112 protein-coding genes and 2 tRNA genes (2 of these 114 running past the window's edge) are annotated in these 110,095 nt (G+C 69.2%); 65 read left to right on the top strand and 49 right to left on the bottom strand.

The window, feature by feature from the left end; translation table 11 throughout:
* The 9 genes from ffh to rpmE form a co-directional block, all read left to right on the top strand.
* Positions 1-858, top strand: the 3' portion of a protein-coding gene (gene ffh, locus DFP88_RS10075; RefSeq protein ID WP_110814363.1) for a signal recognition particle protein. Its footprint begins 648 nt before the window's first position; 858 of the gene's 1,506 nt are visible here — the last part of the coding sequence; its start codon lies beyond the left edge, outside the window; its stop codon occupies positions 856-858.
* Positions 855-1,373 carry a GNAT family N-acetyltransferase gene (locus tag DFP88_RS10070; protein WP_110814362.1) on the top strand — a complete coding sequence of 173 codons (519 nt, stop codon included), beginning with the start codon at positions 855-857 and terminating at the stop codon, positions 1,371-1,373. Before ffh ends, DFP88_RS10070 begins: the two co-directional genes overlap by 4 nt.
* Positions 1,370-1,684 carry a chorismate mutase gene (locus tag DFP88_RS10065; protein WP_110814361.1) on the top strand — a complete coding sequence of 105 codons (315 nt, stop codon included), beginning with the start codon at positions 1,370-1,372 and terminating at the stop codon, positions 1,682-1,684. Before DFP88_RS10070 ends, DFP88_RS10065 begins: the two co-directional genes overlap by 4 nt.
* Positions 1,685-1,723: 39 nt before the next feature.
* Positions 1,724-2,101 (top strand): 30S ribosomal protein S16, encoded by a 378-nt coding sequence (gene rpsP / locus DFP88_RS10060; RefSeq protein ID WP_110814360.1) that lies wholly within the window; start codon positions 1,724-1,726, stop codon positions 2,099-2,101.
* Between the two features lie 64 nt (positions 2,102-2,165).
* Positions 2,166-2,684: a ribosome maturation factor RimM gene (rimM, locus tag DFP88_RS10055; RefSeq protein WP_425450829.1), complete on the top strand. Its 519-nt coding sequence runs from the start codon at positions 2,166-2,168 to the stop codon at positions 2,682-2,684.
* A 135-nt stretch (positions 2,685-2,819) separates the two neighbouring features.
* The gene (locus tag DFP88_RS10050) at positions 2,820-2,984 is read left to right on the top strand and encodes a DUF1328 family protein (RefSeq protein ID WP_110814359.1); all 165 of its coding nucleotides are present in this window, start codon (positions 2,820-2,822) and stop codon (positions 2,982-2,984) included.
* 42 nt (positions 2,985-3,026) lie between these two features.
* Entirely contained in the window at positions 3,027-3,863 is an 837-nt protein-coding gene (gene trmD / locus DFP88_RS10045; RefSeq protein ID WP_110814358.1) for a tRNA (guanosine(37)-N1)-methyltransferase TrmD, read from the top strand.
* 54 nt (positions 3,864-3,917) lie between these two features.
* On the top strand, positions 3,918-4,310 hold the full coding sequence (gene rplS, locus DFP88_RS10040; protein ID WP_110814357.1) for a 50S ribosomal protein L19: 393 nt from the start codon (positions 3,918-3,920) through the stop codon (positions 4,308-4,310).
* A gap of 11 nt (positions 4,311-4,321) precedes the next feature.
* Entirely contained in the window at positions 4,322-4,543 is a 222-nt protein-coding gene (gene rpmE, locus DFP88_RS10035; RefSeq protein WP_110814356.1) for a 50S ribosomal protein L31, read from the top strand.
* A gap of 160 nt (positions 4,544-4,703) precedes the next feature.
* Here rpmE and DFP88_RS10030 read toward each other — a convergent pair whose 3' ends face one another.
* A complete protein-coding gene (locus tag DFP88_RS10030; protein WP_110814355.1) occupies positions 4,704-6,026 on the bottom strand; it encodes a DEAD/DEAH box helicase in 1,323 nt (440 codons plus the stop codon).
* A 361-nt stretch (positions 6,027-6,387) separates the two neighbouring features.
* Between DFP88_RS10030 and DFP88_RS10025 the strand changes: the two genes are divergently transcribed.
* Positions 6,388-7,197, top strand: a complete 810-nt coding sequence (locus DFP88_RS10025; RefSeq protein WP_110814354.1) for a division plane positioning ATPase MipZ — start codon at positions 6,388-6,390, stop codon at positions 7,195-7,197.
* Positions 7,198-7,203: 6 nt separating this feature from the next.
* Here DFP88_RS10025 and DFP88_RS10020 read toward each other — a convergent pair whose 3' ends face one another.
* On the bottom strand, positions 7,204-8,052 hold the full coding sequence (locus DFP88_RS10020; RefSeq protein WP_110814353.1) for an SDR family oxidoreductase: 849 nt from the start codon (positions 8,050-8,052) through the stop codon (positions 7,204-7,206).
* Positions 8,053-8,159: 107 nt separating this feature from the next.
* Positions 8,160-8,501: a response regulator gene (locus DFP88_RS10015; RefSeq protein ID WP_110814785.1), complete on the bottom strand. Its 342-nt coding sequence runs from the start codon at positions 8,499-8,501 to the stop codon at positions 8,160-8,162.
* Positions 8,502-8,687: 186 nt separating this feature from the next.
* On the opposite strand from DFP88_RS10015, the gene DFP88_RS10010 reads away from it, so the two are divergent.
* The gene (locus tag DFP88_RS10010) at positions 8,688-9,992 is read left to right on the top strand and encodes a dihydrolipoyl dehydrogenase family protein (protein ID WP_181418615.1); all 1,305 of its coding nucleotides are present in this window, start codon (positions 8,688-8,690) and stop codon (positions 9,990-9,992) included.
* Here the strand turns inward: DFP88_RS10010 and DFP88_RS10005 are convergent.
* The 5 genes from DFP88_RS10005 to treZ all read right to left on the bottom strand — a co-directional run bounded on the left by DFP88_RS10005 (position 9,989) and on the right by treZ (position 17,694).
* Complete coding sequence (locus DFP88_RS10005; RefSeq protein ID WP_110814351.1) at positions 9,989-10,819, bottom strand: alpha/beta hydrolase fold domain-containing protein; 831 nt, start codon at positions 10,817-10,819, stop codon at positions 9,989-9,991. The two genes, DFP88_RS10010 and DFP88_RS10005, sit on opposite strands and share 4 nt — an antisense overlap.
* Positions 10,816-11,217, bottom strand: a complete 402-nt coding sequence (locus DFP88_RS10000) for a DUF2177 family protein (protein WP_110814350.1) — start codon at positions 11,215-11,217, stop codon at positions 10,816-10,818. Before DFP88_RS10000 ends, DFP88_RS10005 begins: the two co-directional genes overlap by 4 nt.
* A 52-nt stretch (positions 11,218-11,269) precedes the next feature.
* A complete protein-coding gene (glgX, locus tag DFP88_RS09995; protein ID WP_110814349.1) occupies positions 11,270-13,501 on the bottom strand; it encodes a glycogen debranching protein GlgX in 2,232 nt (743 codons plus the stop codon).
* Positions 13,502-13,633: 132 nt separating this feature from the next.
* Positions 13,634-15,940 (bottom strand): malto-oligosyltrehalose synthase, encoded by a 2,307-nt coding sequence (treY, locus tag DFP88_RS09990; protein ID WP_110814348.1) that lies wholly within the window; start codon positions 15,938-15,940, stop codon positions 13,634-13,636.
* Positions 15,940-17,694, bottom strand: coding sequence for a malto-oligosyltrehalose trehalohydrolase (gene treZ / locus DFP88_RS09985; protein WP_110814347.1), 1,755 nt, complete (start codon positions 17,692-17,694; stop codon positions 15,940-15,942). The genes treY and treZ overlap by 1 nt, the downstream gene beginning before the upstream one ends.
* Positions 17,695-17,866: 172 nt before the next feature.
* Between treZ and DFP88_RS09980 the strand changes: the two genes are divergently transcribed.
* A complete protein-coding gene (locus DFP88_RS09980; RefSeq protein WP_110814346.1) occupies positions 17,867-18,661 on the top strand; it encodes an SDR family NAD(P)-dependent oxidoreductase in 795 nt (264 codons plus the stop codon).
* Positions 18,662-18,783: 122 nt separating this feature from the next.
* Here the strand turns inward: DFP88_RS09980 and DFP88_RS09975 are convergent, their stop codons facing one another.
* The 6 genes from DFP88_RS09975 to DFP88_RS09950 all read right to left on the bottom strand — a co-directional run bounded on the left by DFP88_RS09975 (position 18,784) and on the right by DFP88_RS09950 (position 24,494).
* Positions 18,784-20,838 (bottom strand): catalase, encoded by a 2,055-nt coding sequence (locus DFP88_RS09975; RefSeq protein WP_110814345.1) that lies wholly within the window; start codon positions 20,836-20,838, stop codon positions 18,784-18,786.
* A gap of 115 nt (positions 20,839-20,953) precedes the next feature.
* Positions 20,954-21,775 carry an aldo/keto reductase gene (locus tag DFP88_RS09970; RefSeq protein ID WP_110814344.1) on the bottom strand — a complete coding sequence of 274 codons (822 nt, stop codon included), beginning with the start codon at positions 21,773-21,775 and terminating at the stop codon, positions 20,954-20,956.
* Between the two features lie 65 nt (positions 21,776-21,840).
* Positions 21,841-21,990 carry a hypothetical protein gene (locus tag DFP88_RS17045; RefSeq protein WP_181418614.1) on the bottom strand — a complete coding sequence of 50 codons (150 nt, stop codon included), beginning with the start codon at positions 21,988-21,990 and terminating at the stop codon, positions 21,841-21,843.
* Positions 21,980-22,198, bottom strand: coding sequence for a hypothetical protein (locus tag DFP88_RS09960; RefSeq protein ID WP_110814342.1), 219 nt, complete (start codon positions 22,196-22,198; stop codon positions 21,980-21,982). Before DFP88_RS09960 ends, DFP88_RS17045 begins: the two co-directional genes overlap by 11 nt.
* Positions 22,195-22,974 carry a glycoside hydrolase family 108 protein gene (locus DFP88_RS09955; protein WP_220032317.1) on the bottom strand — a complete coding sequence of 260 codons (780 nt, stop codon included), beginning with the start codon at positions 22,972-22,974 and terminating at the stop codon, positions 22,195-22,197. The genes DFP88_RS09960 and DFP88_RS09955 overlap by 4 nt, the downstream gene beginning before the upstream one ends.
* Before the next feature lie 797 nt (positions 22,975-23,771).
* The gene (locus DFP88_RS09950) at positions 23,772-24,494 is read right to left on the bottom strand and encodes an SDR family NAD(P)-dependent oxidoreductase (protein ID WP_110814340.1); all 723 of its coding nucleotides are present in this window, start codon (positions 24,492-24,494) and stop codon (positions 23,772-23,774) included.
* A 134-nt stretch (positions 24,495-24,628) separates the two neighbouring features.
* Between DFP88_RS09950 and DFP88_RS09945 the strand changes: the two genes are divergently transcribed.
* The gene (locus tag DFP88_RS09945; protein WP_220032316.1) at positions 24,629-25,189 is read left to right on the top strand and encodes a TetR/AcrR family transcriptional regulator; all 561 of its coding nucleotides are present in this window, start codon (positions 24,629-24,631) and stop codon (positions 25,187-25,189) included.
* A 135-nt stretch (positions 25,190-25,324) separates the two neighbouring features.
* Here DFP88_RS09945 and DFP88_RS09940 read toward each other — a convergent pair.
* The 4 genes from DFP88_RS09940 to DFP88_RS09925 form a co-directional block, all read right to left on the bottom strand.
* Positions 25,325-25,401 (bottom strand) — tRNA-Arg (locus DFP88_RS09940).
* Positions 25,402-25,498: 97 nt separating this feature from the next.
* Positions 25,499-26,920: a sensor histidine kinase gene (locus DFP88_RS09935; protein ID WP_110814338.1), complete on the bottom strand. Its 1,422-nt coding sequence runs from the start codon at positions 26,918-26,920 to the stop codon at positions 25,499-25,501.
* Between the two features lie 29 nt (positions 26,921-26,949).
* On the bottom strand, positions 26,950-28,365 hold the full coding sequence (locus DFP88_RS09930; RefSeq protein WP_110814337.1) for a dihydrolipoyl dehydrogenase family protein: 1,416 nt from the start codon (positions 28,363-28,365) through the stop codon (positions 26,950-26,952).
* Positions 28,365-29,090, bottom strand: coding sequence for a TVP38/TMEM64 family protein (locus tag DFP88_RS09925; protein WP_110814336.1), 726 nt, complete (start codon positions 29,088-29,090; stop codon positions 28,365-28,367). The genes DFP88_RS09930 and DFP88_RS09925 overlap by 1 nt, the downstream gene beginning before the upstream one ends.
* A 209-nt stretch (positions 29,091-29,299) precedes the next feature.
* On the opposite strand from DFP88_RS09925, the gene rpmH reads away from it, so the two are divergent.
* Genes rpmH through yidD form a run of 3 tightly spaced genes read left to right on the top strand, consistent with a single transcriptional unit; the run spans position 29,300 to position 30,074 of the window.
* A complete protein-coding gene (gene rpmH / locus DFP88_RS09920; RefSeq protein ID WP_013385276.1) occupies positions 29,300-29,434 on the top strand; it encodes a 50S ribosomal protein L34 in 135 nt (44 codons plus the stop codon).
* A gap of 8 nt (positions 29,435-29,442) precedes the next feature.
* A complete protein-coding gene (rnpA, locus tag DFP88_RS09915) occupies positions 29,443-29,856 on the top strand; it encodes a ribonuclease P protein component (protein ID WP_425450828.1) in 414 nt (137 codons plus the stop codon).
* Positions 29,853-30,074, top strand: coding sequence for a membrane protein insertion efficiency factor YidD (yidD, locus tag DFP88_RS09910; protein WP_110814334.1), 222 nt, complete (start codon positions 29,853-29,855; stop codon positions 30,072-30,074). Before rnpA ends, yidD begins: the two co-directional genes overlap by 4 nt.
* Before the next feature lie 12 nt (positions 30,075-30,086).
* Here the strand turns inward: yidD and DFP88_RS09905 are convergent, their stop codons facing one another.
* Positions 30,087-30,593 (bottom strand): superoxide dismutase family protein, encoded by a 507-nt coding sequence (locus tag DFP88_RS09905; protein WP_110814333.1) that lies wholly within the window; start codon positions 30,591-30,593, stop codon positions 30,087-30,089.
* Positions 30,594-30,733: 140 nt separating this feature from the next.
* On the opposite strand from DFP88_RS09905, the gene ttcA reads away from it, so the two are divergent.
* From ttcA to DFP88_RS09870, 7 genes are all read left to right on the top strand, one after another.
* Positions 30,734-31,603 carry a tRNA 2-thiocytidine(32) synthetase TtcA gene (ttcA, locus tag DFP88_RS09900; protein ID WP_110814332.1) on the top strand — a complete coding sequence of 290 codons (870 nt, stop codon included), beginning with the start codon at positions 30,734-30,736 and terminating at the stop codon, positions 31,601-31,603.
* A gap of 80 nt (positions 31,604-31,683) precedes the next feature.
* On the top strand, positions 31,684-33,249 hold the full coding sequence (locus tag DFP88_RS09895) for a putative bifunctional diguanylate cyclase/phosphodiesterase (RefSeq protein WP_110814331.1): 1,566 nt from the start codon (positions 31,684-31,686) through the stop codon (positions 33,247-33,249).
* Positions 33,250-33,532: 283 nt separating this feature from the next.
* Positions 33,533-35,338 (top strand): membrane protein insertase YidC, encoded by a 1,806-nt coding sequence (yidC, locus tag DFP88_RS09890; RefSeq protein WP_110814330.1) that lies wholly within the window; start codon positions 33,533-33,535, stop codon positions 35,336-35,338.
* A 94-nt stretch (positions 35,339-35,432) separates the two neighbouring features.
* The gene (yihA, locus tag DFP88_RS09885; protein WP_110814329.1) at positions 35,433-36,086 is read left to right on the top strand and encodes a ribosome biogenesis GTP-binding protein YihA/YsxC; all 654 of its coding nucleotides are present in this window, start codon (positions 35,433-35,435) and stop codon (positions 36,084-36,086) included.
* Positions 36,087-36,107: 21 nt separating this feature from the next.
* On the top strand, positions 36,108-36,986 hold the full coding sequence (argB, locus tag DFP88_RS09880) for an acetylglutamate kinase (RefSeq protein ID WP_110814328.1): 879 nt from the start codon (positions 36,108-36,110) through the stop codon (positions 36,984-36,986).
* Positions 36,986-37,477, top strand: a complete 492-nt coding sequence (locus DFP88_RS09875; RefSeq protein ID WP_110814327.1) for a SixA phosphatase family protein — start codon at positions 36,986-36,988, stop codon at positions 37,475-37,477. Before argB ends, DFP88_RS09875 begins: the two co-directional genes overlap by 1 nt.
* Before the next feature lie 150 nt (positions 37,478-37,627).
* The gene (locus tag DFP88_RS09870) at positions 37,628-39,124 is read left to right on the top strand and encodes an MORN repeat-containing protein (RefSeq protein WP_110814783.1); all 1,497 of its coding nucleotides are present in this window, start codon (positions 37,628-37,630) and stop codon (positions 39,122-39,124) included.
* A gap of 9 nt (positions 39,125-39,133) precedes the next feature.
* Here the strand turns inward: DFP88_RS09870 and DFP88_RS09865 are convergent, their stop codons facing one another.
* The 4 genes from DFP88_RS09865 to DFP88_RS09850 form a co-directional block, all read right to left on the bottom strand.
* Complete coding sequence (locus DFP88_RS09865; RefSeq protein ID WP_110814326.1) at positions 39,134-40,666, bottom strand: cryptochrome/photolyase family protein; 1,533 nt, start codon at positions 40,664-40,666, stop codon at positions 39,134-39,136.
* Positions 40,660-41,319 (bottom strand): SDR family NAD(P)-dependent oxidoreductase, encoded by a 660-nt coding sequence (locus tag DFP88_RS09860; RefSeq protein WP_110814325.1) that lies wholly within the window; start codon positions 41,317-41,319, stop codon positions 40,660-40,662. The genes DFP88_RS09865 and DFP88_RS09860 overlap by 7 nt, the downstream gene beginning before the upstream one ends.
* Positions 41,316-42,026: an SDR family oxidoreductase gene (locus DFP88_RS09855; RefSeq protein ID WP_220032315.1), complete on the bottom strand. Its 711-nt coding sequence runs from the start codon at positions 42,024-42,026 to the stop codon at positions 41,316-41,318. Before DFP88_RS09855 ends, DFP88_RS09860 begins: the two co-directional genes overlap by 4 nt.
* 61 nt (positions 42,027-42,087) lie before the next feature.
* Complete coding sequence (locus tag DFP88_RS09850) at positions 42,088-44,937, bottom strand: bifunctional diguanylate cyclase/phosphodiesterase (RefSeq protein WP_110814324.1); 2,850 nt, start codon at positions 44,935-44,937, stop codon at positions 42,088-42,090.
* Positions 44,938-45,348: 411 nt separating this feature from the next.
* Between DFP88_RS09850 and DFP88_RS09845 the strand changes: the two genes are divergently transcribed.
* Complete coding sequence (locus DFP88_RS09845) at positions 45,349-46,962, top strand: 2-isopropylmalate synthase (protein WP_110814323.1); 1,614 nt, start codon at positions 45,349-45,351, stop codon at positions 46,960-46,962.
* A 58-nt stretch (positions 46,963-47,020) separates the two neighbouring features.
* On the opposite strand, the gene DFP88_RS17460 is transcribed toward DFP88_RS09845, so the two are convergent.
* Both DFP88_RS17460 and DFP88_RS09835 read right to left on the bottom strand, forming a co-directional pair.
* A complete protein-coding gene (locus DFP88_RS17460) occupies positions 47,021-48,505 on the bottom strand; it encodes a family 16 glycosylhydrolase (protein WP_110814322.1) in 1,485 nt (494 codons plus the stop codon).
* Positions 48,506-48,641: 136 nt separating this feature from the next.
* Positions 48,642-49,679: an NADP-dependent oxidoreductase gene (locus DFP88_RS09835; RefSeq protein WP_110814321.1), complete on the bottom strand. Its 1,038-nt coding sequence runs from the start codon at positions 49,677-49,679 to the stop codon at positions 48,642-48,644.
* A gap of 249 nt (positions 49,680-49,928) precedes the next feature.
* Here DFP88_RS09835 and DFP88_RS09830 point away from each other — a divergent pair, with 249 nt between their 5' ends.
* Genes DFP88_RS09830 through DFP88_RS09805 form a run of 6 tightly spaced genes read left to right on the top strand, consistent with a single transcriptional unit; the run spans position 49,929 to position 56,514 of the window.
* Positions 49,929-50,966 carry a rod shape-determining protein gene (locus DFP88_RS09830; RefSeq protein ID WP_110814320.1) on the top strand — a complete coding sequence of 346 codons (1,038 nt, stop codon included), beginning with the start codon at positions 49,929-49,931 and terminating at the stop codon, positions 50,964-50,966.
* A gap of 24 nt (positions 50,967-50,990) precedes the next feature.
* A complete protein-coding gene (gene mreC, locus DFP88_RS09825) occupies positions 50,991-51,941 on the top strand; it encodes a rod shape-determining protein MreC (RefSeq protein ID WP_110814319.1) in 951 nt (316 codons plus the stop codon).
* Positions 51,934-52,467 carry a rod shape-determining protein MreD gene (locus DFP88_RS09820; protein WP_110814318.1) on the top strand — a complete coding sequence of 178 codons (534 nt, stop codon included), beginning with the start codon at positions 51,934-51,936 and terminating at the stop codon, positions 52,465-52,467. Before mreC ends, DFP88_RS09820 begins: the two co-directional genes overlap by 8 nt.
* Complete coding sequence (gene mrdA / locus DFP88_RS09815) at positions 52,464-54,419, top strand: penicillin-binding protein 2 (protein ID WP_110814317.1); 1,956 nt, start codon at positions 52,464-52,466, stop codon at positions 54,417-54,419. The genes DFP88_RS09820 and mrdA overlap by 4 nt, the downstream gene beginning before the upstream one ends.
* Before the next feature lie 6 nt (positions 54,420-54,425).
* Positions 54,426-55,571 carry a rod shape-determining protein RodA gene (gene rodA / locus DFP88_RS09810; protein WP_110814316.1) on the top strand — a complete coding sequence of 382 codons (1,146 nt, stop codon included), beginning with the start codon at positions 54,426-54,428 and terminating at the stop codon, positions 55,569-55,571.
* Position 55,572: 1 nt separating this feature from the next.
* Complete coding sequence (locus DFP88_RS09805) at positions 55,573-56,514, top strand: 2-hydroxyacid dehydrogenase (RefSeq protein ID WP_110814315.1); 942 nt, start codon at positions 55,573-55,575, stop codon at positions 56,512-56,514.
* Positions 56,515-56,671: 157 nt separating this feature from the next.
* Here the strand turns inward: DFP88_RS09805 and DFP88_RS09800 are convergent, their stop codons facing one another.
* Positions 56,672-57,448: an SseB family protein gene (locus DFP88_RS09800; RefSeq protein WP_110814314.1), complete on the bottom strand. Its 777-nt coding sequence runs from the start codon at positions 57,446-57,448 to the stop codon at positions 56,672-56,674.
* Positions 57,438-58,052, bottom strand: coding sequence for a uracil-DNA glycosylase family protein (locus DFP88_RS09795; protein WP_245904768.1), 615 nt, complete (start codon positions 58,050-58,052; stop codon positions 57,438-57,440). Before DFP88_RS09795 ends, DFP88_RS09800 begins: the two co-directional genes overlap by 11 nt.
* A gap of 87 nt (positions 58,053-58,139) precedes the next feature.
* On the opposite strand from DFP88_RS09795, the gene DFP88_RS09790 reads away from it, so the two are divergent.
* The 4 genes from DFP88_RS09790 to DFP88_RS09775 all read left to right on the top strand — a co-directional run bounded on the left by DFP88_RS09790 (position 58,140) and on the right by DFP88_RS09775 (position 61,980).
* On the top strand, positions 58,140-59,423 hold the full coding sequence (locus tag DFP88_RS09790; protein WP_110814313.1) for a Na+/H+ antiporter NhaA: 1,284 nt from the start codon (positions 58,140-58,142) through the stop codon (positions 59,421-59,423).
* Positions 59,424-59,549: 126 nt separating this feature from the next.
* Positions 59,550-60,203, top strand: a complete 654-nt coding sequence (locus DFP88_RS09785; protein ID WP_110814312.1) for an ABC transporter ATP-binding protein — start codon at positions 59,550-59,552, stop codon at positions 60,201-60,203.
* Between the two features lie 4 nt (positions 60,204-60,207).
* Positions 60,208-61,824, top strand: a complete 1,617-nt coding sequence (locus DFP88_RS09780) for a KpsE/RkpR family capsule polysaccharide export protein (protein ID WP_245904767.1) — start codon at positions 60,208-60,210, stop codon at positions 61,822-61,824.
* Between the two features lie 81 nt (positions 61,825-61,905).
* A tRNA-Gln gene (locus DFP88_RS09775) sits at positions 61,906-61,980 on the top strand.
* Positions 61,981-61,997: 17 nt separating this feature from the next.
* Here the strand turns inward: DFP88_RS09775 and DFP88_RS09770 are convergent.
* Positions 61,998-62,345, bottom strand: coding sequence for an ArsR/SmtB family transcription factor (locus tag DFP88_RS09770; RefSeq protein ID WP_181418613.1), 348 nt, complete (start codon positions 62,343-62,345; stop codon positions 61,998-62,000).
* Between the two features lie 31 nt (positions 62,346-62,376).
* On the opposite strand from DFP88_RS09770, the gene DFP88_RS09765 reads away from it, so the two are divergent.
* The 4 genes from DFP88_RS09765 to DFP88_RS09750 are packed head-to-tail and all read left to right on the top strand — an operon-like array spanning position 62,377 to position 64,644.
* On the top strand, positions 62,377-62,889 hold the full coding sequence (locus DFP88_RS09765; RefSeq protein WP_281268193.1) for a YeeE/YedE family protein: 513 nt from the start codon (positions 62,377-62,379) through the stop codon (positions 62,887-62,889).
* Positions 62,889-63,329 carry a DUF6691 family protein gene (locus tag DFP88_RS09760; RefSeq protein WP_110814309.1) on the top strand — a complete coding sequence of 147 codons (441 nt, stop codon included), beginning with the start codon at positions 62,889-62,891 and terminating at the stop codon, positions 63,327-63,329. Before DFP88_RS09765 ends, DFP88_RS09760 begins: the two co-directional genes overlap by 1 nt.
* The gene (locus tag DFP88_RS09755; RefSeq protein ID WP_110814308.1) at positions 63,326-64,243 is read left to right on the top strand and encodes an MBL fold metallo-hydrolase; all 918 of its coding nucleotides are present in this window, start codon (positions 63,326-63,328) and stop codon (positions 64,241-64,243) included. The genes DFP88_RS09760 and DFP88_RS09755 overlap by 4 nt, the downstream gene beginning before the upstream one ends.
* 11 nt (positions 64,244-64,254) lie before the next feature.
* Positions 64,255-64,644: a rhodanese-like domain-containing protein gene (locus tag DFP88_RS09750; protein WP_245904766.1), complete on the top strand. Its 390-nt coding sequence runs from the start codon at positions 64,255-64,257 to the stop codon at positions 64,642-64,644.
* On the opposite strand, the gene DFP88_RS09745 is transcribed toward DFP88_RS09750, so the two are convergent.
* The 4 genes from DFP88_RS09745 to hemN form a co-directional block, all read right to left on the bottom strand.
* Entirely contained in the window at positions 64,641-65,417 is a 777-nt protein-coding gene (locus DFP88_RS09745) for an ABC transporter ATP-binding protein (RefSeq protein WP_110814307.1), read from the bottom strand. The two genes, DFP88_RS09750 and DFP88_RS09745, sit on opposite strands and share 4 nt — an antisense overlap.
* Entirely contained in the window at positions 65,414-66,451 is a 1,038-nt protein-coding gene (locus DFP88_RS09740; protein WP_110814306.1) for a FecCD family ABC transporter permease, read from the bottom strand. The genes DFP88_RS09745 and DFP88_RS09740 overlap by 4 nt, the downstream gene beginning before the upstream one ends.
* Positions 66,451-67,464, bottom strand: coding sequence for an ABC transporter substrate-binding protein (locus DFP88_RS09735; protein WP_110814305.1), 1,014 nt, complete (start codon positions 67,462-67,464; stop codon positions 66,451-66,453). Before DFP88_RS09735 ends, DFP88_RS09740 begins: the two co-directional genes overlap by 1 nt.
* A 97-nt stretch (positions 67,465-67,561) precedes the next feature.
* Entirely contained in the window at positions 67,562-68,902 is a 1,341-nt protein-coding gene (gene hemN / locus DFP88_RS09730; RefSeq protein ID WP_181418612.1) for an oxygen-independent coproporphyrinogen III oxidase, read from the bottom strand.
* A gap of 70 nt (positions 68,903-68,972) precedes the next feature.
* Between hemN and fnrL the strand changes: the two genes are divergently transcribed.
* The 5 genes from fnrL (at position 68,973) to nrdF (ending at position 73,994) form a co-directional block, all read left to right on the top strand.
* A complete protein-coding gene (gene fnrL, locus DFP88_RS09725; protein ID WP_110814303.1) occupies positions 68,973-69,713 on the top strand; it encodes a transcriptional regulator FnrL in 741 nt (246 codons plus the stop codon).
* A gap of 420 nt (positions 69,714-70,133) precedes the next feature.
* Positions 70,134-70,355 carry a glutaredoxin-like protein NrdH gene (gene nrdH / locus DFP88_RS09720; protein WP_110814302.1) on the top strand — a complete coding sequence of 74 codons (222 nt, stop codon included), beginning with the start codon at positions 70,134-70,136 and terminating at the stop codon, positions 70,353-70,355.
* A gap of 4 nt (positions 70,356-70,359) precedes the next feature.
* Entirely contained in the window at positions 70,360-70,770 is a 411-nt protein-coding gene (gene nrdI / locus DFP88_RS09715) for a class Ib ribonucleoside-diphosphate reductase assembly flavoprotein NrdI (RefSeq protein WP_110814301.1), read from the top strand.
* Complete coding sequence (nrdE, locus tag DFP88_RS09710) at positions 70,767-72,902, top strand: class 1b ribonucleoside-diphosphate reductase subunit alpha (RefSeq protein ID WP_110814300.1); 2,136 nt, start codon at positions 70,767-70,769, stop codon at positions 72,900-72,902. The genes nrdI and nrdE overlap by 4 nt, the downstream gene beginning before the upstream one ends.
* A 114-nt stretch (positions 72,903-73,016) precedes the next feature.
* Complete coding sequence (gene nrdF, locus DFP88_RS09705) at positions 73,017-73,994, top strand: class 1b ribonucleoside-diphosphate reductase subunit beta (RefSeq protein WP_110814299.1); 978 nt, start codon at positions 73,017-73,019, stop codon at positions 73,992-73,994.
* Positions 73,995-74,087: 93 nt separating this feature from the next.
* On the opposite strand, the gene uvrC is transcribed toward nrdF, so the two are convergent.
* From uvrC to DFP88_RS09675, 6 genes are all read right to left on the bottom strand, one after another.
* The gene (gene uvrC, locus DFP88_RS09700) at positions 74,088-75,956 is read right to left on the bottom strand and encodes an excinuclease ABC subunit UvrC (protein WP_110814774.1); all 1,869 of its coding nucleotides are present in this window, start codon (positions 75,954-75,956) and stop codon (positions 74,088-74,090) included.
* 406 nt (positions 75,957-76,362) lie between these two features.
* Positions 76,363-77,310: a calcium/sodium antiporter gene (locus tag DFP88_RS09695; protein ID WP_110814298.1), complete on the bottom strand. Its 948-nt coding sequence runs from the start codon at positions 77,308-77,310 to the stop codon at positions 76,363-76,365.
* On the bottom strand, positions 77,311-77,496 hold the full coding sequence (locus tag DFP88_RS09690) for a hypothetical protein (protein WP_110814297.1): 186 nt from the start codon (positions 77,494-77,496) through the stop codon (positions 77,311-77,313).
* A gap of 3 nt (positions 77,497-77,499) precedes the next feature.
* Positions 77,500-78,297 (bottom strand): S49 family peptidase, encoded by a 798-nt coding sequence (locus DFP88_RS09685; protein ID WP_110814296.1) that lies wholly within the window; start codon positions 78,295-78,297, stop codon positions 77,500-77,502.
* A gap of 55 nt (positions 78,298-78,352) precedes the next feature.
* A complete protein-coding gene (locus DFP88_RS09680) occupies positions 78,353-79,114 on the bottom strand; it encodes an ABC transporter permease (protein WP_110814295.1) in 762 nt (253 codons plus the stop codon).
* The gene (locus DFP88_RS09675) at positions 79,111-80,076 is read right to left on the bottom strand and encodes an ABC transporter ATP-binding protein (RefSeq protein ID WP_110814294.1); all 966 of its coding nucleotides are present in this window, start codon (positions 80,074-80,076) and stop codon (positions 79,111-79,113) included. The genes DFP88_RS09680 and DFP88_RS09675 overlap by 4 nt, the downstream gene beginning before the upstream one ends.
* A 190-nt stretch (positions 80,077-80,266) precedes the next feature.
* Between DFP88_RS09675 and DFP88_RS09670 the strand changes: the two genes are divergently transcribed.
* Positions 80,267-81,190 carry an NAD-dependent epimerase/dehydratase family protein gene (locus DFP88_RS09670; RefSeq protein WP_110814293.1) on the top strand — a complete coding sequence of 308 codons (924 nt, stop codon included), beginning with the start codon at positions 80,267-80,269 and terminating at the stop codon, positions 81,188-81,190.
* Positions 81,191-81,262: 72 nt separating this feature from the next.
* On the opposite strand, the gene DFP88_RS09665 is transcribed toward DFP88_RS09670, so the two are convergent.
* Positions 81,263-81,976, bottom strand: a complete 714-nt coding sequence (locus DFP88_RS09665; RefSeq protein ID WP_110814292.1) for a sugar transferase — start codon at positions 81,974-81,976, stop codon at positions 81,263-81,265.
* A 640-nt stretch (positions 81,977-82,616) separates the two neighbouring features.
* Here DFP88_RS09665 and smpB point away from each other — a divergent pair.
* The 6 genes from smpB to DFP88_RS09635 all read left to right on the top strand — a co-directional run bounded on the left by smpB (position 82,617) and on the right by DFP88_RS09635 (position 87,657).
* A complete protein-coding gene (gene smpB / locus DFP88_RS09660) occupies positions 82,617-83,093 on the top strand; it encodes an SsrA-binding protein SmpB (protein WP_110814291.1) in 477 nt (158 codons plus the stop codon).
* Between the two features lie 74 nt (positions 83,094-83,167).
* A complete protein-coding gene (gene sseA / locus DFP88_RS09655; RefSeq protein WP_110814290.1) occupies positions 83,168-84,061 on the top strand; it encodes a 3-mercaptopyruvate sulfurtransferase in 894 nt (297 codons plus the stop codon).
* Entirely contained in the window at positions 84,062-85,246 is a 1,185-nt protein-coding gene (locus tag DFP88_RS09650; protein ID WP_110814289.1) for an amino acid aminotransferase, read from the top strand. It begins immediately after the preceding gene.
* 192 nt (positions 85,247-85,438) lie between these two features.
* Entirely contained in the window at positions 85,439-86,092 is a 654-nt protein-coding gene (locus DFP88_RS17035) for a hypothetical protein (RefSeq protein ID WP_181418611.1), read from the top strand.
* Positions 86,093-86,095: 3 nt separating this feature from the next.
* Positions 86,096-86,500: a phage holin family protein gene (locus DFP88_RS09640; RefSeq protein WP_110814288.1), complete on the top strand. Its 405-nt coding sequence runs from the start codon at positions 86,096-86,098 to the stop codon at positions 86,498-86,500.
* Complete coding sequence (locus DFP88_RS09635; protein WP_110814287.1) at positions 86,497-87,657, top strand: DUF3618 domain-containing protein; 1,161 nt, start codon at positions 86,497-86,499, stop codon at positions 87,655-87,657. Before DFP88_RS09640 ends, DFP88_RS09635 begins: the two co-directional genes overlap by 4 nt.
* Before the next feature lie 169 nt (positions 87,658-87,826).
* Here DFP88_RS09635 and amt read toward each other — a convergent pair whose 3' ends face one another.
* The gene (gene amt, locus DFP88_RS09630; protein WP_245904765.1) at positions 87,827-89,311 is read right to left on the bottom strand and encodes an ammonium transporter; all 1,485 of its coding nucleotides are present in this window, start codon (positions 89,309-89,311) and stop codon (positions 87,827-87,829) included.
* Positions 89,312-89,347: 36 nt separating this feature from the next.
* Positions 89,348-89,686 (bottom strand): P-II family nitrogen regulator, encoded by a 339-nt coding sequence (locus DFP88_RS09625; RefSeq protein WP_110814286.1) that lies wholly within the window; start codon positions 89,684-89,686, stop codon positions 89,348-89,350.
* Between the two features lie 290 nt (positions 89,687-89,976).
* Between DFP88_RS09625 and DFP88_RS09620 the strand changes: the two genes are divergently transcribed.
* The 7 genes from DFP88_RS09620 (at position 89,977) to DFP88_RS09590 (ending at position 99,040) form a co-directional block, all read left to right on the top strand.
* Positions 89,977-92,166 (top strand): transglycosylase domain-containing protein, encoded by a 2,190-nt coding sequence (locus tag DFP88_RS09620; RefSeq protein ID WP_110814285.1) that lies wholly within the window; start codon positions 89,977-89,979, stop codon positions 92,164-92,166.
* 111 nt (positions 92,167-92,277) lie between these two features.
* On the top strand, positions 92,278-94,008 hold the full coding sequence (locus DFP88_RS09615) for a type I secretion system permease/ATPase (RefSeq protein WP_110814284.1): 1,731 nt from the start codon (positions 92,278-92,280) through the stop codon (positions 94,006-94,008).
* A complete protein-coding gene (locus DFP88_RS09610; protein ID WP_110814283.1) occupies positions 94,005-95,444 on the top strand; it encodes an HlyD family type I secretion periplasmic adaptor subunit in 1,440 nt (479 codons plus the stop codon). Before DFP88_RS09615 ends, DFP88_RS09610 begins: the two co-directional genes overlap by 4 nt.
* Positions 95,445-95,521: 77 nt before the next feature.
* On the top strand, positions 95,522-95,986 hold the full coding sequence (locus DFP88_RS09605) for a RidA family protein (protein WP_110814282.1): 465 nt from the start codon (positions 95,522-95,524) through the stop codon (positions 95,984-95,986).
* Positions 95,986-96,741, top strand: a complete 756-nt coding sequence (locus DFP88_RS09600; RefSeq protein WP_110814281.1) for a glycerophosphodiester phosphodiesterase family protein — start codon at positions 95,986-95,988, stop codon at positions 96,739-96,741. The genes DFP88_RS09605 and DFP88_RS09600 overlap by 1 nt, the downstream gene beginning before the upstream one ends.
* 41 nt (positions 96,742-96,782) lie before the next feature.
* Positions 96,783-97,970, top strand: a complete 1,188-nt coding sequence (locus tag DFP88_RS09595) for a GNAT family N-acetyltransferase (protein WP_110814280.1) — start codon at positions 96,783-96,785, stop codon at positions 97,968-97,970.
* Positions 97,971-98,122: 152 nt separating this feature from the next.
* Positions 98,123-99,040: a mechanosensitive ion channel family protein gene (locus DFP88_RS09590; protein ID WP_110814279.1), complete on the top strand. Its 918-nt coding sequence runs from the start codon at positions 98,123-98,125 to the stop codon at positions 99,038-99,040.
* 80 nt (positions 99,041-99,120) lie between these two features.
* Here the strand turns inward: DFP88_RS09590 and DFP88_RS09585 are convergent, their stop codons facing one another.
* Positions 99,121-99,621 (bottom strand): peroxiredoxin, encoded by a 501-nt coding sequence (locus DFP88_RS09585; protein WP_110814770.1) that lies wholly within the window; start codon positions 99,619-99,621, stop codon positions 99,121-99,123.
* A gap of 69 nt (positions 99,622-99,690) precedes the next feature.
* Here DFP88_RS09585 and DFP88_RS09580 point away from each other — a divergent pair, with 69 nt between their 5' ends.
* Genes DFP88_RS09580 through DFP88_RS09570 form a run of 3 tightly spaced genes read left to right on the top strand, consistent with a single transcriptional unit; the run spans position 99,691 to position 102,011 of the window.
* The gene (locus DFP88_RS09580; RefSeq protein WP_110814278.1) at positions 99,691-100,905 is read left to right on the top strand and encodes an NAD(P)/FAD-dependent oxidoreductase; all 1,215 of its coding nucleotides are present in this window, start codon (positions 99,691-99,693) and stop codon (positions 100,903-100,905) included.
* The gene (gene rsmD / locus DFP88_RS09575; RefSeq protein WP_110814277.1) at positions 100,902-101,462 is read left to right on the top strand and encodes a 16S rRNA (guanine(966)-N(2))-methyltransferase RsmD; all 561 of its coding nucleotides are present in this window, start codon (positions 100,902-100,904) and stop codon (positions 101,460-101,462) included. Before DFP88_RS09580 ends, rsmD begins: the two co-directional genes overlap by 4 nt.
* Positions 101,463-101,465: 3 nt before the next feature.
* Positions 101,466-102,011 (top strand): hypothetical protein, encoded by a 546-nt coding sequence (locus DFP88_RS09570; protein WP_110814276.1) that lies wholly within the window; start codon positions 101,466-101,468, stop codon positions 102,009-102,011.
* 58 nt (positions 102,012-102,069) lie between these two features.
* Here DFP88_RS09570 and map read toward each other — a convergent pair whose 3' ends face one another.
* Positions 102,070-102,891: a type I methionyl aminopeptidase gene (gene map, locus DFP88_RS09565; RefSeq protein WP_425450827.1), complete on the bottom strand. Its 822-nt coding sequence runs from the start codon at positions 102,889-102,891 to the stop codon at positions 102,070-102,072.
* A gap of 130 nt (positions 102,892-103,021) precedes the next feature.
* Here map and DFP88_RS09560 point away from each other — a divergent pair, with 130 nt between their 5' ends.
* The 3 genes from DFP88_RS09560 to DFP88_RS09550 are packed head-to-tail and all read left to right on the top strand — an operon-like array spanning position 103,022 to position 105,368.
* Positions 103,022-103,744 carry a competence/damage-inducible protein A gene (locus DFP88_RS09560; RefSeq protein ID WP_110814275.1) on the top strand — a complete coding sequence of 241 codons (723 nt, stop codon included), beginning with the start codon at positions 103,022-103,024 and terminating at the stop codon, positions 103,742-103,744.
* Between the two features lie 11 nt (positions 103,745-103,755).
* Positions 103,756-104,475 carry a GNAT family N-acetyltransferase gene (locus tag DFP88_RS09555; protein ID WP_245904764.1) on the top strand — a complete coding sequence of 240 codons (720 nt, stop codon included), beginning with the start codon at positions 103,756-103,758 and terminating at the stop codon, positions 104,473-104,475.
* Positions 104,472-105,368 (top strand): OmpA family protein, encoded by an 897-nt coding sequence (locus DFP88_RS09550; protein WP_110814274.1) that lies wholly within the window; start codon positions 104,472-104,474, stop codon positions 105,366-105,368. Before DFP88_RS09555 ends, DFP88_RS09550 begins: the two co-directional genes overlap by 4 nt.
* On the opposite strand, the gene DFP88_RS09545 is transcribed toward DFP88_RS09550, so the two are convergent.
* Complete coding sequence (locus tag DFP88_RS09545) at positions 105,365-105,778, bottom strand: MerR family transcriptional regulator (RefSeq protein WP_110814273.1); 414 nt, start codon at positions 105,776-105,778, stop codon at positions 105,365-105,367. The genes DFP88_RS09550 and DFP88_RS09545 overlap by 4 nt on opposite strands.
* Before the next feature lie 72 nt (positions 105,779-105,850).
* Here DFP88_RS09545 and DFP88_RS09540 point away from each other — a divergent pair, with 72 nt between their 5' ends.
* Complete coding sequence (locus DFP88_RS09540; protein ID WP_110814272.1) at positions 105,851-106,816, top strand: cation diffusion facilitator family transporter; 966 nt, start codon at positions 105,851-105,853, stop codon at positions 106,814-106,816.
* A gap of 3 nt (positions 106,817-106,819) precedes the next feature.
* On the opposite strand, the gene DFP88_RS09535 is transcribed toward DFP88_RS09540, so the two are convergent.
* From DFP88_RS09535 to DFP88_RS09520, 4 genes are all read right to left on the bottom strand, one after another.
* Positions 106,820-107,206, bottom strand: coding sequence for a hypothetical protein (locus DFP88_RS09535; protein WP_110814271.1), 387 nt, complete (start codon positions 107,204-107,206; stop codon positions 106,820-106,822).
* A gap of 81 nt (positions 107,207-107,287) precedes the next feature.
* A complete protein-coding gene (locus DFP88_RS09530; RefSeq protein ID WP_110814270.1) occupies positions 107,288-108,193 on the bottom strand; it encodes a LysR family transcriptional regulator in 906 nt (301 codons plus the stop codon).
* 122 nt (positions 108,194-108,315) lie between these two features.
* Positions 108,316-108,702: a hypothetical protein gene (locus tag DFP88_RS09525; protein WP_110814269.1), complete on the bottom strand. Its 387-nt coding sequence runs from the start codon at positions 108,700-108,702 to the stop codon at positions 108,316-108,318.
* Positions 108,699-109,451, bottom strand: a complete 753-nt coding sequence (locus DFP88_RS09520) for a DUF6478 family protein (RefSeq protein WP_110814268.1) — start codon at positions 109,449-109,451, stop codon at positions 108,699-108,701. The genes DFP88_RS09525 and DFP88_RS09520 overlap by 4 nt, the downstream gene beginning before the upstream one ends.
* 128 nt (positions 109,452-109,579) lie before the next feature.
* Between DFP88_RS09520 and DFP88_RS09515 the strand changes: the two genes are divergently transcribed.
* Complete coding sequence (locus tag DFP88_RS09515; protein WP_110814267.1) at positions 109,580-109,852, top strand: hypothetical protein; 273 nt, start codon at positions 109,580-109,582, stop codon at positions 109,850-109,852.
* Between the two features lie 6 nt (positions 109,853-109,858).
* Here the strand turns inward: DFP88_RS09515 and DFP88_RS09510 are convergent, their stop codons facing one another.
* A protein-coding gene (locus DFP88_RS09510) for a family 16 glycosylhydrolase (RefSeq protein WP_110814266.1) crosses the window boundary here: on the bottom strand, positions 109,859-110,095 show its 3' end. Its footprint extends 552 nt past the window's final position; only the last 237 of its 789 coding nucleotides appear in the window; the start codon falls outside the window, past its right edge — the gene reads right to left on this strand; its stop codon occupies positions 109,859-109,861.

Here is a 110,095-nt window from a genome sequence, read left to right as displayed (position 1 = left end):
GAGACGCTGCTGGTGGTCGACGGCCTGACCGGCCAGGACGCGGTCAACGTCGCGACAGAGTTCGACGACAAGATCGGCGTCACGGGCGTGGTGCTCACGCGGATGGACGGCGACGGGCGCGGCGGTGCCGCCCTGTCGATGCGCAAGGTCACCGGCAAGCCGATCCGCTTCGTCGGCCTCGGCGAGAAGATGGACGCCATCGAGACCTTCGAGGCCGAGCGCATCGCGGGCCGCATCCTCGGGATGGGCGATATCGTCAGCCTCGTCGAGAAGGCGCAGCAGACGATCGAGGCCGAGCAGGCCGAGCGCATGATGAAGCGGTTCCAGAAGGGCCGCTTCAACATGAACGACCTGAAGATGCAGCTCGAGCAGATGCTCAAGATGGGCGGCATGGAAAGCCTGATGGGCATGATGCCCGGCATGGGCAAGATGTCCAAGCAGGCCAGCGCCGCCGGCATCGACGACACCATGGTCAAGCGGCAGATCGCGCTGATCCAGTCGATGACCAAGAAGGAGCGCGCCAATCCCGAGCTTCTGCAGGCCAGCCGCAAGAAGCGCATCGCCGCCGGCGCCGGCCTCGAGGTGCAGGAGCTGAACAAGCTTCTCAAGCAGCAGAAGCAGATGGCCGACGTGATGAAGAAGCTCGGCAAGGGCGGGATGCTCAAGCAGGCCATGAAGGGCATGTTCGGCAAGAACGCCCCCGGCATGGGCGATGTGCCCGACGTGAACGATCCCGCGGCGATGCAGCAGGCGGCCAAGATGATGGGCCAGCAGATGCCCCGCGGCATGGGCGGGATGCCCGGCATGGGCGGCGGCGGGTTGCCGCGCGGCCTCTCCGGCTTTGGGAAAAAGAAATGATCCTGCCCGACCCGATCGAGACGGAGCGTCTGATCCTGCGCCTGCCGCGCGAGGGTGATTTTGACGCCACCGCCGCCTTCATGGCGAGTGAGCGGGCGCAGTTCGTCAGCAACTCTCCCGAGCGGGGCGAGGCCTGGAAATACCTTCTGGCCCAGGCCGGGCACTGGGTGATCAAGGGCTACGGCAACTGGACCGTCGAAGAGCGGTCGACCGGCGCCACCATCGGACGGGTCGGCGTGCTGAACAACTTCGACTGGCCCGAGCCCGAGCTGGGCTGGAGCCTGTTCGAGGGCGCCGAAGGCAAGGGCTATGCCTACGAGGCCGCGATTGCCGCGCGCCGCGATGCCGCGACGCGCCTCGGCCTTGGGCCGCTGATGAGCATGATCGACCCGGCCAACGCCCGCTCCCTGACGCTCGCCCGCCGCCTTGGCGCCAGCTACGAGCGCGATCATACGCTGTTTGGCAAGACGGTGCAGATCTGGCGCCATCCCGCACTCGAGGAGACCGCGGCATGAGCGGGCCGGGCAACAGCACCGACGCCGCCGAGCGCGCGGCTGCACTCCTCAAGGAGCACCGCGAGAGCATCGACCGGCTCGACGCGATCCTCGTCTACACGCTGGGCGAGCGGTTCAAGCATACGCAGGCCGTGGGCCGGCTCAAGGCAGAGCACGACCTGCCGCCCGCCGACCCGGCACGCGAGGCCGCGCAGATCGCGCGGCTGACGGAATTGGCGGAGGCGGCCGACCTCGACCCCGAATTCGCCAAGAAATTCCTGGGCTTCATCATCCGGGAAGTCATCAAGCATCACGAGATGCACAAATCCTGAGGGACCTCCCCTCACCGCCATCAGACAGGAGATACAGTCATGGCCATGAAAATCCGGCTCGCCCGCGGCGGCTCCAAGAAGCGCCCGCACTACTCGATCGTCGCCACCGACAGCCGCATGCCGCGCGACGGCCGCTTCCTCGAGAAGCTGGGCACCTACAACCCGCTGCTCCCGAAGGACAGCGAGGACCGCGTGAAGATGGACGTCGAGAAGGTCCAGGAATGGATCGCCAAGGGCGCCCAGCCGACCGATCGCGTGGCCCGCATGCTCGAGGCCGCCGGCGTCCGCGAGAAGACCGAGCGCAACAACCCGAACAAGGCGAAGCCCGGCAAGGCCGCGCAGGAGCGTGCCGAGAAGAAGGCCGCGCGCGCCGCTGCCCCGGCCGAGGAAGCCGCGGCCGAAGCCGCCGCCGAGTAATCGCACTGGCGCCGGCGGCGCGGGGCACCCTGCCCCCGCCGCCGGCGCCGCCACGGACAAGCCGATGGGACGGGACATGGACGACAGCCATATCGCGGTGGGATCGCTCTCGGGCGCCTACGGGGTGCAGGGCGAAGTGCGTCTCAAGTCCTTCTGCGCCGAGCCTGAGGCCATCGCCGACTACCTCCCGCTGACGACCGAGGGCGGGCGCCTTTTCGAGCAGATCGTGATCACCGGGCGCACCGCCAATGCGCTGACCGCGCGCGTCTCGGGCATCACCACCAAGGAAGAGGCCGATGCCCTGCGCGGCACCCTGCTGCTGGCCGAGCGCAGCCGCCTTCCCGCCCTTCCGGACGACGAATACTACCACAGCGATCTCATCGGCCTGTCGGTCTTCGACACCGGCGGCACGGCCCTGGGCCGGGTGACGGCGGTGCACGACCACGGCGCCGGCGACCTGCTGGAAATCCGCCCCGAGGGGGCAAGCGCGACGGTCCTGCTGCCCTTCACCCGCGAAGCGGTGCCGACTGTCGATCTGGGCACGGGCCGCATCGTCGCCGATCCGCCCGAGGGGCTGTTCTAGCCTGCCGCTCGCACGCGTGACCTTTGCGCCACGGCCGCGGCGGCAGCAGCAGCGCCGCGGAACCGCGCCCGCACGACAGGGTTTGCCTTTCCAAGACCCGGGCCACCACGGCCAAGGAAAACGAAAGGTCCGATCATGATCGAATGGATTCTCATCCTTCTCGCCATTGCCGCCGTTGCCGGCCTGCTTGGCATGAACAGCGTCTCGGGCATCGCCCTGACCGGCGCGAAATGGCTGGCGATCATCGTCGTCATCCTCTTCCTGCTCGTGCTCTTCGGGGTCATCGGCCTCGCGTCCTGACGCCGCTTGCCGCTGACCCGTCGCCCGCGCTAGAGCGGCGCGATGAGCCAAGATGACAGCACCGACACACCCCGATCGGCCGGACGCCTGCGCGCCCGGCCGATTGCACGTCCGAAGGAGCTGATGACCGACAGCCCCGACCTGGCCCGCGCCTGGTCGGCGAGTGTCGTGACCCTCCTTCCCGAGGCCTTTCCGGGCGTTCTGGGCGAAAGCCTGACGGGACGCGCGCTGAAGGACGGCCTCTGGCAGCTTCACCTGCATGACCTGCGGCCCTTCGGCGAGGGGCGGCACAGGAATGTCGACGACACGCCCGCGGGCGGCGGCGCCGGCATGGTGCTGCGGCCCGACGTGCTGTCGCGCGCCCTCGACGCCGCGCTCGAAACGGCGCCGCAAGGAGCGGCGCGGCTGATGCTCTCGCCGCGCGGGCGGCCCTTTACGCAAGCCATGGCGCGGCAGCTTGCCGCCGGGCCCGGCGCGGTCCTCGTCTGCGGGCGGTTCGAGGGCGTGGACCAGCGCGTGATCGACGGCTACGGCCTGACCGAGGTCAGCCTTGGCGACTTTGTCTTGACAGGAGGCGAGATTGCGGCGCAGGCCTTGATCGACGCCTGTGTGCGCCTTATACCGCGCGTGCTGGGGAATCACGAATCCGTCGAAGAGGAATCCTTTTCGCACGGACTTCTTGAGCATCCGCAATATACCAAGCCCGCCGTCTGGAACGGTCTCGCAATCCCCGACATTCTTCTGTCGGGCCACCACGCGAAGATCACGGAATGGCGCCGGGACATGGCCGAAAGGCTGACAAAGGAACGCAGGCCTGATCTCTGGCGGGCTTATCGCGCAACGCGCGGTGGGGACCCGGACGAAGACCGAGAGCTCTGAGGCGGCACCACATCTTCGCGGGCCAACCGCGGGCACAAGTTAGGAGTGACAGGCATGGACCTGATCGCACAGATCGAGGCGGAGCAAATCGCCTCGCTGGGGAAAGAGATCCCCGACTTCAAGCCGGGCGACACCGTCCGCGTCGGCTACAAGGTGACGGAAGGCACGCGCACCCGCGTGCAGAACTACGAAGGCGTCTGCATCAGCCGCAAGAACGGCCACGGCATCGCCGGCAGCTTCACCGTCCGCAAGATTTCCTTCGGCGAGGGCGTCGAGCGCGTCTTCCCGCTGTTCTCGACCAACATCGAGGCGATCACCGTGGTCCGCCGCGGCAAGGTCCGTCGCGCCAAGCTGTACTTCCTGCGCTCGCGTCGCGGCAAATCCGCCCGTATCGTCGAAGACACCAACTACAAGCCCAAGGCCGACAAGGCCGGGGCCCAGGCCTGAGGATCAGTGCGATGAAAGCGGAAATCCATCCCGACTACCACGTCGTCGACGTCAAGCTGACCGATGGCTCCACCGTCCAGATGAAGTCGACCTGGGGCAAGGAGGGCGACACGCTGACGCTCGACATCGATCCCAGCTCGCACCCGGCCTGGACCGGCGGCTCCTCGCGCCTGATGGACACCGGCGGCCGCGTGTCGAAGTTCAAGAACAAGTACGCCGGCCTCAGCTTCTAAGCTGCGCCCCGCGCCAGACGATCATCGACGAAACGCCGCCCCTCGGGGCGGCGTTTCGCGTTTCAGGATATGCGCCGCAGTCGGCAGGCGCGGAAACGAAAAAACGGCGGCCCCGCCAAGGGCCGCCGTTCTGCTGTTCAGTCTCTGACGCTGCAGGCGATCAGGAGGCGGCGCCGCCGCCCCCGCTGCGCCGCCGGCGATTACCGCCGCCACCGCCAGGCTTTCCGGCACGGGCGCCCTGCCCCGCCGGACGACCCTGACCGCCCGCGCGCTGGCCGCCACCACCGGGGCCGCCGCGGCCCTTGCCGCCGCGACCGCGACCGCCGCCGCCGTTCGGCTTGCTCTCGCCGCCGCCTTCCCAGCGGGCGCCGGAGGCCACGGGGATCGGCCCCTTCAGCAGCTTCTCGATATCCTTGAGCTCGCCCATCTCGTCGGGGGCGCAAAGCGCGACGGCTTTGCCGCTGGCGCCGGCACGGGCGGTCCGGCCGATGCGGTGCACATAGGCATCCGCGACGTTCGGAAGCTCGTAGTTGTAGACGTGGCGCACGGCGGGAATGTCGAGGCCGCGGGCCGCGACATCCGTGGCGACCAGCACCCGCACGTCACCCGACTTGAAGGCGTCGAGGGCGCGGGTCCGCTGGCCCTGGCTCTTGTTGCCGTGGATCGAGGCCACCGAGAAGCCCATCTTGTCGAGGGTACGCGACAGCTTCTCCATCCCGTGCTTGGTGCGGCCGAAGACCACCGCCAGCTCGTCGCGGTGCTGCCCGAGCAGTTCCGCCAGCAGGTCGGTCTTGGCCGTCTTGGCGACGAAGTGGACCGACTGGTCGATCTTCTCGGCGGCCTGCCCCGGAGGGTTCACCTGCACCTTGGCCGGGCTGTTGAGGTAGGTGCCGGCCAGCTCTTCCATCTGCTTGGGCATCGTGGCCGAGAACAGCATCGTCTGCCGCTCGGCCGGGAGCAGGGCCGCGATCTTGCGCAGCGCGTGGATGAAGCCGAGGTCGAGCATCTGGTCGGCCTCGTCCAGCACGAGGAATTCGGTCGAGGAGAGGTCCACCGTGCCGCGGTCGAGGTGGTCGATCAGCCGGCCCGGCGTCGCCACGAGGACGTGCACGCCCTTCTCGATCCGGCGGACCTGCCCGGTCATGCCGGCACCGCCGACGATCAGCATCGTCTTGATATGGGTGCCGCGCGTATAGGCCTTGAGGTTGTCCTCGATCTGGGCGGCCAGCTCGCGCGTCGGCGCGAGGACGAGGGCCGAGGCCCCCTTGGGTGCGGGCTTCTCGCCCGACTTCATCAGCGCGTCGATCATCGGCAGGCCGAAGGCGGCGGTCTTGCCGCTGCCGGTCTGCGCGAGGCCCATGACGTCGCGCCCGTTCATCGCGTGCGGGATCGCCTGCGCCTGGATCGGGGTCGGATCGGTGATGCCCTGATCCTTGAGCGCAGCGATGAGGCGGGGCGAGAGCCCCAGCATGTCGAAATCCATGAATATCCTTCTGCGGCGCCACGAGGGGCAGCCGCCTGCGGGGAAACGACCGACACTGACGGCGAGGCCCCCATGGCCCCGGCACCGACCGGTCGTGGCCTCCCCCGCGTGAATTGGGAAGCATCGGAGGGGCGGCGCGATCGCTGTCAGCGGATCCTGTCTGCGCCCGGCGGCCCACGCGTGGCCGATCCCGTCCTGCCCCCCAGATGGCGGTGACGGGGCCCCGCGTCAAGCGGTTCTGCTGCAACAGCCGCGCACCGATGCCGATGACGGGGCCGTGATCGGCGGTGCACCGCTTTCCCTGCCGCAGGCCCCCGCCTATGGTGCCGCGACTTGGACACAGCGGAACGGCCGGAAGATTATGGCGCATATCATCGTCGTGGGTAACGAGAAGGGCGGCGCGGGGAAATCCACCGTTTCGATGCATCTCGCGACGGCGCTTGCGCGCATGGGGCACAAGATCGGCACGCTGGACCTCGACCTGCGGCAGAAAAGCCTCGGGCGCTACATCGACAACCGGCGCCGCTTTCTCGAGGCGGAGGGGCTGTCGCTGGCGACACCAGCCCATGTCGATCTGCCCGAGATCGACGCCACCGCGCTCGAGCCCGGGGAGAACCCCTCGGACCACCGCCTCTCGGCGGCCGTCGCCGCGCTGGAGCCGGACAGCGATTTCATCCTGATCGATTGCCCCGGCAGCCACACGCGCCTGAGCCAGGTCGCCCATTCGCTGGCCGATACGCTGGTCACGCCGCTGAACGACAGCTTCGTCGACTTCGACCTGCTGGCGCGGATAGACACCGACGGCGAGGCGATCCTCGGCCCCTCGGTCTATTCCGAGATGGTCTGGAACGCGCGGCAGCTGCGGTCGCAGGCGGGTCTGCCGCCGATCGACTGGATCGTGGTGCGCAACCGCCTTGGCGCGCAGGCCATGGTCAACAAGCAGAAGATGGAAAGCGCGCTGGACCGGCTGTCGCGGCGCATCGGCTTTCGCACCGCGCCCGGCTTCAACGAGCGGGTCATTTTCCGCGAGCTTTTCCCGCGCGGCCTGACCCTACTGGACCTGCGCGACGTCGGGGTCGAGCGGCTGAACATCTCGAACGTCGCCGCCCGGCAGGAGCTGCGCGATCTGGTGCGCGCGCTGGACCTGCCGGGGGTCGAGGTCAGCTTCTAGGCCAGATCAGGCCCCGACGATGCTGCCGCCGTTCGGGTGCAGCGTCTGGCCGGTGAAGTAGCTGCCGTCCGAGGAGGCGAGGAAGAGGTAGGCAGTCGCCACCTCCCAGGGCTGTCCCGGACGGCCCAGCTTGGTCTTCTTGCCGAAGTCGGCCACCTGCTCTTCTGACATCGAGCCGGGGATGAAGGGCGTCCAGATCGGTCCCGGCGCGACCGCGTTCACCCGCACGCCCTTGTCCGCCAGCGCGCTGGCCATCGACCGCGACAGCGCGAGCGTGGCGCCGCGCGTCGTCGAATAGGTCACGAGGGAATCGTTGCCTTTGAAGGCATTGACCGAGGTCGTGTATACGACCGAGGCGCCCTCTTTCAGGTGCGGCAGCGCGGCCTGCGTGGTGAAGAGCGGATGCATGACGTTGCTGTCGACCATGCGGCGCAGGCGCTCTTCGCTGACATCCGTCAGCCCCTCGTCCACCCATTGCTGCGCGGCGTTGATCACCAGCACGTCGAGGCTGCCGAAGCGGTCGACGGTCTGCGCGATGGCATCCTCGGCATTGGACTTCACACCGAGATCGCCGGGGATCAGCAGCGCCTCGGAGCCCTCCTTCTCGACCATCTCCTTCGTCGCCTCGGCATCGCGATGCTCGTCGTAGTAGGCGATGGCGATCTTCGCCCCTTCGCGCGCGAAAAGGACGGAGACGGCGCGACCGATGCCGCTGTCGCCGCCGGTGATCAGCGCGACCTTGCCCTTCAGCTTGCCGACGCCAGGATGGCGCGGCAGGTAGTCGGGCTGCGGATCCATCTTCCATTCGTCCGCGGGCATCTTGTCCTGATGCTGCGGCTTGATCTCGTCACTCATGGCGTCCTCGTGGTGCTGCCCTGCCGGCCTAGCGGCTTCGGCAGTCAACAGCGCGCCGCGCGGGCAGTTCCGCGGCGGTACGGCGCCGCACATCCCGGGCCGCGCCGTCAGGCGCTGAGCGCCTCGCGCAGGTCCGCCTCGACGAGGGGTTTCTCGACGTAGCCGGCGCCCGAGAGGCCTTGCGACAGGCTCGGCGGGCCGTAGCCGGTCGCGAAGACGACGCGCACACCCATGCGCGACAGCTCCTCCGCCAGATCGAAGGTGCGGTCGCCGTTGCCGAGGTTCACGTCGAGCAGCGCATGGCTGAAGCGCTTCTGCCGCACCATGGCGCGCGCCTGCTCCAGGTCATGGGCGGTCACGACTTCGGAAAAGCCGAACTCTTCGAGAAGCTGGCTTGTCTCCAACGAGTCGATGACCTCGTCCTCGACGTAAAGAATGCTGCCGGCCATGGGATCCGTGTCGCCTGTTCAAGGGTCATGGGTGCGGGGCGCCGGGCGCCGCCTCGCCGCTGTATCTTAGGGTATAAGTGGAATTTTGGAACACAACTTAAAGGACAGGTTGGAAAACTGGCCGGAACCCGCGCATCCCGCGGGGTCTTCTTCCAAGGTGCAGCGGTTGCGCAGGGAGATGCGAGTATGAAATCGAGTTACGATATCGTCGTCATCGGCGCCGGCTCGGCCGGCGTGGCCCTGTCCCGCACCGCGGCCGCGCGCGGGCTGAGCGTCCTGACGGTCGAGCGGGCCCAGGTCGGCGGCACCTGCGTCAACCGCGGCTGCGTCCCGAAGAAGCTGATGTGGACCGTGGCCGATGCGGTCAGCGCCGCGCGCGGCCTTGCCGGCACCGGGGTGCTGACGCAGCCGCCGCAGGTCGAGATGGCCCGCCTCTGCGCGCTGCGCGCCGAGAAGATCGAAAGCCTGCGCGACATCTACGAGCGGCGGCTGGACGGGTGCGGCGCCGAGCTTCGGCGCGGCGAGGCCCGGGTGATCGAGCCCGGCGTCGTCGAGGTCGAGGGGCAGCGCGTGGAGGCGGCGCATATCGTGCTGGCTACCGGCGGCCATCCCGTCCTCCCGGATATCCCCGGCGCCGAGCTGGCGGATGTCAGCCACGACGTCCTGCAATGGACCGCCCTGCCCGCCTCGATCCTCGTGGTGGGCGGCGGATACATCGGCTGCGAGCTTGCAGCGATTCATGCCGCACTTGGCGCGCAGGTGACCGTCGTCACCGATACCGACCGGGTGCTGACCGAGTTCTCCGCCCCCGCGGCCAAGACCGGGCAGACCAACATGGAAGCGCAGGGCATCGACGTCCGCACCGGCCTCAAGCCCGTCCGCATCGAGGCGGCGACGGGCGGCTACCGCGTGACCCTGACGGATGGCGCCGTTCTGACGGTCGAGAAGGTGGTGATGGCGGTGGGGCGCAAGCCCACGCTCGACTTGCTGGGCGAGATGAAGGAGGGCGCCACCCTGGGCAAGAACGACGCGCTCGCCGTCAACGACCGGTTCGAGACCTCGATCCCCGGCCTCTATGCCATCGGCGATTGCGCCGACCGCCTGCCGCTGACGCCTGTCGCCGTCTCCGACGGGGAATGTATGGGCAAGCAGCTGGCGGGCGAGGATGCGCAGCCCATCGATCTGGCGCATGTCGCGACCTCTGCCTTCGTCATCCCGCCGGTGGCCGAAGTCGGCTTCCCGCCGAAGCGCGAGACGATAGCCGAAGACTCGGTCTCGCCGCTGAGCGCCGCGGTGCGCGATCCGGCGCCGCAGGATTACTGGGCCGTCGCGGGCGCGGAGGGGCGGGTCGAGGCCGTCTCGCTGGTGGGCGACGGCGCGCATGAGGCGATCGGCTGGGCCGCGCAATGCGTGCTCTCCCGTCCGCCCCGCGACGGGATGTCCCGCGCCCTCGCCGTGCATCCCAGCATGTCCGAAGAGCCGATGGGCTAGCCCCGCAGGCCCGCGGCGAAACCGGCGATATCGGCCATCGTTTCTCGTGCCTCGGGCATCGCCTCGGGCCAGAGCGTCCACATGTGCATCAGGCCCCGGCGCAGGCGCAGCTGCACGGGCACGCCGGCGAGGCCGAGCGCCCGCGCTAGCAGGAGCGTGTCGTCCAGCAGCACCTCCTCGGTGGAGGCGGTCAGCCAAACGGGCGGCAGGCCCGTGAGATCCGCAAGTAGCGGCGAGACCTGCGGATCGGCGGGATCGCGGCCCGCGAAGGCCATCTGCCCGAGACTCGCGTCGTCCTCGTCGCTGTTCATCGCATCATGCGGCGTGTTGCGGGCGCGCGTGACGCTTTGCCCCGTGCGGTCGGTATTGGAAGAGACTAGCGCCAGGCCAAGCACGCGCCCCCCGCGCGCCAGAGCGGCGTTCAGCGCCAGATGCCCGCCCGCGCTGTCGCCGCACAGCAGCACCGGCCCCTCCAGCGCGTCGAGGACCGAGAGCGCATCCTCCAGCATCGCCGGCCAGGGATTCTCGGGCGCGAGGCGGTAGTCGGGCACGAAGACCGCCGCGCCCAGCGCCTGCGCGAGGGCATCGGCCGTGGCGGCATGGGTGCGCGCACTGCCGAAGACGTAGCCGCCGCCGTGCAGCCAGACCGCCGCGACAGGGCCCGCGCCGTAGACACGCCCGTCGATGCCGATCCGCCGCGCCTCGCCCTCCGGCCCCGGCCCGGCGAGGCGGGCGAAGGTGCTGCGCATCGCCTCGGGGCTGCCGCTGACGGGATTGTCCTCGATCCGCTGCAGAACCTCGTCGGGGGTGCGGGGCGGCAGGCTCATCCCGCGATCCAGCGCGCCACGAGGACGCCGACGAGGGCCGAGACGCCTGTCAGCGCGATGCCCCAGGACAGATCGACCGCCACCTGTTGCAGCGACCAGCGCGTCAGCGTCGCGTAATTGGTGAATTCGTAGGTGCCATAGGCGGCGGCGCCGAGAATCGCGCCGTTCAGCAACGCCCGGCCCGGCGCGTCGGCCTGCAGCGCCGGCCAAGAGACCAGCCAGCAGATCGCCGCGACATAGGCGAGGTAGAAGCCCACCGCCGGGCCCATCCGGATCGGCTCGGCCAGCCAATCGCCGATATGCCTTTGGAACAGCGGCTGCATCACCTGCCGCAGCATCAGCGCATCGGCGGCAAGGAAAACCGCCGCGGTGACGACGTAGAGAATGGCAGCTTGCATCGGGGTCTCCTGTCCGGCCTGCCTGAGACTACGGGCAGGCCGGAGGCGCGGATCACTTCTCGTCCGGCTCGGCTGCCTCATCCTCGGCCGTGGCGGTATAGACGGCACCGCCGCCGTCGCCGCTCGAGGTGAAGCTGGCCTTCGCCGCCGGCTCCTGCTCGCCAGTCTCGGCCTCATCGGCCTCGTCCTCGGGGTCCGCGGTCAGGCCCTCTTCGGGAACGAAGCAGGTGACGCTCTGCCAGCCGATCTGCGTGCTCTCCTGCTCCAGATCGTGGCAGGTGACGGGGCTGCGCGTGGTGTCGATGCGGCGGCGCCAGTTGCCCTTGGGCAGGCCGAATTCCAGATCGTCCCCGGCATTGAGGATGATCAGGATCTCGCGCACGGTCTCGTCCGGCACGACGCGCAGGCCAAGGCACGACAAATCGCCGTTCTGCCAGTCCTCGGGCGTCATCTCGCGCCCCTCGGGGTGCAGCCAGACGACAGAGGGCGCGCCATCGACGGCGGCGCTGTCGGGCGCCTCGGCGAAGCGAAGCTGCGGCAGGCCGCCGCGCGCCCGGCGGAAGGCCATGAGGTCGGCGACGGCCTGCGTCAGCTCGTCGTCGGCATTGGCCCAGTCCAGCCAGGTGATCTCGTTGTCCTGGCAATAAGCGTTGTTGTTGCCGTCCTGCGTCTGGCCCAGCTCGTCACCGGCGAGGATCATCGGCACGCCCTGGCTGGTCAGCAGCGTGGCGAGCATCGCCTTGACCCGGCGCATCCGCGCCTCGCGGATGCGGGTGTCGTCGCTCGGCCCCTCGGCGCCCATGTTGTCGCTGAGGTTGTTGGAATGGCCGTCGCGCCCGTCCTCGCCATTCGCGTCGTTATGCTTGTCGTTGTAAGAGACGGTGTCCCACAGCGTGAAGCCGTCATGCGCGGCGATGAAGTTGACGCTGCTGGTCGCCGGGCGGTGCGAGTGGTTGAACTGGATCGGGCTGCCCACCAGCCGCTGCGAGATCCGCGGCACGAGGCCCTGATCACGCCGCCAAAAGCCGCGCACGTCGTCGCGGAACTTGTCGTTCCACTCGCGGAAGGGCCAGGGAAAGCCGCCGACCTGGTAGCCGCCCTCGCCCACATCCCAGGGCTCTGCGATCAGCTTGATCTTCGAGAGCACGGGATCCTGACGGATCGCGGCGAAGAAACTGCCCTGCCGCTCGAAACCCATGGCCTCGCGCCCGAGGGTGGAGGCGAGATCGAAGCGGAAGCCGTCGACGTGCATGACCTGCACCCAGTGGCGCAGGCTGTCGAGGACCATGCGCAGCACCATCGGATGCTCGACGTTCAGCGTGTTGCCGGTGCCGGTGGTGTCGAAGCTGTGGCGCCGGTTCTCGGGGCTGAGCAGGTAGTAGTTCGCGTTGTCGATACCGCGGAAGGACAGCGTCGGGCCGTTCTCGTTGCCCTCGCAGGTGTGGTTGTAGACCACGTCGAGGATCACCTCGATCCCGGCGGCGTGGAAGCGTTTCACCGCCTGCTTCACTTCCCGGTAGGTGCCGGTGCGCAGGTAGGGCCTGTGCGGGGCGAAGAACGAGAGGGTGTTGTAGCCCCAGTAGTTCGACAGCCCCTTGTCCGCGAGATGCCCGTCGTTCGCGAAGGCATGAACCGGCAGAAGCTCGATCGTAGAGACGCCGATCCGCGTCAGGTGGTCGATCACCGCGTCGGAGCCGAGGCCCTGAAAGGTGCCGCGCTCGTCCTCGGGCACGTCGGGGTGCTGCATCGTCAGGCCCTTGACGTGGGCCTCGTAGATCAGCGTGTCCATCCAGCGATGGCGCAGCACGTCGTCCGCCTCCCAGTCGAAGTCGGAATCGACGACGACGCCCTTCGGCACGAAGGGGGCGCTGTCACGGGTGTCGTAGCTCAGGTCGCCGTCGCCCAGCGTGTAGCCGAAGATCTCGGGGCCCCACTTCAGGTCGCCGCGCAATTCGCGGGCATAGGGGTCCAGCAGCAGCTTGTTGGGATTGAAGCGGTGACCTTCCTCGGGCTTGTAGGGGCCGTGCACCCGGTAGCCGTAAACCTGCCCCGGCGCGACGTCCGGCAGGTATCCGTGCCAGACGCCGCCTTCCATCAGCGGCAGCTCGAGGCGGTGCAGCTCCTTGCGACCGGTATCGTCGAAGAGGCACAGCTCCACCTTCTCGGCGTTCTCGGAGAACAGCGCGAAATTGGTGCCGTAGCCGTCGTATTCGGCGCCCATGGAATCGGATCGCGCGGCGCTGTTGTCGAAGGCGGGCGCGGCAGAGGGTGCTTCGTTCTTCATGCGAGTATGTCGATCTCCGTTGCGCAGCGGGGTGGTCCCTGCGCGGACAGTGGAAGGGACGGCCGCGCGCCACAGGGGGCCGCCGGTCGCTTCAGCAGGCGAACCCGCCGCAAGGCGGCGGGTTCCAAGGCGTTACAGCACGGCCTGATCACTCACGGCCGGGGCCCAGCGGATCGCGACGGGCGCATCGGCATCGCGGTCGGCGGTAGGCCAATGCAGTGCGGCGCCGCGCGGCGCCGCACCGCCGCCGAGGGCAATGTCGACCGTCAGGACGCCCTCGCGCCCCTCGCGGATCAGCCGCAGGCCATCGGCGCTCGGCGCTTCGACCCGCACGCCGGCAGTCTCGAACATCCCGGCAAAGCGCCGCCGCAGGTCAAGCAGCGCCATGGTCAGGCGGCACTTGCGCCCGGCGAAATCGTCGCGCTCGGCCAAGTGCTGCATCTGCTCCCAATCCACGGCGAGGCGGTTGTCGGGATCGGTCAGGTGGTAGGCGCCGCCCTCGCAGCCCTGGTAGATGTCGGGAATGCCCGGCATCGCGCATTTCAGCGCCACCTGGGCGAGGCTGAGGATCTGCCCCCGCGCGATCAGCTCGCGCGCCGCCTGCGGCAGGGCGCGGTGCCAATCCTCGACCAGCGTGGCGGTCAGCGCTTGGGCCGCGGCCTCGGCCTCCTCGTCCGGATGGGTCCAGGTGGTGACCTCCTTTGCCTCGCGCATCGCCTTCTCGACGTGCTGCGCCAGGCGCGGGCCGATATCCTCGCGCGGTTCCCAGATCGCGAGCAGGACCTGCAGGATGTACCAGCGCAGGTTGGGATCGACCTCTTCGCTGGGCGCGACCTCGAGGCTGCGATCCCAGAGGTCGAGAAAGGCCTCGGGCAAGTGGCTGATCGCCACGAGGCGCATGCGCGCATCCTCGGCCCGCTTGGTGTCGTGGGTCGAGGTCAGCGTCAGCCCGGCATTGCCGCGCGTCTCGAGCCAGGAGCCGAACTCCTCGACCGTCAGGTAGGCCTCGTCCGGTTCTGCCCCGACCTCGTTGGCGGCGAGGTAGCGGTTCCAGCGGAAGCCGGCGGTATCCTCCTGCGCCTTGGCGATCAGCGCGCCGGTGACCTGCTGGAAGCGGGTCTGCAAGCGGCGCGCGGCGTCGTTCTCGGGGGTCACGATCAACCCGGTCAGCCGCTGCACGACATCGTCGCTGCGCAGGTCCTGCGCCGCCTCCTCGGCGACGTGCTTCATCAGGTCGGTATCGGGCTGATTGGGCGTGCCGGCATCGAAATAGGTGCGGTAGCGCGGGAACTGCACGAGAAGGCCGATGATCGCCTCGCGCAGGGCCTCGTCGCCGACCTCCTGGTCGCCCTCGGGCGTCTGCGTTGCCTCGCGGGCGAGGTCGATCAGCTGGTGCAATTCCGCCGCCAGCTCCTGCCGCAGCACTTCGCCCTTGGCCTGGGAAAGCGCCTCCTCGAACCGCCCTTCTCGGCCCGTCTCGCGCCGCCAGGCGCCGTCGAGCCGGCCCAGCCCGGCGGCATCCGTCAGGATGCGGGCGATGGCGCGCGCGGCCTCGTAGCCTGTCGTCCCTTCGACCGGCCAGTCGGGCAGCGCCTCGTCACCGACGACGATCTTCTCGATCCAGAGGGGGATGTCGCCGATCTTGGCGCGCAGCTGATTGAGGTAGGCGGTGGGATCGGCGAGGCCGTCGATGTGGTCGACCCGCACGCCCTGAACCAGCCCCTCGTCGATCAGATCGAAGAGCAGCCGGTGCATGTCCTCGAAGACCGCCGGATCCTCGACCCGCATGCCGATCAGGCTGGTGACGTTGAAGAAGCGGCGGTGGGTGACGCCGTCGCGCTCGTATTCCCAGCGGGTCAGGCGCCAGGCCTGCGCGGCATGCACCTCGCGCAGCGTCTCGGCGTCCTGCCAGCGATCCTCGGACGGCAGGCCCTCGGGCGCCAGCGGCACCTTGAGCGCGCCGTCAATCGACAGGACAGGGCCATCCGCCTCCTCTTCGATCCGCACGCGCCCCTCTTCGAGGACGGTATCGAATTCCGCCGTCAGCATCGGCAGCACCAGCCGGCCCTTGCCCCAGTCGATGTCGAAATGCCGGGCATAGCGGCTGGCCTCGCCATGGCGCAGCACGTCGCGCAGCCAGGGGTTTTCCAGCACGAAGGCGGTGTGGTTGGGCACGATATCGAGGATTACGCCGATCCCCATGCCCTCGGCCGCGCGCGACAGGCTTGCGAAGCCGGCGCGCCCGCCGATGGTAGGGTCGATCTCAGCCGGGTCGGTCACGTCGTAGCCATGGGTCGAGCCGCTCGTCGCGGTGAAGACCGGCGAGAGGTAGAGGTGGCTGATGCCGAGGTCGCGCAGATGCGGCAGGAGCCCCTCCGCACGCTTGAAGTCCATGCCTTCGCGCAGTTGCAGGCGGTAGGTCGAGGTGGGGAGGGTCATCAGGAATACTTCACGGCAAAAGCAAAGGGGTCGCTGGCGATGTCATGCACCACGTGATCGGCGCCCGATACATCGGGAGCCTGATCGGGCGTGGTGCCGATGTTCAGCCAGCATTCGATCTGTCCGGCCTCGAAGGGCCAGATCGCATGGACGGACCTGTCGGAGGTGCGCGTCACCTGCGCCGCGCCCGCGCGGCCCGAGGCGATCAGCGGCACGACCTTCTCGCGGCGCAGGGCCAGAAGCTGCCGCGTCATCGCGCGCCAGCGGTCCTGCCGCGCGGGATCGCCCTTGAAGGGGCGGCAGGCCTCCATCGTCTCGGCGGCATTGGGATCGGGCATCTTGTCCTCGGAGCCCGGGGGGAAGCCGAATTCCTTCATCCGCCCCTCGCGCGTCATCCGCGCCAGCTCTCCGTCGTGGTCGCAGAAGAACATGAAGGGCGCCTCTTCGCCGACCTCTTCGCCCATGAAGAGCATGGGGATGAAGGGCAGGCAGAGCAGCAGCGCATGCACGGTCTTGGCCCGATCCTCCCCGGCGAGGGTGATCAGACGCTCGCCCATGAGGCGATTGCCGACCTGGTCGTGGTTCTGGTTGGCGTTGACAAAGCAGGTCCAGGGCAGATGGCCCGAGGGCTCGCCCCGCAGGTGGTCGGTGCCGGGCCGCGGCTTGCCCTGCCAGACCTGCCCTTCGGCCATGCAGGTGACCAGATCGCCCACCGGGTCGTGGGCGTAGTCGCTGTAATAGTCGTTGCTCTCGCCGGTCAGCGAGACGTGGACCGAATGGTGCCAGTCGTCGTTCCAGGTGCCGTCGATCACGCCGTTCTCGAAGTAGCCGACGATGTTGCGCTCGTCCTCGGTGATCAGGTGGATCGGGCGCGGCAGGCCGGCCTCGCGCACGCGCTGCGCCAGCTCGACGATGAAGGTGGGCTGCACTGTGTCCTGGATCTGGTGGATGGCGTCGAAGCGCAGCCCGTCGATGTTGAACTCGACCAGCCAGTAGAGCGCGCTGTCCATGAAGAAGTCGCGCACCGCCGGCTTGTCGAAGGCGATGGCGGCGCCCCAGGGGGTCATCCGGCCTTCGTCGAAGAACTCCGGCGCGATGGCGTGGATATAGGCGCCGTCTGGGCCGAAGTGGTTGTAGACGACGTCGAGAAAGACGCTGATCCCGGCGGCATGGGCGGCCTCGACAAGGTCGTGCAGCTCGTCCGGGGTGCCATAGGCGGGGTGCGGCGCGTAGTTCAGCACGCCGTCGTAGCCCCAGCCGCGGTTCCCCCGCCACTGGGCGATCGGCATGATCTCGACCGCGGTGATCCCGGTCTCGGCCAGATCCGCCATGCGCGCGGCGGCGGCCTTGAAGGTGCCCTCGGGCGTGAAGGTGCCCAGGTGCAGCTCGTAGACCACCGTTTCGGCCCAAGGCCGGCCGGCCCAGCTGTCGCGGCCCGCGCGCGGCGCGGCATCGACGAGGACCGAGGGCGCATGCACGTCGCCATCCTGCCGGCGCGAGGCCGGGTCGGGATAGCTTTGCCCGCCGATGGCGAATTTGTAGCTTTGGCCGGCTTTCGCGGTGACCGACGCGCGCCAGAAGCCGTCGTCGCCCTTGGTCATCTCGTGCCGGGCACCATCCAGATCGAGGGCGACGCTATCTTGCCCCGGTGCCCAGAGGCCGAAATCCCATGCGCCGTCGTCGCCCGGATGCGCACCCCAGCGACTGCCGATGCGCCGCGCGGCGGGAGACCCGCCAGTCGTCTCGTTAACCATGAATGACCCTTTGCCCCATAATGCCAAAACCACAGGCCGGGCCGGGTGGTTCCAGCGCGCAATCGCACCAATGCAATTTCCGGGCGATGCCGCGGGGAACGGCGGCGGAGGCTGGGGGTTCGTCCCGCGAGACGGGCAAGGAGCCCGACGATTTCCTCGAAGGAGAGAACGCATGGATCTGGGCATCAAGGGCAAGCGCGCGCTGATCACCGGCGGCACCGGCGGCATGGGCCTCGAGACGGCCAAGCTGCTCAAGGCGGAAGGCGCGACGATCGTGCTGAGCGACATGGATCAGGAGGCGCTGGACAAGGCCGCCGAGGAGCTGGGCGGGGTCGAGGCGCTGATCGCCGCCGACCTGACCAAGCCGGCGGAGTTCGACCGGCTGGCGGAGCGGATGAAGGCCCTCGGGGGCACCGATATCCTCGTGCACACCACCGGCATCACCGGCGCCAAGGGCGACCCGCTGGAGATGAAGGACGAGGACTGGGAAGAGGCCTGGACCATCGACTTCATGTCCGCCGTGCGCCTGAGCCGCGTTCTGGTGCCGCAGATGGTCGACAAGGGCTGGGGACGCTGCGTCTTCGTCACCTCGGAGAACGCGGTGCAGCCCTACCCCGACGAGATGGTCTACAACGTCGCCAAGGCGGCGCTGCTGAACTTCGTCAAGGGCGTCTCGATGCCCTATTCGGCCAAGGGCGTGCTGATCAACGCCGTCTCCCCGGCCTTCATCGAGAGCCCGATGACCGACGGCATGATGGAGAAGCGCGCCGAGAAGAGCGGCGAGTCCAAGGAGGAGACGATCCAGAGTTTCCTCAAGGAAGAGCGTCCCTTCATGAAGCAGGGCCGCCGCGGCAAGGTCGAGGAGGTCGCGCCGGTGATCGCGCTGCTCTGCTCGGATCTCGCCAGCTTTACCGTGGGCTCGGCCTACCGGGTGGACGGCGGCTCCGTCGGGGCGATGAACATCTAGGGCCGCGCGGGCGGCAGGCGAGGCGGGGGGCCAGCCCCCCGCACCCCCCGGAGTATTTGCAGAAACATGAAGGGGCGCGGCCGGATGGGCGCGCCCCTTGTTTTGGTGGTGGACCTGTCCGGTCAGGCGGCGCGGTCCCAGGCGCGCAGCTTGGCGCAGCCGTCGAGGTAGGTCTCGACGCTGGCGGCATCGGTGAGCGGCGTCACGCCGCTGCCCGAGGTCTCCATGCCGCCGGCCTGCGCCAGAGGCGCGGCGCCGCCGCTGAGAGCGGTCAGCTTCATGTAAGCCCAGGCGTCCGCCATGAAGGTTTTCGCGGCATGCATCTTGGCAAGCTGTGCGGCCCCTTCGTCCGAGGCGATCACGGCGATGAAGTCGTAGAGCACGGCGGGCGCGCCATCGATCTTCTGGTTCGCCGGGATCTGCTTGCCGCCGGCGGTGGTCACGCCGCCGACCTTGGGGGCGATAATCTCGACCATGGCGCCGCGCGCCTTGGCGCCGGCTTGCAGCGCCTCGATCAGCGCGTCCTCCGCGCCGTCGGTCAGAAGCAGGCCGATCTTGCGGCCCTTGATGCAATCGGGGCCGTTCTTGAGGATCGAGAGCTTGTCCGAAGGCTTCACCGCGAAGGGTTCGCGCGCCATCTCATGCGCGGCGGGAAGCGCCATGCCGAGGCCATCTGCGACGGTCTGCGCCAGATCCGCATCGACGTTGACGAGATGGGCCAGCATCCGCTCACGGATCACCGGCGTCTCGACCTTCGACAGCTCGAAGGTGAAGGCATCGGCGATATGGCCCTGCTCGATCTCGGTCTGGGAGATGTAGAACTGCCGAGCCTGGCTGTAGTGATCGGCGAAGAGCTCGGCCCGGACGCGCCGCTTCTCGCCCGACATCGCCTCGGGGTAGCTGGTGAAGCCCTTCGCGCTTTCACGCGGGCCGCCCTGCGCGCCGCCCCAGCCGTTCGGCTCGTAGTTGGCCCGGCCCTTGGGATTATGCATCGCCATGTGGCCGTCTTGCTGGAAGTGGTGGAAGGGGCAGCGCGGCGCGTTCACCGGAATATGGGTGAAGTTGGTCGATCCCAGCCGCTTGAGCTGCGTGTCGAGGTAGCTGAAGTTCCGGCCCTGCAGCAGCGGGTCGTTGGTGAAGTCGATGCCGGGCACGATGTTGCCGGTCTGGAAGGCGACCTGCTCCGTCTCGGCGAAGAAGTTGTCGACGTTGCGGTTGAGGGTCATCGTGCCGACGATGCGGACGGGCACGTCCTCTTCCGGGATCAGCTTGGTCGCGTCGAGCACGTCGTAGGGCTGGGCATCGGCGAAGGCGTCGTCGAAGACCTGCACGCCCAGATCCCACTGCGGGTAGTCGCCCGCCTCGATCGCCGCCCACATGTCGCGGCGGTGGAAGTCGGGATCGGCGCCGTTTGTCTTGACCGCCTCGTCCCAGAGCACCGATTGCAGGCCCTGCTTCGGCTTCCAGTGGAACTTGACGTAGGAAGATTTGCCCTCGGCGTTCACCAGCCGGAAGGTATGGACGCCGAAGCCTTCCATGAAGCGGAAGCTGCGCGGGATCGTCCGGTCGGACATGATCCAAAGCGCCATGTGCATCGCCTCGGGCATCAGCGACATGAAGTCCCAGAAATTGTCATGCGCCGTCTGCGCCTGAGGGAACCCGCGATCCGGCTCTGCCTTGGCGGCATGGATCAGGTCGGGGAACTTGATCGCGTCCTGGATGAAGAAGACCGGGATGTTGTTGCCGACGAGGTCCCAGTTGCCCTGCTTGGTGTAGAACTTGACGGCGAAGCCGCGCACGTCGCGCGCAAGATCGGCCGAGCCCTTGTTGCCCGCCACGGTCGAGAAGCGGACGAAGACGTCGGTCTTCTCGCCCACCTCGGTCAGGATCTGCGCCGCGGTGATGTCGGACAGATCGTCGGTCAGCTCGAAGGTGCCATGGGCGCCGAAGCCGCGGGCATGGACCACGCGCTCGGGGATACGCTCGTGGTCGAAGTGGAAGATCTTCTCGCGCAGGGCGAAGTCTTCCATCAGCACAGGGCCGCGCGGCCCGGCCTTGAGGGAATTCTGGTCGTCCGAGACGGGGATGCCGTTGGCCGTGGTCATCACGGGGGTGTCGCCGCCTGCGGTCTGGTGGATCTCGCCGCCCTTGGGGGTGCCGGAATCTTTGGGGGCCATGTCGCTACCTGCCTGTAAGGAAAAGGGGGGCTGGGCCCTTCCTGCGTGAAGAACCCGCCCCCCCGTTTCCCTGTTCCCCTGCCGGGCCGGGGAACGCGGCGTTGGTACGCTAGCGTCAGTTCATCTCGCTGGGATGGGCGCCTTGCCGCGCATCGGCGTCGAGGCCGGCCAGCGCCTCCATGTCCTCTTCCGGCAGGGTGAAGGCCAGAACCTCGCGCGCCTGCTCCAGCCGCTCGGGCTTGGTCGAGCGGGTGATGACGCCGTTGCCCAGCTGCATGTTCCAGCGCAGCAGCACCTGCGCCGGCGTCTTGCCATGCTTTTCGGCGATCTGCATGACAGTGGGCGCGTCGAAGAGCGTGCCGCCGCCGAGCGGAGAGTAGCTTTGCGTGACGATCTCGCGGCCCTCGTGTGCCCGGCGCATCTCGGCCTGCTGCAGCTGCGGATGCAGCTCGATCTGGTTCAGCACCGGCACCTCGCCGGTCTCGGAGACCACGCGGTCGATATGGTCGGCGGTGAAGTTCGACACGCCGATGGAGCGGACGCGTCCGGATTTCTTCAGCTCGATCATCGCCTTCCAGGTATCGACATAGGCGTCGCGGTCCGGGCAGGGCCAGTGGATCAGGTAAAGATCCAGCACGTCGAGGCCCAGCCGCTCCATCGTGCCGTCGAAGGCCTTGAGCGTGCTGTCGTAGCCCTGGTCGTCGTTCCAGAGCTTCGAGGTGACGAAAAGCTCGTCGCGGGCGACGCCGCCGCGGCGGATGCCCTCGCCCATTTCGGTCTCGTTGCCGTAGATCTTGGCCCCGTCGATCAGGCGGGTGCCCTGCTTGATGGCGGCTTCGACGATGCCAGCAGTCTCATCGCCGGGCACCTGCCAGACGCCGATGCCGAAGTGCGGGATGGCATGGCCGTCATGGAATTTCAGGGTCGGTTCGGTCATTGGCTCGTGTCCTCTTGCTTTTCGTTGGGCAGGAAGCCTAGGCCGATGCCGCCGCCCGGAAAGCCCTAGCCGTCGCAGCCGGCCTCCAGCGCCTCGAGCAGGCGCAGCCCGCTGCGCTGGCTGGAAGGCCCGCCATCGTGCAAGAGCGCAGCGGCATGATCACGCCGCGCGCCCTCGGTCCCGGCGCAGAGCGCAGGCCCGCTGTCAGCGGGCAAGCGCGCGCAGCCGGCGGCGCAGATCGTCATCGTCAGCAGGAGCCATGTCCAGCGCATCGTCGATCCTTTCGCGGGTGTCGCGGTAGCCCTGCGCGGCGCGCGCCTCGGCCCTTGCGGCGGCGTCGCTGCGGCCCTTGTGGTAGGCGCCGCCGAGGCTGGCGGCCCAGAGGGCCGCGAGGACGGCGGCGGCAAGCAGCGTCCCCCTCATGGCCGGGTGCGGCGCAGCAGCAGGACGAAGGCGCCCAGCGCGGCCAGCACCAGCACCGCCGCCAGCGCGTATTGCATCGGCCCGTCGCCCTGCGCCATCGCCGCCACGCCGCCAAGGACGCCGCCCGCGCCGGTCAGAACCGTCGGATCGCGGGCCGCATCGCGCAGCGTGGCGTCCAGCCTTTCCTTCCCGCCGCCGTGCCGGCCGGCGGGCGCAATCTCGGAGGCAGGGGGCGAGGCCGGCGCCGCCTCGTCCTGCGCCCAGATCAGCGCCTGGGCCCGCACCTCGGCGACGCGGCGCGACCAGCCCCGGCCGAAGCGCGGCCAGTGCCGCAGCCGGCGCAGGAAGGCGAGGCGGCGGTCGCAGAGAGCCTCGACCAGACGCGCCGGAGGATGCGTGGCCACGGCGGCGAGGGTCCGCGCGCCGACGACGCCATCGACCTCCTGCGCGGGCATGCCTGCGGCCTGCTGCAGCCAGCGCGCGGCCCGCGCCGGCCCGCTGTTCACTGCCGCGTCGAAGAGGGCATAGCCCAGCCCCGGCGGCAGCACATCCGCCTGCACCGCGTCCCAGTACTGCCGGCGATAGATGGCGCGCAGCTCTGCCCCCGTCAGGGCGCGCACGTCGCGCGGTGCCTGCCCCTGAAGCCGCCGCCAGGCGTCGTAGGTGGCCTGCGTCACGCCGCGCATCGTCGCGCCGCCGGGATCGGCGGGGTCATTGGCATAGCCGCCCTCATGCGCGAGGACGAGCGGCAGCGCACGGTCGAAACGGGTGGTCATCAAGGCCTCCTTCGCCGAAATCGGGCCGGCGGATGATGCCAGTGGGCCGTGGCGAAGGCGTAAGAGCGCCGTGCGCGGCAAGCCTTTGGCGCGCAACGCGTTGCGCGGGGCGACGGGCTTCTTCGGCTATCGGGAGGCTAGCGGCTCTGCCTCAGCGACGGCAGAGTGGCGAACGCCGAGCGAAAGAAACTTGAAGCTACAGTTTTACGGGTTGTGAGGGGTTGCCGCGGCACGCGATCCCGACCCAACTGCCGAGCAGTTCGACACCGAACGGAGCTTGCGCGCAGATCAGGCGAAGGTCCACCACGAGTGACGAAGCGGTCGTTCAGTGGGTAATCAGGAATGCGATAAGAAGGAACCCTGCCGACACCGCGAGGCTTATCAGCCAGGTCCTCACATCCCCGAGTTTTCCGTAAGATTCCCTATGGCACCGCAGGATGAACTTCCAGGCATGGATGGCCCGCTCGACGAACCCTCTCAGCCATGCGTTATTCCCAGTGCGATCGATCATGAGGGAAAGATATCTCGGCTAGGAAGGTTCGCAATGGGTTCGCTTCCGACCTTCGCCGCAAGGCGCACGAACGACGGGTTTCTTCGGCTATCGGGAGGTTATAGGCTCTGCCTTAGCGGCGGCAGAGTGGCGAACGCCGAGCGAAAGCGACTCGATGCTACGGTTTTCTGGGTTGTGACAGTGTGCTGTGGCGAGCAATCCCGACCCAGCCGCCGAGCATTTCCGACCTAGACCGGACCTTGGACGCAGGACATGGGAAGGTCTCCCATGCGGACTTTGCGGCCATTTACCAAGGCGTTTGGCCACCCGGCTCCAAGAAGCGGCCACTGACCTCAGCTTCCAGGGCGTATTTGGCCGGCAACCTTGCGCCTTCTTCCGGTGTCATCTCGCCGTAGCCCCCCGTAAGATCGGTCTTGACGAAGCCCGGGCTGACCGAGTTCACCTTGATACCTTCGGCCTGCAGCTCCTCATGCAGCTGGATCGTCAGCATATTCAACGCTGCCTTCGACGCGTTGTAGCCGATGAAGCGCTGAGAGTAGTAGGGCGCCTCGGGGTCCGCGTTTTCCGCAAGTGAGCCCATCGAGCTCGAGAGGTTTACGATTGTCGCCCCGGGCGCGGCACGCAGCAGAGGCAGCATGGCCTGCGTCACTGCGAGCGTCCCGATGAAGTTGACCTCCATGACCCGGCGCACGGCCTCCACCGAGGCCTTGCCGGGCGCCGCGTCGCCGAAATCGAAGATGCCGGCGTTGTTGACGAGGATGTCCAGGCGGCCGAAGCGGGACTCTATCGTGGCCGCCGCGGCTGCGATGGCCTCGGCGGAGTCGAGATCGAGATGAAGGCTTTCGGCGGCAACCCCTTCATTGGTCAGCAGGGCTGCGGCGGCGTCGCCCCGCGCTCTGTCGCGGCTGCCGATCAGGACGTGAACGCCGGCCCCGGCGAGCTTGCGGGCAATTTCGAAACCGATCCCCTTGTTGGCGCCGGTCACGAGGGCAATGCGTGTCGGTGTCATAAGTCTTTCCTTCTTTTACGGTTATCCAGATTATATGAAGGATCATTCAGATATTGGATTCGCATATGCCGCCGCAGCCGCCTAAGGCCCTGAAGCCCCGGAAAACACCGTCTCAGTCGCGATCCCGCGTCACCGTGGATGCGATCTTCGAGGCGACGATTCAGGTTTTGCTGTCACAGGGGATGGCCGGATTGACGACCACAGGCGTGGCCGAACGGGCCGGTGTTTCGGTCGGCACGATGTACCAGTACTTCCCCAACAAGCAGGCGCTCGTCTACGCGCTGAACGAACGCTTCCTGACGACGCTGGCCGAGCAGGTGGAGGCCACCTGCGCCCGCATGCAGGGGCGTCCGTTTGAAGAGGCGGCCGAGGCGCTGATCGACACCTACTGGGCCGCCAAGACTGAGCGTCCCGAGTTGACGCGAGCGCTCTATCGCTCGGTTGCGGAATTGGAGACTGACGCGCTCCTCCATGCTTTCGCCGCGCGCGTAGACAAGGCGACCACGGAAATTTTCTGTCAGACCTCTGACTTTCGGTCGCCGGATGCAGGTGAGGTGAACCTGCTTCTGACCACCGTCATCTACGGCTCCGTCCGCAATGCTTTCGAACGCGGGCTTGGACAGGAAGAGATCTCGGGTCTGAAGTCCGGGCTCAAAGCTATGTGCCGCGCCTATCTGGTAGCCGTTGGAAAATGAACGGCCGCCAGCTTTGGGCTCGCTCCCGACCTTCGCTGCAATGCGCACGAGCGGCAGCTTTTCTTTGGCATAAGCGATTTGGGTCAGCGACCTGACAGGAAGGTCAGTTTTGCCTGACACCCCACACAGGGAAAATGGCGGACTGGGGAGGATTCGAACCCCCGACCCCTTGATTCGTAGTCAAGTACTCTATCCAACTGAGCTACCAGTCCGCGCTAGAGTGGGGCGGATTTAGCCGGGGGTGCGATCGGGCGCAAGGGGAAATCCCGGCGCCGTCGCGGAAGTTTCGCCCCGCCCTGCCGGCAGGGCCTATTGCGCCTCGATCATCGCGCCCTGCGGAGCCGCGGCGACCGTGGCATCCCCGCGCGGCAGCCAGATGACGAAACAGGTTCCCTCCGGCCCGCTGCCGGCAAGGTCGAGACGCCCGCCATGCCCGCGCACCAATTCGGCCGCGATGGCGAGGCCGAGGCCCGAGCCGCCCTTGGCCACCCCGCCCGAGAAGGCCTGGAACAGGTTCTCGCGCGCCCGCGGCGGCATGCCGGGGCCTGTATCCGTGACGGCAATGCGCCAGTGATCCTCGCATTCGGTGCCGGAGACGGAGACCTCGCCCTCCTCGCCGGTCGCCGAGAGCGCCTGGCGCGCGTTGCGCACGAGGTTGGAGAGCACGCGGTACAGCTGCTCCTGATCGGCACGGATCACCAGCCCGCTGGGGACATCCTCCGAGAAGGAGATCGCCTCCTCGCCGGCGGCCAGACGCTCTGCGTCGAGCACGTCCGAGACCAGCCGGGCCAGCGCGAAGCGCGTCAGGTTGGGCGGCGGCTCCTCGGCGCGGCCAAAGGCCAGCACCGATTCGCACAGCGAGACGGCGCGGGTGATGCTGCCCACCAGCTTTGGCGCGAGGCGGGCGACGGTGGGATCGTCGACCCCCTCGATCCGGTCCGCGAAAAGCTGGGCCGAGGTCAGGATGTTGCGCAAATCGTGGCTGACCTTGGCGACCGCCCCGCCCAGCTGCGCCAGCCGCCCCTTCTGCTTGAGCGCATTGGTCAGCTGGGTTTCCAGAAGCTGCAGCGTGGTCTCCGCCTCGTGCAGCTCGCGCAGGGTGGCGCGGGGTTCGATGATGCGGCGAGTATCCTCCGGCTCAACGGTATAGTGCCGCATCTGCCCGACCAGCCGTCGGATCGGGCGCACCATGAAGCGTTGGACCGCGAGGAAGAGCAGCGTCGCCGTGATGCCCGAGATCGCCGCCGAGACGGCGAGGATGCGCAGCCCGTACTCGATCATCTCGCGGCGCAGCGGCCCGGTCTCCATCGTCACCTCGATCAGCAACCCGCCCTGCCGGACCGGATCGCCGATCACCCGGATCACCCGGTTCTCCGGATCGGCCAGCAGTTCGATTGCCTCGCGGATCAGCGACAGGCCGGTCTCCTCGCGCAGGTCGTAGGTGGCGAAGAGCGGCTCGGGAATCGGAGAGGAGAGCGCAAGCTGGCGCACCTCGTCGCGGCGCAGCACCACGTTGAAGACGCCGGCGTTTTCCAGAAGCTCCTGCTCGAGCCCGGGGTCGAGCGCATCCGAAGCCTCGACCGCGAGCGAGGCAATCTGCGCCCGCTCAAGACGGGACAGCAGGTAATTCTCGCGGTAGCGCGCAAGAGAGGGCGCGAGGATGAATACCTCTGCCAGCACCACCAAGATGGTGGTGAGGATCAGGAATCGTCCCGACAGGGTGTTCAGCATCGATCAAGCCTAACGTCTGGCGCCGCGGGTTACGATCGCCTGCGCTGGACCGTCCGCACCGCCGCCTTCACCCATCTGTTACCGAACAGTTTCGGAGAGAAATAGTTGCCAGCGGCCTTCTTTCCGATCTCGCCCAGCGTCGGATAGGGCAGCACCGTGCCGCTGATCTTGGTCAGCTTCGTGCCGGCCGAGACGGCAAGGGACCACATCCCGATCAGCTCGCCCGCATGCGGGCCGACGATGCCGGCGCCGACGCAGCGCCCGCGCACCACCATCAGCTTCATCATGCCCTCGGTCCGCCCCTCGGCGCGGGCGCGGTCGTTCTGCTCCATCGGGACGCGGATCACCGTCAGCTTGTCGCCGTGACGCTTCCGGGCCTCCTCTTCCGTCAGGCCGACCTGCGCCAGCTCGGGGTCGGTGTAGGTCACATGCGGGATATGCCCGTCCTTGACCTTCGAGGGCAACCCCAGCGCGAGGGCGCGCGTCACGGCGCCGCCGTGATAGCCGGCGACATGGGTGAACATCAGCCCGCCCGCCGCATCGCCGATGGCATAGACGCGGGGGTTGGAGGTGCTGCGCAGGCTGTCGTCCACGTCGATGCCCCGCCCCTCCGCCGCGACCTTGCCGGCCTCGAGGTCCAGCCCCTCCTTCACCACCTCGCGCCCCACGGCGACCAGCAGGTGAGAGCCCTCGAAGGCGCCGAGGCTGGTCTGCACAGTGATCGCGCCCTGCGTCCCCTCGACCCGCGTGACCTTGGCATCCTCGACGATCCGCACGCCCTCGTCCCGCAGGGCCTGCAGCACGACGGCGGCAAGCTTCGGGTCGTCCTTGGCCATGGCCTTTGCGCCGTCGATCACCGTCACCTCGCAGCCGAGGCGGCGGTGCGCCTGCGCCATTTCGATCCCGATCGGCCCGCCGCCGACGATCAGCAGGTGGTGCGGCGCCTCGCGCAGGTCCCAGAGCGTCTCGTTGGTCAGGTAGGGCACCGCCTCCAGCCCCTCGATCGGCGGCACGAGGGGGCGGGAGCCTGTCGCCAGCACGATGCGCTTGGCCTTGATGCGGTAGGGACCGGCCTCGACCTCGTCCTCGCCGGTGAAGCGCGCAGCCTCGCGGATGACCCGCACGCCAAGCCCCTCGAACCGCTCCTGCGAATCGTCCGGCGCGATGCGGGTGATGACGGATTGCACGTGCTCCATCGCGGCGGCGTAATCGACCTGCGGCGCGCTGCCCGCGATGCCCGGGGCGCCGGAGCGAATCGTCTGGGCCTGGCTGGCCAGGGCGATCAGCGCCTTGGACGGCACGCAGCCGCGGTTGAGGCAGTCGCCGCCCATCTCGCCCTTCTCGATCAGCACCACGCGGGCACCCATCTGCGCGCAGCCCGAGGCGACGGTCAGCCCGCCCGATCCGGCGCCAATCACGCAGATATCCGTCTCGATCCGTTCCATCACGGCTCCTTTCGTCCTCGTGCCAGGCGCAGGGCCAGGGGCAGCGCGGCCAGCACTGCCACCCCGAGAAGCGGCAAGAGGATCCGCGGCTCGAACAGCAGGCCAAGGTCCGGGCGGCCTCCGGCGGCGAAGACGGCGCCGAGCCCCGCCCCGACCGAGGTATAGACCAGCGCCCCCGGCGCGATGCCGACCAGCGTGGTGACGACGTAGGCCGCCAGTGGCGCCCCGACCAGAGCGGGCAGCAGGTTGGCGACGAAGAAGGGCACTGCCGGCAGCAGCCGCATCAGCAGCAGGGTCGACCACATTGTCTCGTCGATCCCGCGCTTGAGGCGGCGGATCCAGCCCTCGCTCTCGTCGATGCGCTGCGCGAGGTGCCGTCCGAGCCCGGCCCGCACTGCAAGGAACAGCAGCGTAGCGCCCAGCGTCGCGCCGCCGATGTTGTAAAGCACGCCCGGAAAGGTGCCGAAGAGGAACCCGCCGGTCAGCGTCATCACCGTGCCGCCCGGCAGCGACAGCGCCACGACAAGGACATAGGCCAGCACGAAAAGCGCGGCGGTCGCGGCATAATGCGCATCGCGAAAGGCCAGCAGCGCCTCGCGATTCTCTGCAAGCGTGTCGAAGCTGAGGCGGTCGCCGAACAGCACGAAACCGGCAGTCGCCGCAGCCAGAATCGCCACGAGGGGCGCGTAGCGCAGCAGGCGCCGGGGGGAACTGTCATCTGGCATGGTCAGGCTCCTTTGCCGCCGCGGTCCCCGCATGACAGGGCGAAGGCGCAGCATGGCCCCTGCGCGCCGCCCTGTCGCGCCCAATCCGGCCGTCTTCGGGCAGGCTTCCGCGTTGACAGGCGGGCACGAGGCCACTAAGGCACGGGCTTCGAACATTCCCCGGGCCCGTTCTGCGGCCCGATGACCGACCGACGACGGAGAAAAGCGCGATGAAACGCACGTTCCAGCCCTCTAACCGTGTCCGCAAGGCGCGCCACGGTTTCCGCGCGCGCATGGCCACCAAGGCCGGCCGGAAGATCCTGAACGCGCGCCGCGCCCGCGGCCGCAAGGTTCTCAGCGCCTGATCCCAGCCGTGCGGGCACCGGACCCTTCGGTGCGCCCCCTCGGCGAGGCCAAGGCCGCCCCTGCGGCCCCGGCGCCCGAGGTTCTGTGCCAGCGCTCCGATTTCCTGCGCGCCTCGCGCGGGAAGCGAGCCGGCACCCACGGTTTTCACCTGCAGGCCCGCGAACGCGGGCCGGACGAGCCGGCCGGAGCAATCCGCGTCGGCTTTACCTGTTCCAAGAAGGTCGGGAATGCGGTGGCCCGTAACCGGGCCAAGCGGCGCCTGCGCGAGATCGCGCGCCTCACCCTGCCCGCGCATGGAACGCCGGGCTGGGACTACGTCCTTGTCGGGCGTCCCGAGGTGACGGGGTCAATGGATTTCGCGCAGATGCAGCAGGATCTCGTGGCGGCCCTGCGGCGCGTGCACCGGGCCGAGGCCCCGTGACGCCGCTCGCCTGGGTCTTTTCCCTGCCGGTCAGGGCTTACCGCGTGACAGCCTCCCCGTGGATGGGCCATGCCTGCCGCTATACACCCACCTGTTCGGCCTATGCGCTCGAGGCGCTGGAGCGGCATGGCGGCATCAGGGGCGGCTGGCTGACCCTGCGCCGCCTCTTCCGCTGCCACCCCCTCGGCGGCAGCGGGATCGACAACGTCCCGGACTGACCGGGCTCGCCGTCACTCCGCGGCTTCGATGACGCCGCAGGCCAGACGGTCGCCCGACCCGGCCTCTTCCATGTAGCTGTCGCCCTCTGCGTGGAACATCACGGCGCTGCCGTCCTCGTCCATCATGTCAGCCTCGCCGCCGTCGCCGAGGCTCAGCTGCGGCACGAAGAAATCCGCCGTGGCGGTGCCATCGGCGGCGGCATGCAGGATCGGCAGGTCGCCGGCGTGATAGCCGCCATCCGACAGGAAGCCATGGCCATTGCCGCCGGGCGCGAAGTGATCGCCGGCGGAGGTGAAGTCTCCCTCGCAGGCGCCGGTTTCGTGGATATGGAAGCCATGCGGCCCCTCGGGCAGGCCCGTGGCACGCGCCTCAACCAGAACGCCGTTCGGCCCTTGGGTAAAGTTGACGGTCCCGTGTTCGGTCCCGTCCTGCGCCATCAGGGTCGCGGTGGCATCCTGCGCGGTGGCGGCGACGGGCAGCAGAAGCGCCGCCGTGGCGGCCAGTGCAAAGCGTGTCATGTCTCGTCCTCCTCGGGCTTCGGCCGGTGCATAGGCGCACCGACCTGGCTTGATGGCGAAACACCTCCCGCGTGGCCCTGTTCCCTCTGGCCCGCCTGCATGCGATAGGGAATCGGGTCCGCAGGAAGGGGTTCCAGGCCATGCTCGACGATGCAGAAGACGACATCCATCCGCTGTTCAACGGCGCCCCCAAGACGACGGAGTTCCGCAAGCTGCGCAAGCGCATCATCGCGGGCGTGCGCGAGGCGGTGGAGCATTACGCCATGGTCCGCCCCGGCGACCGCTGGCTGGTCTGCCTCTCGGGCGGCAAGGACAGCTACACCCTCCTCGCCGCACTGACCGAGCTGCAGTGGCGCGGCCTGCTGCCGATCGAGGTGCTGGCCTGCAACCTCGATCAGGGGCAGCCCGGCTTCCCTGCCACCGTCCTGCCGGAGTTCCTCGCCCAGCGCGGCGTGCCGCACCGGATCGAGTACCAGGACACCTATTCCATCGTCATGGACAAGGTGCCCGAAGGGCGGACGATGTGCGCGCTCTGCTCGCGCCTGCGCCGGGGCAATCTCTACCGCGTCGCCCGTGAAGAGGGGTGCAGCGCCGTGGTGCTGGGCCATCACCGCGACGACATCCTAGAGACCTTCTTCATGAACCTGTTCCACGGCGGCAAGCTGGCAACGATGCCGCCGAAGCTGGTCAACGACGAGGGCGACCTCTTCGTGCTGCGCCCCCTCGCCCATGTCTCCGAGGCCGACTGCGACCGCTTCGCCCGGGCCATGGGCTACCCGATCATCCCCTGCGATCTCTGCGGCAGCCAGGACGGGCTGCAGCGCCAGCAGGTCAAGCAATTGCTCGACCAGTGGGAGGCCAATCACCCGGGCCGCCGGCAAAAGATGTTCCGCGCCCTGATGAACGCCCGGCCCAGCCATCTCCTTGATCCGGCTTTGTTCTCCTTCCGCGACCTCGCCATTCGAAGCGAAGATACCGAAAATCCATCGGAAAATTCGCCGCTCGGTTAACACTAGCGGCGAGCGACTGGCTTAGACCGCCATGCGGAAGGGGCGCCATCCGGCGTCCCCGCAAGGTGCTCGTGACCGGTATGCAGAAGATATCGCCAGCTCGTGCGATCCCCCGGCTCGTCCGCCTCGTCCGGCATCCGGCGGGGCAGCAGCTGGTCCTGCCCCTCGCCCTGCTTGCCGCGGCCGTGCTGACGATGGTCGTCTCGGGGCTGCCGGACCTGCAGCCGGTGCGCCTTGCGCTCTTCGGGCTGGCGCTGTGCCTCGCGCTCTGCGCCGGCCTCGCCCTGCTGCGCCCCCAGCCCGCACGCGACGCCACCACCGGCCTGCACCTGCGCCAGGACATCGTGCGCGCGCTCGAGCGGAACCTGGCCCGGGGACGACGACCCTCCTGCGGCGGCGCCCTCGTCGTCGAGATCGACCGCTTTCGCGCGCTGGAGGAGATCCACGACCACGAGGTCCAGCAGGCCCTGCTGCGCATCATCGCGCGCCGCCTGTCGCAGGAGATGCGGATCGGCGATGCCGTCGGGCGCCTTGACGGCGCCTGCTTCGCGGTCGCGCTCTCCCCCGGCTCCCGCCTCACGCTCGAGACGGCGGCCCAGCTTTGCGGCCGACTGCAGCGCAGCCTGAGCGAGCCGGTCTCGATCGGTACGCTGCGCCTGCATCCGACCGTCTCCATCGGCTTCGCCCTGGCCGAGCGCATCACGATCCTCGGCGGGGAAAGCCTGCTGCAGGCCGCGATCCTGGCGCAGATCGAAGCCTCGCGGCACGGCCCCGGCGCGGTGCGCAGCTTCTCCGAGACGATGCGGCGCCGGATCCGGGCGCGCGGCACCCTGGCCGAGGATATTCCCGCGGCGATGGGGCGGGGCGAGATCATGCCCTTCTTCCAGCCGCAGATCGAGGTCGGCAGCGGCCGGATCAGCGGCTTCGAGGCGCTGGCCCGCTGGGATCACCCACAGCGCGGCCTGATCCCGCCCGCCGAATTCCTGCCGGCCGTGCAGCAGGCCGGCCAGATCCACCGCCTGGGCGAGCTCATGGTGCAGGAGTCGCTCAACACCCTGCGGATATGGGACAACAGCGGCTACGCGGTGCCCCATGTCAGCGTGAACTTCTCGCACGAAGAGTTGAGCGACCCGGCCCTCGTCGAGCGTATCGCGCTCGAGCTGAACCGCTTCGACATGACGCCGCAGCGGCTGGTGGTGGAGGTGCTGGAGACCGTCATCGCCAACCGGGAGGAGGACGTCGTTGTTCGCAATCTCGCCGGCCTGGCGCGGCTGGGCTGCTGCCTCGACCTCGACGATTTCGGCACCGGCCATGCCGCCATCACCTCGATCCGCCGCCTCTCGATCCAGCGGATAAAGATCGACCGCAGCTTCGTCAGCGGCATCGCCACGGATCCCGAACAGCGCAAGCTTGTCTCCGCCATCCTGCTCATGGCGAAGCAACTCGACCTCGACACCCTGGCCGAGGGCGTGGAGACCGCCGAGCAGCAGCGCATCCTCGAGGATCTCGGCTGCGGCCACCTGCAGGGCTTCGGCATCGCGCGCCCGATGCCGCGAGAGGCCGCGGCGCGCTGGCTCGAGGCGGCCGGCGTGCCACGGCCAGGGCCACAGGACGCGCCGGCGGCAGGGCGGCGCAGCACGGGCTGAAGCCCGCCGAGGCGGTGCAGGCGGCACCGGCCGCACCCTGACGCGCAGCCTCGCCGTGCCCCGCTGCGCCCCGATCGGGAAGGGGCCGCTCGGTGGCCCGCCCGCGCCTTCGGGGAGGCAAGGCGCGGCGCCTGAAAGGACCCGCAGCACCGCAAGAGGCCCCCGCAGAGTCTGCGGTGCCCGGGCTGCGCGGCGGCGGGCGCTCCGGGATTTTGCTTGACCTTCCCTGCCTGCGGCTATTGAAGGCGGGCTGACCTTTTGCAGCCGGCGGGAGTGCACGCGCATGGAAGACCAGACGCGGAACATCATCTCGGCGACATTGCTGAGCCTCGTGGTAATCGTCGGGTGGTTCCTGCTGTTCCCGCCCGAGGCGCAGGCGCCGCAACCCGATACCGACGAGGTCGCGACCGAAGGCACGACGACCGGCTCCGAGACCGGGCTTGCCGGCACCGCCGAGATCGCCGAGGTCACGGGCGCCGAAGAGCAGGTCGCCATCGACGCGCCGCGGATCGAGATCGAGACGCCCAGCCTGAACGGCAGCCTCTCGCTGCGTGGCGGCCGGATCGACGACCTGTCGCTGACGCGCTACCACGAAACGCTCGACCCCACCTCTCCGCTGGTGCGCCTGCTCTCGCCGATCGGCAGCGATGCGCCCTATTACGCGCTCTGGGGCTGGACCGCCCCGGCCGGGGACGAGGCCCCCTCCCTTCCGGGGCCCGACACGCTGTGGCAGGCCGAGACCGAGGGCAGCCTGACCCCCGAGACGCCCGTCACGCTGGTCTGGGACAACGGCGAGGGGCTGATCTTCCGCCGCACCATCAGCGTCGACGAGAACTACATGTTCGACGTCGCCCAGTCGGTCGAGAACACCACCGACACCCCCGTGACCCTGGCCCCCTACGGCTTCGTCGCGCGGCACGGCCAGCCCGACACGCAGAACTTCTTCATCCTGCACGAGGGCGTGGTCCGGATGACGGACGGCACCCTCGAAGAGATCAAGTACAAGAACATGGACGACCTCGACCCGGATCCCTCCGGGCGTGGCCGCGCCGAGGCGCTGCAGGTCGCCGAGAACGGCTGGACCGGCTTCACCGACAAGTACTGGATGACCACGCTGATCCCGACGCAGGGCGCACCCTTCCGCTCGGTCGTGCGCTTCAACGAGGGCACGCAGGTCTACCAGACGGACACCGTGCTGCCCGCGCAGGAGATCGCGCCGGGCGCCAGCCTTGCCACCGACACCCGTCTCTTCGCTGGCGCCAAGGAATGGGAAGCGATCCGAGACTACCAGAACGAGGGCGGCATTCCCGGCTTCGTCGACTCCATCGACTGGGGCTGGTTCTTCTTCCTGACCAAGCCGATCTTCTGGCTGCTGCATTTCCTGCATGGCTTCATCGGCAACATGGGCTGGTCGATCCTCGTCCTGACGCTGATCCTCAAGGCCCTCGTCTTCCCGCTGTCCTACAAGTCCTACGTCTCCATGGCGCGGATGAAGGAACTTCAGCCCGAGATGGAGAAGCTCAAGGAGCGCGCGGGCGACGACAAGCAGGCCCTGCAGCAGGGCATGATGAAGCTCTACCGCGACAACAAGGTGAACCCGGCTTCGGGTTGCCTGCCGATGCTGCTGCAGATCCCGATCTTCTTCTCGCTCTACAAGGTGATCTTCGTCACGCTCGAGCTGCGCCATGCGCCCTGGATCGGCTGGATTCACGACCTCTCGGCCCCCGATCCGACCTCGATCCTGAACCTCTTCGGCCTGCTGCCCTATGCCGCCCCCGGCCCGGACAGCATCCTCGCCATCATCAGCCTCGGCGTGCTGCCGATCCTGCTGGGCGCGTCGATGTGGCTGCAGCAAAAGCTGAACCCGGCCCCGACCGATCCGACGCAGCGCATGGTCTTCGCCTGGATGCCGCTGATCTTCATGTTCATGCTGGGCCACTTCGCCAGCGGGCTGGTGCTGTACTGGATCGCCAACAACACGATCACCTTCGTGCAGCAGTACCTGATCATGCGCAGCCACGGCGCCAAGCCGGACGTCTTCGGCAACATCCGCTCGACCTTCCGCCGCAAGCAGGCGACCGAGAAGTGACCGCGCGGCTGGCCCGGATCGTGCGCCAACCGGTCAAGGCCCTCGGCACCGCGGGGCTGAAGGCGGCGCCGGGCGGCGACGCCATGGTGGCGGCATGAGCACCCTGCCCTTCCCCGTCGCCGAAGAGCCGGATCACGCCAGCCTCGAGGCCGGGCGCAAGCTCTTCGCCGGGCCGATGGATTTCGTGAAGGGCGTCGTCGCGATGGACGGCCTGCCGCCCGCCGACCGGCTGGAGGTCTGCTTTGCCGGCCGCTCGAACGTCGGGAAATCCTCGCTCATCAATGCGCTGACCGGGCGCAAGGCGCTGGCCCGCGCGTCGAACACGCCGGGCCGGACGCAGGAGATCAACTACTTCGACGCCGGCGGCAGGCTCTACCTCGTGGACCTGCCCGGCTACGGCTTCGCCAATGCGCCGGTGAAGGTCGTGGAGAAATGGCAGCGGCTGCTGAAATCCTACCTTGCCGGGCGGCAGACCCTGCGCCGCGCTTTCGTCCTGATCGACGCGCGGCACGGCCCCAAGGCGGTGGATGCCGAGATTCTGGGCCTGCTCGACAAGTCGGCGGTTCCGTTCCAGGCTGTGCTGACGAAGACGGACAAGGTGAAGGCCTCGGACCTCGAGGCGGTGCTGACACGCACGCGCGAGGCGCTGTCGAAGCATCCGGCGGCCTACCCCGAGCTTGTCCTGACCAGCAGTGAAACGGGCGCCGGCCTGCCGGTGCTGCGCGCGATCGTGGCGCAGATGGAGTGACCGGAGGTGAAGACCCAGCTTATGGAACGTGACTGGCTGACCACCGCGCGAACCCTCTCCGAGGCGCTGCCCTACATGCAGCGCTACTCGGGCGCGATCATCGTCGTCAAATTCGGCGGCAACGCCATGGGCGACGTGCAGGACATGGCCGAATTTGCCCGCGACATCGTGTTGATGCGGCAGGTGGGCATGAACCCGGTCGTGGTCCATGGCGGCGGGCCGATGATCAACCAGATGCTGGGCACGCTGGGCATCGAAAGCCGCTTCGTCCGCGGCAAGCGCGTCACCGACAAGGCCACGGTCGAGGTCGTGGAGATGGTGCTGACCGGCCTTGTCAACAAGCGCATCGTGCAGGCGATCATGGACGAGGGCGGGCGCGCCGTCGGCCTGTCGGGCAAGGACGATGACCTGATGGTCGCCGAGGCCGACGATCCGGAGCTGGGCTTCGTCGGGCGGCCGATCGAGATGAACGTGCAGGTGCTGCGCGATCTCTTCAGCGCCGGCATCATCCCGGTGATCGCCCCCGTCGCCACCGGCATGGACCCGAACGAGACCTTCAACGTCAACGGCGACACCGCCGCAGGGGCCATCGCCGCCGCGCTGCAGGCCGACCGGCTGCTGCTGCTGACCGATGTCTCGGGCGTGAAGAACGCGGATGGCGAGGTCGTGACCCAGATGACGCCCGAGCAGGTGCGCGCGATGATCGACGACGGCACGATCTCGGGCGGGATGATCCCCAAGGTCGAGACCGCCCTGCAGGCCGTGGAAAAGGGCGTGCGCGCCGCTGTCATCCTCGACGGGCGGCTGCCCAGCGCCACCCTGCTGGAGCTTTTCACCGAACATGGCGCGGGCTCGATCATCCGCGCGACGGAGCCGCGGGTAAAGCCGCGCGAGGACTGATGCCGCGCCTGATCCTGATGCGTCACGCCAAGGCCGCCTGGCCCGAGGACTGCCAGGATCATGACCGCCCGCTGGCGGAGCGGGGGCGCGAGGACGCGCCGCGCCTCGGCGCATGGCTTTCCGCGCAGGACCTGGTGCCGGACGAGGTCCTGTGCTCGGATGCCCTTCGCACGCGCGAGACGGCGCAGGGCGCGCTGTCGCAGTGTCCCGGCGCCGCGGCGCCGAAGCTGATGCCGCAGCTTTACGACGCGCCCGCCGGCACCCTTCTGGCTGCATTGCAGCAGGCCGAGGGCGACTGCACCCTCCTCTGCGCGCATAACCCCGGCACAGGGCAGTTGGCGCGCCTGCTGGCGCAGGTGCCGCCGGATCATCCGCGGTTCCTCGACTACCCCACGGCCGCGACGACGGTCCTCGAGTTTGCCGGCGCATGGCGCGATCTGGCGCCGGGCCGCGCGCGGGTCCTGGCCTTTGCCGTTCCGGCCGACCTCTGAGACGCCCCAGCCGCGCAAGCGTGATTCAACCGGCCCCGCGCGCAGTTGCGGGTCCTGCGCCCCTTGTCTAGTTTGAACCGGCACGAGGGCATGCATAATCAGAAGAGGGCTTTGCCAATGGCGCCGACGACCCGCCGCATCGGACTGCGCATGGCCGCGCTGGCCGGGTTTGCCGCGCTGACCGCCCCGGCGCTGGTCCTGCCGGCCGCGGCGCAGATCACCACGACCAAGCAGTACGAGGACGGCGGCGTCTACGAGGGGCAGTTCCTGAACGGCCGCCAGCACGGCACCGGCACCTATACCCTGCCCAACGGCTACCGCTACGAGGGCGAGTGGTTCGAGGGCGAGATCCGCGGCACCGGCACCGCGACCTTCCCCAACGGCTCGGTCTACGAGGGGGAATTCGCCCGCGGCAAGCCCGAGGGCATCGGCACCATCACCTTCGCCGACGGCGGCACCTACGAGGGCGAGTGGGAGGACGGCACGATCACCGGCCGCGGCACCGCCACCTATGCCAACGGCACTCGCTACGAGGGCGAATTCCGCAACGCCATGCATCACGGCACCGGCCGGATGGAGGGGCCCGACGGCTACGTCTACGACGGCGATTGGGTCAATGGCGTCAAGGAAGGCAAGGGCCGCATCACCTATGCCGACGGCTCCACCTACGAGGGGACGCTTTCGGGCGGAGAGCGCGAGGGCACCGGCACGCTGACCATGGCCGATGGTCTGACCTACGAGGGCGACTGGACCGAGGGCCGGATCGAGGGCGAAGGCAGGCTGACCCAGGCCAACGGCGATGTCTACGAGGGCGCGCTGGTCGATGGCCGCCGCGAGGGCCAGGGCCGCGTGACCTATGCCAATGGCGATCTCTACGAGGGCGGCTTCGCGGATGACCTGCGCGAGGGCACCGGCACCTTCACCGGCACCGACGGCTACGTCTACACCGGCGACTGGACCGAGGGCCGGATCGAGGGCGAAGGCGAGGTGACCTATCCCGACGGCTCCGTCTACGTCGGCCAGTTCGAGGACGGGCTGGCCAATGGCACCGGCACGATCACCTATTCCGATGGCTCGACCTACGAGGGCGAGTGGTCCGACGGCGTGATCGAGGGCGAGGGCACCGCGACCTATGCCAACGGGCTGACCTATGTCGGAGAGTTCCGCAACGCGCAGAACGACGGCTTTGGCCGGATGACCTACTCGGACGGCTACGTCTACGAGGGCGAGTGGTCCGAGGGCCAGCGCGAGGGGCAAGGCACCGCCACCTATGCCGACGGCACGACCTACGAGGGCGGCTTCTCCGAGGGGCAGCGCGACGGCACCGGCACCATCACCATGCCCGACGGGTTCACCTATACCGGCGAATGGTCGGACGGAGAGATCGAGGGCGCGGGCGTTGCGACCTATGCCAACGGCGATGTCTACGAGGGCAACTTCTCGGGTGGCCGGCGCGAGGGTCAGGGCACGATGCGCTACGCCACCGGCGAGGTGGAGACCGGCGACTGGCGCGACGGCGCCTTCGTCACCAGCGACGACACGCTCGGGTCCGGACAACTCGTCGACGAAGACGAGGGCGCGGACGAGGGCGCCCCGGCCGAAGCCGTCAGCGATGCCGTCGACACGCCGGAGACGCCGGGCGGCTGACCTGCGCCGTCAGACCCCCTCCCCCGCGTCGAGGCGGGCGAGAACATCCGCCGCCTCCCCCAGAATCTGGCGCCGCGTGTCCTCGTCCCGCTTGTCCCAGCCGCGGTAGATCATGCCCATGCGCGGGTTCTTCTCGAACCGCTCGCGATGCCGGTCGAGGAAGTGCCAGTAAAGCAGGTTGAAGGGGCAGGCCTTCGGCCCGGTCTTCACCTTCGGGGAATAGGCGCAGCCGGCGCAGTAATCGCTCATCCGGTCGATATAGGCGCCGGCGCTGACATAAGGCTTAGAGGCGACGATGCCGCCGTCGGCCCATTGGCTCATGCCGATGACATTGGCGCTCATCACCCATTCATAGGCATCGGCGAAGGCGCCCATGAACCAGTCCTGCACCTGCGCGGGCTGCACCCCGGCCAGCAGGGCGAAATTACCCAGCACCATCAGCCGCTGGATGTGGTGGGCATAGGCGCCCTCCTCCACCTCCTGCACGACGGTCTTCAGGCAGGCCATCTGCGTGGCGCCGCCCCAGTACAGCTGCGGCAGGTCGCGCTCGTGCCGCAGGATGTTGCGCTGCGCGTAGTCCGGCCCCTGCAGGAAATAGATGCCGCGGATATATTCGCGCCAGCCGATGATCTGGCGAATGAACCCCTCGACCGCGTTCAGCGGCGCCCGGCCCACGCGCCACTCGGCCTCGGCCGCGCGACAGACCGTCAGCGGGTCCAGAAGGCCCGCGTTAAGGTAGAGGCCGATCAGCGCGTGGTAGAGGTGCGGCTGCCCCGCGACCATGGCATCCTGGTAGTCCCCGAACAGCGGCAACCCCTCGCGCAGCCAGCGATTCAGATGCGCCTGCGCGCCGGCTGCCGTCACGGCGAAGCCGAAGGGCCGGGCAGAGCCGAAGTGATCGGCGAAGCGCGCCTCGACCAGCGTCAGGACCTCTTCCGTCACCGCGTCCGGCGCCGGATCGTCCCGCCCCGGCACCAGCAACGCGCCGGGCGGCGGCTTGCGGTTCTCCTTGTCGTAGTTCCACTGCCCGCCGGCGGGCTGGTCGCCCTCCATCAGCAGGCCGGTGCGGCGCCGCATCTCGCGGTAGAACCACTCCATCCGCAATTCCTTGCGGCCCTCGGCCCAGGCTTCGAACACGCCGCCAGGGCACAGGAACCGGTCGTCGGGCAGCTGCTGGACCGGGATCGGCAAGGCGCCCAGCGCCTCGATCAGGCGCCATTCGCCGGGCTGGGTGGCAATCACCTCCTGCGCGCCATGCGCCTCGGCGCGGCGCAGAAGCTCTGTGCCGATGGCATGGCTGTTCTCGGGATCGTCCAGCGCGGTATAGGCGACGGTCCAGCCCTGCGCCCGCAGCTCTTCGGCGAAATGGCGCATGGCCGCGAAGAGGAAGGCGATCTTCTTGGGGTGGTGGCGCACGTAGGTCGCCTCGGCCTGCACCTCGGCCATGACGACGACGTCCCGCGCCCGGTCCGCCGCGCGCAGGGCCGAGAGGCCGGGGCTGAGCTGGTCGCCCAGCACGAGGATCAGCCGCGGCGCTACCACGGGATCGCCGCCCCGTGCCGATCGAAAAACCCGCCGCTTTGCTCGGGGGTCAGCCTGTCGATCAGCGCCAGAAGGTCGCGCGCCGCCTCCTCTGCCGGGATCATCGGGTGGCGACCGGCATAGGCGCGGGTGAAGGGCGTCTCGACGGTGCCCGGATGCAGCGCCACGCAGATCGCCTGCGGGTGGCTGCGCGCCAGTTCGACCGAGGCGCCGCGCAGCACCATGTTCGCGGCGGCCTTCGAGGCGCGGTAGCCGTGCCAGCCGCCCAGCCCGTTGTCGGTGATGGAGCCGACGCGCGCCGTCAGCACCGCCACGACGGAGCGGGCGCCCTTCGGCAAGAGCGGCGCGATCCGCGCGAGGGCCAGCGCCGGGCCGATGGCGTTGACCGCGAAGAGGCGGGCCATGGACTCGGCCTCGACCTGCGCCAGCGCCTTTTCCGGCGCGGCACCCTCGGGGGCGAGGATGCCGGTGGCGACGATGGCGAGATCGACCTCGCCGACCCCGGAGAGCAGGGCGTCGAGGCTGCCAGCCTCCTCGATCCGCAGGCCGTCGTCCTGCCGCGACAGGGCGGTCACGCTGTCCCCCCTCGCCCGCAGCGCCGTGGTCAGCGCGGCACCGATGCCGCCCGATGCGCCGAGGACCAGCGCCCTCATTCCGCGTAGATCATCTTTCGCGTCATGCCGCCGTCCACCGTCACCACCTGCCCGGTGACGAAGCCGTCCGGCTGCGCGAGATAGCGCACCGCCTCGAGCACGTCCTCGGGTCGTCCGGCGCGGCCCACGGGATGCTGGGCGTGATCCTCATGGCTCAACTCCTCGGCGCCGGAGGTGACGATCCAGCCGGGGGCGATGGTGTTGACGCGAATCTCGGGGCCCAGGCTGATCGCCAGCGCATGGCCCATCGCCACGAGCCCGCCCTTCGCGGCGGCATAGGCCTCGCTGTCGGGCTCCGACATCATGGCGCGGGTCGAGGCCATGTTGACGATGGCCCCCTCGCGCGGGCGCAGCAGCGGCACGCAGGCGCGCGTCATCAGGAAGGCGCCGGTCAGGTGCGAATCGAGCATCGCGCGCCACGCCTCCAGCGACAGATCCTCGACCGGCCCGAGGTGCGGCCCGGCCAGCCCGGCGTTGTTCACCAGCAGATCGAGGCCGTCCCAGCCCAGCGCGGCCATACCAGCCTTGACCGATGCCTCGTCGCCGACGTCGCAGGCCACGCGCTGCACCGGTTCTGGCAGCGCTGCCAGCGCCGCCTCGTCCCTGTCGAAGGCGGCGACCTGCCAGCCATCCGCCAAAAGCCCGGTGCAAAGCACCTGGCCGATACCGCCGGCGCCGCCGGTCACGATTGCCGTCTTCTTCATCATGACCGGCAATCTAGTGCGTCCGGCGCAGCGTCCAGTGGCGTGCTCCGCCCCACGCGCGGCCTCATCGGCGGGCCGCGCGCAGGTCCTGCCCGGCCTGAAGCCGGGCGATGCAGCGCGGCACATCCGAGGGCGGCATCGGACGGGCGATCAGGTAGCCCTGGGCCGCCGTGCAGCCCGACTGGCGCAGCGCCTCGAGCTGCCGGGCAGTCTCGACCCCCTCGGCGACCACCGCCTTGCCCAGCTTGCGCCCCAGCCCGACGATCGCTTCGACCAGCACGCGGCCATCGGGGCGGTCCATGGTGGCGATGAAGCTGCGATCGATCTTCAGCTTCCCGCAGGGCAAATCCTTGAGGTAGCTGAGGGCGCTGTATCCGGTGCCGAAATCGTCGATGGCCAGCGTGATTCCCCGGTCCCGCAGCCCCTCCAGCAGGCTGCGGGTGGCGTCGTGACGATGGTCGATCAGCAGGCTCTCGGTGATCTCGAGCTCGACCATCTCGCCGGTGATCCCGTCGGCGGCGAAGGCACGGTCGAGCGTCTGCAGGATGCCGTCGCGCCGGGCCTCGATGGTCGAGATGTTCAGCCCGACGCGCAGCGGCAGCCCCGCGTCCCGCCACCGGGCAAGCTGGCGGCAGGCCTGCGTCATCACCCAGGCGCCAAGATCGTGGATCAGGCCCGTCGCCTCGGCCATGGGCACGAAGGCGCCGGGCAGCAGGACGCCGCGCTCGGGGTGGCGCCAGCGCACCAGCGCCTCGACCGTGGTCACGCCGCCCCCGCCGAGGTCGAGCTGCGGCTGGTAGACCAGCTCCAGCTCTCCGCGCTGCAGGGCAAGGCGCAGCTCCTCCTCGCTGCGGCGCAGGGCCTGCGCCTCGGCCTCCATCTCGGGCTCGAAGAAGGCGAAGCTGCCGCGTTCGGCGCGCTTGGCACGGTACAGCGCGATGTCGGCCCGGTTCAGCAGCTCGTTGAAGGCGCGCCCGTCGGCGGGGTAGACGGCGACCCCCATGCTCATCGAGGGCCTGATCTCGGTTCCGTCCAGCACGAAGGGCTGCTGCACCGCCCGCTTCAGCCGCCGCGTCACCGCCTTGAGGCGCGCGACATCGCCCGCATGCGGCAGGATGGCGACGAATTCGTCGCCACTGAGCCGGGCGAAGGTATCGTCGCGCCGCAGGACCCCCTGCACCCGGCGCGCCAGCTCCTGCAGCAGGGCATCGCCGGCCGGATGACCCAGCGCGTCGTTGATCTGCTTGAAGCGGTCCACATCGGCGAGGATCACCCCCATGCGATCCCCGCTGCGATCGGTCTGCGCCGCGGCAGAGGCAAAGCGGTCGCGCACCAGCGTCCGGTTCGGCAGGCCGGTCAGCGGATCGAAGAGGGCAAGCGTGCGATACCGCTCCTCGCTGCGGCGCAGGGCCGTCTCGGCCTGTGCCCGTGCGAATTCCACGAGCGCCACGCGCAGCACCTCGGCGGCGCGCAGATCCTCGGGCGTCCAGGTATGGCTGCGGCCGCGCACGGTATGCCGCCAGGTCGCGAAGCTCTTGCGGGGGCTGATGCGCCCCTCCGCCTCGGCCTTTTCCTCCGGGGCGCCGGCCCAGAGCTCCGTCACGCTCACCTCCGAGCGGAAGAGCATGTTGTAGCCCGGCGGGTCGCCCCGCATGGCCAGCGCCAGGACGCCGCCGACGGCCCGGCCCGGATCGACCAGCCCCGGGAAATCCTTCGCGAGGGCTGCGGATTGCGCGATCAGCGGCTCGCCCCGCGCCTTCAGCTCGAGCGCGAGGGTGGTGCATTCCCCCGCCGTCGGGGTGACGCCGAACAGCTGGTAGGTGGTGCCGTCGAAAAGCGCGACACCGTCGATCTTGATGACCGAATCGATTGCCCCCGCCAGCGGCTCCAGCGCGGTCTGGTAATCGTGGGCCTCCTCGATCAGCGCGACGAGACGCTCGTACTGCTCCTGCGCCCGGCTCAACTGTTCACGGTTCTGCCGCTCCTTGTGGAGGCTGATCGCCGCGCCGACGTATTGCGCGAAGAGTTCGGCCGCCGAGCGGCGGCGGAAATCGACGTGGTGGGGCGTCCGGTGGTGACAGGCGATCAACCCCCAGAGCTTGTCGCCATCGAGGATCGAGATCGACATGCTCGCCTTGACCTGCATGTTGCTCAGGTACTCCAGATGGACGGGCGAGACCGCGCGCGAGACGGCGGCAGAGAGGTCGATCGGCGGCGCCCCCTCGGGCCGCAGCGGCGCGATCCTCGCATCCACGTCGGGGATGATTCGCAGCAGGTTCCGCGCATAGAGGGCGCGGGCCTGCGCTGGGATGTCCTGCGCCGGAAACCGGTGCCCCAGAAAGCTCGGCAGCGCGCCGTCCCGCGACTCGGCGATGACCTCTCCGCTGGCATCCTCGGCGAAGCGGTAGACCAGCACCCGGTCGAAGCCCGTCATCTTGCGGACGGCGTCCGCGGCCGCTTCAGCGATTTCGGTCAGGGTCCGGTCGCCGCGGACCTGTTCCACATGCGGCTGGATCAGGTCCGCCATGGATTTGTTGGGCGCCTCGAGCGCAGGCTCGATCTCGATCAGGATGCGGTCGGTCTGGCGATGCAGCGCCATGTCGAAGGCGCGCCCGCCGCCGAAGGGGTGCAGGCCGAACAACCGCGCGATCTGGATCGAGGGATCCAGCCCCTCGATGCTCTCGCGCAGGAGCTGCATCGTCGCGCCATCGACATGCTGGTCCAGCGGCCGGTCCAGAAGCTGTTCGGGCGGCACCCCGATGATGTCCCGCGTGTTGGACGAGACCTGCCTGACCTTCCACCCCGCATCGAGCGCGATCAGGCAGGCGAAATGCTGGACCGCGCCGATCCACTCCAATGCCTCGGTATCGCAGCAGGAGAGGTCGCCCTTCTGCTGGATATTGTCCTTTGCCATACCGCTTTCTCGCCTCTTCGAAGGTCATGACAGGCCGCCCATCGCGCCTCCGGAGAAAGGGTTCGCCGACCGCGCCTGCCCCGACGCTGGCCCCGTCGCGGCTGACCGAAGGCTGATGGCGCGGGGTTAAGACAAGATTAATCCGCGGGGGCGCCGTAGGCGCGGCGGCAGCGCGACCGCCTCGGGCACTTTGCCGTATTTCACCGGCGCCTCGGGCAAATCGCCCCTTTTCATCGTGCAGGCGGAGGCTATAGTCCGGCCTCATGACGCGCATGCCGATCATATCCCAGGCCACCCCGGCCCTGCCGCTGCGCCTTCTCGGTCTTCTCCTTACCCGCCTCTGAGCGTGCCTGTCGGCGCGACCGCTCAGAGGGGGACAGCGCGCCACATCGCACATCAAGGAAAGACCACATGACCGATATCCCGACAGCCGAGGCGCGCCCTGCCGCCGACCCCGAGACCGCCGCCAAGGGCGACCGCGTCCTGATCTTCGACACCACCCTGCGCGACGGCGAACAATCACCCGGCGCCACCATGAGCCATGCTGAAAAGCTCGAGATCGCCGAGATGCTGGACGACATGGGCGTCGACATCATCGAGGCCGGGTTTCCCATCGCCTCCGAGGGTGACTTCAACGCCGTTTCCGAGATCGCGCGCCGCAGCCGCAGCGCGACGATCTGCGGGCTGGCGCGCGCGAACCTCAAGGACATCGACCGCTGCTGGGAGGCGGTGAAGCACGCCCGCTCCCCGCGCATCCACACCTTCATCGGCACCTCGCCGCTGCACCGGGCGATCCCGAACCTCGACCAGGACCAGATGGCCGAGCGTATCCACGAGACGGTGACGCACGCGCGCAACCTCTGCGACAACGTGCAGTGGTCGCCGATGGATGCGACCCGGACGGAATGGGACTACCTCTGCCGCGTGGTCGAGATCGCGATCAAGGCCGGCGCCACGACGATCAACGTGCCCGACACCGTGGGCTACACCGCCCCGGTCGAAAGCGCCGAGCTGATCCGCCGCCTGATCGAGGTCGTGCCCGGCGCCGAGGACGTGGTCTTCGCCACCCACTGCCACAACGATTTGGGCCTGGCGACTGCCAACAGCCTGGCCGCCGTTGCGGGCGGCGCGCGGCAGGTCGAATGCACGATCAACGGGCTGGGCGAACGCGCGGGCAATACCGCGCTGGAAGAGATCGTCATGGCGCTCAAGGTGCGCTCGGACATCATGCCCTGGACCACCGGCGTCGACAGCCGCAAGATCATGGGAATCTCGCGCCGCGTGGCGACCGTCTCGGGCTTTCCGGTGCAGTTCAACAAGGCGATCGTCGGCAAGAACGCCTTCGCGCATGAAAGCGGCATCCACCAGGACGGCATGCTGAAGAACGCCGAGACCTTCGAGATCATGCGCCCCGAGGATGTCGGCCTGACCGCGACCTCGCTGGTCATGGGCAAACATTCGGGCCGCGCCGCCCTGCGCGCCAAGCTCAAGGAGCTGGGGTTCGAACTGGCCGACAACCAGCTGGCCGATCTCTTCGTGCGGTTCAAGGCGCTCGCCGACCGCAAGAAGGAGGTCTACGACGAGGATCTGCTGGCGCTGGTGCAGCAGGGCGAGGATGTCGAGGACCGGCTGCGGCTGACCGATCTGCGCGTGACCTGCGGCACCGGCGGCCCGGCCGAGGCCTCGGCGAAGCTGGTTTTCGACGGCACCGAGCACGATGTGACCACCACCGGCGACGGGCCGGTCGATGCCGCCTTCAACGCGGTGAAGCAGGCGATGCCGCATGGTGCGCGGCTGGCCCTCTACCAGGTCAGCGCGATCACCGAGGGCACCGACGCGCAGGCCACGGTGACCGTGCGGCTGGAAGAGGACGGGCGCATCGCCACCGGCCAGGCCGCCGATACCGACACCGTTCTGGCCAGCACCCGCGCCTATGTGAACGCGCTCAACCGGCTGCTGATGCGGCGCGAGAAGACCAAGCCGGGCGAGGATACCAAAGGCGTCAGCTACAAGGACGCCGGCTGATCGCCCAACCCGTCCCGCCGTGAGAGAAGGGGCCGCGCCTGTCGCGGCCCCTTCTGCGTCAGACGAAGAGTCCCGCGCCGAAATCCGCAGCCGTCAGATCCTCGAGTGCGACGTCCTTGAGGTAGATGACATCGCCCGCCTCGCCCCCGGCGGCGGCGAGGTCGATCTTCACCGCCCAGCCCTGGTCGCTGCTATTTGCCATGATGAGGTCGACCTGGCCGGAGAGGTTGCCGAAGTCGAGCCGGTCCAGACCGGCCTCGTAGTCGTGGACGTAGTCCTTGCCCGAGCCTGCGCCGAAGACGAAGACATCCGCCGCGCCATCCGCGCCATAGGACCCGCCCCAGAGGTGGTCGGTGCCCGCCCCGCCCGCCAGCCGATCCGCGCCGGCGCCGCCGACCAGATGATCGGTGCCCGCACCGCCCGAAAGGCTGTCGGACCCAGTCTGGCCGAACAGCTTGTCGGCCCCGGCGCCGCCCGAGATCACGTCGTCGCCGTCCTTGCCGTAGACGGTATCGTCGCCGGCCTGTGCGTCGATGATGTCGCCCCAGCGCGAGCCGTAGGTCACCTCTGCCTCGTCGGAGCCGCCCTTTTCCTTCGTCGACTTGAACTGCCCGCCCTCGATGGCCTCGTTCCGCGAGGTCGAGGACTCCAGTTCGTAGACGCGGACGTAATCGATGCTCAGCCCGTCGGTCAGGTCGGTGGTCGCATCCGGGTCTGCGGCCCAGCCGCCGACGGCGAGATTGCAGACGAGGTACATCGCCTCGTCCACGGTATTCTCGCTCTCGCGGATCAACGCGCCGTCGTAGTACCAGCGGATCACCGTCTCGTCCCAATACAGCCCGTAGGTGTGGAACCCCTCCCCGGCGCCGGTTTGGGTGACGTATTGCGCATCCGGGCTGCCCTCGGCCCAGAGGTTGGTGTGCAGGGTATCGGCGCTTTCGCCCAGCACCTCGAAGACGTCGATCTCGGCGGACCAGTCGCCGTCCTCCGGCAGCAGCCAGAAGGCGCTCCACAGGCCGGTCTGCGCCGGTACGTCTGCCCCCATCTCGAAATAGCCCGAGGTTGTGGCAAAGCTCATCTCGGTCGCGATCATGCCCGAGCTGTAGGGCTGGCCTTCCGCCAGCTGCTGCTGCTCGGCGTCCAGCGCGCTCGCCGTCAGGGTCAGGCTGCCGCCGCCGAGCGAGAAGGCATCGGGAAAGGCATCCATGTCGGGGTCGACATAATACTGAAGCTCTCCGTTCGCCTCGATATAGCGCAGGTCGTCGAGGTGCGGAGAGAAGGAGGTCGACCAGATCCCGCCCCGCCCGTGCCCAGCCCAGAAGGATACGGTGCTGCCGTTGAACTCGTCGTTGAAAGTCAGGACGTAGTCCTGCCCCTCAATCGTTAGGCGGTTGATAGAGCCGCCCGTTTCCGCTGTCTCGAGCGACACCTGCGCCTCATCCGGCTCCGCCGTCGCGGCTGCATCGGTCTTGGTCTTCTTGTCGGCCCCCTTGCCGCCGCGACCCTCTTTCGTCGAGTCTATGTCCTTCAGGGGTTTGGGCATCGTGCCATCCTCTATCCGCGCCTCACATGGCGGCGGGTATAGAGGTTGGCTGCGTCAGCCCGCAGAGGATTGGACCGGGGTCCTTAACAGGGTCTTGACGGGGCGGGGCGCCGGACGCCCCGCCCCCGGACATCGATTACTCCTCGGGGCCGACCTGGATCACGCGCTTACCAAAGGCTTCACCCTTCAGCAGGCCGACGAAGGCTTCGGGCGCCTGCTCGAGCCCCTCGATCACCTCCTCGCGGTAGGCGATGCGGCCCTCTTCGACCCAGCCCGTCATCTCGCGCGCGAAATCGCCGTAGAGGTGGCCGAAGTCGTCGAAGACGATGAAACCGCGCATGGTCAGGCGCTGGCGCAGGATCAGCCCCATCAGCCAACCCATGCGGTCCGGCCCATCGGGCAGCGCGGTCGCGTTGTACTGCGAGATCAGCCCGCAGACCGGCACCCGCGCGGCGGTGTTCAGCCGCGGCGCCACGGCGTCGAGGACCTTGCCGCCGACATTCTCGAAGTAGACGTCGATGCCATCCGGCGTCGCCTTCTCGAGCTGCGCCTCGAAGTCGCCCGCCTTGTAATCCACGCAGGCGTCGAAGCCGAGCACCTCGACCGCGTGGCGGCACTTCTCCGGCCCGCCGGCGATGCCGACGGCGCGGGCGCCGCGAATCTTCGCGATCTGGCCGACGGTGCCGCCCACGGGGCCGGTCGCGCCGGCCACCACGACCGTCTCGCCCGGCTGCGGGTTGCCGATCTCGCCCAGCCCCGACCAGGCGGTGAAGCCGGGCATGCCCAGCACGCCCAGCGCCCAGCTGGGCTTGGTCGGCGCGGCGCCGAGGTTGCGCATCATGGTCCCGTCGGAGACCGCGTAATCCTGCCAACCGGTAAAGCCGAGCACCCAGTCGCCGGGGGCGAAGCCCTCGACGTCCGAGGTGACGACGCGGCTGACGGTGCCGCCGACCATGACCTGCCCGATCTCGACAGGGGCGGCATAGGATTTCGCATCGCTCATCCGCCCCCGCATGTAGGGATCGAGCGAGAGGTAGACGGTGCGCAGCAGCATCTCGCCCTTGCCTGTTTCGGGCGCCTTTTCGGTCTCGAGGCGCAGGGTGTTCTCGTCGGGCTCGCCCTTCGGACGCTGGTTGAGGACGAAGCGGCGGTTTGTCTCTGGGGATTGCGGCATCGGATGATCCTTCGCTCTGGCACGGGCGGTGCCCGCTGGATGCCCCGATCTGGGCAGCCGGGGCCTGCCCTGCCAGTCCCGTGAAACGGTGACGCGGCGGCGCGGGCTTCGTCCCTCTGGCGAGAACATGCCGACAGGGTCCCGCTTTCGCCCTTTCGCGCAGGTGGTGCGCTGCCTATAACGCGCGATGTCGCGCCCCCATAGAGGGGGAGACGCGGCCAATAGCACTTGGATGAACGGGACTAGTAGATGTTCGGACTTGGCAGCCTGTTTTCGTCGGACATGGCGATCGACCTCGGCACCGCGAACACCCTGGTCTACGTCAAGGGACGCGGCATCGTCCTGAGCGAGCCCTCGGTCGTGGCCTACCACGTCAAGGACGGCCAGAAGAAGGTGCTCGCCGTGGGCGAGGATGCCAAGCTGATGCTGGGCCGCACCCCCGGCAGCATCGAGGCGATCCGCCCGATGCGCGAAGGCGTGATCGCCGATTTCGACGTCGCCGAAGAGATGATCAAGTACTTCATCCGCAAGGTTCACAAGCGGACGACCTTCTCCAAGCCGAAGATCATCGTCTGCGTCCCGCATGGCGCGACCCCGGTGGAGAAGCGCGCGATCCGGCAGTCGGTCCTGTCTGCCGGCGCCCGCCGCGCCGGGCTGATCGCCGAACCCATCGCCGCCGCCATCGGGGCCGGCATGCCGATCACCGATCCCACCGGCTCCATGGTGGTGGACATCGGCGGCGGCACGACCGAGGTCGCGGTGCTGAGCCTCGGGGATATCGTCTACGCCCGCTCCGTCCGCGTCGGCGGCGACCGCATGGACGAGGCGATCGTCAGCTACCTGCGGCGCCAGCACAACCTGCTGGTCGGCGAGGCCACGGCCGAGCGGATCAAGACGACCATCGGCACCGCCCGCATGCCCGACGACGGGCGCGGCATGTCGATCAACATCCGCGGCCGCGACCTTCTGAACGGCGTGCCGAAGGAAACCGAGATCAGCCAGGCCCAGGTCGCCGAGGCGCTGGCAGAGCCGGTGCAGGCGATCTGCGAGGCGGTGATGACCGCGCTCGAGGCGACGCCGCCGGATCTCGCCGCCGACATCGTCGACCGCGGCGTGATGCTGACGGGCGGCGGCGCGCTTCTGGGCCAGCTCGATCTGGCGCTGCGCGAGCAGACCGGCCTCGCCGTCTCGGTGGCGGACGAATCGCTCAGCTGCGTCGCGCTCGGCACCGGCAAGGCGCTCGAATACGAAAAGCAGCTGCAGCACGTCATCGACTACGAAAGCTGATCTTTCATCAGAGGGACCCGGCCCCTGGCACGAAGCGGCAGCAGCAGCGAAGACTATGTCCGCCCGGTCCGGAGGCTTCTGGTCGGGGTGCTCCTGATCGTGCTCTTCGGCCTGTTCCTGCTGTGGCGGATCGATTCGCCGCGGGTGGAGCGGCTGCGCGCCAGCGTCGTCGATCAGGTGGTGCCACGGCTGGAGTTCCTCTCGGCGCCGGTCACCGGCGCGGCGAACATGATCGCCGATTTTCAAAGCTACAGCGCCCTGCACGAGCAGAACCAGCAGCTGCGCCGCGAGCTGCAGCAGATGCGCGCCTGGCGCGAGGCGGCGCTGCAGCTTGAGCAGGAGAACGCCAAGCTGCTGGATCTGAACAACGTCCGCCTCGATCCGCAGCTGACCTATGTCACCGGCGTGGTCATGGCCGATAGCGGATCGCCCTTCCGGCAGTCGGTGCTGCTGAACGTGGGCCGGCGCGACGGCATCGTCAACGGCTGGGCGGCGATGGACGGCATCGGCCTCGTGGGGCGGATCTCGGGCGTCGGGCGGACGACTGCGCGGGTGCTGATGCTCACCGACAGCTCCAGCCGGGTGCCGGTGACGATCCAGCCCTCGGGGCAGCGGGCGATCCTGGCGGGCGATAACACGATCTACCCGCTCATCGACTTTCTCGAGAACCCCGACGAGGTGCGGCCCGGCGACCGCGTCGTCACCTCGGGCGACGGGGCGCTGTTCCCGCCAGACCTTCTGGTCGGGCAGGTCACGCTCGGCTCGGACCGGCGGATGCGGCTGCGCCTCGCCGCCGATTACGAGCGGCTAGAGTTCCTGCGCGTGCTGCGCAGCCACGAGACCGAGGGCATCGCCGATCCCGGCGACCTTGTGGTCCCGCCGGAGCCGGAGCCCGAGCTCTTCGGGCCCTTCCTGCCGGCGGCGCCGCCCTCCCGCCCCGAGGGATCGGCCCAGGCAGGGGCCGAGGGTGGCTGAGGTGCCCGCCCCCCGCCTCTGGCTGGGCCGGGCGATCTGGCTGGCACTTGCCCTGACACTGGTCTTCCTGCGCCTGCTGCCGCTGGAGACCGTGCCGCGGGCCTGGACCGGCCCCGACCTGCTGCTGGCCGTCACGCTGGCCTGGACCGTCCGCCAGCCGCGGCTGGTGCCGGTCCTGATGATCGCCGGGGTCTTCCTGCTGTGCGACCTGCTCTTCGACCGGCCGCCGGGTCTCGAGGCGGGCCTCGTCGTCATGGCGACCGAGGTGCTGCGCCGCCGCAGCGCCGTGCTGCGCAACGCGCCGCTGCTGGCGGAATGGGCCGCCGTCTCGGCCTGCGTGCTGGCGGTGACACTGGCTGCGCGGGTAATCGCCGGACTGGCCGTTCTTCCGGTAGCGCCCCTCGGGCTGGACCTGATACAAGCGGCAGCGACCATCCTCGCCTATCCGCTGGTCGCCGGCATCGCCCACCTCGTCTTCGGCATCACCCGGCGCCCCTGGGGCGAAGCGGCAGGAGTGCGCACATGAAGCGTCCCATCAAGGACCAACCGCAGGTCAGCTCCCGCATCTCGCGGCGGGCGCTGATCATGGGTGCGGCGCAGTTCGGGATGGTCGGCGTGCTGGGCTGGCGCATGCGGTCGATGCAGGTCGAACATGCCGACCTCTACCGCAACCTCGCCGAGGAGAACCGCGTCAACCTGCGGCTGATCGCCCCCTCGCGCGGGCTGATCTACGACCGCGCGGGCGTGCCGCTGGCGGTGAACGAGCAGGTCTACCGCATCAACATCGTCCCCGAGGAAGCCGGCGACATCGACGACACGCTGCGCCGCCTGACCGATCTGGTGGAGATCCCCGAAGAGGATATCGCCCGCACCCGCGAGGAATGCGAGCGGCAGAAGATGCGCGGCGCCGCCTTCGTGCCCGTCACCATCGTCGAGCGCGTGGCCTGGGACGACGTCGCCCGCGTCACCGTCAACGCCCCTGCCCTGCCCGGAATCTCGGCCGAGGTCGGGCTGTCGCGGCTTTACCCGCAGGGCGCCGATTCGGCGCATGTCGTCGGCTACGTCGGCCCGGTCAGCGACTACGACCTGCGCAACATCCCCGATCCCGACCCGCTGCTCGAAATCCCGCGCTTCCAGATCGGCAAGACCGGCGTCGAGGCCAAGTTCGAGGAGATGCTGCGCGGCGAGGCCGGGACCAAGCAGCTCGAGGTCAATGCCGCGGGCCGCGTCATGCGCGAGCTGGGCCGCGAAGAGGGCGTGCCCGGCGCCGACCTGCAGCTGACCATCGACACGCGCCTGCAGCGCTACACCGAGGCCCGCCTCGAAGGGGAAAGCGCCGCGGTGGTCGTCATCGACCTCGAAAGCGGCGATCTGCGCGCCGTCGCCAGCGCGCCGACCTTCGATCCCAACCTCTTCGTGCGTGGCATCTCCGTCGCCGACTGGACCGGGCTGAACGAGAATATCTACCGCCCGCTTTCGGCCAAGACGGTGCAGGGCGCCTATCCGCCTGGCTCGACCTTCAAGATGGTGGTGGCGCTGGCCGCGCTCGAGGCCGGCGTCGTCTCGCCCGACGAGACGGTCTATTGCCCCGGCTACACCGAGGTCGGCGGCACCCGCTTCCACTGCTGGAAAAGCTGGGGCCACGGCAACGTCGACATGCACCGCAGCCTGCAGGAAAGCTGCGACTGCTACTATTACGAGATCGGCCAGCGCGTCGGCATCGACCGGATCGCCGCGATGGCGCGCAAGCTGGGCGTCGGCATCCGCCACGATGTCCCGATGTCCGCCGAAAGCGTCGGCATCGCCCCCGACCGCGCCTGGAAGCGCGAGCGCTACGACGAGGACTGGCGCATCGGCGATACCGTCAACGCCAGCATCGGCCAGGGCTACGTTCTGGCCACGCCGCTGCAGCTGGCCGTGATGTGCGCCCGCGTCGCCACCGGGCGCGACATCCGGCCGCGTCTGGTGCAATCCGTGAACGGCATCCCCGAGCCCTCGGGCGCCGGCGAGAGCCTCGGCCTGAACGAGAACTTCCTGCGCCGCGTCCGCGCCGGCATGCACGACGTCAGCAACAACCCGCATGGCACCGGCTACGGCAGCCGCACGCTGCTGGACGAGGCGATCCTCGCGGGCAAGTCCGGAACCAGCCAGGTCCGCCGCATCACCCCCGAGGAGCGCGCCCGCGGCGTCACCTCGAACGAGGACCTGCCCTGGGAGCGGCGCGATCACGCGCTCTGGGTGAACTTCGCGCCCTACGACAAGCCGCGCTTCGCCGTGGCCTGCGTGGTCGAGCATGGCGGCGGCGGCAGCTCCGTCGCCGCGCCGATCGCCCGCGACGTGACGCTGCAGGCGCTCTACGACGGGCCGCCCCCGCTCGAGGCCTATCCCTCGAACCAGCGCGGCCGCATTGCCGAGCTGCAGAGCCGCATCGCCGGGCAGACCGCCCGCGCCGCCGCGCAGCGCAGCGACAGGGCCTGAGGCGCCATGGCCGTCAGCTATCTCGAGCAGAACGTCCGGCGGGTGCCGCAGGGCCTGAAGAAGATCCTCTACCTGAACTGGGCGGTGATCCTGCTGCTGACGGCGATCGCCTGCTTCGGCTTCCTGATGCTCTATTCCGTCGCCGGCGGCTCGGCCGAGCCCTGGATGGACGCGCAGATCGAACGCTTCGCCGTCGGCATGGTGGCGATGGTGGTGATCGCGATGGTGCCGATCTGGTTCTGGCGCAACATGGCGGCGCTCGGCTACATCGTCTCGCTTCTGCTGCTCGTCGCGGTAGAGCTTTTCGGCTCCGTCGGGATGGGGGCCCAGCGCTGGATCGACCTGGGGTTCATGCGGCTGCAACCCTCCGAGCTGATGAAGATCGGCCTCGTGATGTTTCTGGCCGCCTATTACGACTGGCTGCCGCTGCGCCGCGTCTCGCATCCGGTCTGGGTGGCGCTGCCGCTGGCCTTCATCGCCGCGCCGACGCTTCTGACGCTGGCCCAGCCCGACCTCGGCACCGCGCTGCTGCTGGTGATCGGCGGCACCGCGATCATGTTCTTCGCCGGGGTCCACTGGGCCTACTTCGCCACTGCCATCGCGGCGGGCGTCGGAACGGTCTATGCCGTCTTCGCCAGCCGCGGCACGCCCTGGCAGCTGCTGAAGGACTACCAGTACCGCCGGATCGACACCTTCCTCGACCCGGCCAGCGATCCGATGAACACCGGCTACCACATCACACAGGCCAAGATCGCCCTCGGCTCCGGCGGGCTGACCGGGCGCGGCTTCATGCAGGGCACGCAGAGCCGGCTGAACTTCCTCCCCGAGAAGCACACCGACTTCATCTTCACGACCCTGGCCGAGGAGTTCGGCTTCGTCGGCGCGATCACCCTGCTGACGCTCTACGCGCTAGTGATCTTCTTCTGCGTCGCCTCAGCGCTGCAGAACCGCGACCGCTTCGCCTCGCTCGTCACGCTGGGGATCGCCACGACCTTCTTCCTGTTCTTCGCGGTGAACATGTCGATGGTCATGGGGCTGGCGCCGGTCGTCGGCGTGCCGCTGCCGCTGGTCAGCTACGGCGGCTCGGCCATGGTGGTGCTGCTGCTCGCCTTCGGGGTGATGCAGAGCGCGCATGTGCATAGGCCCAGGTGATATGGCCCAGGTAACGCGGCCCCGCATCCTTCTGGCGGCTGGTCCCGATGATCGCGCCACCTACGCAGAGGCCCTGCCCCCCGCGCTGGCCGAGGCCGGGGTCGAGGCCGATCTTCTGCCCGAGGCCGCGCCCGGGACGGTCGATTACATCGTCCTCGCCGATGCCGGCACGATCACCGACTTCACCCCCTATACCCGCGCCCGCGCCGTCCTCAGCCTCTGGGCGGGGGTCGAGAAGATCGCTCCGAACCCGACGTTGACCCAGCCCCTGACCCGCATGGTCGATCCGGGGCTTGAGCGCGGCATGGTCGAATACGTCGCAGGCCACGTGCTGCGCCACCACCTCGGGATGGATGCGCATATCACGAACGCCGCGCGGCGCTGGGATCCGGCGCCGCCGAAGCTGGCCTCCGACCGGAAAGTGACCGTGCTCGGCCTCGGCGCGCTGGGCGGCGCCTGCGCCGCGGCTCTGGCCGCGCTCGGCTTCGAGGTCACGGGGTGGAGCGCGCGGCCCAAGGCGCTGAAGGGCATCCGCTGCCTGTCAGGCCCGGACGCGCTGGAACAGGCGCTGGATGGCGCAGAGATCGCTGTCCTGCTGCTGCCGCTGACGCCGCAGACCGAGGGGCTGATCGACGCCGGCCGCCTCGCCCGCCTCGCTCCCGGCGCGGCGCTGATCAACCCCGGCCGTGGCGCGCTGATCGACGATGCCGCGCTGCTCGGCGCGCTCGACGGGGCCCTGGGCCACGCCACGCTCGACGTCTTCCGGCAGGAGCCGCTGCCGCCGGACCATTCCTTCTGGGCGCATCCCAAGGTCACGGTGACGCCGCATATCGCCTCGGCCACGCGGCCCGGCACCGCCGCCCGCGTCATCGCCGAGAACATCCGCCGCGCCGAGGCCGGAGAGCCACTGCTGCACCTCGTGGACCGCGCCCGCGGTTACTGACGCCGCAGCCGGCACCCTGCCGGGCCCCTGTTCAGCGGTCTCCGCCGTCCCGCGCCGCGCGCGCCTTCGCGTGCGCGGCGCCCGGCCCGACGGGAGGAGGGGCCGCGATGCGGCCCTGACGACGGGAGGGGGCGCCCCCCAGCCAGGTCGGGCGCGGTCAGATCAGGCGCGGCGGCTTGCGCTCTGCCGGTGCCTCGGGGGCCGGGCCGTCGGCCTTGCGGGCGCGGGAGAAGCGCAGGCCGACCCGCATGAACCGCTGCGCCAGATCGCTGCGCGAGGCGAGGAAGGTCACGTCGAGCACGCCCTCGGGCAGGCCGGTGAAGGCCATGGCCTCGCCCACGGCCGCCGCCAGCGGCTGCTCCGCCCCCGGCGCGGGATCGAGGATCGCCAGCAGGAGCCCCTCGCCGCCGTCCTCGTAGACCGCGCGGGCCAGCACCGCGCCCTGCGCCAGCGCGCCGGTGGTGCCCAGCGCCTGCTCGAGCGCGATCTGCAGCACCTCGGGGATCTCGCCGGGGCCGCGCAGCTCGGTCGGGCGCGCCTCGGCGCGCTCGGGCGCCTGCGCCAGCGTGGTCACCAGCCATTCCAGCGTCTCGGGCGCGATCAGCGCCTCGGGCTCGGCCCGCCCGTTCAGCGCGAGGCCGATCCCCGCCTCGGCCAGCATCGTCGCCAGCGTCCGCCCCGGCATGGCGGCATGGTCCGCGCCCGCCCCGACATGGGTCGAGAGCGCCTCTTCGGTATCGAAGGCCAGCGCATAGGCCTGGCCATCGGCCTCGCCCAGCACCGGCTCTATGCTCTCGCCGCCGGCCTCCGCTTCCAGCAGCAGGAACAGGTCGGCATCGGCCAGACGGCCAAGGAAGGCCAGCCGCGCGGCCTCGTCTCCCTGGTCGGCGGCAGCGGCGGCATGCAGCCGCGACAGCTCGGTCTCAATCGTCATCCATCACCTCGCGCACGCGCCGCCGCAGCTCGGGCAGCACCTCTTCTTCGAACCAGGGGTTCCGTTTCAGCCAGCCGGTGTTGCGCCAGGACGGGTGCGGCAGCGCGAAGACGCCGGGCGGGTTGTCGCGCCAGTTCCGCACCCGCTGCGTCACCGGCGCCTTGCCGCCCAGGTGCCAGGCCTGCGCCGCGCCGCCGATCAGCAGCGTCAGCCGAACCTCGGTCAGCTCCTCCATGATCGCGTCCCGCCATGTGCGGGCGCAGACGGGCGGCGGCGGCAGGTCGCTGCCCGCCGCGTCGTAGCCCGGAAAGCAGAAGGCCATCGGCACGATGGCCACCCGGCTGCGATCGTAGAAGGTCGCCTCGTCCATGCCCAGCCAATCCCGCAGCCGCGTGCCGGAGCGATCCCAGAAGGGCGTCCCGGCCTCGTGCACCCGCAGCCCCGGCGCTTGGCTGGCGATCAGCAGCCGCGCGCCGGGCCGGAACCAGATCACCGGGCGCGGGCTGTGCCGCGTCGCCGTGGCGGCGAAGCGGTCGGCGCAGATGCGGCAGGCGGCGAGGTCTTGCAGGAGGGCGTCCATCGAGGCAGGCAGGTAGGCCCGCATCGCCCCGGCGGCAAGCCCGGCGGAGCGGTTGCGAGGCGGCGGCCTATCGCTTATCCGGTGCTGACCATCAGCAGGAGCAGCCGGCCCATGTATCGCGTCTGGAACTTCATCACCACCTACTCGCTGCTGCTGATCGCCGGCACGCTGATCGCCCTGCTCTGGGCGAATATCGACGCCACCAGCTATCACCACTTCGTCGACTTCCCGCTGATCGATCACTTCCCGATCGGCCATGCGCATTACGACGAGAGCGGCGCCGTGACCTACCGGACGCTGACGGTGCACTACCTGATCAACGACGGGCTGATGGCCTTCTTCTTCGCCATCGCCGCGAAGGAGGTCTGGGAGGCCATCATCCTCAAGGACGGCAGCCTGCGCGGCAAGAAGGCGGCGACGCCGCTGGTCGGCACGCTGGGCGGCATGATCGGCCCGATCGCCGTCTATCTGGGTGTCGCGGCGATCTTCGGCTCCACCACCTTCGATGCCGTCAGCCGCGGCTGGGCGATCCCGACCGCCACCGACATCGCCTTCTCCTACCTCGTCGGCCGCATGGTCTTCGGCGTCGGGCACCCGGCGATCCGCTTCCTGCTGCTGCTCGCCATCGCCGACGATGCCGCGGGGCTGATCATCCTCGCCGTCTTCTACCCCTCGGGCGATCTGCAGCCGCTCTGGCTGCTGCTGTCCTTCGGCGCGGCACTGGGCGTCTTCGCGCTGTTCAACGCGCTGCCCCGCCGCCTGGACCGCCACAAGCCCGAGCGCCCGAATTCCACCTGGGTGCGCGAAAAGCTGTCCTTCTGGCCCTACCTGCTGGCGGGCTGCGCCTCCTGGTACGGGTTCCAGCAGGCGGGCATCCACCCGGCGCTGGGCCTGCTGCCCATCGTGCCGACGGTCCCCCATGCGGACCGCGCCTTCGGTATCTTCAGCCATGCCGAGAGCATGCTGACCGACCTGCTGAACGACATCGAGCACAAGCTGAGCCACCCGGTCGAGGTCATCCTGTTCTTCTTCGGCCTCGTGAACGCTGGGGTGGAGTTCAACTCCATCGGCTCGCCGACCTGGCTGGTCGTGGGCGCCCTGCTGGTGGGCAAGCCGGTCGGCATCCTGTTCTTCGGCTGGCTCGCCGCCGGGCCGATGAAGCTGGGCCTGCCGGAGGGCATGCGCACCGTCGATCTCCTCGTGATCGGCTGCGTTGCCTCCATCGGCTTTACCGTGTCGCTGTTCATTGCCTCGGTCGCCTTCGACAGCAGCGCGATGCTGGGCGATATCCCGGTGCAGGACGCGGCGAAGATGGGTGCGCTCTTCAGCTTCGCCGGCGCCATCCTCGCCTTCATCGCGGGCAAGCTCGCGCGGGTCGAGAAGCAGCACGGCTGACGCTCCGGATGGCCCCCGGCGCGATCCGCCCGGGGCCGTTCACCCAAGGTTCACCAACTTTGGTCTAAGGTCGCCCCCTCAGGCGGGGCGGACTGGTCGCCCCTCGGGGCGGCCGGCGGGGCACCGATGCTGGAATTCAGCAATGTCAGCAAATCGTTCTGGACCGGAACGCAGCGCAAGATCATCCTCGACCGGGCCTCCTTCCGGGTCGATCTCGGCCGCTCGCTCGGGATCCTCGCGCCCAACGGCACCGGCAAGACGACGCTGATCAACCTGATGGCGGGCCTCGAGAAGCCGGACGAGGGGCGGATCGACCGCCGGGCCCGCGTCTCCTTCCCGCTCGGCTTCATGGGCGGCCTCGTGCCGCGCCATACCGCGCGCGAGAACTGCCGCTACATCGCCCGCCTCTACAGCATGGATCCCGACTACGTCGAAGCCTTCTGCCGCTGGATCTGCGGCATTGCGGAGTATTTCGACAGGCCGGTCGGCGTCTACAGCCAGGGCATGCGGGCGCGCTTCAGCTTCGCGCTGATGCTGGCGCTGGATTTCGACATCTACCTCATCGACGAAGGGATGCCGCAGACCACCGACGCCGGCTTCAACCGCCGCGCGTCGCAGATCCTGCGCGAGCGGCTGGAGAGCACGACCGTGGTGATCGTCTCGCACCAAGCGAAGGTGCTGGAACGCTATGCCCGCAGCGCTGCCGTCCTGCGCTTCGGACGGCTGCACCTCTTCGACAGCCTGGCAGAGGACAAGGCGCTTTATGACTACGATGCCTAGCCTGATGCGATACCGACTGCAGCGGGGGGGCCCCCTGCACCGCGCCGCCGCGGGCGCGGCCATCCGCGTGGAGGCGCCGCCCGAGCCGGATTCCGGGTCCGCGCCGCCGCCCGCCCTACCGGAGCCCGCGCCGCCCACCCCGCCGCAGGAGATCGAGCCCCCCGCGCGCGAGGGGTTGTCGGGCCGCCAGCTGCGCGGCGCGCGGCGCGAGGCGCAGCGGCGGGGCCTTGCCGTGACCTCGGACCTCGACGCGGTGCGGCAGCTGCGCGCCCAGGGGGTCGAGATCGGGGCGCGGCGCGGGCAGACGCAGCCCGCGACCCAGCCCGCCGCTCCAGCCGGTGCGCCCCCCCTGCCCGAAGGGCCGCCGGACCCGGTGCCGGTCGACGGGCCGCCGCCCGGCCCCGGCGCGCCCCCCGAGGCGCCTCGGGCAGCGCCTGCAGGCGTGCTTCCGGGGGCCGCGCCGAACCCGGTGACAGCGGCCGATGTCTCGACCATCCAGCAGGAGCTCGCACAGCGTCGCCGGCGGCGCAGCCTGATGCTGGCCGCGCGGCTGGCGGTCATGGTGCTGCTGCCCACCATGGTGACCGGCTGGTACTTCTTCGCCGTGGCGACGCCGATGTATGCCACGACCTCGGAATTCGTGATCCAGAAGGCCGAGGCCTCGAATGCCGCCGCCGGACTGGGCGGGCTGTTCCAGGGCACCTCCATGGCCACCCAGCAGGACAGCATCACGGTGCAGTCCTACCTCTCCTCGCGCGCCGCGATGCTGCGGCTGGACCGCGAGGAAGGGTTCCGCGCCCATTTCGCCCAGCCCTTCATCGACCCGCTGAAGCGCCTGCCGCCGCAGGCCAGCGACGAAGAGACCTTCGCGCGCTACCGCAGCTCCGTGCGGCTGTCCTACGATCCCACCGAGGGCATCGTCAGGATGGAGGTCATCGCCGCCGAACCCGAGGTTTCGGCCCGCTTCTCGGGCGCGCTGATCGGCTATGCCGAGGAGCAGGTCGACCAGCTGACCCAGCGCCTGCGCGCCGACCAGATGGACGGCGCCCGCGCCAGCTACCGCGAGGCCGAGGCCCGGCGCGCCGACGCGCTGGACGAATGGCTGCGCATCCAGGGCGCGGTCCAGCAGATCGACCCCGTGGGCGAGACAGCCGCCCGCACGCAGCAGATCGGCGCCCTGCAGACCGAACGTCAGCAGCTGGAGCTGCGCCTGCAGTCGCGCCTCTCCGTCGCCGAGCCCAATGCGGCGCAGGTCGGGGCCCTGCGGGGCCGGATCGACGGAATCACCGCGCTGATCGCCGACCTGCGGCGCGAGATGACCGAAGAGACCGAGGCCGGCGTCTCTCTGGCGCAGCGCAACACCGAGCTACGGCTCGCCGAAGAGAACTACACCTTCCAGACCGTGATGGTGCAGCAGGCGCTGCAGCAGATGGAAAGCGCCCGCACCGAGGCGAATCGCCAGGTCCGCTACCTCAGCGTCGGGGTGGAGCCGCTGCCGCCCGACCGCCCGACCTATCCGCGCGCCGCGCAGAACACGGCGCTCGCCCTCGCGATCTTCGCCGGCATCTACCTGATGCTGTCGCTCACCGCCTCCATCCTGCGCGAACAGATGAGCGCCTGAGGTGACGCCACGCCCGCTGCCGATTTTCGGCGTTCCGCTCTTGATCGTCCCGGGCAAGCTGGATAGACAGCGCCGCACTGCTGGGGCGTAGCCAAGTGGTAAGGCATCGGTTTTTGGTACCGTGTATCGTAGGTTCGAATCCTACCGCCCCAGCCAGTTCTTTTCCGACACTGTCATGATGCCGCGCCGGCGCCAGTCGCCGGGCGCCCTGCGTCGTCCGCGAAAGCTGCGCAGAGGGCGGACAGGATACGCTGCACCTCCGGATCCTCGATGCGGTAGTAGATCGCCCGGCCCTCGCGCCGGGTCGTCACCATGCCCGCCGCGCGCAGCCGCGCCAGGTGCTGGCTCAGCGCCGATTGCCCCAGGCCGACCGCTGCCTGCAGCGCACCGACCGTCCGCTCGCCCCTCGACAGCTCGCACATGATCAGCAGACGTCTGGCATTGGCTAGGTGCGACAGGCGGCTGGCCACGCGGTCGGCCCGCTTTGCGAGCATCTCGACGGGGATCTCTTCGAGGGCCATGCGCGCGCCTTGACTGCATTAGAACCTCCTAATACGTAGGACGTCGAGGGCGCCGCCGCAACAGGCGCCGCAGCGGGAGGCGCCGATGGAGCTGCATCAGGTCACGAGTTTCACCCCCCTTGCCTCTCTGGGCGGCGGCATCCTGATCGGCTTGAGCGCGGTGATGGTCATGGCGCTGCTGGGCCGCATCGCCGGGATCGCCGGGATTACCTCCGGCATGATGGGCCGGCTGGTGCCGATGCCCGGCGCGGCGCAGGACTGGGGCTGGCGGCTTGCCTTTCTCGCCGGGCTGATCGCGGCGCCGGTGGTCCTGATGCTGGCCGGGAATGGCGTGCCGCAGACGGTGCCCGCCTCGCTTCCGGGCATGGCGGCAGCGGGGCTTCTGGTCGGGCTGGGCACGGCGCTGGGATCGGGCTGCACCTCTGGGCACGGCGTCTGCGGGCTGGCCCGGCTATCGCGCCGATCCGCGGCGGCAGTCGCGCTTTTCATGGCCGCGGCTTTCGCGACCGTTTTCGTCCTCCGCCACGGGTTGGGCGCCGCGTGATGCGCGCGGTGGCGGGCCTTTTGAGCGGGCTGATCTTCGGCCTGGGCCTCGTCATCTCCGGCATGTCGGACCCGGCCAAGGTGCTGAACTTCCTCGACCTCGCGGGGCATTGGGACCCCAGCCTGGCCTTCGTGATGGGCGGCGCCACGGTGACCGCCTTTGCCGGATACCGCCTGGCCTGGCGGCGCCCCGCCCCGCTGCTCGGGGCGCGCTACGACCTGCCGGCCTCCACCCGCATCGACCGCCCGCTGGTCGCCGGATCGCTGCTTTTCGGCATCGGCTGGGGCATCGGCGGCTTCTGCCCCGGCCCCGCCTGGACCGCCTTGCCGCTGCTGGATCCCGGCACGCTGGCCTTTCTCCCGGCGATGCTCCTCGGCCTCTGGCTTGGCACGAGGATCAAGCGCCCCCTTGCTTCACGACCGAAGGACACGACAGGATGACCGACAGCCGGACCGAGCAGCCCCTGATGCGGCACTCCCCCTCCACCGGATCGGGGAGCCCCGATGTCTGGGGCATCCACGACCCTGCTACCGGCTCGGTCCAGTATGTCTGCGCCGATCCCGCGACGCGGCAGGCGGCGCTGATCGACGTGGTCTGGAACTTCGACCTGCGCGCCTGCCGCTTCTCGACCCGCAGCATGGAGCAGGTGCTGGACCTGGTGCGCGCGCAGGGGCTGGAGGTGGCCTGGATCCTCGACACCCATCCCCATGCCGATCACGTCACCGCCTCGGCCCTGCTGAAGGAGCGGACGGGCGCCACCACGGCGATCGGCGCCCGCACCGCCGAGATCGCTACCCTCTGGGCCGGCTTCTACAACCTGCCCGGCGCCTTCGACCCGGCCCGCGACTACGACCGCCTGCTCGAGGATGACGCCGTGCTGCCGCTGGGCGACTGCAGCCTGAGGGTGATGTTCTCGCCGGGTCACACGCTGGGGTCGATCAGCTACCTCTGCGGCGACGCCGGATTCATCCACGACACGCTGATGCAGCCCGACGCCGGCACCGCGCGGGCCGACTTTCCGGGCGGGGACAGCGCGGCGCTGTGGGATTCGATCCAGGCCATTCTCGCCCTGCCCGAGCAGACGCGCCTTTTCATCGGCCACGACTACGGCACGAAGACCCGCAGCACCCCCGAATGGGAGGCGACGGTGGCGCGGCACCGGGCCGAGAACACGCATGTCCGCAACGGCACCCAGCGCGAGGCATGGATTGCCCGGCGCGACAGCCGCGATGCCGGGCTGGCCCTGCCGACCAACATGCTCGCGGCGTTGCAGATCAACCTGCGCGGCGGTCGCCTTCCCCCTGTCGAGGAGGACGGCGAGGCCTATCTCAAGTTTCCGGTGAACCGTTTCTGAAAGGACAGCCCATGGGCATGACGCTGAAGGACCTCGTGGCCGAGGCGCGCACGCAGGTCGGAACGATCGAGCCGGCCGAGGCGCAGGCCGATGCCAGCGCCGGCGGGTTGATCCTCGACGTGCGCGAGCCGTCGGAGCTGGCGCAGAACGGCGCAGTCGCCGGCGCGCTGAACCTGCCGCGCGGCATCCTCGAGACGCGGGCCGATGCGACGCTGGACACGGCGGAGCCGCGGCTGACCGGGCAGCAGGGCAAGGGCACGGTCCATGTCCTCTGCGCCGCCGGCGGACGGGCCGCCCTTGCGGCGGCGACGCTGCGGCGCATGGGCTACGAGGCGGATGTGATCGCGGGCGGGCTGAACGGCTGGAAGGCCGCCGATCTGCCGGTCGAGATGCCCGGCTAGGCCTCGGGCGCGTCGACGAGAAAGTGGATCTCCGGCCCCGGCCGGTAGGGCGAGGGGCGGACGCGCCCCGCCACAGAGAAGACGCGGGCAAGCATGTCCTCGGTCAGAACCTCGTCCGGCGTGCCGGCGGCAATGTGCCGGCCCTTCTGCAGCACGACGATGCGGTCGCAGAAGGTCGCGGCATGATTGAGGTCGTGCAGCGCCACCACGCTGGTCAGCCGCAGGTCGCGCACCAGCCGCAGGATGGCGATCTGATGCTCGATATCGAGGTGGTTCGTCGGCTCGTCGAGGAACAGCACCGAGGGCTTCTGCGCCAGGGCGCGGGCGATCTGGATGCGCTGGCGCTCGCCCCCCGAGAGGGTGCGCCAGATGCGGGTCGCGGCATGCTGCATGCCGACCCCGGCGAGGGCCTGCGCCACGGCCTCTTCGTCGGCAGCGGTCCAGCCGGCCAGCGCGCCGCGATGCGGCGTGCGGCCCAGCCGCACGACGTCGCGGGCGGTGACATTGGCCTCGGTGGTGGACTGCTGCTGGACCAGCGCGACCCGCAGGGCCATGTCCCGGCGCGACAGCCGCGCGATGTCCTGCCCGTCGATCTCGACCCGTCCGGCCCCGGGCCTGCGCAGCCCGGCCAGCAGCCGCAGGAGCGAGGATTTGCCCGAACCGTTCGGCCCGATCAGGCCGAGGGTCTCGCCCGGCTCGGCCCGCAACGACACGTCCTGCAGGATCTGGCGCCCGCCGGCCTGCCAGGAGAGGCTTTCCGCCACCACGCTCACATCCGGTTCCTCGCGCGGTAGAGCAGGACCGAGAAGAAGGGCACGCCGACCAGCGCCGTGACCACGCCGATCGGCAGCGTCTGCTGAGGCAGGATCACGCGCGAGACGATGTCGGCGGTGACCATGAAGACGGCGCCCAGCACCACGCAGGCCGGCAGCAGCCTCAGGTGCAGCGGCCCGACAAGGAACCGCGCGACATGCGGCACCACGAGGCCGACGAAACCGATGGCGCCCACCATGCTGACGATGGTGGCGGTCATCAGCGCCGTCACGCCGAACAGGACGATCCGCACCCGCCCGACGGAGACGCCCATAGAGGCCGCCTCCTCGTCGCCGAAGGCGAAGGCATCGAGGGTGCGCGCGTACCAGATGCAGACCACCAGCGAGAGGGCGATCACCGCCAGCAGCAGCTGGAACTCGGGCCAGCGCACCCCGCCGAAGCTGCCCAGTAGCCAGAACATCACGTCCCGCGCCTGCTGCGCATTGGCCGAGGTCATCACGATGTAGGAGGTCAGCGCGTTGAACAGCTGCGAGGCGGCGACCCCGGCAAGGATCGTCTGGTTCGGCCCGCTCACCGTGCCGTTCGACAGCAGCGCGACGAAGCCGAAGGCGGCGAAGGCCCCGGCAAAGGCCCCGAAGGAGAGCGAGACGGCGCCGGCCCCGATGCCCAGCACGATCACCGCGACCGCCCCCGTCGAGGCGCCCGCCGAGACGCCCAGCACGAAGGGCTCTGCCAGCGGGTTGCGCAGCAGCGATTGCAGGATCGCGCCGCAGATCGCCAGCCCGGCCCCGCAGAGCGCCGCGACCAGCGCCCGGCTGAGGCGCAGGTTCCAGACCACGCTTTCCTCGATCCGGTCCAGCGGCGCCGCGGTCAGGTCGAGGTTGTTGGTCACCGCGAGGAAGACCGTCCGCAGCGGGATGTTGAAATCGCCGATCCCCGCCGCGGCGGCGACGCAGAAGCCAAGCGCCAGCACCCCGCCGCCCAGCAGCGCGAGCAGCCCCAGAGGCTCTCCCGGCGCCAGGCGGTGCAGCATCAGCGCGGCAGCTCGATCGTCTCGAGCTGCGCGGCCAGTTCCTCGGCGCCGTAGATCGTGCGGATGCTGGGGTTCATCGCGGCGCCGTTCATCACCGCGATCCGGCCGCTTTGCACGGCCTCCATCTGGCTGACCGAGGGGTCGGAGGTCATGAAGTCGATCTTGGTCTCGGCCCGGTCGAGGTCCCAGCGCTCTCGGTCGAGCTCGGCGACGACGAAGACGGTGGGATCGGCGGCCATGATCCCCTCCCAGCCGACGGTCGGCCAATCCGCCTCGGAGCGGATCGCGTTGGTCCCGCCCATGAGGTCGGCGATATAGCCCGAAGGGCCGTTCGCCCCGCCGAGATAGGCGTCATCCGCCGGCGAGGGGCTGGAGAACCAGAACAGGAAGCTCAGGCCCTCGGTCTTGGCGAACTGGTCCCTCAGGGCCGCCTCGCGGGCACGGAAATCGGCGATCAGGGCTTCGCCGCGCTCGGGCACGCCGAAGATCAGGGCCAGATCCTCGATCTCCTGGTACATCTGGTCCATCGTCCAGAGCGCATCGCGGCTGCCGTAGATATCGCCGGTGTCCTGCCGGGTCGAGCAGGCACTGGGCGAGACATAGGTCGGGATGCCCAGATCCTCGAAATCGTCCCGCCGGGCGACGTTGCTGTCCGGCCCCAGCAGCAAGGGCAGCGAGGCAGCGACGAAATCGGGACGCGTCGCGAGCATGGATTCGAGCGTCGGCATCTCGACCGTCAGCAACGGCACCTCGGCATTGGCCTCCGCGAGCTCGGGCAGGACGTTCGTCGGCCAGAAGGCGGTCGCGGCCATGCGGTCCTGAAGACCCAGCAGCAGCAGGATCTCGGCGCTGTTCTGGCCCAGCCCGATGGCGTTTTGCGGCGCGGCCTCGATGGTGACGGTCCGGCCGCAGTTCTCGATGGTCAGCGGGTACTCCGCCGATTGCGCCGCGGCGCCGGCCGCCCAGAGGGCGGCGATGCCGCCAGCCGCAAGACCCATGGTAAACGCGCGCATGTCCCGCCCCGCTGGTAGGTAGTCGATTGGGGGCCTGATAGGACAGGATTGCGCGCGGACACAATAGCGTTTTTGTCAGGAATAGTCTCCGCCCGGGTCAACTGGCCTGGCTGAAGCGCTCGGACACCGCCTCGAACCCCGGATCGATGCGCGAGCACAAGAGCCGCGCGTGGCGCAGGTCCCCCAGCGTGAGCCGGCTGCCGCGAAGATCGGCCAGCCCCGGCAGCTCCGCCATGGCGGCCAGGGCGCGCTCGGCCACCTCTCCGGCGACCTCGGCATGGTCCGACTGCCCAAGATCGACGGCGCCGTCGCACATCAGCTGCTCGATCACGCTGCCGATGGCCCTTTGCCGGTCGGTCATCGCGTGGCCCCGCGCCGTCGCCAGGCGCCCGGCCCCGACCGCCTCAAGCCAGGCGGAGGTCGCGGTGGCGTTCTGCGCGTAGCCCTGCGGGACGCGGCTGATCGAGGAGGGGCCGAGGCCGATCAGCACCGGCGCCTCGTCGGTGGTATAGCCCTGGAAGTTGCGGCGCAGCCGGCCCTCCCGCGCCGCGCGGGCCATGGAATCCTCGGGCCGGGCGAAGTGGTCGATGCCGACGGGCCCGTAGCCCGCGTCGGTCAGGATGCGCGCCGCGCCCGCGGCCAAGGCCAGCCGCGCCTCGGGATCGGGCAGCGCGCTCTGGCGGATCAGCTTCTGCCGCCGCGCCATCCAGGGCACATGGGCATAGCCGTAAAGCGCGATCCTCTCGGGCGCGAGGTCGATCACCGCGCGCAGCGTCCGCTCCAGCGAGGCCGGAGTCTGGTAGGGCAGGCCGTAGAGCAGGTCGAAGTTGATGCTGCGCACGCCGATGGCGCGCAGCGCCGCGACCGTGCGGGCCGTCTGCTCCAGCCCCTGCTGCCGGCCGATCGCCGCCTGCACCCTGCCCTCGAAATCCTGCACCCCGATCGAGGCCCGGCGCAGCCCCAGACGGCCCAGCGCCGCGATGCGCGCCTCGTCGCAATCGGTGGGATCGACCTCGGCCAAGACCTCCGTCCCCTCGTCCAGCGCGAAGGCGCCGCGCAGCATGGCGGACATTCTGTCGATCCGGTCCGGGGACAGCAGCGTCGGCGTGCCGCCGCCAAGGTGCAGTGTCTCGATGCGCAGGTGCCGCGGCAGGGCGGCGCGAACCTGCGCGATCTCCGCCTTGAGGTGATCAAGGTAGCGGTCAACCGGGGCGTCGGTCTGCGTGCCCTGCGTCCGGCAGGCGCAGAACCAGCACAGGCGCCGGCAGAAGGGCACATGCACGTAAAGCGAGATGCCGGCGCCCGCGTGGACGGCGCCGAGCCACTGGGCGTAGCGCTCCGGGCCCACCGCGTCCGAGAAACGGTTGGCCGGGGGATAGCTGGTGTAGCGGGGCACCCGGTCCGTCAGGAGCGCGGCGCGAAGGGCATCATGTGTCATGAGGGGAACGCATAGCTTCGCGGCACGCCGTCGCATTGATCGAGATCAAGCGCGGGCATAGAGCGGCGGCATGACACGTCACGATCCGATCCAGAGCTGCGACAGCTGCCCGATCCGCGCCAATGCCGTCTGCGCCGACTGCGCGCCGGACGAGATCGCTGTGCTCGACCGGGCCAAGACCTACCGCACCGTCCCCGCGGGCGGGCGGCTGGCCGAAGCGGGCGAGCCGCTGACCTATTTCTCCTCCATCGTCTCGGGCTGCGCGACGATGTCCCGCACGCTCGAGGACGGGCGCCGGCAGACGGTCGGGCTGTTGCTGCCCTCGGATTACATCGGCCGGCCGGGCCGCAGCACCTCGGCCTATGACGTGGAGGCGGTCAGCGAGGTGACCCTGTGCCGCTTCGAATGCGCCACCTTCGAGCGGCTGCTGCGCGAGACGCCGCATCTGGCGACGCGGCTTCTGACGATGACGCTGGACGAGCTGGACGCCGCCCGCGACTGGGCCGTGGTGCTGGGCCGGATGACGGCGCGCGAACGCGTCGCCGCCTTCCTCGTCAGCTTGGCACGGCGGCAGGCGCGGCTCTCGCACCAGGCAGAGCCGACGCGGGCCATCGCGCTGGCCCTGCCGTTGTCGCGCGAGGCCATCGCCGATCACCTCGGCCTGACGATCGAGACGACGAGCCGGCAGTTCACCGCCCTGCGCAAGGCCGGCGCGATCGAGACGCCGAGCACGCGGCTGGTGCAGATCCCCGATTTCGAGCGCCTCGCCCTCGAAGCGGGCGAGGATGACGACGGCGGAATGATCGCCTGAGCCCCGCCGCGGGGGGGGGGCGCCGCAGCCGCGCCATGCGGCATCTGGTCAACGATCATGCCCTCGCGCCACGGGTTGCCTATCCTGCGGGCATAGAGCCACAAGGCCCCCCTGTTGCCGATCCGATGCAGCTGCTGGCGTGCCCCCGGCCCCCGGCGCGGCGATGCGGCGGAAGAACCCTTTCTTTGCAGCGCCTTCGCCCTGACCCGCCCTTGTCGGAGGGGCGGCGGAACACCATATCTAGCGTTCCGCAAGCCAAGAATTTGCTACACGTGGTGTTTTTCTCTCTGGCCGAGCCCCGCCCGGTTGGGGCACACAGTGGGCCGGAACGTGGGGGTCCCGGACCGACTCGTGCAGCAGATCGTTGACTGCGAGAGCCTTCGCCCACCGACCGGACCAACAAGGCAAGGGGACAGAGCCATGACCATCACCGTCTATTCCAAGCCGGCCTGCGTGCAGTGCACCGCGACCACCCGCGCGCTGGATGCCAAGGGCCTGGACTACAAGGTCGTCGACGTGACCGAGGACGAGGCCGCCCTCGCCCATGTGACCGAGCTGGGCTACCGGCAGGCGCCGGTCGTGGTGGCCGGCGAATCGCACTGGGCCGGTTTTCGCCCGGACATGATCGGCACGCTGGCCTGATCCCATGCGGCTCGCCTTCTACTCCACCGCCAGCGGCAATACGGCCCGCTTCGTGGAGCGGCTGGGCGAGCCTGCGGTGCGGATCACGGCGGGCGATGCGCCCGCGATGACCGCGCCCTTCGTCCTGATCACCCCGACCTACGCGGACGGGGAAGGTCGGGGCGCGGTGCCCAAGCCGGTGATCCGGTTCCTGAACGATCCGGGCACCCGCGCGAACCTCATCGGCGTCATCGCCGGCGGGAACAGGAATTTCGGAGAGATGTTCGCCCGCGCGGGCGACGTGATTGCGCAAAAATGCGGGGTTCCCTGCCTCTACCGGTTCGAACTGGCCGGGACGGCAGGCGACGTGACCCGCGTGCAGCAGGGATTGGAACGGCTATGGCAGGCACGGACACACTCGAACGCGGTGGCATGACCGAGGTCAAACCGGCACGCGAGACGCTGGATTACCACGCGCTGAACGCGATGCTGAACCTCTACGACGCCGAGGGGCAGATCAACTTCGAGGCGGACCGCCGCGCGGCGCGCGCCTACTTCCTGCAGCACGTGAACCAGAACACCGTGTTCTTTCACTCGCTCAAGGAAAAGCTCGGCTACCTCGTCGAAGAAGGCTACTACGACGCCAAGGTGCTCGAGGCCTATTCGCCGGCCTTCATCAATGCGATCTGGGACGCGGCCTTCGACAAGAAGTTCCGCTTTCCGACCTTCCTCGGCGCCTTCAAGTACTACACCAGCTACACGCTGAAGACGAACGACGGGAAGCGCTATCTCGAGCGCTACGAGGACCGCGTCTGCATGGTCTCTCTCGCCCTCGCGCAGGGCGACGAGGATCTGGCCATGCGGCTGATGGACGAGATCATCTCGGGCCGGTTCCAGCCCGCGACGCCGACCTTCCTCAATGCCGGCAAGATGCAGCGCGGAGAGCTGATCTCCTGCTTCCTGCTGCGCATCGAAGACAACATGGAAAGCATCGGCCGCTCGATCAACTCGGCGCTGCAGCTGTCGAAGCGCGGCGGCGGCGTGGCCCTGATGCTGACCAACATCCGTGAGCATGGCGCGCCCATCAAGGGCATCGAGAACCAGTCCTCGGGCGTGATCCCGGTGATGAAGCTGCTCGAAGACAGCTTCTCCTACGCCAACCAGCTCGGCGCCCGTCAGGGCGCGGGCGCGGTCTACCTGAACGCGCACCACCCCGACATCCTGCGCTTCCTCGACACCAAGCGCGAGAACGCGGACGAGAAGATCCGCATCAAGACGCTGAGCCTCGGCGTGGTGATCCCCGACATCACCTTCGAGCTCGCGAAGAAGAACGAGGACATGTACCTCTTCTCGCCGCACGACGTGCAGAAGGTCTACGGCAAGCCCTTCTCCGAGATCTCGGTCACCGAGAAATACAGCGAGATGGTCGACAACCCGAAGATCCGGAAGAAGAAGATCAAGGCCCGCCGCTTCTTCGAGATCATCGCCGAGATCCAGTTCGAAAGCGGCTACCCCTACATCATGTTCGAGGACACGGTGAACCGCGCCAACCCGGTGGCGGGGCGGATCACCATGTCCAACCTCTGCTCCGAGATCCTGCAGGTGAACGAGGCCTCCGAGTTCAGCGAGGACCTCGGCTACAAGCACCTCGGCACCGACATCTCCTGCAACCTCGGCTCGATGAACATCGCCAAGGCGATGGACGGCGGCGATCTGTCGGCCTCGGTCGGGACGGCGGTGCGGGCGCTGACGGCGGTCTCGGACATGTCGGCGATCGACTCTGTGCCTTCCGTCCGGCGCGGCAACGACGAAAGCCATGCCATCGGCCTGGGCCAGATGAACCTGCACGGCTACCTCGCGCGAGAGCGGGTGCATTACGGCAGCCCCGAGGGGGTGGAGTTCACCTCCGTCTACTTCGCCGCGGTGCTGTTCCACGCGCTCGACGCCTCGAACAAGATCGCGCGCGAGCGCGGGCACAGCTTCGCCGGCTTCGAGAAATCGAAATACGCCGACGGCTCCTTCTTCGACAAATACGTCGAGCAGGACTGGCTGCCGACCCAGGACGGTGTGCGCGCGCTCTTCGACAAGGCCGGGATCACGCTGCCGACGCGGCAGGACTGGGCCGCGCTGCGCGAGCGGGTGATCGCGGACGGCCTGTATAACCGCAACCTGCAGGCGGTGCCGCCGACCGGCTCGATCAGCTACATCAACAACGCCACCTCCTCGATCCACCCGATCGCCTCGAAGATCGAGATCCGGAAAGAGGGCAAGATCGGCCGCGTCTACTACCCCGCGCCCTTCATGACGAACGAGAACCTCGAGTACTACAAGGACGCCTACGAGATCGGCGCCGAGAAGATCATCGACACCTATGCCGCCGCGACCGAGCACGTGGACCAGGGCCTGTCGCTGACGCTGTTCTTCCGCGACACGGCGACCACGCGCGACATCAACCGCGCGCAGATCTACGCCTGGAAGAAGGGCATCAAGACGATCTACTACATCCGCCTGCGCCAGATGGCCCTCGAGGGGACCGAGGTGCAGGGCTGCGTGTCCTGCACGCTGTGACCGGGAGGGGCGGGCTGAACCCCGCCCTACCCTGACCGCCACAGGCGAGCCCCGGCCCGCCACCCGTAGGGCGGGCTTCAGCCCGCCGCCCTGTCATTCGAAGGACCGCTGCCCATGAAGGACTTCGCCCGCCACACCCCCGCCGCCCGCGGCATCAACTGGAACCGCGTGCAGGACGACAAGGACCTCGAGGTCTGGAACCGCCTGACCGCGAACTTCTGGCTGCCCGAGAAGGTGCCGCTGTCGAACGATGTGCAGTCCTGGGCGACGCTGACCGACCAGGAGCGCGAGCTGACGATCCGCGTCTTCGCCGGCCTGACGCTGCTGGACACGGTGCAGGGCTCTGTCGGCGCGCCGGCGATGCTGGCCGATGCCGTCACCCCGCATGAAGAGGCGGTGCTGACCAATATTGCCTTCATGGAATCGGTCCACGCCAAGAGCTATTCTTCGATCTTCTCGACGCTCTGCTCGACCACCGAGATCGACGCCGCCTTCCGCTGGGCCGAGGAGAACCCGCATCTTCAGGCCAAGGCCTCGAAGATCCTTGCCGATTACGCGCCCGGCGCCGATCCGCTGAAGAAGAAGATCGCCTCGACCTTCCTCGAGAGCTTCCTCTTCTACTCGGGCTTCTACCTGCCGATGCACTGGTCCAGCCGGGCCAAGCTGACCAATACCGCCGACCTGATCCGCCTGATCATCCGCGACGAGGCGGTGCACGGCTACTACATCGGCTACAAGTTCCAGCGCGCGCTCGAGCGCGAGAGCGCGGCGCGCCAGGCCGAGATCAAGGACTATGCCTTCGGCCTGATGTTCGAGCTCTACGAGATCGAAGAGCATTACACCGCAGAGCTTTACGACGGTCTCGGCATGACCGAGGACGTGAAGAAATTCCTGCATTACAACGCCAACAAGGCGCTGATGAACCTCGGCTTCGAATCGCTGTTCCCGGACAGCGTGACCGATGTGAACCCGGCCATCCTCTCGGCCCTCTCGCCCAATGCGGACGAGAACCACGATTTCTTCTCGGGCTCCGGCTCCTCCTACGTGATCGGCAAATCGGTCGCGACCGAGGACGAAGACTGGGATTTCTGACGCGGCCCCCAGCGGGGGACGCCTTGCGGAAAAGAACAGAGGCGCGCCGCGGCAGCGGCGCGCCTCTTCGATTTGGCGGCTCGGCCCGGCGTCTCAGCCGCGCTCGTTGAAATGCCCGTAGATCGCCTCGGCCAGGGTTTCTGAAATACCGGGCGCAGCCTTCAGGTCCGACAGGCCGGCGCGGCTGACGGCCTTGGCGCTGCCGAAATGCTGCAGCAGGGCGCGCTTGCGGGTGGCGCCGACGCCCGGGATCTCGTCCAGCGGATTGGCGGACATCGACTTGGCCCGCTTCGCGCGGTGGGTGCCGATGACGAAGCGGTGCGCCTCGTCCCGCATCCGCTGCACGAAGTAGAGCACGGGATCGTTGTGCGGCAGCGCGAAGGGCCGCTTGCCGGTGCGGTAGAACTCTTCCTTGCCGGCATCGCGGTCCTCGCCCTTGGCGACGCCGACCATGGCGATATCCTCGACCCCCAGATCGCGCATGATCTCGGCCACCGCGCTGACCTGCCCTGCCCCGCCGTCGATGATCAGCAGGTCCGGCCAGGCGGGACTCTCGCGGTCCGGATCCTCCTTGAGCAGGCGGGCGAAGCGGCGGTTCAGCACCTCCTTCATCATCGCGAAGTCGTCGCCGGCGGTATAGCCTTCGCCCTTGATGTTGAACTTGCGGTACTGGCTTTTTTCGAAGCCTTCGGGCCCGGCGACGATCATCGCGCCGACGGCATTGGTGCCCATGATGTGGCTGTTGTCGTAGACCTCGACCCGGCGCGGCGGCTCCTCGAGATCCAGCGCCTCGGCGAGGCCGCGCAGCAGCTTGGCCTGGGTCGCGCTCTCGCTCATCTTGCGGGCGAGGCTCTCCTTGGCATTGCGCAACGCGCCGCCGACCAGCTCTGCCTTCTCGCCGCGCTGCGGGACGGAAACGGCGACCTTGCGGCCCAGCGTGTCGCTCAGCGCCTGTTCCATCAGCTCGGGGTTATCGAGGCCGTGGCTCAGCAGCAGCAGCGGCGCAGGCTCGCGGCTTGAGTAGAACTGGCCGATGAAGGCCTCCATCACCTCGGACGGGTCCTCGTCGCCGGCAATGCGGGGGTAGTAGTCGTGGTTGCCCCAGTTCTGGTGCGCCCGGATGAAGAAGACCTGCACGCAGGCCTGCCCGCCTTCCATGTGCAGCGCGATGATGTCGGCCTCGGCCACGCCCTGCGGGTTGATCCCTTGGGCCGACTGCACGTTGGTCAGGGCGCGGATGCGGTCGCGCAGGGCGGCGGCGCGCTCGAACTCCATCGCCTCGGCGGCCTCCTCCATCTGCTTGGCCAGCGCGCCCTGCACCTCGGTCGAACGGCCCTTGAGGAAGCGTTCGGCATCCGAGACGCTGGAGGCGTAATCCGCTTCCGAGATCATGCCCGTGCAGGGGCCCGAGCAGCGCTTGATCTGGTACAGCAGGCACGGCCGTGTCCGGCTTTCGAACATCGAATCGGTGCAGTTGCGCAGCAGGAAGGCCTTCTGCAGCTGGTTCAGCGTCCGGTTCACCGCCCCGGCGCCGGCGAAGGGGCCGTAGTAGTCGCCCGTTTCCTTCTTGGCGCCGCGGTGCTTCTTGATTTGCGGAAAGGCGTGGTCCTTCGTCACCAGGATATTGGGGAAGGATTTGTCGTCGCGCAGCAGCACGTTGTAGCGCGGCTTGAGCTGCTTGATCAGGTTCTGCTCGAGCAGCAGGGCCTCGGTCTCTGTCCGCGTCGTCAGGAACATCATCGAGGCCGTCTCGCGGATCATCCTGGCGATGCGCGCCGAATGTTGCGGGCTGGGCCGGCTGTAGTTCGAGACCCGCGCCTTGAGATTGCGCGCCTTGCCCACGTAGAGGACGCGGCTTTCGGCATCGAGCATCCGGTAAACGCCGGGCGATCCGTCCAGCGTCCGCAGATAGGACTGGATCAGCGCATATCCGGTGGGCTGTTTCTCGGTCGTGTCCTGCATGGCTGTCATCTCGTGATTCCGCCTGTCGGCTGCACCCTCGGGGGGGCGGGATCAAGGGGAAGTCTGTCCACGGTTTCTGTGGATAACTCCGTGGGAAAACTTCCGGGAACCCCCCGGCACCCCTGTCTTCACTGGCCCAAAGCTATTTGCTCGTATTTTAGGCGCCTCCGCAAGGTGCTGTTAAACATGAGTAATTTTTCTTTGGTACGGCAAGTACCTTGTATCGTTTACATTTCGTTTACCGTTGCCAGCCCCAGTGCGTAACTTTCTTCGCCCCTAAGCTGTTACGGCCGGATCGGGGGTACCTTGACGGTCGTGTCGGGTGCCGCCGCCGTCCAATACAGGCCGCCGCCGGTGCGCAGAGGGGCGCTATCCCCGACAGGACGTGCACCGCGGCGCGCGCGCATCATGCCAGCACGATGACACCGTAAAGGACGTAGAGCGCGGTCAGCGCCGCGCCCGAGACATGGCCGATCTGGCGCCGCAGAAAGACGAAGGGTGCCAGCAAGAGCGAGGCGCCGATCATCACCCAGATATCGAAGTGCAGCACCGCCGCCTCAACCGGAATCGGCCCGACGAGGCTGGCGATGCCGATGATCGCCAGCAGGTTGAACATGTTCGAGCCGATGACATTGCCCATGGCGACATCCGCCTGCCGCTTGATCGCGGCGATGCCGGTCGTCGCCAGTTCGGGCAGGGAGGTGCCGATCGCGACCAGCGTCAGGCCAATCGCCGTCTCGCCGATGCCGAAGGCGCGGGCGATGCCGCTGGCGCCGCTGACCAGCAGGTCCGCGCCCAGCGGCAGGCCGATGATGCCGAGCACGAGGTAGAGCGCGATGCGCCAGCCCGGCATGGCCGGATCGGCGCCCTCCAGATCCTCCTCGGCGGGCGCTGCGGCGGCGGCGCGGCGCGCCCGGCGCGCGCCCAGCGCGGCATGGGTCAGCATCGCCGCCAGCGCGGCCAGCAGGATCAGCCCCGACCACCAGGTGAAGACGCCGAAGAAGGCCAGCACGGTGAAGAGGGCGGTGGCCGCGATCATCTGCAGGTAGCTGGCCCGCGTGTCATCGGCACTGGGCGGCAGCGTCGCGATCAGCGCCGGCAGGCCCAGCACCAGCAGGATATTGGCGGTGTTCGATCCGACGACATTGCCCATCGCGATGCCGGGCGTATCGTTCAGGATCGCATCGACCGAGACCAGAAGTTCCGGCGCCGAGGTGCCGAAGGCCACAACGGTCAGCGAGACGATCAGCGCCGGGATGCCCAGCCGCAGCGCCAGGTTCACCGCGCCCTTCACCAGCGCATCCCCCGCCAGCAGCAGCAGAACGAGGCCGCAGAATACCAGTATCCAGTCCATTCAGTCCTTCCCGCAGGGGCAGGGCCCGCTGCCGATCCGCGGCCTTCCGCAGGCCGGGCAGTGTTTCGATGTGGAGGCCCTCTTGTCCAGCGGCTTGCCGCGCCAAGGCTTCAGCAGGCGCAGCTTGCCGAACATGCCCAGCACCATGATCGCCACCAGGAACAGCAGGATGACCTTGACCAGCATCGCCTAGAGCCCGAAGCGGGCGAAGGCGGCGCGATCCTCGACGGCGCCCAGCGCCTCGGCGCCCATGGCCATGCCGAAGCGCTGCATCAGGCTGCGCTTGGGGCCATAGCGCCGCAGCCGCACCTTGTCGCCAAAGCGTTGCTTCATCATCGGGACGAGGTGCCCGATGCCGTCGGCCAGCCCCTGCTCGACAGCGCGCTCGCCGATCCAGACATCGCCGGTGAAGAGATCCGGGTTGTCGGCCAGCTTGGCGCCGCGCCGCGATGTGACGTGGTCGATGAAGTAGCCGTGCAGCTGCTCGAGCCAGCGCTCGAGCCGCGCGACATCCTCGGGCTTTTCGGGGCGGAAGGGGTCGAGCAGGCTTTTCGAATTGCCGGCGGTATGGACTCGCCGCTCGATCCCGGCCTTCTCCAGAAGCTCGGTCGCACCGAAGCCGGCGGAAATCACGCCGATGCTGCCCAGCATGGAGCCGCGGTCGGCGTAGATCTCGTCCGCCGCGGTGGCGAGCCAGTATCCGCCCGAGGCTGCGACATCCTCGACAAAGGCGATGACGGGAATGCCCTTCTCCTCCGACAGGCGGCGGATGCGCGCGGCGATCAACGCCGATTGCACAGGCGAGCCGCCGGGAGAGTTGATCTCCAGCGCGACGGCCTTTGGCTTGCCCTTCAAAAAGGCCCGCTCGATCATGTCGCGGGTGCCGGCGTCGGACAGGCCCCGGGCACCGATACCGATGGCCCCCTGCAGACGCAGGACAGAGACGGTGGGCGGGGCGTTCCAGAACGGCAGGGCAGGCAGGCGCATGGGTCCGATTTAGGCGGGGCCAGCCTGCATACAAGGCCCCGCCACCCTTGCGGGATCAGTCCCGCAAGCGCCAGCCGCTACGGAAGATCCACCAGATCACGCTCAGGCAGACCGCGGTGAAGATCGCGATGGCGATCAGGCTCACGCCCACCGGCACATCTGCATAGCCGAAGAAGGACCAGCGGAAGCCCGAGATCAGGTAGAACACCGGGTTCAGCCGGGTCACCCCCTCCCAGAAAGGAGGCAGCATGTTGGCCGAGTAGAAGCTGCCGCCAAGGAAGACGAGCGGCGTGATCACCAGCACCGGGATCATGCTGAGCTGGTCGAAGTTCTGCGCCCAGATCCCGATGATGAAGCCCAGCAGCGCGAAGCAGACACAGGTCATCAGAAGGAAGGCGACCATCGAGATCGGGTGCAGGATCTGGAAATCGACGAAGAAGGTCGCCGTGATCAGGATGATCGTCCCGATCGCCAGCGCCTTTGTCGCCGCCGCCCCCACGTAGCCCGCGACCACTTCGATGAAGGTCACGGGGGCCGAGAGGATCTCGTAGATCGTGCCCTGGAACTTGGGGAAGTAGATGCCCACCGATCCGTTCTGGATCGACTGTGTCATCACCGACAGCATGATCAGCCCCGGCACGATGAAGGCGCCATAGGGCACCCCCTCGACCTGGTCGATGCGCCCGCCGATGGCGGTGCCGAAGACCACGAAGTAGAGCGAGGTCGAGATCACGGGCGCGATCAGCGACTGCTGGTAGGTGCGGAAGAAGCGCCGCATCTCGGCCTTGTAGATGGTCAGGACCGCTTGCAGGTTCATTGCGCCGCCTCCCTCTCGTTGTCGTCATCCGGCCCATGCACCAGGCTGACGAAGATTTCCTCGAGGCTGGATTGATGCGTCGACAGATCGCTCATCACCAGCCCGGCCTCGGCGAGCGCCGACAGGAGGCGCGTGATGCCCGTCCGCTCGGCGCTGCTGTCGTAGCTGTAGATCAGGCTGTGGCCGTCCTCGGACAGCTCGATCCCGCGTCCCTCGAGCGCGGGCGGCAGCGCGGCGATCGGCTCGCTCAGCTCGATCCGCAGTTCTTTGTGGCCCATGCGGCGCATCAGGGCGGCCTTGTCCTCGGTCAACAGGATGCGCCCCGCCGAAATGACCGAGATGCGGTCGGCCATCTCCTCGGCCTCTTCGATGTAGTGCGTGGTCAGGATCACGGTCACGCCCTGCTCGCGCAGTTCGCGCACCACGTCCCACATGCCCTTGCGCAGTTCCACGTCGACGCCGGCGGTCGGCTCGTCGAGGAACAGCACCCGCGGCTCGTGTGCCAGCGCCTTGGCGATCAGCACCCGGCGCTTCATGCCGCCCGACAGCTCGCGCACCTGGTTGTCGCGCTTGTCCCAGAGCGAAAGCTGCTTGAGCACCTTCTCGACATGCGCGGGATCGGGCGCCTTGCCGAACATGCCGCGGCTGAAGGCGACGGTGTCCTTCACCTTGGTGAAGGGCTCGACCACCAGCTCCTGCGGCACGAGGCCGATCATGCTGCGGGCGCGGCGGAAGTCGCGCCGGATGTCGTAGCCACCGACGGTCACGCTGCCCGAGGTGGGCCGCGTGATGCCGCAGATGGTCGAGATCAGGGTCGTCTTGCCGGCCCCGTTCGGGCCGAGCAGCGCGAGGATCTCGCCCTCGCGGGCGTCGAAATCGAGGTTGTCGAGGGCGGTGAAGCCACCGCTGTATGTCTTCGTCAGGCCTTGCACCTGAACGATCGGAGAAGTCTGAGGGGCCATGGTGCCTTGCCTTTGGGGCGCCGGGAGGGCCTCTCGGGCCCGCTCGGGGTGCCTGCCTGCGTGCCTCGGGGCACCTAGAGGTGCAGCAGCGGCTATTCAAGACGTGATGCGGCCGCGCAGGGCTGCTGTGCAGCCGCGACAGCGGGCGTTTCGCGCTGTATCCTTCCCGCAGGGAGGAGGACCGAGCACGATGGACAAGCCCGGGCCCGGCAGGATCGCCGTCATCGGCGCCGACGGTTTCGTCGGGCGCCGCACCGTGGCCGAGGCGCGCGCCGCGGGGCATGCGGTGCTCGCCTGCATCGGGGCGCAGGCCCCCGAAGGCTGGGCCGGAGATCCCGGCATCACCCTCGTCGCGCGCGGCACCACACCCCTGCCCTTGCCCGGATGCGATGCGCTGATCCATGCCGCCCCGCCCGGGCCCGAGGCAGGCCTTGGCCCGCTGCGGGCGGCGCTGGACGCGGGCGCGGCAAAGGGGGCGCGACTGGTGCTGCTGGGCTCGCTGGTGGTGCTCGCCTCCGGCCTCGCGCCGGGCCGGGTGATCGACGAATCCGCGCCGCTCGAAAGCCGGCCCGAAAGGCGCAGCGCGCATACCCGCGCAAGGCTGGCGCAGGAGGCCGAGGCCCGGCAGGCCGCGGAGCGTGGCGGCGTGCCGCTGCGAATCCTGCGGGCGGGCGCGATCTACGGCCCCGGTCACCTCTGGAACGATCACCTCGGCATCGGCGCGCGCGGGCTGCTGCTGGGGCCGCGCCACGACGGGGAGCTGCCGCTGGCCTGGGTCGGCCATGTCGCGCAGGCGCTGGTCTTGGCCGCCACCCGGCCGATGGCGGCGGCGGTCGAGGTGATCCACGTCGTCGACGACGATCTGCCGACGCGGGCGCGGTTCCTCGCGGCGCTGGCCCTGCCGCCGAGGCGGCTGCCGATGCCATGGCGCATTCCGCCCGCCGCCGCGCGGGCGCTGCGCCCGCTGCGGCGGGGACAGGGCGAGCTCCTGCGTCCGGCGGAGCTGCGGGCGCGGCTGATGCCGCTGCGCTACGACAACAGCCGGCTGCACGCGCTCGGCTGGCAGCCGCAGATCAGTTTCGAGGCGGCGATGGCGCAGGCGCAGCGGGACTGAGCGGCCCCCTTGAACGGCCAACGGCGCCCCGAGGGGCGCCGCTGGACCGAAGGAACGAGGGTGACTGGGGGATCAGTGGCCGGTGGCGCGGGTGACGACGCCGACGGTCCGGCTCATGATGGCCAGATCGGTCCGCAGCGACAGGCCCTCGGCATAGGCGGTATCGAAGAGCGCCCGCTCGGCGAAGCTGCTGTCGTTGCGATCGGAGACCTGCCACAGGCCGGTCACACCGGGGCGCAGGTCGTAATAGGCCTCGCCGGGGTAGAGCGAGCGCTGCGAGGGCATCATCGGCCGCGGGCCGACGATGGACATGTCGCCCAGGAGCACGTTCAGGAACTGCGGCAGCTCGTCGACCGAGCTGCGGCGCAGCAGGCGGCCCAGCCGCGTGATCCGCGGATCGTTGCGCAGCTTCTGGTGATGGTCCCATTCGGCCCGTGCCTCGGGATCGGAGGCCAGATGCGCCTCGAGCACTTCCTCGGCATGGGGGACCATGGTGCGCAGCTTGTACATGCGGAACAGGCGGCCGCCCCGACCCACCCGCTTCTGGATGAAGAAGGGCGAATGCCCATCGGTCGACAGGATCGGCAGCAGCACCAGCATGATCGCGAAGACCGGCACCGCCACAATCAGGACAAGAATGATGTCCAGAATACGCTTGCCCACGGAACTGTAGGCATCGGAGGCGTCGCCTTCGGTGCGCGGCCGGATCTCACCGCCCCCCTGGCAATAGGCCAGAAGGTCGGAGACAGCCGCATTGGCCAGCGGGCGGTCGGTTCGAGCAGTCATCTAAACGTTCCTTAACTTCACGCGCCGCGCACTGCGGCCCGAGCCCTCTTAAAAGTCGGCAGTCCCGGTTCCCGAGACCGCCTTGATCTGCCCCATGTCGCTGACTAGCGCCGGCTTCGCGGCCCGGTCAACTCGCGAAGCGCCATCTTGTGGTCACGATGTGCCCCCGCCTTGCCGCTTCACCGCCCAGCAACGCACACCAGTATGACATCGTTTCAACATTTTTCGGATTTGTGCCGTGGTCGCCCAGGGCCCCCTCTGCCCCATACAAGGCGGCCCTATTAGTCTGTTATTAATCGGATTTCGCTACATTGCCCCTCTGTGCAGGACGAAAACCGGACGACAGGACGGTGTCATACTGCGCGAGCGGCAGGCCGAATAAGGCCACCTTTGGCGCGAAATTGGACGGAATGAGGCAACCGTGTGTCGCTGCACCGCGGCATAGGAGGAACACCGCTCAAAGGCGATTTTCCCGGCGGATTGTTTCCCGCAGCGGCAATCGGTGGACGGTTGCCCGTCCTGAGCCCCGCCCAGAGCGGCGAATCGAGCGCCCCCCTCCTGCTGCGCCTGCATCCCCGCCCGGCCGCATAGCGTCGCGCCCGTGCTGGACAGAAGGCCCGCCCGCGCTTAGATCGGGCCGATGGCGAAAGACAGCACCTCAGACAACTACAAGGTCGTGGCCGAGAACCGGCGCGCGCGCTTCGACTATGCCATCGAGGAGGACGTCGAGGCCGGCATCGTTCTTGCCGGCTCCGAGGTGAAGTCCCTGCGCGAGGGGCAGGCCGGCATCGCCGAGAGCTATGCCTCGGTCGAGAACGGGGAGCTGTGGCTGACCAACAGCTATATCGCCCCCTACGAGCCCGCGCGCACCTGGGGCCACGAGGAACGGCGCCGCCGCAAGCTGCTGGTCAGCAAGCGGCAGCTGTCGCGGATGTGGAACGCCACCCAGCGTGAGGGGATGACCCTCGTGCCGCTGGTGCTCTATTTCAACGACCGCGGGATGGTGAAGATCAAGATCGCCACCGCCAAGGGCAAGAAGGTCGCCGACAAGCGCGCGACCGAGGCCAAGCGCGACTGGAACCGCCAGAAGCAGCGCCTTCTCAAGGAGCACGGCTGACCCGTGCGTCAGCTTGCGGCCCGCCCGCTCCAAGGATACCCAAGCGCGACTAGCCCCTTACCGGAAGGCCCCGCATGGCGAGCTCGGAGACGCTGGACGATCCGCAGACCCTCGTATCGACTCACTGGCTGATGGACAGGATCGAGGATCCGGGCCTTAGGATTCTCGACGCCTCCTGGTATCTGCCGGACATGGGCCGCGACGCGCGGGCGGAGTTTGCCGCCAGCCATATCCCGGGCGCCCGCTTCTTCGACATCGACGACGTCTCGGACCACCGCTCCGACCTGCCGCACATGATGCCCCCGGTCGAGAAATACGTCAGCCGCATGCGCGCGCTGGGGATTGGCGACGGGATGCAGGTGGTGGTCTACGACGGGATGGGCCTGTTCTCGGCCGCGCGGGTCTGGTGGATGATGCGCCACATGGGGCACCGCGCCGTCGCCGTCCTCGACGGTGGCCTGCCGAAATGGACCGCCGAGGGGCGGCCCGTGACCGATGCCCAGACCTCCGTCACACCGCGCCACCTGATCGCCCGCCGCGAGCCGGCCCTGCTGGCCGAGGTCACCGATGTCGCCCGCGCCGCCAAGCTGGGCGACAGCGTCATCGTCGATGCCCGCCCGCCCGAGCGGTTCCGCGGCGAGGTGACGGAGCCGCGGCCCGGCGTCCGCTCCGGCCATATCCCGCGCGCCCGCAACCTCTTCTTCCGCGAAGTGCTGCAGCCCGACGGCACGATGAAGCCCGCGCCCGAGCTGCGGCGCGCCTTCGAGGCGGCAGGGGTCGATCTGGACCGCCCGGTAATCACCAGCTGCGGCTCGGGCGTGACGGCGGCAATCCTGTCGCTGGCGCTCGAGAGGATCGGCAAGACCGACCACGCGCTTTACGACGGCTCCTGGTCTGAATGGGGCACCTTCACGGACCTGCCGGTCGAAACCGGCCCCGCGTCCACGCAAAGCCGGGGAGAGGCCTGAATGTTCGACCGCCTGCAAGAGCCCGCCAGCGACAAGATCATCGCCCTGATGGCAGAATACCGCGCCGATCCGCGCGCGCAGAAGCTGGACCTCGGCGTCGGGGTCTACCGCGACGAAAGCGGCGCCACGCCGATCATGGGTGCCGTCCGGGCCGCCGGCGCGCGCCTGCAGGACAGCGAGACGACCAAGGCCTATACCGGCCTTGCCGGCGATCCGGCCTTCCTTCAGGCCATCTCGCGGCTGGTGCTGGGCGACAGCGTGCCGCTGGACCGCACCGCCGCGGCCGCGGCGCCCGGCGGAACCGGCGCGCTGCATCAGGCCTTCGCGCTGATCCGCAGCGCCGCGCCGGACTGCACGCTCTGGCTGCCCGATCCGACATGGCCGAACCACCTGTCGCTGATCGCGCACCAGGGGCTGACCCATGCCACCTACCGCTACTTCGACGCCGCCACCGGCGCCGTCGACATGGCCGGGCTGATGGAGGATTTGCAGCAGGCCGCGCCGGGCGACGTGGTGCTGCTGCACGGCTGCTGCCACAACCCGACGGGCGCCGATCCTATGCCCTCCGAATGGGACGAGATCGCGGCGATGCTGCGCGCCCGGCAACTGATCCCGCTGGTCGACCTGGCCTACCAGGGCTTCGGCGACGGGATCGAGGCGGATGCCTCCGCCGTGCGCATGCTCGCCTCGACGCTGGACGAGGTGCTGATCGCCGCCAGCGGATCGAAGAGCTTCGGCCTCTATCGCGACCGGGTCGGCGCGCTGCTGGCTGTGGCCCGCGATCCTGCCGAGGCGGAGCGGACGGGAAAGGTGCTGACCGCGCTGAACCGCGTCACCTATTCCTTCCCGCCCGATCACGGGGCGCGGCTGGTGCAGACGGTGCTGGACGATCCCGCGCTGCGCGCCGACTGGGAAGAGGAGCTGGGGCGGATGCGCCTGCGCATCCTCGCCCTGCGCGAGGCGCTGGCGGCAGAGCTGCGGCGGCTGACGAATTCGGACCGCTTCGACTTCCTGCTGCGCCATCGCGGCATGTTCTCGCGCCTGCCGGCCGAGCCCGCCCAGGTCGCCCGCCTGCGCGAGGAGCACGGCATCTACATGACCGGCGACGGCCGCATCAACATCGCCGGTCTGGGCGAGGCGGCGGTCCCCCTTCTGGCCCGGGCGATCGTTGAAACCGGCCTCTGACCCGCCCCACTCCATCGCTCATCCCGCTCTGACGCGCCGCGTCGCGAAACTTTTACCGGTTTCCGCCGTTTGCCCGTCAAGAGAGCCTTGGCGCCTTCGCCCCCTCGCCCGTCGTCCCCGCCCCGGGGCACGCCCGGCAGGACCGGAGCTTGGCCCCCCAAGCGGCTCAGCGGATCAACGATGGAGGCCCAGATGGCCAACGACACGACAGAGAAGATGGAGCAGCGCGCCAAGCAAGCCGCTGATGATGCTCGTCACGGTGCCGCCGAAATGGCCGATGCCGCACGCGAGCGTGTCGGCGAGATGGCCTCCGAGGCGCGCCAGAAGGCCTGGGACTACGGCCGCGACACGAAGAACGACGTGGCTTCCGAGACCTCGAAGGTCGCCGAAGCGCTGCGCAAGGCCGCTGACGACCTGCATGCCGGCTCTCCGCAGGAGAAGCTGATCGCCCGCGCCGCCGACGGCATCGCCGACGGCGCCGAAGCGCTGCGGGAGATGGAGCTGGACGAGATCGCCCACGAGGTGAACGATTTCGCCCGTCGCAACCCGATCGGCTTCCTCGGCGGTGCGGCGCTGCTCGGCTTTGCTGCCGCGCGTTTCGTGAAATCCTCGGCGCGCCGAGCCGATTACGACCGTCACGACGACGTCGACCGCCCCGCCCCGAGCGAGCGGCATTTCGACAGCGCGGCCCCCGGTGCACCGACCTCGCCCGCCAGCCCCGCCGCGCGCCCTGCCGCGACGACGCCCGGCACGGCGACCCCCGGTGGGACCGGCACCAAGGCGCCCGGTGGCTTCGATCAGGCCAGCACCGGCGGCACGGGCCGCACCAGCTCCGTCAAGGACTGACCCATGGCCGAGACAACGACAGAGCCTCACAAGAGCACGACCTCCCTGCTGGGCGACGTGATGACGCACGTCAGCCACCTCGTCCGCGGTGAGATCGACCTCGCCAAGGCCGAGGCCAAGCGCAGCGCCACCCGCGCCGCAGCCGGCATCGCCATGCTGGTGATCGGCGTGGTCCTGTCGCTCGTGGCCCTCAACGTTCTCGCCGCTGCGCTCGTCGCCGCGATCGCCGTCTGGTTCACGCTGAGCACCGGCTGGGCCTCACTGATCGTCGGTGTCGTCCTGCTGATCGTGGTGGCCATTCTGGTCAGCGTCGGCATCGGGCGCCTGAAGTCCGCCTTCCAGACCCCGCAGCGCAGCGTGAACAGCATCAAGGACGACGCCAGAGTCGTCAAAGGAGCACTGAAATGACCTACGATACCCGTTCCCCCGAAGAGATCGAACGCGAGATCGCCACGGAGCGGTCGCAGCTTCGCAGCACCATCGACGACCTGCAGGAGCGTTTCTCGCTGGACGGCGTGATGCGCAACGTCACCGACAGCGTGACCGAGAACAGCACCGAGATCGGTCTGGCCGTCACACGCGTCGTGCAGCGCAACCCGCTGGCCTTCGGTCTTGCGGCTGGCGGTCTGGCCTGGCTCGCGATCAGCAATGCCCGCGCCTCGGACGACGAGCGTCTTGCCGGCTACGAGGGCGGCTACGGCGCCCGCGGCCCGATCGGCGATCCCTACCTCGACCGCAAGTACGGCACCAACAAGCTGAACGAGCCGCGCGACCCGATCCCCGCAGGCCGCCCCGGCCCGAACGCCGGTATGCGCACCAGCTACGTCGGCGACGATGGCGAGGCCTCGATCTGGGCCCGTACCCGCGCCCGTGTCAGCAACGCCGCAGGTAGCCTGCGCGACCGCGCCGGTCATGCCGCCGACGATGTCCGCGACCGCGCTGGCCGCGCCTCGGACAGCGCCAAGGCCGGTTATGCCGAGGCCCGCGACGGTGCCGAAGGCTACTACGCCCGCGCCAGCCGCTCGGCCCGCAGCCGTGCCGACAGCGCCCGCGTCAGCGCCCGCCAGCTGCGTGACCGCCTGCACGAGGGCACGCATGACCTGAGCGAAGAGGCCCGCAAGCGCGTGATCGCCGCCCGCACCTCGGCCTACGAGGCGCAGGTGAAGGCCGAGTACTACGCCCGCCGCAGCCGCGAGACGGCCTCGGGCTTCTACAACGACCAGCCTCTGGTCGTCGGCGCCATCGCCATGGCCATCGGCGCCGCGGCCGGCAGCGTGCTGCCCCGCAGCCAGCGCGAGGACGCCTACTTCGGCGCCTATAGCGACGAGCTGATGGATGAGGCCTACCGCATCTGGGAAGAAGAGCGCGCCAAGCTGGGCGACGTCGCCAGCGCCACAGCCGAAGAGGCCAAGCATCAGGCGCATGATCTGGCCAAGACGATGGAGGCCGACCTCAAGGACGCCGCCTCCGACGTCGAAGGCAAGGCCCGCGAGGCGGTGAACGAGACCGCCAAGACGGCCGAGAGCGAAGCCAAGAAGAAAGACATCGGCGGCAGCGCCACCTGATCTTCTTCTACGCTTGCACGATCAAGGGCGTCCCTTCGGGGGCGCCCTTTTTGCGTGGCCCGGCGGCTGTGGGACGTCCTGCAGCCCCCCCCGGCATCCCGCTGCCGCGCCTATCGCCAAAGCAAAAGGGCGCCCGGAGGCGCCCTTCGCAACTTCAGTATGGGGCCTGTCAGCCCTTGGCGAACTCGGGATAGGCCTCCATGCCGAGGTCGGCCATGTCGAGGCCCATGACTTCGTCCTCTTCCGAGACCCGGATGCCCATCAGCGCGCGCAGCACGACCCAGACGATCAGCGAGACCACGAAGACGAAGACGCCGACGATCACGATGGAGATGAACTGACCCCACAGCGTCGCGTCGGGGTTCGACAGGCAGACGGCCAGCGTGCCCCAGATGCCGCAGAAGAGGTGCACCGGGATGGCGCCGACGACGTCGTCGATCTTCAGCTTGTCCAGCATCGGCACCGCGAAGACCACGATCACGCCGCCGATCATGCCGATCAGCGTGGCGCCGCCCAGCGTCGGGAACAGCGGCTCGGCCGTGATCGAGACGAGGCCGGCGAGGGCACCGTTCAGCACCATGGTCAGGTCGGGCTTGCCGTACATGATCTGCGACACGATCAGCGCCGCGATGGCACCACCCGCCGCAGCGGCGTTGGTGTTGGCGAAGATGCGGCTGACGTCGGCGACATCGCCCACGGTGCCCATCGCCAGCTGCGAGCCGCCGTTAAAGCCGAACCAGCCCAGCCACAGGATGAAGGTGCCGAGCGTCGCCAGCGTCAGGTTCGAGCCGACGAAGGGCATGACCCGGCCGTCGCGGTACTTGCCGATGCGCGGGCCCAGGATGATGGCCCCCGCAAGCGCCGCCCAGCCACCGACCGAGTGCACGACCGTCGAGCCGGCGAAGTCGAGGAAGCCGAACTGCGTGTCGAGGAAGCCACCGCCCCATTTCCAGCTGGCCTGGATCGGGTAGATCAGCGCCGTCAGGACGATGGTGAAGATCAGGAACGGCCAAAGCTTGATGCGCTCGGCCAGCGTGCCCGAGACGATCGAGGCGGTGGTCGCGCAGAACATCAGCTGGAAGAAGAAGTCCGAGCCGGTGGAGGCATAGCCGTAGTCGTCCGCCGCATCGCGGCCCACGCCCACGCCCTCAAGAACCGCCACGCCGAAGGCGCCGAGATAACCGCCGGTCTCGTCCGCGCCGATCGACCAGTTCCCCAGCGGATACATCAGGTTGTAGCCGATCAGGTAGTAGAAGATCGCCGCGAGGCTGAAGAGCGCGATGTTCTTCATGCACTGCATGGCGACGTTCTTCGACCGCACGAGGCCCGCCTCGAGCATGGCAAAGCCCGCGGCCATCCACATCACGAGGAAGCCGCCGATCAGGAAGAGCAGCGAGTTGAAGATGAAGACGCTGTCGGTCGAGGCGGCGGTGCCGATCTCCGAGGGGTTTTCCTCGGGGGCGACGGCCTCCACCGCGTCGCCCGCGGCATCGGCTGCGGCTTCGCCGGTGGCCTCAATCGCGTCGCCGGTGTCTTCGACGGTCTCTTCGACCGCCTCGCTGGTGTCCTGAGCCATGAGCGGGGTTCCCGTCACGGCGAAGCTGACCCCGAGCGTCAGCATCAGCGCCGCGATCAGGAGTTTGAATGGGTTCATGCGTTGCACTGTTTCGTGTCCCTCTTGCGCCCGCGCTTACAGAGCGTCGTCGTTGATTTCGCCGGTACGCACCCGCAGGGCGCTTTCGACATCGAGGACGAAGACCTTGCCGTCGCCGATCTTCTCGGTCTTTGCCGTGGTGCCGATGGTGCTGACGACCTGTTCGGCCAAGGCATCGGGCACCACGATCTCGAGCTTCACCTTCGGCACGAAGTTCACGGCGTATTCGGCGCCGCGATAGATCTCGGTGTGACCGGACTGAGAGCCGAAGCCCTTGATCTCCGTCACCATCATGCCGCGCACCCCGATGGAGGTGAGCGCCTCGCGCACCTCCTCGAGCTTGAACGGCTTGATCGTTGCGATGATGAGTTTCACGTCGTCCCCCTTGTGGCCGCAGTTCCAGAGGCATGGCCGCTGCCGCACCCCGTCCTTGCCGATGCAAGCCAAGGGCGTTCCCGCACAACAAGCCTCTGCCCCGGCGACAGCTGCCAAAAGCGCAGACAATTGCACAATTTTTGCACAGAAAGGCGTTCACGCTTAATTCATAAGCAGCGTGAGAAGGCGAAACTTCGCTTGCCGGGGCGCTCTACAAGCCGGGGCGGCTGCGCTATGGTCGCGACAAAAGAGGCCGGCGCCAACCGGCCGCAGCTTGGACGGGCAGCGCGATGAGTTCAGACCGAGGCAGGAAATCCACCCTGGTGGCAGAGCGCCGTTATGCCGGCGGCGAGAGCGGCTCCGGCGGCTCGGGCGGGGGCAAGCCACCCCGCAAGCCCCGGCGGGACAAGGCCCCGCGCCGGCGTCCGCAGCGCAAGCGGCCCACCGGGCCGCTGGGATGGCTATCGGCCCTCATCGGCGGCACGCTGCGGATGGTGATCCGCGTCGTCTGGGGCATCGGCTGGCGCTTTGGCCTCGCCTGCGCGATCATCATCGGCCTCGGCGTCGGCTATTATGCCGCGCAGCTTCCGCCCGTCTCCGACCTCGTCGATGGCCGGGCCCGCGGCTCCGTCACGCTGCTGGACCGCGACGATGCGACCTTCGCCTGGCGCGGAGAGCAGTTCGGCGGGATGATCCGCGCCTCCGAGGTCTCGCCCAACCTGCGCAACGCCGTCGTCGCCACCGAGGACCGGCGCTTCTACATGCACCCGGGCGTCGATCCCATCGGCATCGCCAGCGCGATCAAGATCAACGTCTCCGAGGGGCGCAGCCCGCTCTCCGGCAACGGCGGCTCCACCATCACGCAGCAGACCGCCAAGCTGCTGTGCCTGGGCCGGCCCTACGTCGAATCGGAGTGGGAGAGCGAGACCGCCTACGAGGCCGACTGCCGCCGCACCACCCTGTGGCGCAAGGCGCAGGAGGCCGTCTACGCGATGGCGATGGAGCTGCGCTACACCAAGGAAGAGATCCTGACGATCTACCTCAACCGCGCCTACCTCGGCAGCGGCACCCGCGGCTTCGAGGCGGCGGCGCAGCAGTACTTCGGCCATGGCGCCGAGGCCGTCAGCCCCGCCGAGGGCGCGATGCTGGCCGGCCTTCTCAAGGCGCCGACGACCTATGCGCCGACCAACAACCTCGCGCGCAGCCAGGGGCGCGCCAACATCATCGTCGGGTTGATGGAGGCGCAGGACTTCCTCACCCCCGCCGAAGCGGAAGAGGCGCGCGCCAATCCCGCCCAGCTCAGCCAGGCGGCCTCGGCCCGCACGGGCGGCTATTTCGCCGACTGGGTGATGGACAGCGGGCCGGAGTTCTTCACCCGCGACACCACCGAGGACGTGATCATCCGCACCACGCTGGACCAGCGCATCCAGAAGGCCGCCGAGGACGCGCTGACCGATGTCTTCGAGACGCGAATCGCCGAAGGATCCGAGGCGCAGGCCGCCATCGTGGTGATGAGCGCGGATGGCGCGGTGCGCGGCATGGTCGGCGGGCGCAACGTGCGCGCCTCGGGCGTGTTCAACCGCGCAACGCAGGCGCTGCGGCAGACCGGATCGGCCTTCAAGCCCTTCGTCTATGCCGCCGCGCTCGATCTGGGGATGCGGCCCTTCGACCTCGTGGACGACAGCCCGCTGACGATCAACATCCCCGGCTCCGGCTCCTACACGCCCGACAACTACGACCACGAGTTCAAGGGCATGGTCACGCTGACCCAGGCCCTTGCCGAAAGCCGGAACATCCCGGCGATCCGCATCTCGGAGCATGTCGGGCGCGAGAACGTGCGCACCGTCGCCTCGCAGTTCGGCATCCAGAGCGATCTGGCCGCCGGCCCGGCGCTGGCCCTCGGCGCCTCGGCCTCGACCCTGCTCGAGATGACGGGCGCCTATGCCGGCATCCTGAACGGCGGCAGCTCGGTCACGCCCTACGGCCTCGTGGACCTGCGCCTGCAGGGCGAGGAGCAGCCGCTGATGGGCACCGGCGGCGGCATGGGCGAGCGGGTGATCCGCGAAGAGGCCGCCGAGGAACTGATCTGGATGATGTCGCGCGTCGTGGCCGAAGGCACCGGCACGCGCGCCCGGATCGACGGCTGGGAGGTGGCGGGCAAGACCGGCACCACCAACGGCGCGCGCGACGCCTGGTTCGTGGGCTTTGCCGGCAATTACGTCGCCGGCGTCTGGATGGGCTACGACGACAACACGCCCCTGACCGGCGTCACGGGCGGCGGCCTGCCCGCCGATATCTGGCACGAGACCATGGTGCGCGTGCTCGAGGGGCAGCAGGTGACCCCGCTGCCGATGCGCACGCCCGGCGCCGGCTCGGGCGAGATGATCGCCTCGGGCGACATCCAGACCGGCCCGCTGCCCGCCACCGACCAACTGATCCAGAGCACCCTGGACGAAATCCTGAACGGCGCCGCCGACTGACGGCAGGCGCCGTCCTTAAGGGCCTGTTCAGCATGCGGGCGCATGTGTAACAAAAGGCCCTGCAAGCCCGCCAAAGGCGGGCCGGGCAGCTTGCGGGAGGATCACGCAGCCATGCGCGACGCGGCAGCAATCGGCGCCAGGGAACTGCGCGCCGTCCGGGCGGAAAGCCGGTACCTCTACTGGAGTGTGGCGGCCTTCAGCTTTGCCGTGAACCTGCTGATGCTGACCGGCCCCTTCTACATGCTGAACGTCTATGACCGCGTGCTGGGATCGCGCAGCGTCGAGACGCTGATCGCGCTGACCGTGCTGGTCGTGTTCCTTTACGCGATGATGGGCCTTCTGGACCTGATCCGCGGCCGGGTGATGTCGCGCATCGCCGCCCGATTCCAGGCACGGCTTGACCGGCGGGTCTTCTCGGCGGCGCTGCGCGCCTCCTCGGGCGGCGGGGCGGAATCCTCGGCCACCGCGCAGCGCGACCTCGAGACGGTGCAGCGGCTGCTGTCCTCGCCGGCGCTGATGTCGGCCTTCGACCTGCCCTTCGCGCCGCTGTTCTTCTTCGGCATCTTCCTGTTCCACCCCGCGCTCGGCATCCTCGGCCTCGTCGGGGCGGCGATCCTTGTGGCGCTGGCCATCGGCAACCAGTTGATGTCGAAGGGCGCGCTTGAGCAGGCCAGCCGCAGCAGCTTCGCCTCCGAACAGCTGGGCAGCCAGATCCGCATCGGCTCTGACATGGTGCAGGCGCTGGGGATGCGCGGCGCCGCCTTCAGCCGCTGGCAGCAGGCGCGCGGCGCCTCGCTCGACAGCACCATCGCCGCGACCGACACCACCGGCTCCTTCACCTCGATCATCAAGGCCTTCCGCCTGCTGCTGCAGTCGGGGATGCTGGGCCTCGGCGCGCTGCTGGTGCTGGAAGGGCAGATGACCGCCGGCGCGATGATCGCGGGTTCGATCCTGCTGGGCCGCGCCCTTGCGCCGATCGAGCAGATCGTCGGGCAATGGGCCCTGTTCCAGCGCGCCCGCGAGGGTTGGGGCCGTCTCGCCCGCCTGCTGGGCGAGCAGCCCCCCGAAGAGGCGCGCACCGCCCTGCCCCGCCCCGCCGCCAGGCTGAGCGTCGAGCAGCTGACCATCGTGCCGCCCGGCCAGCAGCAGGCCTCGCTCCGGCTGGTCAGCTTCCTGCTCTCGCCCGGCGAGGCGATGGGCGTGATCGGCCCCTCGGGCGCCGGCAAGACCACGCTCGCCCGCGCGCTGACGGGGCTGTGGCGCCCCGCGGGCGGCAAGGTGCGGCTCGATGGCGCCGCGCTCGACCAGTACGAGCCGGACGTGCTGGGCAGCTACATCGGCTACCTGCCGCAGCAGGTCGCGCTTTTCGACGGCACGATCCGCGACAACATCGCTCGCATGGCGAGCGAGCCCGACGACGAAGAGGTCGTGCGTGCCGCGCAGGCCGCCGATGCGCATGACATGATCCTCAAGCTGCCCGACGGCTACGACACCCGCGTCACCGCCGCAGGCGGGCGCCTGTCGGGCGGGCAGGTGCAGCGCGTCGGGCTGGCGCGGGCCCTTTACGGCAAGCCGGTCCTGCTGGTGCTGGACGAGCCGAACTCCAACCTCGACAACGACGGCAGCAAGGCGCTGAATCAGGCGATCCGGTCCTTCAAGGCCGAGGGCAACTGCGTGATCATCATGGCGCACCGCCCCTCTGCGATCCAGGAATGTGACCTTCTGCTGATGCTCGAACAGGGCGCCCGCCGCGCCTTCGGCCCCAAGGACGAGGTGCTGCGCGAAATGGTCCGCAATCACGAACAGATCGCGGGCGGCTCTGCCGCCGGGGGCGTGACATGAGCGCGCGCGAGGGTCGCGGCCAGAACCGCAAGCCCGCCGGCCTTCCGGCGAAACGCGGCGGCGCCGGCACCCCGGCCCGCCGCGGCAGCGCGCGCCCGCCCGCCACCGTGACCTCGCAGCAGGCCACCGGAGAGGCCGAGGACACGAGCCGCCGCTGGTCCGCCAAGGGCCCGGTGACCGCAGGCCTTCTGGGCCTTTTGCTGCTGGTCGGCGGCTTCGGCGGCTGGGCCGCCCTGTCCGAGATCACCGGCGCCGTCATCGCCTCGGGCCGGATCGAGGTGGAGCGTAACCGTCAGGTCGTGCAGCACCCCGACGGCGGCGTCGTCGAGGAGGTCCTCGTGACCGAGGGCGATACCGTCGCGGCCGGGGACCTTCTGATCCGCCTCGAGGGAGAGGCGCTGCGCAGCGAGCTTGCCGTCGTCGAGGGCCAGCTCCTCGAGGTGCTGGCCCGCCGCGGCCGCCTCGAGGCGGAGCGCGACGATGCCGATGAGATCGTCTTCCCGGCCCTTCTGCTGGAGACCGAGAACCCTGTCGCGGCCGAGTTGATGGAGGGTCAGCGCCGGCTCTTCGAGGCGCGGCAGGAAAGCGAGGCCCAGCAGGGCGAGCAACTGGCCCGCCAGAGCGAGCAGATCGGCAACCAGATCGAGGGCTTCGAATCGCAGCAGCAGGCGATCGCGACGCAGCTCGACCTGCTGGAGGACGAGCGCAGCGACCAGCAAAGCCTGCTCGACCGCGGGCTGGCGCAGGCGGCCCGCGTCTCGGCCCTGCAGCGCGAGGCGGCGAACCTCTCGGGCACCGCCGGAGAGCTTACCGCCTCGGCGGCGGAGGCCCGCAGCCGCATCACCGAGATCGAGATCCAGCGCCTGCGCCTGGGATCCGAGCGGCGCGAACAGGCGATCAGCATGCTGCGCGACCTGCAGTTCAACGAGATCGAGCTGAGCGAGCGGCGCCGCACCCTGATGAGCCAGATCGAGCGGCTGGACATCCGCGCCCCCGTCGCCGGCGCCGTCTATGGCCTGCAGGTCTTTGGCTCGCAATCCGTCGTCTCGCCAGCAGAGCCGGTGCTCTACATCGTGCCGCAGGACCGGCCGTTGGTGATCACCGCGCAGGTGGCGCCGACCGACATCGACCAGATCCGGGTCGATCAGGTCGTCTCCCTGCGCTTCTCCGCCTTCGACCAGCGCACCACGCCCGAGCTTTTCGGCCATGTGACGCAGATCTCGGCCGATGCCTTCACCGAAGAGGGCAGCCGCGTCAGCTACTACCGCGCCGAGATCGCCCTCGACGAGGGGCAGATCGAGCGGATGCCCGAGAGCTTCACCCTGATCCCCGGCATGCCGGTCGAGGCCTTCCTGCGGACCGACAGCCGCTCTCCGCTGGCCTACCTGATCAAGCCCTTCACCGACTATTTCGCCAAGGCCTTCCGCGAGACCTGAGGGCAGGGCGCCGGCCCCTTCCGCCCCCCGACCTTTGCCGTTAGCCTCCGCGCGAACGCCAAACACAGGAGGGCAGCATGGCCCTGGACATCGACGCGAAACTGGCCGAGCTGGGCCTGAGCCTGCCGGAAACCACCGCCCCCGCCGCGAACTACGTGCCCCACGTGAAGGCCGGCGACACGCTCTACGTCTCGGGCCAGATCTCGGCCGGCCCCGAGGGGCTGGTGACCGGTGTGCTGGGCGACGACCTCGATGTCGAAGGCGGCGCCGCTGCCGCGCGGCTTTGCGGCCTCAGCCTGCTGGCGCAGGTGAAGTCGGCCCTCGGCGGCGACTGGTCGCGCCTCGAGCAGGTGGTCAAGCTGACGATCTTCGTCGCCTCCGCCCCCGGATTCACCGACCAGCCCAAGGTCGGCAACGGCTGCTCCGACCTGCTGGTCGAGGTGCTGGGCGATGCCGGGCGCCACGCCCGTTCTGCCGTCGGCGTGGCGGCGCTGCCGCTGGGCGTCGCGGTCGAGGTCGAAGGCATCTTCCGGGTCAAGTGATGCAGGCGCCCGCCCTGCCCGAGGGCTTCCTGACCCGCCCCGTGGCGCATCGCGCGCTGCACGGGCCGGGGCTGCCGGAAAACTCCCTCGCCGCGGCGCGCGCCGCCGTGGCCGGGGGATACGGCATCGAGATCGACCTGCAGCCCTCCTCTGACGGGGTGCCGATGGTCTTTCACGACGAGACGCTGGACCGGATAACCGCGTCCAGCGGCCCGGTCAGCGCCCGCAGCGCCGAGGCGCTGCAGGCCCTGACGCTGAAGGGCGGCGAGGAGGGGATCCCGACCCTCGCGCAGATGCTGGAGGTGGTGGCCGGGCGCGTGCCGCTGCTGGTCGAGATCAAGGACCGGGACGGCGCGCTCGGCCCCGATATCGGCCCGCTGGAAGAGGCGGCGGCCAAGGTGCTGGCCGGTTACGACGGCCCGCTCGCGGTGATGTCCTTCAACCCGCACTCTGTCCTGCGCATGGCGCAGCTGCTGCCGGGCACCCCGCGCGGCATCACCAGCTGCGCCTATACCGGCGACTACTGGCAGGGCATCCCGCAGGACCGGCTGGAGGGGCTGCGCGCCATCTCGGGCTATGCGCCCGCCGGATGCAGCTTCGTCAGCCACGAGTGGCGCGACCTTGCCAGCCCGCGCATCGCCGCGCTGCGCGAGGCCGGCGCCGCGATCCTGTGCTGGACGCTGCGCGATGCGGCGGATGATGCGGAAGCCCGCACCATCGCCGACAATGTCACGTTCGAGGGATACGCGGCGTAAGCGCGCTTGACTGTCGCCGCGAAGGGGCCACCTTCGCGGCGATGACCGACACCGTCGAGATCGCCGTTCACGGCAGCCTCTCCGAGATACCGCCCGAGGACTGGGACGCCTGCGCCTGCCCCGAGGCGGCTGATGGCGGACGGCCCATCGACCCCTTCACCACCCACCGCTTCCTCAGCGCCATCGAGGAGTCGGGCAGCACCGGACGCCGCAGCGGCTGGCAGCCGCAGTACCTCGTGGCGCGGCAGGACGGGCTGGTGATCGGCGTGGCGCCGCTTTACGCCAAGGGCCACAGCCAGGGCGAATACGTCTTCGATCACAGCTGGGCCCATGCCTTCGAGAGCGCGGGCGGCGACTACTACCCCAAGCTGCAGATCGCCGTGCCCTTTACCCCGGTCACTGGCCGGCGCTTCCTGACCCGCCCGGGACACGAGGTCGCGGGCATGGGCGCGCTGGTGCAGGGCGCCGTGCAGCTGACCGCGAACAACGGTCTCAGCTCGCTCCACGCCACCTTCTGCACCGAGGCCGAGGCGCTGGCCGGCGCCGAGATGGGCCTGCTGCACCGCGCCGGCCAGCAGTACCACTGGCACGACGAAGGCTATGGCGACTTCGACGGCTTCCTCGCCGCGCTGTCCTCGCGCAAGCGGAAGACGATCCGCAAGGAGCGCGAGGGCGCGGCGGATTTCGGTGGCCGCATCCTGTGCCTGACCGGCGACGATTTGGAGCCGCGGCACTGGGACGCGATGTGGGCCTTCTACCAGGACACCGGGCGGCGCAAATGGGGGACGCCCTACCTCAGCCGGGCCTTCTTCGACATCGCCGCCGAGCGGCTGAAGGACGACGTGCTGATGATCCTCGCCGAGGCTGAGGACGGCGCGCTGATCGCGGGTGCGCTGAACCTGATCGGGCGCGACACGCTCTATGGCCGCTACTGGGGCCAGACCCGCCACGTCCCCTTCCTGCATTTCGAGCTGTGCTATTACCGCGCCATCGACTGGGCGCTGGCGCATGGGCTGACCCGGGTCGAGGCCGGCGCGCAGGGCGAGCACAAGCTGGCGCGCGGCTACCTGCCCACCGTGACCCATTCGCTGCACTGGATCGCCGAGCCGCAGTTCCGCGACGCGGTCGAGCGCTTCGTCGAGGCCGAGCGCGCCGCCGTCACCGAGGAGGTCGAGGTGCTGACCAGCTACGGCCCCTTCCGCAAGGTGCAGATGGACGACCAGGACTGATCCGGCGCCTGCCCGGGCGTTGATCCCCGTCCCGGATTGGTCCACTTCATGAGATGTCGTCCGGGAGAGCCGGGCGGCGCATGTAGAGCGGCGGGCACCGGGCACGGCAAGCGCGGCTCGCTTGAGCGATTAACGAGGCGGCCGAGGACCAGATGGACCAGATACTGAACACGCAGATCGCGAACGGCACCACGATTGGCGATCTTCTGACCCTGCAATTCCTGGCTTCGATCCTCGGCAATGTGCTGACGGCGATCCTGATCCTGGTGGTCGGCTTCATCCTTGCCGGCTGGGTCAAGCGCCGCATCCAGGGCATCAGCGACCGGGACGCCCGCCTCGACAAGACGCTTTTCACCTTCCTGGGCGGCATCGTCTGGTACGTGATCATCGGCCTTGCGCTGCTGATCGTGCTGAACACCTTCGGCGTGCAGACGACCTCCATCGTGGCGATGGTCGGTGCTGCCGGCCTTGCCGTCGGCCTCGCGCTGCAGGGCACGCTGTCGAACGTCGCGGCGGGGGTGATGATCATCCTCTTCCGCCCCTTCAAGATGGGCGATTTCGTCGTGGTCGACGGGCAGATGGGCACCGTGAAGAACATCACGCTGAACTTCACCGAGCTGGCGAGCCTGCAGAACATCCAGATCATCGTCCCGAACTCGAACGTCTGGGGCAATGTGATGACCAGCTACTCGGCCTATCCCGACCGCCGCGTGCAATGGGAGTTCGGCGTCGCCTACGGCAGCGACCTGCAGCTGGCGCGCGACACGATCCTGAACACGATCATGGCCGACCCGCGGGCGCGGGCCCAGCCCGAGCCCTTCATCCAGGTCACCGCGCTCAACGATTTCTCGGTCGATTTCATGGTGCGCGTCTGGTGCGCCAACGACGATGCCTGGGGCTTCCAGACCGACTGCACCCGCGCGGTGAAGGAGGCGCTGGACAAGGCCGGGATCGAGATCCCCTTCCCCACGCGCACGCTCTTCGCCCAGCCGGTGGGCGACGCGGCGCCGCAGCCGCTTTCGGCCAGCCACCCGCTGGGCGCCGCCGAGCGGCGCAGCAGCGACAGCTGACCCCGGCTTGAGGGGGGAGCCGGGCGGCGCGGGCATCGAGCCCCCGCCGCCCGGCCCGCGCCTGTGGCGCGGCGCCGGCCTCAGGCCTCGGCGCCCATCGCCTCAAGCATGCTCTCGCCGCCTGAGATGTCGCAGGTGCCGGGGCTGTCGCCCTCGTTCAGGATGGTCACCACGCCGTCCTCGGCCAGCAGGGCATAGCGCTGCGAGCGGTTGAAAAGGCCGGCGGCGGGGGCGGTGAACTCTCGCCCCATGGCGCGGGCGAAATCACCCGAGGGATCGGCCAGCATCGTCAGGCCCGCCGCCGCGGCGCCCGTCGCCTCGGCCCAGGCGGCCACAACGAAGGGGTCGTTGACGGAAACGCAGATGATCTCGCCCACCCCGGCCTCGCGCAGGGCGGGGGCGCTGCGGATGAAGCTGGGCACATGGGCGGTGCTGCAGGTGCCGGTGAAGGCGCCGGGCAGGCCGAAGAGGACGACCTTGCGCGCCGAGATCAGCGCCGCCAGCGAGACCGTCTCGGGCCCATCCTGGCCCAGCCGCATCAGCGGAACCTCGGGAAGCCGGTCGCCGGGTTGAAGTGTCATGTCGCCCTCGTGCATTGCGTGATCCTGCCGGGATAGTATCCTGCCGCGCAGCCGAAAGAAGGGCCTTCAATGGAACATGTCGTCGTCGTCGGGGCAGGACAGGCCGGCGCAGCCCTCGTGGCGAAGCTGCGCGGCGAAGGCTTCGCCGGGCGCATCACCCTGATCGGCGCCGAAGCTGTTCCGCCCTACCAGCGTCCGCCCCTCTCCAAGGCCTACCTGCTGGGCGAGATGGAGGAAGAGCGGCTCTACCTGCGGCCCGAGCGCTACTACGCCGAGGCTGGCATCGACCTGCACCTCGGCCAGCGCGCCGAGGCCATCGATGCGGGCGCGCGCGAGGTGCTGCTGCAGGACGGCAGCCGGATCGGCTACGACAGGCTCGCGCTGACCACCGGCGGGGCGCCGCGGCGGCTGCCGGAGGCGATGGGCGGCGGGCTCGAGGGGGTTCTGGCTATGCGCGATCTGGCGGATGCCGATGCGCTGGCGCCGCGGCTGACCCCCGGCGCACGGGTGCTGGTGATCGGCGGCGGCTACATCGGCCTCGAGGCGGCAGCGGTCTGCGCGCGCAAGGGGCTGCAGGTCACGCTGATCGAGGCGGGGGAGCGTATCCTGGGCCGCGTCGCGGCGCCGGTGACGGCGGATTACTTCCGCGCCCTGCACCGCGCCCATGGCGTCGATATCCGCGAGGGCACGGGCCTTGCCCGCCTGACCGGTGAGACCCGCGTGACGGGGGCCGAACTGGCCGACGGCACCCGGCTCGAGGCGGATTTCGCCGTCGTCGGCATCGGCATCGATCCCGGGACGCATCTGGCCGAGACTGCGGGCCTCGCGCTGGAGAACGGCATCCGTTGCGACATCCATTGCCGCACCAGCGACGAGGCGATCTGGGCCGCCGGGGACTGCGCCTCGCATCCCTTCTACGCCGACCGCATCCGGCTCGAGAGTGTCGGCGGCGCCATCGCCATGGCCGAGCATGCGGCGCTGAACATCCTCGGCCGGGGGGTGGAGTACAAGCCGAAGCCCTGGTTCTGGTCGGATCAATACGACGTCAAGCTGCAGATCGCGGGGCTGAACCACGGCTGGACGGCGGTGCATGTCCGCCCCGGCCCCAGCGCGCGGCAGCAGAGCCACTGGTACTACAGGGGAGAGCGGCTGATCGCCGTCGATGCGCTGAACGACAGCCGCGCCTACATGGTCGGCAAGCGGCTGATCGAGGCCAGCATCTCGCCGCGGCCCGGGACCGCCTGCGATCCTTCGGTCGACCTCAAGGCGCTGCTGAGCACATGAGGATCATCGGCGGAGAGAACCGCGGGCTGACGCTGGCCTCGGTCGGCAAGGGCGATCCGGGCGCGCATCTGCGCCCCACCACCGACCGGGTGCGCGAATCCATCTTCAACATGCTGCTGGGCGGGCGCTATGGCGATCCGGTAACCGGGGCTCGGGTGCTTGACCTCTTTGCCGGGACCGGCGCGCTGGGCCTCGAGGCGCTGTCGCGCGGCGCGGCAAGCGCTGTCTTCATCGACAGCGGGCGCCCGGCGCAGAAGCTCCTGCGCGAGAACATCGCCAAGACCGGCCGGCAAGACCAGAGCGCCTGCCTCTCGGTCGATATCCGGCGCCTGCCCCCGGCCCCGGCCCCGGCAGAGCTGATCTTCCTCGATCCGCCCTACGGCGCAGGGCTGGGCCCATCGGCACTGGCCGCGGCGCAAGCCGGCGGCTGGATCGCGCTGGGCGCTCTTATCCTCTGCGAGGAGGCGGAGGTGGTGACCCCGCCGGGCGGCCTGACCCTGCTCGACACGCGGCGCTACGGCGATACCGTTCTGACGGTGCTGCGGGCAGAGGGCTGAGGCATGACCCTATCGCCCGAGATCGAACGGCCCGAGGATCAGCCGATCCGCACAGGGCTGCGCCTCGCCGATTTCCCGCATGGCGCCGCGCGGGCAAGGCTGATGCGGCGGGCGCAGCCGCGCGGGGCGCAGGCGCTCGCACCGCTGGTCACGATGGCGATCTTTCTCCTGGGCGGCGCGCTCTGGATCGGCCTTTTCGGGATGGACCTGCTGAGCCTGCCGGTGCTGTCGGCCATCGCCCTCGCCCTTGTCGCGCAGGCCGGCGGCATCGGCGTCCTGCGCCTGCAGGCGGCACAGCTGGCGTCGCGGATCAAGGAGGCTCCCTATCGCCAGGTCGAGGAGACGATCACCATCGGCCCCGAGGGGATAAACCGCGAGGGCCGGCTGATCCCCTGGCGGCTGATCACGGATGTGGTCGAGATGCCGGGCCACACCCTCGCCCTCCTCTCTCCGCTCGAGACGATACCCCTGCCCCACGCGGGGCTCGAGGATGGCGTGACGCCGGAGGCTCTGAGGGAGCGGATCGCCCGATGGCGCGCGGCCTCGTAGATCCGGGGCGTGCCGCCGCAGACACAGCCGCCCTCGGACCCGCCCTGACCTCGAGGCGTCAGCCCCAGGTCGGGTGGAAGCGCCCGCCGGGCGAGAGGGTGAAGACCTCCGCGCCCTGGGCGGTGATGCCGATGGAATGCTCGAACTGCGCCGAAAGCGACTTGTCGCGGGTCACGGCGGTCCAGTCGTCGGCGAGGACCTTGGTGTCGGGGCGGCCCAGGTTCACCATCGGCTCGATGGTGAAGAACATCCCCTCTTCCAGCGTCGGGCCGGTGCCGGGGCGGCCGTAGTGCAGCACGTTCGGCGGGGCGTGGAACACGCGGCCCAGCCCGTGGCCGCAGAAATCGCGCACCACCGACATGCCCTGCTCCTCGACGTAGGTCTGAATGGCCGCGCCGATGTCGCCGAAGGTATTGCCGGGCCGCGCCGCCTCGATCCCCAGCATCAGGGAATCGTGGGTAACCTGCAGCAGCCGCTCGGCCTTCCGGCCCAGCTTGCCAGCGACATACATGCGGCTGGTATCGCCGTACCAGCCATCGACGATCACCGTGACGTCGATATTCAGGATATCGCCGTCCTTCAGCTTCTTGTCGCCGGGAATGCCGTGGCAGACGACGTGGTTCACGCTGATGCAGGAGGCGTGCTGATAGCCCTTGTAGCCGATGGTGGCGCTGGTGGCGCCCGCACCCTCGACCATTTTGGTGATCAGGCGGTCGATCTCGGCGGTGCGCTGGCCCACGGTCACATGCTCGGCGATGTCGTCGAGGATCTGCGCGGCGAGGCGCCCCGCCTTGTTCATCCCCGCGAAATCAGCGGCCTCGTGGATCCGGATACCGTCCCGGGTCAGTCGTCCCTTGCGCTCGTCCACCGTGCTGTCCACCGTGCCTTCCTTTCGTCCATGGCTTCACATAGGCTTTGTGACGGTATGAATCCACCCCGCCGGGACGGCCCGTGCCGCCTCGAAGGGGCCGCGCGGCCAGCGCCGCGGCCCAACCGCCACGAGGCCCGAGATGCCCAATCCCACAGCCGCCATGCTCGTCATCGGCGACGAGATCCTGTCGGGCCGCACCCGCGACAAGAACTTTCACCACCTCGCGCAGGAGCTGACGCTGCGCGGCATCGACCTGCGCGAGGTGCGCTTCATCTCGGACGAGAGCACGGCCATCGCCGATGCCGTCTGGAAGCTGTCCGGGCGCTACGCCCATGTCTTCACCTCGGGCGGCATCGGGCCGACGCATGACGACATCACCGCCGAGGCGGTGGCGGCGGCGCTGGACCTGCCGATCACCGAGCGCGCCGATGCGCTCGAGATCCTCGAGCGGCACTACACCGCCCGTGGCCAGAGCCTGAACGACGCGCGGCGCCGGATGGCCCGCATCCCCGAAGGCGCGACGCTGATCGACAACCCGATCAGCGCGGCGCCCGGATTCTCGATCCGCAACATCCACGTCATGGCCGGCGTGCCGTCGATCTTCGAGGCGATGCTCGCGGGGCTACTGCCGGGGCTGACCGGCGGGCGCCCGCTGCTGTCGCAGACCCTGCGCGTGGATCGCGGCGAGGGCGATATCGCGGGCGTGCTGACCGATCTGGCGGCGGAGTTTTCCGATCTCTCCGTCGGCTCCTACCCCTTCGAGAAAGACGGCGGCCATGGCGTGAACGTCGTTGTGCGCGGCCCGGACGGCGCCCGCGTGGACGAGGCGATCGTCCGGCTCTCGACGCTGCTGGCGCCGTGACGGAGGGCGGCGTGGCGCCCGATCCCGCGGCGCTGGCCAGCGCCATGGCAGCGACATGGCCGCCCGCCCGCGCCTGGTCGCAGGGCCCCGTCCTGCTGCGCGAGGGGCTGGGCGGCGGCAGCCGCACCAGCGCCGCCACCTCCCATGGTCCCGTCGCGCCCGATGACATTGCCGCCGCCGAGGCCGCGATGAGGCGCATGGGCCAGGTCCCGCTGTTCATGATCCGCGCGAGCCGGCCCGAGGATGCCGCCCTCGACGATCTTCTGGCGCAGCGCGAATACAGGACGGCCGATCCCACGGTGATCCTCGCCGCGCGGGTTGCCGGAATGGCGCAGGAGGCGGGCGCGGCCTGTGCCTGGCCGCCCCCGGCAGAGGCCGAAGCGCTTTGGCTGGCAGGCGGCATCGACGCGGGCCGGCAAGCCGTCATGGCCCGCGCCGCGGGCCCCAAGACCGTACTGCTGGCCCCGCAGGAGGGGCGGCTTGCCGCGACCGGCTTCGTCGCCTGCGCGGAGGGCATCGCCGTGCTCCACGCGCTCGAGGTGCGGCGGGACTGCCGCCGCCGGGGCTTTGGCCGGGCGATCCTGGCCGGGGCCGCGGGCTGGGCGCGGGACCGGGGCGCGGCGTGGCTGGCGATGGCGGTGACGCGCGCGAACGCGGGCGCGCTGGCGCTCTACCGCTCGGCTGGCCTGGCCGAGGTGGGCGGCTACCACTACCGCCGCGCAGACGCGTGAAGGCGCGCCTCCTGATCCTGCTCTGGGCTCTCACCCCTGCCCCCGCCACCGCGCAGGGGCTGGACCTGCCGTCCGGCGCGACCCGCGTGATCGAGGAGGCGGAGGAGGCCGCCAGCCTCGCCCTGCCGACCGCACCGGCCGAGGGCGCGGCCCCGCCGGCGCAGGCCCTGACGGGCAGCCTGTCGCGGCAGGTCTGGCGCATCCCCGGCACCCGCACCACCGCCCAGCTCATGGCGCCGCTGCGCCAGCAGGTCGAGGCCGCGGGATGGGAGATCCTGCTCGACTGCGGGACCGAGGGCTGCGGCGGCTTCGACTTCCGCTTCGGCATCGATGCGGTGCCGCCGCCGGAGATGTTCGTCAACCTCGGCGATTTCCGCTTCCTCTCCGCCCGGCGCGGGGACCGCGGGCTGACGCTGCTGGCCAGCCGCAGCGAGACGGCGGGCTACCTGCAGATCCTGCGCCTGTCGCCCGCGGAGGCGCGGCCCGAACCGGCGGCACAGGCCGTGGTGGAGGCAGAGGCACCCGCCGGAATCGGTGCCGCGCTTGAGGCGGCGGGGCATGCCGTGCTCTCCGGCATCGAGTTCGCCTCTGGCGCCACGGCCCTGCCGACCGGAGACTACCCGGCGCTGGAGGCGCTGGCGGAGTGGATGGCGGACAATCCCGAGGCCCGCATCGCGCTGGTCGGCCATACGGACGCCACCGGCGCGCTCGACGGCAACATCGCCCTCTCGCGCGCCCGCGCCGCGGCGGTGATGCAGGCGCTCGAGGGGCTGGGCGTAGGGGCCGCGCGGATGCAGGCGCAGGGGATGGGCTGGCTCTCTCCCCTCGCCAGCAATGCCGTGCCCGCGGGACGCGAGGCCAATCGCCGGGTCGAGGCAGTGCTGCTGCCCTAGTGCGGGGCCCGGCAGGCGCCGTGATCGGCGAAAGCGTCGAGTACGCGGCAATTCCCGGCCTCGCCCGCGTCGTCGATGGCCGCGATGCGCGCCAGCTCCGCCTCCAGCCGCTGCAGCCGGGCGATCCGCTCTCGCAGGGCCTCCAGATGCTCGGCGGCGATCCGATGCGCGCCGTCGCAGGGCGCCCCCTCGCGCCCCTGCAGGGCGATCAGCGCCCGCACCGAATCGAGCGGCAGGCCAAGGTCGCGCGCATGCTTGATGAAGGCGAGGCGGCGCAGCCCCTCCTCGTCGTAGCGGCGCTGGCCGCCCTCGGTGCGCGCCGGCTCCTCGATCAGCCCCTGCCCTTCGTACCAGCGGATCGTCTGCACCTTGAGGCCGGTCCGCGCCGCAAGCTCTCCGATGGAAAACATGATGTGGCTCCCTTGACCCTCTAGCGACTAGAGAGACTAGGTTCTCTCCGCCAGGCAAGCAAGGAGAGCGCCATGAGCGGCGGCGGCCACCATCATTCGCACGGGCATGACCACGGGCAAGGACACGGCCACGGCCATGCCCACCACCACATCGACCCCGCCGCGGGCGACTGGCGTGTCGCGGGGGCCATCGGGGTGAACCTGCTGCTGACGGTGGCGCAGGTGGTGGGTGGCCTCGTCTCGGGCAGCCTCGCGCTGATCGCGGATGCGCTGCACAACCTCAGCCACGCGCTCTCTCTGGTGATCGCCTTCGTCGCCCGCAAGATCGCGCGGCGCCCGGCCGATGCGGTGATGACCTTCGGCTATGGCCGGGCCGAAGTCGTCGCCGCGCTGGTGAACTACACCACGCTGATCATCCTCGGCCTCTACCTCGGATACGAAGCGCTCTGGCGGCTGGCCGAGCCCGAGCCGGTGCGCGGCTGGATCGTGATCTGGGTCGCCGCCCTCGCGCTGGTGGTGGATCTGGCGACTGCGCTGCTGACCTTTTCCATGTCGAAGGGCAGCGCGAACATCCGCGCCGCCTTCCTGCACAACCTCGCCGATGCCGCCGGCTCCGTCGCGGTGATCATCGCCGGGGCGGGCGTGTTGCTGTTCGGCTGGACGATCCTCGACCCGCTGCTGACGCTGGTGATCGCGGGCTATATCCTGTGGATGTCGGTTTCGGAGATCGGCGGCGTGATCCGCGTGCTGATGCTCGGCGCGCCCGCGGGGCTGGACACGCAGGAGGTGCTGGCGGCGCTGCGCGGCATCGAGGGCGTCGCGGACCTGCACCATGTCCACCTGTGGGAGATGCAGGAGAATACCCCCGCCCTCGAAAGCCACGTGGTCCTCGAGCCGGGGCGCTGGGATCAGGCCGATGCGATCAAGGCGCGGATCAAGGCCGCGCTGGCCGAGCGCTTCGGCATCGGCCACGTCACGCTCGAGATGGAATGCGCCCGCCACGCCTGCGAGGACGCGCAGCTGATCGGCGATGCCTGAGCCCTAGAACGGCTTGGCCACCATCAGCCACCAGGACAGGAGCAGCGTCAGCACCTGCAGCGCGGCCAGCACGGTCGCCCTGCTCTTGGCGCCGCTTGCCAGCGCCCTGCGGCTGCGGGCGCCGGCCACAGCGTGCAGCACCACCAGCATCAGCCCGACCCAGGCAAAGCCCGCGCCGGCCCAGTTGCCCATCATCACCATGACGAGGCCCAGCAGGCCGACGAGGCCGGTCATGCCCATCGCGCCACCGTAGACGCCCCGTTGCAGCGGGCTTGGACCGGTGGCCGGAACCGGCTTCGGCGCGACCAGCACCAGCGCGGCCCAGCCCAATGTCAGGATCATCGCCAGAAAGGCGAAGCCGCCATGGGCCCCCAGCATCGCAGTATACATCGGCCATCGTCCTCTTCGTCGTGCCCTTTTGCCCGCAGGTTCTGCGGCGCGGGGCGGGGGATGACAAGCTGCCGCCGCCGGTCACCAGGTGCCGGGGCCCTTTTCCGCAAAGGCACCCACCAGAAAATCGATGAAAGCCCGCACCTTGGGCTGCGTGAAGCGCCCCGGCGGGTAGACCGCGTAGATGCCCTGCATCTCGTGCGGCAGATCCGGGATCGCCTCCTCCACGAGGCCCTTGGCCATGGCGTCGGCGTAGAGGAAGTTGGGCAGGTAGGCGATGCCGAGCCCGCCGATGCAGGCGTTCAGAAGGCTCTGCCCATCGTTCACCGTCAGCCAGCCGGCGGTGCGCACCTGCCGCTTCTCGCCCGAGGGGGCGGTCAGCTTCCAGACCGCGCCGTTCGAGGCGTTGGAGTAATGCAGCAGCTTGTGCTCGTTCAAATCGTCGATGCGCTGCGGGCGGCCGTACCGTTCGAAATAGGAGGGCGCGGCGATCATCCGCTTGCTGGTTTCGGTCAGCTTGCGGGCGCGCAGCGAGGAATCCTCGAGCTCGCCGATCCGCACCGCCATGTCGAAGCCTTCCGAGATCAGCTCCACGTAGCGGTTGTTCAGTACCATGTTCACGGTGATCTCGGGGTACTCGCTCAGGAAGTCGCCCAGCACCGGCGAGAGGTGATTGACGCCGAAATCCGTCGCGACCGAGATGCGCAGAAGGCCCGAGGGCGCCGATTGCATCGAGGTGACGAGGGCATCGGCCTCGCCGGCGTCGTTCAGGACACGGCGGGCGCGGTCGTAGTAGGCCAGCCCGATCTCGGTCGGGCTGACGCGCCGCGTCGTGCGGTTCAGCAGCCGCGCGCCCAGCCGCGCCTCGAGCGCGCTGACGTGTTTGGAGACCGCCGACTTGGAGATCCCCATCTTCTTGGCCGCATCGGTGAACCCGCCCTGGTCCACCACGGTCGCGAAGGCCTCCATTTCGGTCAGCCGGTCCATCGCATCACCTTTCGTGGATAATGGAGAGATTGTGTCGCGCCGGATCTGGGCACCAAGGCGGCTTAGCAGCGGTAATATCGCGGTCAGTCTGAGACAGGCGCCGGGATGGAAACGGAGGCCCGCTAATCCTTGCGTGAATTGTCTGTTTCCCGGCAATGCCGGCGAAACGCCCGGGCAAGCATGGCGATTTCGCCACGAAGTCGCTCAAGTTCGGCCCAGATCTCGCCCTCGCTCGCCTCTCCCATCACAAGCGTCAGGCGGGCCAGCACCCTGTCGCCCGCGGGATCGGTGAAGGCGATGCTCTGGACCCCGTCGCTGATCGCCTCTGCCGGGACGGGCAGCCGCACCCGCCAGCGGCCCGGCGCCTCTTCGGCCAGGCTCAGCTCCGGCAGGGACTGCCCCCGCAGGCGCGCCTCGATCGGCGGGGCGGGCCCCGGCGGACCGGACAGCAGCCCCTCCCACAGCCCGTCGCGCAGCCGCGTGGGGACGAGGGTCAGATCCCCCGTCACAGCGGCGCGCGGGGATAGCGCGCCAGCGACAGGTCTCGCAGCACCATGCGGGTCATCGCGGGGCGGTCGAGGATCAGGTCGATCCAGGCCTCGTACACGGGCCGGGGCAGAAGGGACAGCTCGGCCAGGTCGAACTCCACCTGCTGGGTACCCGCGGCCAGCGGCAGCTGGCGCTGCAGCACCTCCGGCCCCTGCCGAAGGTTCAGCCGCGCGACGGCATGGCCCACCGGCTCTACCTGAAGCTGCACCCGAAGGCCGATGATATGCCGCCCCTCAAGCCCCGCGCAGGCCGCCTCGGGCAGCGCCAGCACAAGGCTGACGAAGCCCGCGGCGCTGGCATAGACATCGAGCGTCAGCGCGAGGGGCGGGGCGTGACCACCTTGCGTCAACATGATCTCGGGCGCCTCGTCGGGGTCGTCGTGAAACAGCGCGACGCCGGGGCTGCCATCGGCGCAGGCCAGCGCGGTGCCGCTGGCGACGCCTTCGACCTGCCGCTGCGCCAGCGGCAGCAGCAGCGCCTCGGGCCGCCAGACCCAGTCGGTGCCGGGCTGCGCGGGCGGCAGCGCCGGGGCGATCCGGCGGGCGGCCACATGCTCCAGCCGGTCGAGCGCGGCGCGCATCGTGCGCGCCGCCTGCCTCTGCGCTATCAGCCCGGGCAGGGGCATGCGCGCGGCCCGCTGCGCCGCCGCCTGCCAGCGCCTCAGATCGCGCCGCTGGCCGAGCCTGCCGATGATCCCGCCGCGCGCCATGCGCCGATCCCTGCCCTGCGCCCCGCAACCTGGGGCTGCATCCCCTTCGTGCCATTCAGCCGGCGCCGCCGCAACCGAAGCCGCAGCTTCGCGTTATGCGGCGAGCCTAAAACTGTAAGGAGCCGGGCATGTCATCCTCGCATACCACGACCGACCACGACACGATCCGCCGCTGGGCCGAAGAGCGGGACGGCCATCCCGCCCGCGTCGAGGGCACCGGCGAGGGCGGCGTACTGCGCATCGACTTCGGCCCCGAGGAGGAGAACCTGCAGAAGATCAGCTGGGACGATTTCTTCCGCGTCTTCGAGGACAGCGACCTCGCCTTCCTCTACCAGGACAAGACGCAGGACGGCAGCACCAGCCGCTTCAACAAGTTCGTCAGCCGCGACACGGCGGACTGACCCACCTCAATCCGGGATGCGGGTCATCACCGGGACCGGCGCATGGGCCAGGCGCATCCACCGCTCCCGCGGAGCCTCGTTGAGCGGCCTGTAACCCAGCCGTTCGATCCGCGCCTCGGTTTGAACGTTGTGGCCGATCTCGCCGGACCAGCGCGAGATGGAGGGATCGGCGGCCCAGACATTCGCGAAGACCCGGCCCGGCACTGCGGGAAGGGGACCATCCTCGGCCCGGGCCGTGAAGAC

The sequence above is a fragment of the Pseudoroseicyclus aestuarii genome (genome assembly GCF_003217255.1).
Lineage (GTDB): Bacteria > Pseudomonadota > Alphaproteobacteria > Rhodobacterales > Rhodobacteraceae > Pseudoroseicyclus > Pseudoroseicyclus aestuarii.
Note: the sequence above shows the minus strand (reverse complement) of the source record. Positions and strands in the feature narration are given on the sequence as shown.

Coding starts and splice junctions, on each gene's coding strand:
- DFP88_RS10070 (WP_110814362.1), top strand. CDS start 855: ATGATCCTGCCCGACCCGATCGAGACGGAGCGTCTGATCCTGCGCCTG.
- DFP88_RS10065 (WP_110814361.1), top strand. CDS start 1,370: ATGAGCGGGCCGGGCAACAGCACCGACGCCGCCGAGCGCGCGGCTGCA.
- rpsP (WP_110814360.1), top strand. CDS start 1,724: ATGGCCATGAAAATCCGGCTCGCCCGCGGCGGCTCCAAGAAGCGCCCG.
- rimM (WP_425450829.1), top strand. CDS start 2,166: ATGGGACGGGACATGGACGACAGCCATATCGCGGTGGGATCGCTCTCG.
- DFP88_RS10050 (WP_110814359.1), top strand. CDS start 2,820: ATGATCGAATGGATTCTCATCCTTCTCGCCATTGCCGCCGTTGCCGGC.
- trmD (WP_110814358.1), top strand. CDS start 3,027: ATGAGCCAAGATGACAGCACCGACACACCCCGATCGGCCGGACGCCTG.
- rplS (WP_110814357.1), top strand. CDS start 3,918: ATGGACCTGATCGCACAGATCGAGGCGGAGCAAATCGCCTCGCTGGGG.
- rpmE (WP_110814356.1), top strand. CDS start 4,322: ATGAAAGCGGAAATCCATCCCGACTACCACGTCGTCGACGTCAAGCTG.
- DFP88_RS10030 (WP_110814355.1), bottom strand. CDS start 6,026: ATGGATTTCGACATGCTGGGGCTCTCGCCCCGCCTCATCGCTGCGCTC.
- DFP88_RS10025 (WP_110814354.1), top strand. CDS start 6,388: ATGGCGCATATCATCGTCGTGGGTAACGAGAAGGGCGGCGCGGGGAAA.
- DFP88_RS10020 (WP_110814353.1), bottom strand. CDS start 8,052: ATGAGTGACGAGATCAAGCCGCAGCATCAGGACAAGATGCCCGCGGAC.
- DFP88_RS10015 (WP_110814785.1), bottom strand. CDS start 8,501: ATGGCCGGCAGCATTCTTTACGTCGAGGACGAGGTCATCGACTCGTTG.
- DFP88_RS10010 (WP_181418615.1), top strand. CDS start 8,688: ATGAAATCGAGTTACGATATCGTCGTCATCGGCGCCGGCTCGGCCGGC.
- DFP88_RS10005 (WP_110814351.1), bottom strand. CDS start 10,819: ATGAGCCTGCCGCCCCGCACCCCCGACGAGGTTCTGCAGCGGATCGAG.
- DFP88_RS10000 (WP_110814350.1), bottom strand. CDS start 11,217: ATGCAAGCTGCCATTCTCTACGTCGTCACCGCGGCGGTTTTCCTTGCC.
- glgX (WP_110814349.1), bottom strand. CDS start 13,501: ATGAAGAACGAAGCACCCTCTGCCGCGCCCGCCTTCGACAACAGCGCC.
- treY (WP_110814348.1), bottom strand. CDS start 15,940: ATGACCCTCCCCACCTCGACCTACCGCCTGCAACTGCGCGAAGGCATG.
- treZ (WP_110814347.1), bottom strand. CDS start 17,694: ATGGTTAACGAGACGACTGGCGGGTCTCCCGCCGCGCGGCGCATCGGC.
- DFP88_RS09980 (WP_110814346.1), top strand. CDS start 17,867: ATGGATCTGGGCATCAAGGGCAAGCGCGCGCTGATCACCGGCGGCACC.
- DFP88_RS09975 (WP_110814345.1), bottom strand. CDS start 20,838: ATGGCCCCCAAAGATTCCGGCACCCCCAAGGGCGGCGAGATCCACCAG.
- DFP88_RS09970 (WP_110814344.1), bottom strand. CDS start 21,775: ATGACCGAACCGACCCTGAAATTCCATGACGGCCATGCCATCCCGCAC.
- DFP88_RS09960 (WP_110814342.1), bottom strand. CDS start 22,198: ATGAGGGGGACGCTGCTTGCCGCCGCCGTCCTCGCGGCCCTCTGGGCC.
- DFP88_RS09955 (WP_220032317.1), bottom strand. CDS start 22,974: ATGACCACCCGTTTCGACCGTGCGCTGCCGCTCGTCCTCGCGCATGAG.
- DFP88_RS09950 (WP_110814340.1), bottom strand. CDS start 24,494: ATGACACCGACACGCATTGCCCTCGTGACCGGCGCCAACAAGGGGATC.
- DFP88_RS09935 (WP_110814338.1), bottom strand. CDS start 26,920: ATGCTGAACACCCTGTCGGGACGATTCCTGATCCTCACCACCATCTTG.
- DFP88_RS09930 (WP_110814337.1), bottom strand. CDS start 28,365: ATGGAACGGATCGAGACGGATATCTGCGTGATTGGCGCCGGATCGGGC.
- DFP88_RS09925 (WP_110814336.1), bottom strand. CDS start 29,090: ATGCCAGATGACAGTTCCCCCCGGCGCCTGCTGCGCTACGCGCCCCTC.
- rpmH (WP_013385276.1), top strand. CDS start 29,300: ATGAAACGCACGTTCCAGCCCTCTAACCGTGTCCGCAAGGCGCGCCAC.
- DFP88_RS09905 (WP_110814333.1), bottom strand. CDS start 30,593: ATGACACGCTTTGCACTGGCCGCCACGGCGGCGCTTCTGCTGCCCGTC.
- ttcA (WP_110814332.1), top strand. CDS start 30,734: ATGCTCGACGATGCAGAAGACGACATCCATCCGCTGTTCAACGGCGCC.
- DFP88_RS09895 (WP_110814331.1), top strand. CDS start 31,684: ATGCAGAAGATATCGCCAGCTCGTGCGATCCCCCGGCTCGTCCGCCTC.
- yidC (WP_110814330.1), top strand. CDS start 33,533: ATGGAAGACCAGACGCGGAACATCATCTCGGCGACATTGCTGAGCCTC.
- yihA (WP_110814329.1), top strand. CDS start 35,433: ATGAGCACCCTGCCCTTCCCCGTCGCCGAAGAGCCGGATCACGCCAGC.
- argB (WP_110814328.1), top strand. CDS start 36,108: ATGGAACGTGACTGGCTGACCACCGCGCGAACCCTCTCCGAGGCGCTG.
- DFP88_RS09875 (WP_110814327.1), top strand. CDS start 36,986: ATGCCGCGCCTGATCCTGATGCGTCACGCCAAGGCCGCCTGGCCCGAG.
- DFP88_RS09870 (WP_110814783.1), top strand. CDS start 37,628: ATGGCCGCGCTGGCCGGGTTTGCCGCGCTGACCGCCCCGGCGCTGGTC.
- DFP88_RS09860 (WP_110814325.1), bottom strand. CDS start 41,319: ATGAGGGCGCTGGTCCTCGGCGCATCGGGCGGCATCGGTGCCGCGCTG.
- DFP88_RS09855 (WP_220032315.1), bottom strand. CDS start 42,026: ATGATGAAGAAGACGGCAATCGTGACCGGCGGCGCCGGCGGTATCGGC.
- DFP88_RS09850 (WP_110814324.1), bottom strand. CDS start 44,937: ATGGCAAAGGACAATATCCAGCAGAAGGGCGACCTCTCCTGCTGCGAT.
- DFP88_RS09845 (WP_110814323.1), top strand. CDS start 45,349: ATGACCGATATCCCGACAGCCGAGGCGCGCCCTGCCGCCGACCCCGAG.
- DFP88_RS17460 (WP_110814322.1), bottom strand. CDS start 48,505: ATGCCCAAACCCCTGAAGGACATAGACTCGACGAAAGAGGGTCGCGGC.
- DFP88_RS09835 (WP_110814321.1), bottom strand. CDS start 49,679: ATGCCGCAATCCCCAGAGACAAACCGCCGCTTCGTCCTCAACCAGCGT.
- DFP88_RS09830 (WP_110814320.1), top strand. CDS start 49,929: ATGTTCGGACTTGGCAGCCTGTTTTCGTCGGACATGGCGATCGACCTC.
- mrdA (WP_110814317.1), top strand. CDS start 52,464: ATGAAGCGTCCCATCAAGGACCAACCGCAGGTCAGCTCCCGCATCTCG.
- rodA (WP_110814316.1), top strand. CDS start 54,426: ATGGCCGTCAGCTATCTCGAGCAGAACGTCCGGCGGGTGCCGCAGGGC.
- DFP88_RS09805 (WP_110814315.1), top strand. CDS start 55,573: ATGGCCCAGGTAACGCGGCCCCGCATCCTTCTGGCGGCTGGTCCCGAT.
- DFP88_RS09800 (WP_110814314.1), bottom strand. CDS start 57,448: ATGACGATTGAGACCGAGCTGTCGCGGCTGCATGCCGCCGCTGCCGCC.
- DFP88_RS09795 (WP_245904768.1), bottom strand. CDS start 58,052: ATGCGGGCCTACCTGCCTGCCTCGATGGACGCCCTCCTGCAAGACCTC.
- DFP88_RS09790 (WP_110814313.1), top strand. CDS start 58,140: ATGTATCGCGTCTGGAACTTCATCACCACCTACTCGCTGCTGCTGATC.
- DFP88_RS09785 (WP_110814312.1), top strand. CDS start 59,550: ATGCTGGAATTCAGCAATGTCAGCAAATCGTTCTGGACCGGAACGCAG.
- DFP88_RS09780 (WP_245904767.1), top strand. CDS start 60,208: ATGCGATACCGACTGCAGCGGGGGGGCCCCCTGCACCGCGCCGCCGCG.
- DFP88_RS09770 (WP_181418613.1), bottom strand. CDS start 62,345: ATGGCCCTCGAAGAGATCCCCGTCGAGATGCTCGCAAAGCGGGCCGAC.
- DFP88_RS09760 (WP_110814309.1), top strand. CDS start 62,889: ATGCGCGCGGTGGCGGGCCTTTTGAGCGGGCTGATCTTCGGCCTGGGC.
- DFP88_RS09755 (WP_110814308.1), top strand. CDS start 63,326: ATGACCGACAGCCGGACCGAGCAGCCCCTGATGCGGCACTCCCCCTCC.
- DFP88_RS09750 (WP_245904766.1), top strand. CDS start 64,255: ATGGGCATGACGCTGAAGGACCTCGTGGCCGAGGCGCGCACGCAGGTC.
- DFP88_RS09740 (WP_110814306.1), bottom strand. CDS start 66,451: ATGCTGCACCGCCTGGCGCCGGGAGAGCCTCTGGGGCTGCTCGCGCTG.
- DFP88_RS09735 (WP_110814305.1), bottom strand. CDS start 67,464: ATGCGCGCGTTTACCATGGGTCTTGCGGCTGGCGGCATCGCCGCCCTC.
- hemN (WP_181418612.1), bottom strand. CDS start 68,902: ATGACACATGATGCCCTTCGCGCCGCGCTCCTGACGGACCGGGTGCCC.
- fnrL (WP_110814303.1), top strand. CDS start 68,973: ATGACACGTCACGATCCGATCCAGAGCTGCGACAGCTGCCCGATCCGC.
- nrdH (WP_110814302.1), top strand. CDS start 70,134: ATGACCATCACCGTCTATTCCAAGCCGGCCTGCGTGCAGTGCACCGCG.
- nrdI (WP_110814301.1), top strand. CDS start 70,360: ATGCGGCTCGCCTTCTACTCCACCGCCAGCGGCAATACGGCCCGCTTC.
- nrdE (WP_110814300.1), top strand. CDS start 70,767: ATGACCGAGGTCAAACCGGCACGCGAGACGCTGGATTACCACGCGCTG.
- nrdF (WP_110814299.1), top strand. CDS start 73,017: ATGAAGGACTTCGCCCGCCACACCCCCGCCGCCCGCGGCATCAACTGG.
- uvrC (WP_110814774.1), bottom strand. CDS start 75,956: ATGCAGGACACGACCGAGAAACAGCCCACCGGATATGCGCTGATCCAG.
- DFP88_RS09695 (WP_110814298.1), bottom strand. CDS start 77,310: ATGGACTGGATACTGGTATTCTGCGGCCTCGTTCTGCTGCTGCTGGCG.
- DFP88_RS09690 (WP_110814297.1), bottom strand. CDS start 77,496: ATGCTGGTCAAGGTCATCCTGCTGTTCCTGGTGGCGATCATGGTGCTG.
- DFP88_RS09685 (WP_110814296.1), bottom strand. CDS start 78,297: ATGCGCCTGCCTGCCCTGCCGTTCTGGAACGCCCCGCCCACCGTCTCT.
- DFP88_RS09680 (WP_110814295.1), bottom strand. CDS start 79,114: ATGAACCTGCAAGCGGTCCTGACCATCTACAAGGCCGAGATGCGGCGC.
- DFP88_RS09675 (WP_110814294.1), bottom strand. CDS start 80,076: ATGGCCCCTCAGACTTCTCCGATCGTTCAGGTGCAAGGCCTGACGAAG.
- DFP88_RS09670 (WP_110814293.1), top strand. CDS start 80,267: ATGGACAAGCCCGGGCCCGGCAGGATCGCCGTCATCGGCGCCGACGGT.
- DFP88_RS09665 (WP_110814292.1), bottom strand. CDS start 81,976: ATGACTGCTCGAACCGACCGCCCGCTGGCCAATGCGGCTGTCTCCGAC.
- smpB (WP_110814291.1), top strand. CDS start 82,617: ATGGCGAAAGACAGCACCTCAGACAACTACAAGGTCGTGGCCGAGAAC.
- sseA (WP_110814290.1), top strand. CDS start 83,168: ATGGCGAGCTCGGAGACGCTGGACGATCCGCAGACCCTCGTATCGACT.
- DFP88_RS09650 (WP_110814289.1), top strand. CDS start 84,062: ATGTTCGACCGCCTGCAAGAGCCCGCCAGCGACAAGATCATCGCCCTG.
- DFP88_RS17035 (WP_181418611.1), top strand. CDS start 85,439: ATGGCCAACGACACGACAGAGAAGATGGAGCAGCGCGCCAAGCAAGCC.
- DFP88_RS09640 (WP_110814288.1), top strand. CDS start 86,096: ATGGCCGAGACAACGACAGAGCCTCACAAGAGCACGACCTCCCTGCTG.
- DFP88_RS09635 (WP_110814287.1), top strand. CDS start 86,497: ATGACCTACGATACCCGTTCCCCCGAAGAGATCGAACGCGAGATCGCC.
- amt (WP_245904765.1), bottom strand. CDS start 89,311: ATGAACCCATTCAAACTCCTGATCGCGGCGCTGATGCTGACGCTCGGG.
- DFP88_RS09620 (WP_110814285.1), top strand. CDS start 89,977: ATGAGTTCAGACCGAGGCAGGAAATCCACCCTGGTGGCAGAGCGCCGT.
- DFP88_RS09615 (WP_110814284.1), top strand. CDS start 92,278: ATGCGCGACGCGGCAGCAATCGGCGCCAGGGAACTGCGCGCCGTCCGG.
- DFP88_RS09610 (WP_110814283.1), top strand. CDS start 94,005: ATGAGCGCGCGCGAGGGTCGCGGCCAGAACCGCAAGCCCGCCGGCCTT.
- DFP88_RS09605 (WP_110814282.1), top strand. CDS start 95,522: ATGGCCCTGGACATCGACGCGAAACTGGCCGAGCTGGGCCTGAGCCTG.
- DFP88_RS09600 (WP_110814281.1), top strand. CDS start 95,986: ATGCAGGCGCCCGCCCTGCCCGAGGGCTTCCTGACCCGCCCCGTGGCG.
- DFP88_RS09595 (WP_110814280.1), top strand. CDS start 96,783: ATGACCGACACCGTCGAGATCGCCGTTCACGGCAGCCTCTCCGAGATA.
- DFP88_RS09590 (WP_110814279.1), top strand. CDS start 98,123: ATGGACCAGATACTGAACACGCAGATCGCGAACGGCACCACGATTGGC.
- DFP88_RS09585 (WP_110814770.1), bottom strand. CDS start 99,621: ATGACACTTCAACCCGGCGACCGGCTTCCCGAGGTTCCGCTGATGCGG.
- DFP88_RS09580 (WP_110814278.1), top strand. CDS start 99,691: ATGGAACATGTCGTCGTCGTCGGGGCAGGACAGGCCGGCGCAGCCCTC.
- rsmD (WP_110814277.1), top strand. CDS start 100,902: ATGAGGATCATCGGCGGAGAGAACCGCGGGCTGACGCTGGCCTCGGTC.
- DFP88_RS09570 (WP_110814276.1), top strand. CDS start 101,466: ATGACCCTATCGCCCGAGATCGAACGGCCCGAGGATCAGCCGATCCGC.
- DFP88_RS09560 (WP_110814275.1), top strand. CDS start 103,022: ATGCCCAATCCCACAGCCGCCATGCTCGTCATCGGCGACGAGATCCTG.
- DFP88_RS09545 (WP_110814273.1), bottom strand. CDS start 105,778: ATGTTTTCCATCGGAGAGCTTGCGGCGCGGACCGGCCTCAAGGTGCAG.
- DFP88_RS09540 (WP_110814272.1), top strand. CDS start 105,851: ATGAGCGGCGGCGGCCACCATCATTCGCACGGGCATGACCACGGGCAA.
- DFP88_RS09535 (WP_110814271.1), bottom strand. CDS start 107,206: ATGTATACTGCGATGCTGGGGGCCCATGGCGGCTTCGCCTTTCTGGCG.
- DFP88_RS09530 (WP_110814270.1), bottom strand. CDS start 108,193: ATGGACCGGCTGACCGAAATGGAGGCCTTCGCGACCGTGGTGGACCAG.
- DFP88_RS09520 (WP_110814268.1), bottom strand. CDS start 109,451: ATGGCGCGCGGCGGGATCATCGGCAGGCTCGGCCAGCGGCGCGATCTG.
- DFP88_RS09515 (WP_110814267.1), top strand. CDS start 109,580: ATGTCATCCTCGCATACCACGACCGACCACGACACGATCCGCCGCTGG.